General features: G+C 42.3%; 108 protein-coding genes, 2 pseudogenes and 1 other annotated feature (1 of these 111 running past the window's edge). Of the genes and pseudogenes, 28 read left to right on the top strand and 82 right to left on the bottom strand.

The genetic code is table 11. The features are described from left to right. Both AAC978_RS07665 and AAC978_RS07660 read right to left on the bottom strand, forming a co-directional pair. Positions 1 to 3,774: the 5' portion of a DEAD/DEAH box helicase gene (locus tag AAC978_RS07665; protein WP_341547454.1), read on the bottom strand. It extends 948 nt beyond the left edge of the window; the window shows 3,774 of its 4,722 coding nt (coding positions 1-3,774); its start codon is at positions 3,772 to 3,774; its stop codon lies off the left edge, out of view. Positions 3,775 to 3,791: 17 nt separating this feature from the next. Continuing rightward, positions 3,792 to 7,289 carry a DNA-directed RNA polymerase subunit alpha C-terminal domain-containing protein gene (locus AAC978_RS07660; RefSeq protein WP_341547453.1) on the bottom strand — a complete coding sequence of 1,166 codons (3,498 nt, stop codon included), beginning with the start codon at positions 7,287 to 7,289 and terminating at the stop codon, positions 3,792 to 3,794. Between the two features lie 150 nt (positions 7,290 to 7,439). Here AAC978_RS07660 and AAC978_RS07655 point away from each other — a divergent pair, with 150 nt between their 5' ends. After that, the gene (locus AAC978_RS07655; protein ID WP_341547452.1) at positions 7,440 to 7,682 is read left to right on the top strand and encodes a hypothetical protein; all 243 of its coding nucleotides are present in this window, start codon (positions 7,440 to 7,442) and stop codon (positions 7,680 to 7,682) included. Positions 7,683 to 7,876: 194 nt separating this feature from the next. On the opposite strand, the gene AAC978_RS07650 is transcribed toward AAC978_RS07655, so the two are convergent. From AAC978_RS07650 to AAC978_RS07630, 5 genes are all read right to left on the bottom strand, one after another. Further along, entirely contained in the window at positions 7,877 to 8,257 is a 381-nt protein-coding gene (locus AAC978_RS07650) for a hypothetical protein (RefSeq protein ID WP_341547451.1), read from the bottom strand. 83 nt (positions 8,258 to 8,340) lie between these two features. After that, on the bottom strand, positions 8,341 to 9,465 hold the full coding sequence (locus tag AAC978_RS07645; RefSeq protein WP_341547450.1) for a gamma-glutamylcyclotransferase: 1,125 nt from the start codon (positions 9,463 to 9,465) through the stop codon (positions 8,341 to 8,343). A 180-nt stretch (positions 9,466 to 9,645) separates the two neighbouring features. Then, positions 9,646 to 10,563 carry a PGN_0703 family putative restriction endonuclease gene (locus AAC978_RS07640; protein ID WP_341547449.1) on the bottom strand — a complete coding sequence of 306 codons (918 nt, stop codon included), beginning with the start codon at positions 10,561 to 10,563 and terminating at the stop codon, positions 9,646 to 9,648. A 338-nt stretch (positions 10,564 to 10,901) separates the two neighbouring features. Next, the gene (locus AAC978_RS07635) at positions 10,902 to 11,480 is read right to left on the bottom strand and encodes a hypothetical protein (RefSeq protein WP_341547448.1); all 579 of its coding nucleotides are present in this window, start codon (positions 11,478 to 11,480) and stop codon (positions 10,902 to 10,904) included. A gap of 30 nt (positions 11,481 to 11,510) precedes the next feature. After that, positions 11,511 to 12,173 (bottom strand): metallophosphoesterase family protein, encoded by a 663-nt coding sequence (locus AAC978_RS07630; RefSeq protein ID WP_341547447.1) that lies wholly within the window; start codon positions 12,171 to 12,173, stop codon positions 11,511 to 11,513. A 113-nt stretch (positions 12,174 to 12,286) separates the two neighbouring features. Here AAC978_RS07630 and AAC978_RS07625 point away from each other — a divergent pair, with 113 nt between their 5' ends. Beyond that, positions 12,287 to 13,303, top strand: a complete 1,017-nt coding sequence (locus AAC978_RS07625) for a hypothetical protein (protein ID WP_341547446.1) — start codon at positions 12,287 to 12,289, stop codon at positions 13,301 to 13,303. Between the two features lie 270 nt (positions 13,304 to 13,573). On the opposite strand, the gene AAC978_RS07620 is transcribed toward AAC978_RS07625, so the two are convergent. The 5 genes and pseudogenes from AAC978_RS07620 to AAC978_RS16180 form a co-directional block, all read right to left on the bottom strand. After that, positions 13,574 to 13,840 carry a hypothetical protein gene (locus AAC978_RS07620; protein ID WP_341547445.1) on the bottom strand — a complete coding sequence of 89 codons (267 nt, stop codon included), beginning with the start codon at positions 13,838 to 13,840 and terminating at the stop codon, positions 13,574 to 13,576. 252 nt (positions 13,841 to 14,092) lie between these two features. Continuing rightward, positions 14,093 to 14,947: a DUF3658 domain-containing protein gene (locus AAC978_RS07615; RefSeq protein ID WP_341547444.1), complete on the bottom strand. Its 855-nt coding sequence runs from the start codon at positions 14,945 to 14,947 to the stop codon at positions 14,093 to 14,095. Between the two features lie 19 nt (positions 14,948 to 14,966). Then, positions 14,967 to 15,218, bottom strand: coding sequence for a hypothetical protein (locus AAC978_RS07610; RefSeq protein ID WP_341547443.1), 252 nt, complete (start codon positions 15,216 to 15,218; stop codon positions 14,967 to 14,969). A gap of 34 nt (positions 15,219 to 15,252) precedes the next feature. Continuing rightward, positions 15,253 to 15,645 carry a hypothetical protein gene (locus AAC978_RS07605; protein ID WP_341547442.1) on the bottom strand — a complete coding sequence of 131 codons (393 nt, stop codon included), beginning with the start codon at positions 15,643 to 15,645 and terminating at the stop codon, positions 15,253 to 15,255. 15 nt (positions 15,646 to 15,660) lie between these two features. Next, positions 15,661 to 15,828, bottom strand: a pseudogene (locus AAC978_RS16180) (TetR/AcrR family transcriptional regulator); the annotation flags it as partial. A gap of 340 nt (positions 15,829 to 16,168) precedes the next feature. Between AAC978_RS16180 and AAC978_RS07600 the strand changes: the two are divergent. Then, complete coding sequence (locus tag AAC978_RS07600; protein WP_341547441.1) at positions 16,169 to 18,199, top strand: MFS transporter; 2,031 nt, start codon at positions 16,169 to 16,171, stop codon at positions 18,197 to 18,199. A gap of 15 nt (positions 18,200 to 18,214) precedes the next feature. On the opposite strand, the gene AAC978_RS07595 is transcribed toward AAC978_RS07600, so the two are convergent. The 9 genes from AAC978_RS07595 to AAC978_RS07560 form a co-directional block, all read right to left on the bottom strand. Continuing rightward, positions 18,215 to 19,093, bottom strand: a complete 879-nt coding sequence (locus AAC978_RS07595) for a patatin-like phospholipase family protein (protein ID WP_341547440.1) — start codon at positions 19,091 to 19,093, stop codon at positions 18,215 to 18,217. Between the two features lie 13 nt (positions 19,094 to 19,106). Beyond that, complete coding sequence (locus AAC978_RS16175) at positions 19,107 to 19,220, bottom strand: Fic family protein (protein WP_445900290.1); 114 nt, start codon at positions 19,218 to 19,220, stop codon at positions 19,107 to 19,109. Between the two features lie 141 nt (positions 19,221 to 19,361). After that, positions 19,362 to 20,543: a tryptophan synthase subunit beta gene (gene trpB, locus AAC978_RS07590; RefSeq protein ID WP_341547439.1), complete on the bottom strand. Its 1,182-nt coding sequence runs from the start codon at positions 20,541 to 20,543 to the stop codon at positions 19,362 to 19,364. A gap of 64 nt (positions 20,544 to 20,607) precedes the next feature. After that, positions 20,608 to 20,927, bottom strand: a binding site (T-box leader). Between the two features lie 57 nt (positions 20,928 to 20,984). Next, a complete protein-coding gene (locus AAC978_RS07585; protein WP_341547438.1) occupies positions 20,985 to 21,404 on the bottom strand; it encodes a hypothetical protein in 420 nt (139 codons plus the stop codon). Beyond that, positions 21,401 to 21,964 carry a hypothetical protein gene (locus tag AAC978_RS07580; RefSeq protein WP_341547437.1) on the bottom strand — a complete coding sequence of 188 codons (564 nt, stop codon included), beginning with the start codon at positions 21,962 to 21,964 and terminating at the stop codon, positions 21,401 to 21,403. Before AAC978_RS07580 ends, AAC978_RS07585 begins: the two co-directional genes overlap by 4 nt. A gap of 31 nt (positions 21,965 to 21,995) precedes the next feature. After that, a complete protein-coding gene (locus AAC978_RS07575) occupies positions 21,996 to 24,320 on the bottom strand; it encodes a hypothetical protein (RefSeq protein WP_341547436.1) in 2,325 nt (774 codons plus the stop codon). Positions 24,321 to 24,370: 50 nt separating this feature from the next. Continuing rightward, positions 24,371 to 25,003 carry a hypothetical protein gene (locus AAC978_RS07570; RefSeq protein WP_341547435.1) on the bottom strand — a complete coding sequence of 211 codons (633 nt, stop codon included), beginning with the start codon at positions 25,001 to 25,003 and terminating at the stop codon, positions 24,371 to 24,373. A gap of 140 nt (positions 25,004 to 25,143) precedes the next feature. Then, on the bottom strand, positions 25,144 to 26,589 hold the full coding sequence (locus AAC978_RS07565) for a LuxR family transcriptional regulator (protein WP_341547434.1): 1,446 nt from the start codon (positions 26,587 to 26,589) through the stop codon (positions 25,144 to 25,146). 166 nt (positions 26,590 to 26,755) lie between these two features. Then, the gene (locus AAC978_RS07560; RefSeq protein ID WP_341547433.1) at positions 26,756 to 28,273 is read right to left on the bottom strand and encodes a cell wall-binding repeat-containing protein; all 1,518 of its coding nucleotides are present in this window, start codon (positions 28,271 to 28,273) and stop codon (positions 26,756 to 26,758) included. A gap of 397 nt (positions 28,274 to 28,670) precedes the next feature. Between AAC978_RS07560 and AAC978_RS07555 the strand changes: the two genes are divergently transcribed. Beyond that, positions 28,671 to 29,375, top strand: a complete 705-nt coding sequence (locus AAC978_RS07555) for a DUF421 domain-containing protein (protein WP_341547432.1) — start codon at positions 28,671 to 28,673, stop codon at positions 29,373 to 29,375. A 17-nt stretch (positions 29,376 to 29,392) separates the two neighbouring features. On the opposite strand, the gene AAC978_RS07550 is transcribed toward AAC978_RS07555, so the two are convergent. The 4 genes from AAC978_RS07550 to AAC978_RS07535 all read right to left on the bottom strand — a co-directional run bounded on the left by AAC978_RS07550 (position 29,393) and on the right by AAC978_RS07535 (position 35,514). Further along, complete coding sequence (locus AAC978_RS07550; protein WP_341547431.1) at positions 29,393 to 32,152, bottom strand: diguanylate cyclase; 2,760 nt, start codon at positions 32,150 to 32,152, stop codon at positions 29,393 to 29,395. Positions 32,153 to 32,417: 265 nt separating this feature from the next. Then, on the bottom strand, positions 32,418 to 33,512 hold the full coding sequence (locus AAC978_RS07545; RefSeq protein ID WP_341547430.1) for an iron-containing alcohol dehydrogenase family protein: 1,095 nt from the start codon (positions 33,510 to 33,512) through the stop codon (positions 32,418 to 32,420). A gap of 25 nt (positions 33,513 to 33,537) precedes the next feature. Continuing rightward, the gene (locus AAC978_RS07540; protein ID WP_341547429.1) at positions 33,538 to 34,743 is read right to left on the bottom strand and encodes a hypothetical protein; all 1,206 of its coding nucleotides are present in this window, start codon (positions 34,741 to 34,743) and stop codon (positions 33,538 to 33,540) included. Positions 34,744 to 35,238: 495 nt separating this feature from the next. Continuing rightward, positions 35,239 to 35,514, bottom strand: coding sequence for a GNAT family N-acetyltransferase (locus AAC978_RS07535; protein ID WP_341547428.1), 276 nt, complete (start codon positions 35,512 to 35,514; stop codon positions 35,239 to 35,241). Positions 35,515 to 35,890: 376 nt separating this feature from the next. On the opposite strand from AAC978_RS07535, the gene AAC978_RS07530 reads away from it, so the two are divergent. Beyond that, on the top strand, positions 35,891 to 37,507 hold the full coding sequence (locus AAC978_RS07530) for a cell wall-binding repeat-containing protein (protein WP_341547427.1): 1,617 nt from the start codon (positions 35,891 to 35,893) through the stop codon (positions 37,505 to 37,507). Here AAC978_RS07530 and AAC978_RS07525 read toward each other — a convergent pair. Next, positions 37,488 to 38,006 carry a GNAT family N-acetyltransferase gene (locus AAC978_RS07525; RefSeq protein ID WP_341547426.1) on the bottom strand — a complete coding sequence of 173 codons (519 nt, stop codon included), beginning with the start codon at positions 38,004 to 38,006 and terminating at the stop codon, positions 37,488 to 37,490. The genes AAC978_RS07530 and AAC978_RS07525 overlap by 20 nt on opposite strands. A 381-nt stretch (positions 38,007 to 38,387) precedes the next feature. Here AAC978_RS07525 and AAC978_RS07520 point away from each other — a divergent pair, with 381 nt between their 5' ends. From AAC978_RS07520 to AAC978_RS07505, 4 genes are all read left to right on the top strand, one after another. Next, positions 38,388 to 39,389, top strand: coding sequence for a class I SAM-dependent methyltransferase (locus AAC978_RS07520; protein WP_341547425.1), 1,002 nt, complete (start codon positions 38,388 to 38,390; stop codon positions 39,387 to 39,389). A gap of 68 nt (positions 39,390 to 39,457) precedes the next feature. Then, positions 39,458 to 40,339 (top strand): ABC transporter ATP-binding protein, encoded by an 882-nt coding sequence (locus AAC978_RS07515; RefSeq protein ID WP_341547424.1) that lies wholly within the window; start codon positions 39,458 to 39,460, stop codon positions 40,337 to 40,339. 13 nt (positions 40,340 to 40,352) lie between these two features. Beyond that, positions 40,353 to 41,159, top strand: coding sequence for an ABC transporter permease subunit (locus AAC978_RS07510; protein WP_341547423.1), 807 nt, complete (start codon positions 40,353 to 40,355; stop codon positions 41,157 to 41,159). A 72-nt stretch (positions 41,160 to 41,231) separates the two neighbouring features. Next, a complete protein-coding gene (locus AAC978_RS07505) occupies positions 41,232 to 42,548 on the top strand; it encodes an ABC1 kinase family protein (RefSeq protein ID WP_341547422.1) in 1,317 nt (438 codons plus the stop codon). Between the two features lie 348 nt (positions 42,549 to 42,896). Here the strand turns inward: AAC978_RS07505 and AAC978_RS07500 are convergent, their stop codons facing one another. The 5 genes from AAC978_RS07500 to AAC978_RS07480 all read right to left on the bottom strand — a co-directional run bounded on the left by AAC978_RS07500 (position 42,897) and on the right by AAC978_RS07480 (position 50,921). Then, on the bottom strand, positions 42,897 to 43,502 hold the full coding sequence (locus AAC978_RS07500) for a restriction endonuclease (RefSeq protein ID WP_341547421.1): 606 nt from the start codon (positions 43,500 to 43,502) through the stop codon (positions 42,897 to 42,899). Positions 43,503 to 43,512: 10 nt separating this feature from the next. After that, a complete protein-coding gene (locus AAC978_RS07495) occupies positions 43,513 to 44,892 on the bottom strand; it encodes an adenylate/guanylate cyclase domain-containing protein (protein ID WP_341547420.1) in 1,380 nt (459 codons plus the stop codon). Positions 44,893 to 44,904: 12 nt separating this feature from the next. Continuing rightward, positions 44,905 to 45,618, bottom strand: coding sequence for an adenylate/guanylate cyclase domain-containing protein (locus AAC978_RS07490; RefSeq protein WP_341547419.1), 714 nt, complete (start codon positions 45,616 to 45,618; stop codon positions 44,905 to 44,907). Between the two features lie 9 nt (positions 45,619 to 45,627). After that, positions 45,628 to 46,191, bottom strand: a complete 564-nt coding sequence (locus tag AAC978_RS07485) for a hypothetical protein (RefSeq protein WP_341547418.1) — start codon at positions 46,189 to 46,191, stop codon at positions 45,628 to 45,630. A 752-nt stretch (positions 46,192 to 46,943) separates the two neighbouring features. After that, a complete protein-coding gene (locus tag AAC978_RS07480; RefSeq protein ID WP_341547417.1) occupies positions 46,944 to 50,921 on the bottom strand; it encodes an AAA domain-containing protein in 3,978 nt (1,325 codons plus the stop codon). 256 nt (positions 50,922 to 51,177) lie between these two features. Here AAC978_RS07480 and AAC978_RS07475 point away from each other — a divergent pair, with 256 nt between their 5' ends. Next, positions 51,178 to 51,468: a hypothetical protein gene (locus AAC978_RS07475; protein ID WP_341547416.1), complete on the top strand. Its 291-nt coding sequence runs from the start codon at positions 51,178 to 51,180 to the stop codon at positions 51,466 to 51,468. Positions 51,469 to 51,668: 200 nt separating this feature from the next. Here AAC978_RS07475 and AAC978_RS07470 read toward each other — a convergent pair whose 3' ends face one another. Beyond that, positions 51,669 to 53,642, bottom strand: a complete 1,974-nt coding sequence (locus AAC978_RS07470; RefSeq protein WP_341547415.1) for an AIPR family protein — start codon at positions 53,640 to 53,642, stop codon at positions 51,669 to 51,671. A gap of 425 nt (positions 53,643 to 54,067) precedes the next feature. Here AAC978_RS07470 and AAC978_RS07465 point away from each other — a divergent pair, with 425 nt between their 5' ends. The 4 genes and pseudogenes from AAC978_RS07465 to AAC978_RS07450 all read left to right on the top strand — a co-directional run bounded on the left by AAC978_RS07465 (position 54,068) and on the right by AAC978_RS07450 (position 58,430). Continuing rightward, positions 54,068 to 56,368 (top strand): xanthine dehydrogenase family protein molybdopterin-binding subunit, encoded by a 2,301-nt coding sequence (locus AAC978_RS07465; protein ID WP_341547414.1) that lies wholly within the window; start codon positions 54,068 to 54,070, stop codon positions 56,366 to 56,368. Continuing rightward, complete coding sequence (locus AAC978_RS07460; RefSeq protein ID WP_341547413.1) at positions 56,355 to 57,191, top strand: FAD binding domain-containing protein; 837 nt, start codon at positions 56,355 to 56,357, stop codon at positions 57,189 to 57,191. Before AAC978_RS07465 ends, AAC978_RS07460 begins: the two co-directional genes overlap by 14 nt. 3 nt (positions 57,192 to 57,194) lie before the next feature. Beyond that, positions 57,195 to 57,665 (top strand): annotated as a pseudogene (locus AAC978_RS07455) ((2Fe-2S)-binding protein); the annotation flags it as partial. A gap of 78 nt (positions 57,666 to 57,743) precedes the next feature. Then, the gene (locus tag AAC978_RS07450; protein WP_341547476.1) at positions 57,744 to 58,430 is read left to right on the top strand and encodes a LysM peptidoglycan-binding domain-containing protein; all 687 of its coding nucleotides are present in this window, start codon (positions 57,744 to 57,746) and stop codon (positions 58,428 to 58,430) included. On the opposite strand, the gene AAC978_RS07445 is transcribed toward AAC978_RS07450, so the two are convergent. Continuing rightward, positions 58,420 to 58,896 carry an FUSC family protein gene (locus AAC978_RS07445; RefSeq protein ID WP_341547412.1) on the bottom strand — a complete coding sequence of 159 codons (477 nt, stop codon included), beginning with the start codon at positions 58,894 to 58,896 and terminating at the stop codon, positions 58,420 to 58,422. The genes AAC978_RS07450 and AAC978_RS07445 overlap by 11 nt on opposite strands. A 510-nt stretch (positions 58,897 to 59,406) precedes the next feature. On the opposite strand from AAC978_RS07445, the gene AAC978_RS07440 reads away from it, so the two are divergent. From AAC978_RS07440 to AAC978_RS07430, 3 genes are all read left to right on the top strand, one after another. Then, positions 59,407 to 59,550 (top strand): hypothetical protein, encoded by a 144-nt coding sequence (locus tag AAC978_RS07440; protein ID WP_341547411.1) that lies wholly within the window; start codon positions 59,407 to 59,409, stop codon positions 59,548 to 59,550. A gap of 54 nt (positions 59,551 to 59,604) precedes the next feature. Continuing rightward, positions 59,605 to 59,784: a hypothetical protein gene (locus tag AAC978_RS07435; protein WP_341547410.1), complete on the top strand. Its 180-nt coding sequence runs from the start codon at positions 59,605 to 59,607 to the stop codon at positions 59,782 to 59,784. Positions 59,785 to 60,002: 218 nt separating this feature from the next. Next, on the top strand, positions 60,003 to 60,548 hold the full coding sequence (locus AAC978_RS07430; protein ID WP_341547409.1) for a hypothetical protein: 546 nt from the start codon (positions 60,003 to 60,005) through the stop codon (positions 60,546 to 60,548). Between the two features lie 93 nt (positions 60,549 to 60,641). On the opposite strand, the gene AAC978_RS07425 is transcribed toward AAC978_RS07430, so the two are convergent. The 13 genes from AAC978_RS07425 to AAC978_RS07365 form a co-directional block, all read right to left on the bottom strand. Beyond that, positions 60,642 to 60,815 carry a FeoB-associated Cys-rich membrane protein gene (locus AAC978_RS07425; protein ID WP_341547408.1) on the bottom strand — a complete coding sequence of 58 codons (174 nt, stop codon included), beginning with the start codon at positions 60,813 to 60,815 and terminating at the stop codon, positions 60,642 to 60,644. Next, entirely contained in the window at positions 60,816 to 63,170 is a 2,355-nt protein-coding gene (gene feoB / locus AAC978_RS07420; RefSeq protein WP_341547407.1) for a ferrous iron transport protein B, read from the bottom strand. A 296-nt stretch (positions 63,171 to 63,466) separates the two neighbouring features. Further along, a complete protein-coding gene (locus tag AAC978_RS07415) occupies positions 63,467 to 63,919 on the bottom strand; it encodes an N-acetylmuramoyl-L-alanine amidase (RefSeq protein ID WP_341547406.1) in 453 nt (150 codons plus the stop codon). Beyond that, positions 63,919 to 64,080 (bottom strand): YvrJ family protein, encoded by a 162-nt coding sequence (locus AAC978_RS07410; RefSeq protein WP_341547405.1) that lies wholly within the window; start codon positions 64,078 to 64,080, stop codon positions 63,919 to 63,921. The genes AAC978_RS07415 and AAC978_RS07410 overlap by 1 nt, the downstream gene beginning before the upstream one ends. A gap of 144 nt (positions 64,081 to 64,224) precedes the next feature. Next, on the bottom strand, positions 64,225 to 64,455 hold the full coding sequence (locus tag AAC978_RS07405; protein WP_341547404.1) for a DUF2922 domain-containing protein: 231 nt from the start codon (positions 64,453 to 64,455) through the stop codon (positions 64,225 to 64,227). 50 nt (positions 64,456 to 64,505) lie between these two features. After that, complete coding sequence (locus AAC978_RS07400) at positions 64,506 to 64,730, bottom strand: DUF1659 domain-containing protein (RefSeq protein WP_341547403.1); 225 nt, start codon at positions 64,728 to 64,730, stop codon at positions 64,506 to 64,508. 226 nt (positions 64,731 to 64,956) lie between these two features. Next, on the bottom strand, positions 64,957 to 65,175 hold the full coding sequence (locus AAC978_RS07395) for a helix-turn-helix transcriptional regulator (RefSeq protein ID WP_341547402.1): 219 nt from the start codon (positions 65,173 to 65,175) through the stop codon (positions 64,957 to 64,959). A gap of 140 nt (positions 65,176 to 65,315) precedes the next feature. Further along, entirely contained in the window at positions 65,316 to 65,531 is a 216-nt protein-coding gene (locus AAC978_RS07390) for a helix-turn-helix domain-containing protein (RefSeq protein ID WP_341547401.1), read from the bottom strand. Positions 65,532 to 65,541: 10 nt separating this feature from the next. Continuing rightward, entirely contained in the window at positions 65,542 to 66,015 is a 474-nt protein-coding gene (locus tag AAC978_RS07385; RefSeq protein WP_341547400.1) for a DUF2975 domain-containing protein, read from the bottom strand. Between the two features lie 294 nt (positions 66,016 to 66,309). Further along, positions 66,310 to 67,374, bottom strand: a complete 1,065-nt coding sequence (locus tag AAC978_RS07380; RefSeq protein WP_341547399.1) for an acetylxylan esterase — start codon at positions 67,372 to 67,374, stop codon at positions 66,310 to 66,312. Between the two features lie 38 nt (positions 67,375 to 67,412). Further along, positions 67,413 to 68,330 carry an EamA family transporter gene (locus AAC978_RS07375; RefSeq protein WP_341547398.1) on the bottom strand — a complete coding sequence of 306 codons (918 nt, stop codon included), beginning with the start codon at positions 68,328 to 68,330 and terminating at the stop codon, positions 67,413 to 67,415. Between the two features lie 6 nt (positions 68,331 to 68,336). Further along, a complete protein-coding gene (locus AAC978_RS07370) occupies positions 68,337 to 68,633 on the bottom strand; it encodes a hypothetical protein (RefSeq protein ID WP_341547397.1) in 297 nt (98 codons plus the stop codon). 23 nt (positions 68,634 to 68,656) lie between these two features. Further along, complete coding sequence (locus AAC978_RS07365; protein ID WP_341547396.1) at positions 68,657 to 69,370, bottom strand: hypothetical protein; 714 nt, start codon at positions 69,368 to 69,370, stop codon at positions 68,657 to 68,659. A 180-nt stretch (positions 69,371 to 69,550) separates the two neighbouring features. Here AAC978_RS07365 and AAC978_RS07360 point away from each other — a divergent pair, with 180 nt between their 5' ends. The 4 genes from AAC978_RS07360 to AAC978_RS07345 all read left to right on the top strand — a co-directional run bounded on the left by AAC978_RS07360 (position 69,551) and on the right by AAC978_RS07345 (position 72,722). Next, positions 69,551 to 70,435 carry a putative RNA methyltransferase gene (locus AAC978_RS07360; RefSeq protein ID WP_341547395.1) on the top strand — a complete coding sequence of 295 codons (885 nt, stop codon included), beginning with the start codon at positions 69,551 to 69,553 and terminating at the stop codon, positions 70,433 to 70,435. Next, positions 70,432 to 70,650, top strand: coding sequence for a hypothetical protein (locus AAC978_RS07355; protein ID WP_341547394.1), 219 nt, complete (start codon positions 70,432 to 70,434; stop codon positions 70,648 to 70,650). Before AAC978_RS07360 ends, AAC978_RS07355 begins: the two co-directional genes overlap by 4 nt. A gap of 92 nt (positions 70,651 to 70,742) precedes the next feature. Continuing rightward, positions 70,743 to 71,651 (top strand): hypothetical protein, encoded by a 909-nt coding sequence (locus AAC978_RS07350; protein ID WP_341547393.1) that lies wholly within the window; start codon positions 70,743 to 70,745, stop codon positions 71,649 to 71,651. A 168-nt stretch (positions 71,652 to 71,819) separates the two neighbouring features. Further along, positions 71,820 to 72,722, top strand: a complete 903-nt coding sequence (locus AAC978_RS07345; protein ID WP_341547392.1) for a DMT family transporter — start codon at positions 71,820 to 71,822, stop codon at positions 72,720 to 72,722. A 123-nt stretch (positions 72,723 to 72,845) separates the two neighbouring features. On the opposite strand, the gene AAC978_RS07340 is transcribed toward AAC978_RS07345, so the two are convergent. Then, on the bottom strand, positions 72,846 to 74,288 hold the full coding sequence (locus AAC978_RS07340) for an aldehyde dehydrogenase family protein (protein WP_341547391.1): 1,443 nt from the start codon (positions 74,286 to 74,288) through the stop codon (positions 72,846 to 72,848). 189 nt (positions 74,289 to 74,477) lie between these two features. Between AAC978_RS07340 and AAC978_RS07335 the strand changes: the two genes are divergently transcribed. Then, entirely contained in the window at positions 74,478 to 74,834 is a 357-nt protein-coding gene (locus AAC978_RS07335) for a YopX family protein (RefSeq protein ID WP_341547390.1), read from the top strand. A gap of 98 nt (positions 74,835 to 74,932) precedes the next feature. Here the strand turns inward: AAC978_RS07335 and AAC978_RS07330 are convergent, their stop codons facing one another. From AAC978_RS07330 to AAC978_RS07215, 24 genes are all read right to left on the bottom strand, one after another. Beyond that, positions 74,933 to 75,862 carry a DUF2935 domain-containing protein gene (locus AAC978_RS07330; protein WP_341547389.1) on the bottom strand — a complete coding sequence of 310 codons (930 nt, stop codon included), beginning with the start codon at positions 75,860 to 75,862 and terminating at the stop codon, positions 74,933 to 74,935. A 319-nt stretch (positions 75,863 to 76,181) separates the two neighbouring features. Beyond that, a complete protein-coding gene (locus tag AAC978_RS07325; RefSeq protein ID WP_341547388.1) occupies positions 76,182 to 77,723 on the bottom strand; it encodes an AAA family ATPase in 1,542 nt (513 codons plus the stop codon). A 3-nt stretch (positions 77,724 to 77,726) separates the two neighbouring features. Continuing rightward, positions 77,727 to 78,749: a hypothetical protein gene (locus tag AAC978_RS07320; protein WP_341547387.1), complete on the bottom strand. Its 1,023-nt coding sequence runs from the start codon at positions 78,747 to 78,749 to the stop codon at positions 77,727 to 77,729. Positions 78,750 to 78,834: 85 nt separating this feature from the next. Next, positions 78,835 to 79,428 (bottom strand): SLATT domain-containing protein, encoded by a 594-nt coding sequence (locus tag AAC978_RS07315; protein WP_341547386.1) that lies wholly within the window; start codon positions 79,426 to 79,428, stop codon positions 78,835 to 78,837. A 22-nt stretch (positions 79,429 to 79,450) separates the two neighbouring features. Then, on the bottom strand, positions 79,451 to 80,269 hold the full coding sequence (locus AAC978_RS07310; protein WP_341547385.1) for an SMODS domain-containing nucleotidyltransferase: 819 nt from the start codon (positions 80,267 to 80,269) through the stop codon (positions 79,451 to 79,453). Between the two features lie 194 nt (positions 80,270 to 80,463). Then, positions 80,464 to 82,857, bottom strand: a complete 2,394-nt coding sequence (locus tag AAC978_RS07305) for a vitamin B12-dependent ribonucleotide reductase (protein WP_341547384.1) — start codon at positions 82,855 to 82,857, stop codon at positions 80,464 to 80,466. A gap of 174 nt (positions 82,858 to 83,031) precedes the next feature. After that, the gene (gene nrdR, locus AAC978_RS07300; protein ID WP_341547383.1) at positions 83,032 to 83,496 is read right to left on the bottom strand and encodes a transcriptional regulator NrdR; all 465 of its coding nucleotides are present in this window, start codon (positions 83,494 to 83,496) and stop codon (positions 83,032 to 83,034) included. A gap of 295 nt (positions 83,497 to 83,791) precedes the next feature. Next, positions 83,792 to 84,655: a nitrilase-related carbon-nitrogen hydrolase gene (locus AAC978_RS07295; RefSeq protein WP_341547382.1), complete on the bottom strand. Its 864-nt coding sequence runs from the start codon at positions 84,653 to 84,655 to the stop codon at positions 83,792 to 83,794. Positions 84,656 to 84,662: 7 nt separating this feature from the next. Continuing rightward, on the bottom strand, positions 84,663 to 85,637 hold the full coding sequence (locus tag AAC978_RS07290; protein ID WP_341547381.1) for a LysR family transcriptional regulator: 975 nt from the start codon (positions 85,635 to 85,637) through the stop codon (positions 84,663 to 84,665). 207 nt (positions 85,638 to 85,844) lie between these two features. After that, positions 85,845 to 87,347 (bottom strand): cobyrinate a,c-diamide synthase, encoded by a 1,503-nt coding sequence (locus AAC978_RS07285; protein ID WP_341547380.1) that lies wholly within the window; start codon positions 87,345 to 87,347, stop codon positions 85,845 to 85,847. 48 nt (positions 87,348 to 87,395) lie between these two features. Next, the gene (locus AAC978_RS07280) at positions 87,396 to 87,713 is read right to left on the bottom strand and encodes a TusE/DsrC/DsvC family sulfur relay protein (RefSeq protein ID WP_341547379.1); all 318 of its coding nucleotides are present in this window, start codon (positions 87,711 to 87,713) and stop codon (positions 87,396 to 87,398) included. 48 nt (positions 87,714 to 87,761) lie between these two features. Then, positions 87,762 to 88,913, bottom strand: a complete 1,152-nt coding sequence (dsrP, locus tag AAC978_RS07275) for a sulfate reduction electron transfer complex DsrMKJOP subunit DsrP (protein ID WP_341547378.1) — start codon at positions 88,911 to 88,913, stop codon at positions 87,762 to 87,764. Next, complete coding sequence (dsrO, locus tag AAC978_RS07270) at positions 88,906 to 89,700, bottom strand: sulfate reduction electron transfer complex DsrMKJOP subunit DsrO (RefSeq protein WP_341547377.1); 795 nt, start codon at positions 89,698 to 89,700, stop codon at positions 88,906 to 88,908. Before dsrO ends, dsrP begins: the two co-directional genes overlap by 8 nt. Next, positions 89,697 to 90,140 (bottom strand): sulfate reduction electron transfer complex DsrMKJOP subunit DsrJ, encoded by a 444-nt coding sequence (dsrJ, locus tag AAC978_RS07265; RefSeq protein WP_341547376.1) that lies wholly within the window; start codon positions 90,138 to 90,140, stop codon positions 89,697 to 89,699. The genes dsrO and dsrJ overlap by 4 nt, the downstream gene beginning before the upstream one ends. Next, complete coding sequence (dsrK, locus tag AAC978_RS07260) at positions 90,133 to 91,755, bottom strand: sulfate reduction electron transfer complex DsrMKJOP subunit DsrK (RefSeq protein ID WP_341547375.1); 1,623 nt, start codon at positions 91,753 to 91,755, stop codon at positions 90,133 to 90,135. Before dsrK ends, dsrJ begins: the two co-directional genes overlap by 8 nt. 10 nt (positions 91,756 to 91,765) lie before the next feature. Further along, the gene (gene dsrM, locus AAC978_RS07255) at positions 91,766 to 92,767 is read right to left on the bottom strand and encodes a sulfate reduction electron transfer complex DsrMKJOP subunit DsrM (RefSeq protein WP_341547374.1); all 1,002 of its coding nucleotides are present in this window, start codon (positions 92,765 to 92,767) and stop codon (positions 91,766 to 91,768) included. Then, positions 92,764 to 93,366 carry an RsbRD N-terminal domain-containing protein gene (locus AAC978_RS07250; protein ID WP_341547373.1) on the bottom strand — a complete coding sequence of 201 codons (603 nt, stop codon included), beginning with the start codon at positions 93,364 to 93,366 and terminating at the stop codon, positions 92,764 to 92,766. Before AAC978_RS07250 ends, dsrM begins: the two co-directional genes overlap by 4 nt. Positions 93,367 to 93,465: 99 nt before the next feature. Further along, positions 93,466 to 93,687 carry a hypothetical protein gene (locus tag AAC978_RS07245; protein WP_341547372.1) on the bottom strand — a complete coding sequence of 74 codons (222 nt, stop codon included), beginning with the start codon at positions 93,685 to 93,687 and terminating at the stop codon, positions 93,466 to 93,468. A gap of 58 nt (positions 93,688 to 93,745) precedes the next feature. Continuing rightward, a complete protein-coding gene (gene dsrB, locus AAC978_RS07240) occupies positions 93,746 to 94,807 on the bottom strand; it encodes a dissimilatory-type sulfite reductase subunit beta (RefSeq protein ID WP_341547371.1) in 1,062 nt (353 codons plus the stop codon). Positions 94,808 to 94,832: 25 nt separating this feature from the next. After that, the gene (gene dsrA / locus AAC978_RS07235) at positions 94,833 to 96,023 is read right to left on the bottom strand and encodes a dissimilatory-type sulfite reductase subunit alpha (protein ID WP_341547370.1); all 1,191 of its coding nucleotides are present in this window, start codon (positions 96,021 to 96,023) and stop codon (positions 94,833 to 94,835) included. A 32-nt stretch (positions 96,024 to 96,055) separates the two neighbouring features. Further along, entirely contained in the window at positions 96,056 to 96,244 is a 189-nt protein-coding gene (locus AAC978_RS07230; RefSeq protein ID WP_341547369.1) for an ATP-binding protein, read from the bottom strand. A gap of 127 nt (positions 96,245 to 96,371) precedes the next feature. Then, entirely contained in the window at positions 96,372 to 98,078 is a 1,707-nt protein-coding gene (locus AAC978_RS07225) for an FAD-dependent oxidoreductase (protein ID WP_341547368.1), read from the bottom strand. 38 nt (positions 98,079 to 98,116) lie between these two features. Further along, complete coding sequence (locus AAC978_RS07220) at positions 98,117 to 99,739, bottom strand: (Fe-S)-binding protein (protein ID WP_341547367.1); 1,623 nt, start codon at positions 99,737 to 99,739, stop codon at positions 98,117 to 98,119. A gap of 27 nt (positions 99,740 to 99,766) precedes the next feature. Further along, complete coding sequence (locus AAC978_RS07215; protein ID WP_341547366.1) at positions 99,767 to 100,675, bottom strand: respiratory nitrate reductase subunit gamma; 909 nt, start codon at positions 100,673 to 100,675, stop codon at positions 99,767 to 99,769. A 484-nt stretch (positions 100,676 to 101,159) separates the two neighbouring features. Between AAC978_RS07215 and AAC978_RS07210 the strand changes: the two genes are divergently transcribed. Both AAC978_RS07210 and AAC978_RS07205 read left to right on the top strand, forming a co-directional pair. After that, positions 101,160 to 102,635 carry a putative sulfate exporter family transporter gene (locus AAC978_RS07210; protein WP_341547365.1) on the top strand — a complete coding sequence of 492 codons (1,476 nt, stop codon included), beginning with the start codon at positions 101,160 to 101,162 and terminating at the stop codon, positions 102,633 to 102,635. Between the two features lie 23 nt (positions 102,636 to 102,658). After that, entirely contained in the window at positions 102,659 to 102,817 is a 159-nt protein-coding gene (locus AAC978_RS07205) for a hypothetical protein (RefSeq protein ID WP_341547364.1), read from the top strand. 105 nt (positions 102,818 to 102,922) lie between these two features. On the opposite strand, the gene AAC978_RS07200 is transcribed toward AAC978_RS07205, so the two are convergent. Next, positions 102,923 to 103,372 carry a hypothetical protein gene (locus AAC978_RS07200; RefSeq protein WP_341547363.1) on the bottom strand — a complete coding sequence of 150 codons (450 nt, stop codon included), beginning with the start codon at positions 103,370 to 103,372 and terminating at the stop codon, positions 102,923 to 102,925. A gap of 246 nt (positions 103,373 to 103,618) precedes the next feature. On the opposite strand from AAC978_RS07200, the gene AAC978_RS07195 reads away from it, so the two are divergent. Next, positions 103,619 to 103,774 (top strand): hypothetical protein, encoded by a 156-nt coding sequence (locus AAC978_RS07195; protein ID WP_341547477.1) that lies wholly within the window; start codon positions 103,619 to 103,621, stop codon positions 103,772 to 103,774. A gap of 222 nt (positions 103,775 to 103,996) precedes the next feature. Here AAC978_RS07195 and AAC978_RS07190 read toward each other — a convergent pair whose 3' ends face one another. The 3 genes from AAC978_RS07190 to AAC978_RS07180 all read right to left on the bottom strand — a co-directional run bounded on the left by AAC978_RS07190 (position 103,997) and on the right by AAC978_RS07180 (position 106,683). Then, a complete protein-coding gene (locus AAC978_RS07190; protein ID WP_341547362.1) occupies positions 103,997 to 105,040 on the bottom strand; it encodes a 4Fe-4S binding protein in 1,044 nt (347 codons plus the stop codon). A 260-nt stretch (positions 105,041 to 105,300) separates the two neighbouring features. Next, positions 105,301 to 106,065, bottom strand: coding sequence for a 3'-5' exonuclease (locus AAC978_RS07185; RefSeq protein ID WP_341547361.1), 765 nt, complete (start codon positions 106,063 to 106,065; stop codon positions 105,301 to 105,303). A 105-nt stretch (positions 106,066 to 106,170) separates the two neighbouring features. Continuing rightward, positions 106,171 to 106,683, bottom strand: coding sequence for a hypothetical protein (locus AAC978_RS07180; protein ID WP_445900289.1), 513 nt, complete (start codon positions 106,681 to 106,683; stop codon positions 106,171 to 106,173). Between the two features lie 162 nt (positions 106,684 to 106,845). Here AAC978_RS07180 and AAC978_RS07175 point away from each other — a divergent pair, with 162 nt between their 5' ends. Continuing rightward, positions 106,846 to 107,601, top strand: a complete 756-nt coding sequence (locus AAC978_RS07175; protein ID WP_341547359.1) for a class I SAM-dependent methyltransferase — start codon at positions 106,846 to 106,848, stop codon at positions 107,599 to 107,601. Positions 107,602 to 107,820: 219 nt separating this feature from the next. After that, complete coding sequence (locus tag AAC978_RS07170) at positions 107,821 to 108,366, top strand: LysM peptidoglycan-binding domain-containing protein (protein ID WP_341547358.1); 546 nt, start codon at positions 107,821 to 107,823, stop codon at positions 108,364 to 108,366. A 31-nt stretch (positions 108,367 to 108,397) separates the two neighbouring features. On the opposite strand, the gene AAC978_RS07165 is transcribed toward AAC978_RS07170, so the two are convergent. From AAC978_RS07165 to AAC978_RS07145, 5 genes are all read right to left on the bottom strand, one after another. Beyond that, on the bottom strand, positions 108,398 to 108,655 hold the full coding sequence (locus AAC978_RS07165; protein ID WP_341547357.1) for an adenylate cyclase: 258 nt from the start codon (positions 108,653 to 108,655) through the stop codon (positions 108,398 to 108,400). A gap of 104 nt (positions 108,656 to 108,759) precedes the next feature. Next, entirely contained in the window at positions 108,760 to 109,461 is a 702-nt protein-coding gene (locus tag AAC978_RS07160; protein WP_341547356.1) for a pirin family protein, read from the bottom strand. Between the two features lie 66 nt (positions 109,462 to 109,527). Continuing rightward, complete coding sequence (locus AAC978_RS07155) at positions 109,528 to 109,947, bottom strand: MarR family winged helix-turn-helix transcriptional regulator (RefSeq protein WP_341547355.1); 420 nt, start codon at positions 109,945 to 109,947, stop codon at positions 109,528 to 109,530. Between the two features lie 226 nt (positions 109,948 to 110,173). Continuing rightward, on the bottom strand, positions 110,174 to 110,629 hold the full coding sequence (locus tag AAC978_RS07150; RefSeq protein ID WP_341547354.1) for a DoxX family protein: 456 nt from the start codon (positions 110,627 to 110,629) through the stop codon (positions 110,174 to 110,176). 294 nt (positions 110,630 to 110,923) lie between these two features. Beyond that, positions 110,924 to 112,786, bottom strand: a complete 1,863-nt coding sequence (locus AAC978_RS07145) for a DUF4153 domain-containing protein (RefSeq protein WP_341547353.1) — start codon at positions 112,784 to 112,786, stop codon at positions 110,924 to 110,926. Between the two features lie 224 nt (positions 112,787 to 113,010). Here AAC978_RS07145 and AAC978_RS07140 point away from each other — a divergent pair, with 224 nt between their 5' ends. Next, positions 113,011 to 114,069: a DMT family transporter gene (locus AAC978_RS07140; RefSeq protein ID WP_341547352.1), complete on the top strand. Its 1,059-nt coding sequence runs from the start codon at positions 113,011 to 113,013 to the stop codon at positions 114,067 to 114,069. A 14-nt stretch (positions 114,070 to 114,083) separates the two neighbouring features. Here AAC978_RS07140 and AAC978_RS07135 read toward each other — a convergent pair whose 3' ends face one another. Together AAC978_RS07135 and truA are read right to left on the bottom strand one after the other, a co-directional pair. Continuing rightward, complete coding sequence (locus AAC978_RS07135) at positions 114,084 to 114,254, bottom strand: hypothetical protein (protein ID WP_341547351.1); 171 nt, start codon at positions 114,252 to 114,254, stop codon at positions 114,084 to 114,086. A gap of 115 nt (positions 114,255 to 114,369) precedes the next feature. Beyond that, positions 114,370 to 115,107 (bottom strand): tRNA pseudouridine(38-40) synthase TruA, encoded by a 738-nt coding sequence (truA, locus tag AAC978_RS07130; protein ID WP_341547350.1) that lies wholly within the window; start codon positions 115,105 to 115,107, stop codon positions 114,370 to 114,372. Positions 115,108 to 115,343: the final 236 nt, after the last annotated feature.

The raw sequence follows: 115,343 nt of genomic DNA, 5'->3' as shown, positions 1-115,343 counted from the left end.
TTGCTTCCAGCTCATATTGGGAATCTTTCTTATATAGCGACTGGTGATTAGATTGCCATTGGCCACAATTTGCGAACCAGGGGCGTATTCAGATATAGCCATGGAAAGATCTCTTTGGAGTTGGAGACCTAGCTTTGTTCTATTTGAATGGTCGAGGATCGTCATTTCAACGGTGTCGACAGGAAAACCATATTTGGGGAGGACATTTTTCCGCGATAAGAACGATAGTATTTCTTCATTGCGATAGACTTTGACTCGTTCTCTCAAATGATCAATCCGTCTATTTTCAGCTATCGCTCGATCGATGGCTTCATTCAGTATATTAACCTCGTATTCATATTCCAAGACAGCCTTTGTCAATACGCCTTCATTTTCTTGCCCATCACTGAGCAACCCTGGTATCCATTCATAGTGAGGCACTCCAAATTTTCTAATTAAGCTATCTGGAAGAAATCTTTCAAGATAATTTCCTAAATCAAGAGGATGACCATTGAGGTATTCTGTAAAAACTTCAACTCCGGTTCGCCCACTCTCCATTTTTTCCGTCATTTTCGAAGCAATTGAAAAATACTCTGGATACTTCCGCCAAAAGAAGGACAAGGCTGACGCATAGAGATGCCGAATAGCGATCTTTTCATTTTCCACGTTAAACTTTGGAGGTTGAATTCTGCCTTTAATCATCTTCTCTGGGGTTTTAAAAAAGGAAAAATCGTGGGAGCTTTTATTGCAAAATGTTAGGGCATAGGCCGCGGAATGTTTACTTCGTCCTGCTCGTCCAGCTCTTTGAGCATAGTTCGAAGGAGAGGGAGGCATATTTCTCATAAAAACTGTTTCTAGTGAACCCACATCGACGCCCATCTCGAAGGTTGTTGAACAACTGAGGACATCGATTTCCTTTTGCTTAAACTTCTTTTGATATTCATAAGCGGTTTCTTTATTCAGCTGAGCCGTATGCTCAACCACTCTTAATTCACGAATATCAAGGTCCTGGTACATACGATAGTAGTGATTATTGGCATAAGCCTCCCGCAGGTCAACGGATTGGAGTTCCCCTTCACACTTGAAGGTTGGGCAGACTCCGAAGCTATTGTGAATCGTGACCTTCTTACATTTAGGACAGATGTACCACTGTTTATTTCTGGAAATAGTTATCTTCTCGACATCGAGTTTATATTTGCCATTGCGCACTTTGAGAAATCCTTGGCTGGTAAATATTCTCCAAATACCTTTTTCAAGGATTACTCGAACTTTTTCATCAGACAGATCGTTACCAGCCTTTTTCAAGACTCTTGATAAATAGTCTAAACGCTTATTGGTCATCGAAGCTTTCGTCGGAATAAACGATCGGGTATAGGATAGCTTATCAGAATCGGAAAGGGTATACGAATATTCCACCCCACTATGCGTAAAGTATTCTTTGTCCGCTTTATTGAGATTTGCCTGATATTCTAGAGCCGCATCGGCCATTATTCCCATGGCCATGACATTACATAGAGTTGCGACATCTTGTGCTGTTAAATGGAGCATTGCATTAGGAAGAATATTTTCATCGTTTAAGGAAAGCTCAAATAGCCCCATACTAAAAAGCGAGGTGTTGCCGTTATTATCAACAAGTTCATGAAGAGCTGCTTTCCAGGCTTCCTTATGGGTTTGGTCAGAACTCCGAATCGCGATACCCTTTGTCTCAAACTGATAAACAAGATCTTCGATGAAGTCAGGAAATGCCTTACCTTTAGTAAGATAAGCTTTATCATTTAGAGTTTCCACGATTAATCGTTTATAGAGAATGTTGCGGTAGGTTTGATCGAGGTAGCTGGAATAAAATGCCGCTGCCTGCCGGCTATCGGAAAAAGCCAAAAATTGTTTAGCGACATTCGTCTTCGTAATTTCCTCATGCACTTCACCTAAGCCGAATCCAAAATCGTCATCCTCCTTAGTGATTTCCACTTTCATTTCGTAGGATGGGAGTTCTTCAAATAAGGCTGTACCAATGACACTGGTTGCAGCTTCTTGACCAGTGAAAAACATCCGCAGTATACCGTGGTTATTGGTGTTTTCGCAGGACAGACATTTTGTAAGGGTTTTGCTAGTCGTATCAATATTTACTCTAAATACTGTGACATAATATTTTTTATCATGATCGCAAGTTGGACCATTAATGGTAGCTGACTTCATCAAATAGCCGCACCTTGAACATAATTGATATTCTTCCGCTTTTATGTTTTCATCTTCTAAGAGATGATCCTCATCACTATCAGAAATGCTACTCCCCAACAAGAAGATTGCTCGAATACCTTCTTCATCGACCACGCTGGCTTGTTCCAGGTAATGATTCATTTGCTGCCCCACAAGGTAAATCTCATGGCAGGAAGAACAAGTTGCGATCTCAAATACTTTGTACTCCTCATTACCTTCATAGTGAACGGGTTTACGGGTTAAAAAGAGCTTCTTGCTCGGCTGAAGGGTGATAAAAACACTTTCTGTAGCCCTCAAAAACATGTGATAGCGGGCATCGAAAAGTCGATCGTTATTTTTTTCACCTCGTGAGGCAACCATAACGAAGTTCTCTACATCAGTTTGCGACCAATTCATTTGCTGAGCAATCTCGAATACTGTGCGCGGTGTGCTAATCAGGCGGCGAATTTCCCAGTAATTTAAATCTTTTAGTATCAGTTCGTAAAGTGCTTCTTCCAAGGATTCCTTACTTAGATCGTCATAATTGCTTGTTATTTTACTGAGGATTTCGCTATCCTCATATTGTTCGTTAAGTTCGCCCGCAATTTGGTTATAGAAGTCAATGGGAAGTCGAAGGAGATCCTCCCCAGCCTCTAGTTTAACCCTCTTTGCGCGTATGATGTCATCTTTGCGAAAGGGGCTGTCGCACAATTGAGTAGCGAATTGAGCTACCTCTTCGTTATCATTTTCTTGACCGAGTGTAGCACTCGTCAAAACATATTGAAGATCATCTTTGCATAGTTTAGCTTTTAATCGTCTTAAGAGCATTGACACTTCAATTCCGGTAGAGCCATTGTAGACATGGGCCTCATCCAAGACAATGAATTTCCAGTTTTCAGAAAACCCACCATCAAAAAACACATTGTCTTCAGGTCGAATCATTAAATATTCTAGCATCGCATAGTTTGTGATCAAGATATGGGGTGGCTTCGCCTTCATCTGCTCTCTTGAAATTAACTCATTGACCGGAGGAGTCTGATCGTTATTTAACATTTTGTATTCAGCTAATGCTTCATTATATTTAGGCTTTGTTTGTCCCGTATAGCTGCCATAGGTTAGTTCGGGGTAATCCTGTAATAATTCTCTTAGGCGTTCAATCTGGTCATTGGCTAGCGCATTCATTGGGTAAATGAGCAGGGCTCTAACACCAGCGCCAAGTTTATTAGCCTCATGCTGGCGTAACAGATAATCGAAAATAGGAAATAAAAAACTTTCCGTTTTACCTGAACCAGTACCTGTTGAAACAACGATATTTTTTCCTTCTTTGACTTTTAAAAGAGCTTCTTCTTGATGCTTATAAAGCGGCCTATTCCGATTGGTCTTTAGTTTAGAAAATCCTTTTGATAATAGACCCTCTGAGATAAGGCTCGTAATATCTCTTCCCTTTTGAAAGGAGTCTGTTACATCGATAAAAGGGCCTTTGGCTAATGTTGCTTCTTGGCTCAATTCTTTTTTGAACTGATTTGCGTATGCTGGATCATTAATCTCAAATATCGTCTCCAGATATCTTTTATACTTATCGACAATGCTTGTTGACACTTTTACCGGTGAAAACCTCAATTCCATCTCCCCCAATTAATCGTTATGCCAAATTTATATAATTTCTCATCAAGTTCACTGCGCATATTCTTATTGAAACCTTGGATACGACCTAATCCTTTATCTCCTATGTCAAGTACATCCCGGATTAAAACTACATTTGCTTTCTTAAGGCAATTGACAGTGAGCATAGGAAGACCAATCTCGGATAATCGCCTATCGAAGATCTCATCCTTCTCATTAGGTTGATAAGTCGATTCAACTTCAGTTTGAGGTGTTGACGCTACTTCAGCATGGGAAATCGACGCAACTTCAGCTTGAGATGTCATAGTAACTTCAGCTTGTGATGTTGTTGCTACTTCGACTTGAGATGGCTCACTTAAGCTTAAACCTAGTGCCTCCATCTTTTGTATTATCTCCTCCATATTCCTCCTGCCCAAATTCCTGACCCTACGCAGAGACTCAGGACTATGTTTTTGGATATCTCCTGCCGTATGGATACGCGCTCGATTCAGTACATTGTATGTCCTTGCTGTAAATGACATTTCTTCAATAGCTACGGAGTTTGATTGCTCTTTGGAAGCTCGTGCAGGAGGATTAATCACCTTCTGCTCTGTTGCCTGAATCTTGGGTTGTAGCGGGATCTCAGGAACATCATTCGTAAAATCGATGACATAAACATATTCCTCAGGATACAAGCATTCGTATCTTCTATAGCGCACCGCGCGTCGAAGTCCCTTTTCCTCAACTTTACAGATGATCTTTCTGTCACGATCATAGAGAAACTCGACATCATCATAGCCATCGAAATAAGTTAATTCGATAAAATGAAGGCGATCTAAATTGATAATTTTTACATTAACCGTATAGGCAATAGCACTTCTTCCAAAGCGATTTATCAGAAGGGTGCCTTGATAAGCGTGTAAGTCATTATTATTTATTCTTTTAAGATTGGCAATGACATACGTACAACTTAAATTCATCTGAAAGATACTATCAAGACCCTTTTTGAGATGTTTTATCTCAAGATGCTTTCCTTCCAAGTTATATGGGTTTATGATATTGTGCTTAAATTCCCCAATTAGGTAATATTCACTTATCCCAAAGCCTGTGTCATCTGGTTCATCTTCATAGATTGCAAGTTTATAAAGGCCGCTGTTCAAGTCGCTTTTAATTCTCACTTTTCCATTTTGGATTGGGAGTTTTTCCGCAATGATCTTGTGAGGGTGATCTAAAGAAATATCGACATAATATTGCCCATGGCCCACAATATCAAATTCTCCAATTAACTCGCCGTTTTTATAGTCTCCCTTAATCAGCTGTGAAAGAACAACGCTTCTTGTGATAACTCTCATAACCTCTATACGGGTGTGATGAGTCTCAAGGAATACCGTTCGCATAATCTTGTCTCGACCCAGCCAGGATTTGAACCGAGTGGTGTCGCATTCGTAGATTCCTTTTGCTTTAGATTTTTGGTAAGAGACAGCCTGCTCAATTGCATTGGTCTGATCCTCAAGTAATTCATCCATACTTAATTTAATTCTATCTTCTGGATACTTAAGATAGATGACTTGAGGGAAATCACTATGCCAAAGATCTGAGGGCATTTCAATATTCCAACTTCCATCATCAAACTTCCATTTTAGCACTGGAATCTCGAAATGCAGATAGATGTTAGGGATATCTGAGGGTTGGAATCGAACCTCATCATGATCGGAGGTGATCTCAAAGTTATAAGAGTTCTCGTCAGGATTCTTTTCCATACCATGGTCCAATGCATTGATCTTTAAGTTCTCGTTAAAGAGTATGGTCGCTTTTGATTTGAAAATGTAAGGTGCCTCTTCAAATTCATACCCTATCCCGTTAATCAGAACATACTTCCAAACTCGGTGGGTATTGTCATTCGGGACATCCACGACAATTGTGTAAATCCCGTTCCCTTCGCATCCATAATCAGCTAGTCTTAAAATATACCCCGTTTCTCCGCTTCTATCTTCCAAATTAATAACGGTCGTCTCCCGATCAAATAAGCGATACCGATTACCATTTATTTCGATTACTGTGCCATTTACCCGTTTTTCATTTATTTTTAGTAATAGCGTAGGGGGTGATGAAAAAACAGGTAGTTTTTCTTCTTCGTATGAAGCATAAGCTTTTGTCAAGCTTTTTCTCTGTAATAATCCTTCTTCAAGCTTCTTCCCGATCGAGATTGCCTTGCCGTCCGGCAATCTAAGGACATCACCATATTGAAACTCAAAACAGGAGCGTATCATGTCGCCTATTCTTTCCATTTCTATCAAGGCATCCGATCGTGGAATCTCATCAATTGTGGTAAAGGAGTATACCTCTCCTTTGGAAAGATGATTGATGGAATTGATGTGATTACCTTCTCTGTCAAAGAAGCGAATACCGTCTTTCCTTAGTTTGAATAACCTAATACGCCCATTTCTTGACATAAGTTCAAATGAAAACTCGTTGAAAATATCTTCATTATCAATAAACAATTCCGACTCTTCCGTCTTCAACCCAGTGACCCCTTGAGACAGTAAGACTTTTCGTGTTCTAATTTGGTCACGCCACTTAATCTTCCACTCGACATCCTCGTCATACTCATATTTGATGAGCTGCGATGGTAAGATTAGCTTGAAGCGCGTCCTACGAAAATCACACTTCAAATAAGGGGTTGAAAAGCTCCTTTTGCCGCCATTCACTTGATTGTTGTTATATCTGTCCATTTGTAGCTTGAATTCAGGAGAATTCTCCTGCCACTCGTTGAAAAGGATAGATATGCGATTAACTGGGTTAACAGGCATAATTTGCTCCCAAAAGCACCGATCGATTAACCTTAAGTAGCGCCTGATACGTATTTTGCCACCACGAACATTTGTACTAATGGCATTAGCCGTTTGTTTAACAAGAAGATAGGTTCTCCCTGTGTTATCATTCCTCTGAATGATTTCCACTAGATTGTTCATCATCTCAGTGGTATTCCGAGATAGATCCCTCTCCAAATCAATGTTGTAATACTTAAAGAAAAAGTCAAACATCTCATTGGCATAGTAATCAGACACAAATCCATGCATTAAGATATTGTTGACTCTTTCTGATCGATTTTCGAGTAAGAGCTTATTATGTTTTTTAAGTGTATAAATAAACACTTCGCCGATTAGACCTTGAAGATTGGCATTTATCCTCTCTTTCCCTAGTACTGTAGCGATATGGCCCCAAAACCTCCCGTCATAATACTTTATGCCAATCTGAACTAAGGCCGATGCAAATATGGGATCATTCAGAGAACTCATATTATTTTCGGCAATGAAACGACATCTTTTCTTGAAGTAATCTATGAGGAGACTATATTCCGAATCATTGATAATGATATCTCCAATAAACTTTTTCTTAGGGAATTCTCGGAGAATCCTTTTTCTAAGCTTATCTAATGGAGTAATCGTCTTTTTAGATGTAATATTCTTACGCTTTTTCTTAGTTCCTGGTGATACTACTTCCATTCTCATGACTTCACTCCTTATGTGAGTTACATGAAGCATCATAATCTTACAACACAAAATATACTTTCTTTATTTCTCCAGCACTTTTCCTAAACCCTTCCATTTCGTCAAAATTCTATAAAAATTAGGAACATATTTCTTTGATTCTCACGGTCAATGAAAATTTCAATCCCTTTTTTAGGTTTTGATGCTCCTACCATTGATCAAAAAAGCATGCAAAAATCGGCCGTAATAATCCCTGTTCCTGTAGAGCGGCAAGAAATTCAAACAATGCAGCAAAAAATAGAAGCCTGTCCCATAATTGATGGATTGTGGGACAGGCCATGTAAATCAGATTGTTCATCAACATATGAAATCACTATCAAAACAACGAATTCTGCTCTACACCGTAAGTTCTAAACACTGCCTTTTCCAACTTTTATCTCTTGTAAGGCCTCTGAATCACTGACCACTTTCTCGACCTGCAGATATTTCTATTTGCCGATAGCTGTGGAGCTTATTTGAGCATATGGATAAGGTTAAGTCGAATTCTGTTTTAGTCGGATACGCAAGTGAGTTGTGTGTGGTAGGTTCAGCAATTTTCCATGTTACAGTTATCTAATAGGTAATTCATTAGCCCAAGACCTCAATTTTTCTAAACTCCTCAGCCAGTAGGTCACATATTCTGTTTCACTGACTGTCTGCTCCATTTTCTTCTTCGTGATACCTTTGGCCTTATGATAAGAAATCATCTCTAGAGAGTTATGCCGATCCAAGAAAAAACTTTCTGGCACATCTACTTCCTGCATATCAACCTTAAACTTTATATAGGAAACACTTTCTTTGCTGTGTCCTGCACAACAATTACTGGTTAGATATCCCTTAACATTAAGTTCAAAAATGACATCTGCTATTTTTAAATCGAGATCAACAGTGCTATGTAAGCATTCCCGGCAAAATGCTGTCCCTTCTTTATAATAGGTTAAACAACTCACGCATGCTAAGACCTTCTCGTCCTTCCCTGCATCGGCAAAGACCTTGCCGCCTAGAGAAAGTTTCTTATCTTCTGCATCTGTCTTTAATATCCTGTCGATCTCCTGGCGTTTTGCCGGTACTGTGTAGTAAGTTGCTGAGGTTCATATTCTCCAGAAGTATCCCTGCTATCTTGCTTAATATACCCTTTCTCCACTAAGGGCTCGATTATTCTTTTGGCTTTTTCCAGTTTATATCTAACCATATTCATTATTTCAAACACGCTACAACGCCGAGGACTCTTTCTTATAAAATGAAGCGCCTGTAACATCTTTTCCCCACAATATAGGCCATTTTCAACTAAGTACTTCTCTATCTCCCATTCAGAATTTTCAGGATATGTTTCATGTAGACCTTTCCTTATTATCTCAATATAATTTTGTGAAGGGTCATTTTTAGTGACTATTTTTGAATTGGTAAAGGTTTCAATCGGAATACCGTCTGCCTCGCCAAGATCGATAACTAGATCGTACCAAGCGCCTTCTTGCTCTTGAACCTCCGCAAATTGTTCTGCTGTAATCAAGAACATCCTGCCCCATGTATCAGAATGCTCATTGGGGGTGGGATTCAAGAAAGCCACCCCTCCACCTTCCCATGTGACGGATCGGTTGCCAAAGTATAATTCATGATTTATCATACAGGGTCTGTCCTCTAAAGGAGCACTTTTATCGGAACACCCTCTATATTCCACACCATTAAACCGGCAAACCCCGCCTTGGATATAGTGCATAAAACGTTCTTCGAGTAGATTCGAACCGTAGCTTGCATACCAAATATAACGTTTGTTAACAGGAAGTTTAATCGTTTTATTTGCCCCAGGCCAAGGTTGAACACCATAATCTAACTTTGGCATTCCTTTAACTTCCTGATTCCAGACATAGATCCAGGCTTGCAGAAGTTTCCCTTCTACTAGTACATCCACAGGCTTTCTAAGATACAGGCTTCCTTCTCCTTCGAGAGAGTCAAGCCGACGTAAAGTATCTTGATCCACTTGATAGACCTCACCTTTAACTTTTTCCCCATTTTCAGGTACGATCCCAGGAAAGGAACTAACTGCATACATAGCAAAACCTGTAATCTCACCACAACCAATAAACTCAGATTGAGAAAGATAATTTTTGTGATTTCTCTGTCCTCTCATCAACGTACCATATACAAACACATTCAACATTATAAAACTCCCATCCCTTGCGGAATATCCCGAAGTACATTATTTGAACATTTATAAACGCCGCCGTTATTATTTCTTCAAAACCACTTAAATTGCACTTACTGCAAGCCTAGGAATTTGCTTTAAAGCGCCTTTCATGATAACACCACCGACGCCTAATATCTACGCATCATCTTTTCATTACCAGTACCGTTGTTGGATATATTGAAATAATGGAGTGCTTGCATTCTGTTTGCTCCACAGCTGTTTGGGACTGATAATCTTGTACTTGTCGGGTATGGTTAGGCATTGCCTCCAAGTTTCCTCCATGCCTTTGCCGCTATAGGGATAAGTTTTATTAAGTAACTGTGTGTTATGATCTGGGATGACATGAAGGTGAAGATAGTCGTCCGCTTCCAAGCCTTTTACCTGGTTAATTATTATTTGTTCCGCCCATAAGGTTTGTCTCATGAGCTGATAGAACGGCTCATACCAACAGCACGATTGTGTCTTATTGTTAAGGTACTGGCTGCGGTTAATAAGTTGATCGTACCTTGATTTTCGCTTTTTTCCCTTATCTTCCAAAGATTTGTCCTCGTTGCCATATGCTTCAACATACTTCCATTCAATTGGTATCAAGAATCGTTTTCCATTCTTATGTAGGGCATAGATCAAGGCGTCCACAGAGGTACAGTTACTTCCACGAGTGTTAGTTCCTTCATTTAAATAATTTGTTACTCCGCCGACTGCCTCAAATTGAATATATCCCGGCATGTTTTCTGCTATAGGGAAAACATCAATAAAGTCATCTGTTATGCTCTTTAGAAGGTTTAGAACAGCTACCTTATCTTGACGAATTGGAAACAAATGATTAAGACAGGCAATTTGAGACGAAAGAACATGACCTGTTGGGCTTTTGCCTCCCCACCACACAATATTATTTTGCTTAAAGTAATCAAGGACATCATCCCTTACGTCAGGGTAAAGATTATTTTTGCCGTCTTTTAAAACAAAAGGACGTGGTATTCTCCTAAACTTACCATGTCCGGCGTTATCGCCGAAGAATCCTCCTTGGATAAGTTTTTCTCCCCGTTTTTTTTGTTCATTTTTATATAGCATTAGTTATCCTCCTGCTAATAGTTTATTTGTATAATTCGATTGTTTGCTATATTTTACCTCTTTCATCTTATTAATTATCTGAATTTTCCTTCTAATTTACTTAATTAAGCGTAACATAAGCTTCAGACAAATAATTGAACTGCATAAAATATATAAAGTATCCTGCTCTCAAAATCTTTTTAGAAAGCAGGACCTAAAAACCTTAGTATTATATTTTATATCTCTAACATGCTCCCATCCCAAATCATGCAGAACATAGTTCACAGACAGAGCAGTCCAGATCTTCACTAATTTCCGAATTCGGAAAGCGGGGCTTAACCCGCTAACCAACTAGGGTGTTATATGTTTCTAAAACTCTTCCATATTATCCGATCTTTTTCCACATTCATAATTTTCGACAATGTCTCTTTCTCAGTTTCCACATCGGAGGTCGTGAAATTAAACTTGTAGATAGGTAAGCCCAATTTCTCAGACCATCTTTCAAGTGCTTCCTCCAATGTATTTTCTGAGTAGTGTACCTTTTCAACTACTTCAAGTTCATCTTCGTTCATCAATTCGAACTTAAGGCCAAAGTCGCGAACCTGTGTTAGCGTTATTTCGCCAGTTTTAGGGTCGTGGTATTTCACAATCATGTAGATGGGGGTATCAGAATACTCGAGGATCTCTCCTTGCCTAGTATACAGAACAAATTTCGCATTTCCATTTTCTCTTCCAAGGTCTTGGGCATAGAATTTTCGGATGCCCTCTATGCAATACTCAAAGCTCTTTGCGAAAACTTGGAATTGGGACTTTTTATCTTCAATGACACACCAACTGCCAAAAACCGCCTTTTCGCATTCAATATCCCCTGCAACCGTTTTTATGAAGAAATATTCCCCCTGGACTTGGTGAGTAGATTTCCCTGATTCCTTAGTCATAAGAATTTCCTCCTTATTTCTTAATTCAACTTAGCTCGCTATTTTCTTTTCCACCTGATAAACTCGAGCAATTTTTCCGTTACAGATTTGAGCCGCACTAAGATATCCGCCGAAAACGCAACCGGTATCGAGTGCATAATTGTTAAATATTTCCGCAGGTTGATCTGTTTTATTGATATAATAAGTAGGAGTATGACCGAAGATTACGGTTTTGTCTGTCGTATTGGGATATTCGTAAAACTCATCTCGGAGCCAGAGCATATCTTCACTGCTTTGGTTGGACAAGCTTACCCCCTGCCTAATCCCTCCATGAACATAGATGAATTTCTCATCCTCCACATATAAAGGCATGCTTGTAAAAAACTCCAGATAGTCACCTAAGTAATCGCCGTGCCTAGCAAAACTTTTGATAGTTTCTTTTCCTCCGTTATAGAGGAAACTTTTTCCTTTGCATAGAATATAGTCGATGGCCATCTGTTCATGATTCCCGCGAAGGGGCACGACATGATCCCTTCCAAACATCTCCAGCAAGCTGATGATTTCCTTGACCACCTCCCAGGATTGCGTGCCCCTGTCGATGTAGTCACCCAAAAGAATCAATCGTTCCGTTGTGAGATCTGGTTTGATTCGCCCGAGCAATCGCTTAAATTCGTGATAACAACCGTGGATATCACCGATAACATAAGCATTCATTTCTTCACTCTCCTTTTATATAGTGTGTTGCTCATGTCCTTATCTTAGAATTATTGGAGAAGTTTTTTAATGAAGCCCAGCTTCATATTTACATAAACGAGAGGAGATGAATAATGATGAGTGATCTCAAGGCAGAGCCCACCCTGAGAGAATTGATCCACGAAGCTGTTTGCCAAGGTTCCAGCAAAACCAAATTTGGACGAACACCACAGCAACGTGAGGATGTAGCAAAAAATCTGCACAGTTGGTTTGAAAAATACTACGGAGGAACCACGAACGCTAGCGAACTTAAGCGACTAGGGATTCTTGATATACCGCTGTCAATGATTAAGAAATTCCCAGACAACTTCGTTGAAAATATCGAAAATGGTATCCGCTCCCATCCAGGAGACAAAGCCAAGCAGGCATCAAAGCTTGGACTCCTGATTGGAACCCTCAATCGAACGCATCACTTACATTTAGACGACTCGTTTGTCCATAAATTTGAACCGCAAGATCGAAGCCTACGCCTTCTGGAAATTCTTAAATACCTCCACTCCGGCAGTAAAACAAGAGAAAATATTGCTCAGCACTTTGAAATCAGTACACGCCACCTGGATAACGACTTGAAAATGCTTCAAGATGGCTTCGAATTTATGGGAACGGAAATGAAAATTGGCCCGCTGAAACGCAAGGCCAATACTTATGAATCACCGGTTCACCCCATTTTTCTGGCTCTGAATTCTGCAGAGATTTATGCCTTAACCGTAGGCTTAAAATTACTATCAGAAAACACCGTATTTCAGCAGACCTTGGGCCGTGTAGCCGATCATGTCTATATGCAGTTGTCCGATTTTGCCCGAGAACTTGTTGACAACCAGCCAGAGGCAGAAGAACTTGATTTTCAAATAAGCAAAAGGCAGTTTCTTTCTTCCCTGCAAATGATCGGTGATTACGATCGACCCTTTTGCCAATATATTAAGTCTCAACAGATTTGTAATGTTAGATACCTTTTAAAGGGTGAGCAAAAGGATATTGAGGGAACCATCCATCTTCCCCCTGAAGGAAAGGATCGATTTAAAAGTATCTATGTTAAGGGTATTGAAGAATCTGCCATAATTCCTATTGACGATATCGTGGGTATTTATTAGGACTCCATCCCCCTCAGCAAATCATCTAAGCTTTCTTCTACCTCCTGGTCTTCTGCAGGATAAATAAACTCGTCCACTTTTAGATCCACATACTTTAATGCAGTCTCCAAACTCTTCTTTCCAATTCAAGATAAAGAAAATCCGGCTTCGCCAGGCTCTTAATGCATACATCCTTAGCGAAGTCGTAGGTTGCCCTTATGCACCTACAAACTTATACTTTCTGATTAGCTAAAGAAAACTTGGCTGGCGCCAAGTCCTTAGAGGCGGTTTTTATGAAGGAGCATGCCCAATCAAACGAGGGCTTGCTTCTCGCTGTCCGCGCTTCTTATAGTCCTTTTTGATTTCATCATTCCAGCCTTCTGGCATTGCAGAGCATTCGCGGAATGTAGCAACTGCGATTTGCGCTTCGATTTTCTCTGCCGAATACTCGCGGCTGGAGTTTCTTTCGCCGTCGGTGATGATGACAAACATCACTTTTTCTGCACGGTAGTCATCGGCGGTATACTTTTGAGCATTGCCAATTTTGTGGATTGTCATTCCTATATCGTCCAGGAGTGCTGTCGATCCACCAACCTGATACTCTTTCTCAGTAATCGAGCTGACTGCCTTGATGTCAATGCGGTCATGGAGCAGTTAATAATTATTATCAAACAGCACAGTCGTGATGTGGCACTAACCTTCATACACCTCTGAAACGAGTCTATCAATTTCAATTTACACGTTGTAAATTTCAACTTTGTTATTTAATAAAAAGAGGCTATGTTCAATAAATAAACATAGCCTCAGTTTTTACGTTGTAATTTCACTATTCCGTTTTACAACCCCTGAGTAAGGATGATCGCCTGTTGCCGCTGAAACCTCAAGCAATTCTCCTGATTGTATCATGGCCTGAACTCTCAAGAACAGCCAGCGGTCGCCGACACCAGATATTTGGCCCATTGTTTTACCAATCAGCTGTGCAACCTTGAATTCTCCATCTGGCATATTAGCTCGCAGTAAAAAATCATAAAAATTTTCTGGAACGCCAATGAGATTTCCGTTGATTATGGCACGCAGTGGAGCATTTTCACGTGCTAAGTCGTTCCAGGTATTCGCATAGATTTTACGTTGCAATACACTTACTGGCTCCTCATATTTGGTGAAAGCACCTAAGGATTCTGGGTTGACTTCCCCGGTACTCCGATAACTGATAATACAGTTATCCTTCATGATTTGCTCAGGAACACACACAACCGAAAGAGGTGTCTGGGCATCTAACATTAGGTGGCACACAAAATACAAGCTGCACACTTCCACAGGATTACTGGGGCAGATCCACATTCGTATATGTTCTAATGTTGATCTCGCCTCCTGAATCCGCGTCAAGGCATGTTGACTGGTTTTCCATATTTCATCAGATACCCCTGGAAAATCTGCGAACAGACCATCAAGTGTCTTTTTGCGCGCATTCATGCCGGTATCCATATCTGAAATATCACCAATATCCAATGCAAGTGTCAGTGCCTCAACATCCTTTGAACTGCCTTCCATAGTCAAACCAGACCAGATGCGAGGTTTCTCAGCATCGAGCTGTTGTCCCTGTTTCATGGATTTCGCCAATTTTAGTGCGCCTGCAGGACTTTCGCCAAAGGCAAGCTCAAGCATGTAAATGCCCCCTTCGATCTCAAGCTTCAGTCTCTGCAATCAATTCAATGTTATGCTCTTTGCCCTGTTCTTCCTGTAATTTCTTTTTCTTGCTAAGTTTCATTCTTGTGACATTGAATCCTACGACTACTACGATTAATAGAATACGATAAATTGGTTTTACTGGCATAAAAAAAGCCACCAAGAGAATCCCGATTCCAATGAGAGAGTGGGTTAACCAATTACGCCAGTCCTTTAGATATAAGATGATTCCTTTCAATGCTTTTCCCAAATTATTATCCTCCTTCAATTACTAGAAAGTTCTACTATTCAAGTATTGCTTTTAAAACTTTATCGAAGCTTTTATACTCATAATTATTCTTAAATTGAGCGATCATAACAAGATTCATAACAATTAAATGGGCTATTTCATTTACGTCTAAATCCAATTCATTTAGGCGCTGAATTAGTGTCGGTTCCTTCGAAAGCATTTCTTCGACTTTACAAATCAATCTGGTTATAAAATTCTTCTCTTCTTGACGGTTCTGCTGAATGCTCTTGGATATTCCATGCTCATTAAAATCCAACCAAACAAGCTGGAATGTGCTAACAAAAGAGTTGAGCTCCTCAGACATTCTTTGCAGCTTCGCAAATAAGTCTTTTTCCTCTCGATCGATTGTTTCTAATCCATCATAGTACTTTTCCCAGTATTCCATCATGAGGTATAGGAGCAATTCCTCTTTAGTAGAAAAGTAATTATATATTGTACCTACGGATACCCCACTTGCTTTCGCAATTTTTCGGATGCTAAAATCTTTATACCCTTCGTTGTATAAGATATCTCGGGCCTGATTTAGTATTAGTACCTTTGGATCTTTAATAATCTTTGGGATCAGGATCACCTCTCTTTATGAACACTGTTCATTATACTAAATTTATTTCTATATTCCAACCTTATTGAAATCTTTTATCCTGTTTTTTCGCAAGAAGAATGAACTGCCATGAATTACAAAGTAATTCAAAATGTTCTAGGGGTAAGATGAATAATGATATAACCCTCCCACCCTCCCCATTGCCTTTTATGTAAGCCAAAGTAAAGCAAAAGAGGCGTGTGAAAATTGTGATTTCACACGCCCCTTTTGCATTTCTAATCCGAAGAAGAAGACCATCATCTTAACGACTAAAGCAGTTGTAAAATGGGAAAAGTAGGCCTATTACTCAAAAATAGTTTGAGGTTGATTTATGCAGAATAAGAACACGAAATATTACGTGCTCATCATGATGGTCTACTTATTAGGTATATTCATGGGCGCTTTAGATACGGGGATCGTCACTCCGGCTCGTACAGTCATCCAAAAAGATCTTATGGTGGATGACACTGTGGGGATCTGGATGATTACCATGTATACCCTGGCTTACTCGGCAAGCATCCCCATAGCAGGCAAACTAGCCGATATGTACGGACGGAAGTATGTTTACCTGACCTGTATCTTTTTATTTGGTGTGGGTTCTCTCTTTTGTGGGCTTTCCCAACAGTTTCATAGTTTTCCGATGCTCATCGTCAGTCGAGCCATACAGGCCTTAGGGGGCGGCGGTATCGTTCCTATTGCTACCGCTGAATTTGGCACGACCGTGCCAGTGGAAAAACGCGGCATGGCTTTGGGGCTTGTCGGTGCAGTGTTTGGTATCGCGAATTTATTCGGCGCCACTGCCGGTAGTGCCATTTTAGGACTGTTTGGCAATACGCAGTGGCAGTATATTTTCTATATCAATATTCCCATCACCCTGTTCATTTTAATTGTGGGCTCAATCTATTTGCCCAATACAAAATTAACACGAGTTAAGAAAATCGATTTTCTGGGAATTTCTCTTTTGACCATCATGATTCTCTCACTGCTCTACGGTTTAAAAAATCTGGACTTCTTCGATCTGGTAGCATCCGTCCAAGAGGTTTCAGTCTATCCATTTTTATTGATCGTTATCGTGTCTTTGCCGCTGTTTATTTGGATTGAGAAACGAGCAGAGGATCCGGTGCTCAACTTAAGCTACTTTAAAAACAAAAATATCCTCATAACACTCCTCTTAGCCTTTATCACGGGTGTTATTCTGATCGCTACAATTTTCATCCCCCAATTCTCCGAGAACGCGCTAAAGATGACTTCGGGATCGGGTGGGTACTTTGTCTTTGTCCTGGCTTTGTTCTCTGGAGTCGGGGCTCCCCTGTCAGGAAAATTAATCGATAAGTATGGGGTTAAACCCGTATTAGGGATTGGGTTTCTGGCGACAATCATTGGTGGCTTATATATAGTATTTATAACCACCCTCTACCCCACACTGCTGAATGTTTTGATGAGTCTAATCCTTTTGGGTTTTGGGATGGGCTTTACGATTGGGACGCCACTTAATTATATGATGCTGGATAACACACCCAAAGAAGAGTCCAACTCAGCTTTGGCTACCCTATCCTTAATCCGGTCCATTGGGACAGCCATTGCCCCAGCGATTATGGTGGGTTTTATCGCCCATGCCGGAGCCTCTGTTCAGACGAATATCAACCAACTCTTACCTAAGGAGGTATCGATTCCCCCTCTCCCCCACGCTGAGGAATTAACCACTGAATTCAACCGTTTAAAAGCCAATCCCAATACGAAGGAGCAATTTGCAAACGTTAATATCCCCGATCTCACAGCGTTCCAAAAGATAAAACTTGATATGAATTCCAATCAAGCCACCGATATCCCCGACGATCTGGTCCTTCTCCTGAGAAATTCGGACGTCACCACCATCGTTGATAATACCAAAACCTTTGCCGATTATATGTTCACTAAGTTCACCCCCAAGACCATCACGGAGATTAATCAAGGTCTGGATCGTGGAATCAGCGGTTTGGTCAGTGCCCTTCAAGCATTAGACAAAAATATAACCCAGTTGGAAGGCGCCACTGCTGGTGTATCTCCAGGTGTTGCCCCAAATCCAAGGGCCCCCGTGGTCGAGACTCTAAAAGCTGCCAAGCAAAGTCTCCAAGCAACCCTTGATAAAATGGAAACCTTAAAGGCCGCTATACCCCCTAGTTTCGATACGGCAAACAAAACCTATAAAGCTGAGATAGAGAATTTAAGAGCACCCATCGAAAAAGAGTTTCAGGACACGCTTAATCAAGGCTTCAAAGGTGTCTATGTCACCCTGACGGTTTCAACAGGTATAGCGTTGCTGCTCCTCCTTTTGTATCGAGAAAATCGGTTGAAAAACCAGCCAAAAGCAAAGGTGCATTAATACGTCGAGGTCACCTCATAACAAAAACTCTTTCCATTTTGATACATCTCTTTGGCCCTGCTCGTACCCCAAGCGATAACTTTCAGACAGCTTGCTAAAATTGATCTCGCGGTTCGATACCGGCATCTCCTCAGGATAGACAAGAAAGGCTTTACCTTCTCTTTCTAACTGCTCTAATTCCTCAAGGGTTTGATTGTAGATGATATGACGCTTAAGCATAGCTTCAACGACATTGGGGTACCTGCGGTAATAAGCCTTAATAAAGCCTTTAAATTGAGCAGGGCTTTTCCTGTAGCCTTTTTTACGCGTAAGGACAACAAAGAACTTCTTCAGCCCATCCTTCTTGGCGATATCGAGAGCAATTCCACCACCCAGGCCGCCGTCTACATAATAATGTCCGTCATAATAGGTTGGGGGCATGAAGATCGGCATAGAGGACGAGGAACGGACAATTTTCACCAAGTCTTTAACATCGTGAATATCCTCTTTTGTATAATATTTTAATTCACCGCGGTCCCTTTCAAAGACTCCAATACGCAATTGAGCCGGATTTCCCATAAATGCAGAAAAATCTAAGGGTAGAAGAGCCTCGGAGTAGTGAGTCTCTTCATAGATGTACTGTGATCGGAAAAATCCCTCCCCTTGAAAAAAGGACCTCCATCCCCCAAACTTGGGGTCCAAAACTATATCCACAAAAGAACGCTTTGCCCGCTCGGTATCTCTCGACAAGTAATTTACACAGTGGCTGGAGCCTGCAGAAATCCCCGCCACATAATCAAAGAATAATTCGCTTTCGATTAGCGTATTAAGAAAACCCGCTGTATAGCTAGCCCTCATACCACCGCCTTCAAAAATTAGGGCTGTGTCTTTTATATTATTTGTAATTTCCGTCATCTTGTTCACACCTTTATCTTTGTTGAAACGCCTTACCGCTGTCAGTCAGCCGATACTTTTGCATCTTGCTGTTGGGCTTATCCGGCATAGTCATTTCTATAAAGCCTTCTGCCAGAAGCGGCTCGATGTGGCGTGCCTTTCACTAATACTATCTATTATTACTACTTCGACATAATTTGATAAGTACCCTTTTCTAGCCAAAAGAAGGCCATCATAAGCAAGCTTTAATTTAGCTTTCTATGATGGCCTTATCAAGGGGGTGTTTCTTTTATCTACGAGTCATATCAAAGATTTGCTGAACATCCTTGTCTCCACGCCCTGATACATTGATAATCAAAATCTTTTCGGGACTCAGGGTTGGGGCGATTTTAGCTGCATAAGCAACAGCATGGGCGCTTTCTAAAGCCGGAATAATTCCTTCTGTTCGAGAAAGAAGATAAAAGGCGTCCAAGGCCTCTTGGTCGGTAACAGAAACATACTCCCCTCGCCCCGAATCTTTGAGGTAGCTATGCTCAGGGCCAACACCGGCATAATCTAATCCCGCGGAGATGGAATGAGTGGGCAGGGGGTTCCCTATTTCATCTTGCATCATATAGCAACGAAAACCGTGAATTACCCCAGGTTTACCTGCAGCAAGGGGGGCAGCATGTTTACCTGTTTCCAAGCCTAAACCTGCAGGCTCTACTCCGATGAGATGAACTGTGGAATCCCCCATAAAATTCGCGAAAGCACCAATGGCGTTGCTCCCGCCGCCAACACAGGCGAGTACCGCATCGGGGAGACGGCCTTCTGCTTCTAAAATCTGCTCTCGGGCTTCTTTACTGATAATGGATTGAAAATGCTTGACAATGGTGGGGTAAGGATGTGGACCCACTGCAGACCCCAGAAGATAAAAGGTATTTTCATAGTTTTGGGCTAAATCTCCCAGCGCTTCGTCAATGGCCTCTTTCATGCTTCCTTCACCATGGTTCACGGCGACAACCTTGGCACCGAGAATCTCCATACGAAAAACATTAAGCGCTTGCCGACGGGTATCATGCTCACCCATATAAATAACACAATCAAGCCCGAATAAAGCACAGGCTGTAGCTGTTGCTACTCCGTGCTGTCCAGCACCTGTTTCAGCAATAATCCGTGTTTTGCCCATGGATTTGGCAATTAAGGCCTGCCCAATAGCATTGTTGATTTTGTGAGCACCGGTATGATTGAGCTCTTCACGTTTAAGATAGATTTTTGCTCCACCTAGTTTACTCGTAAGTTTTTCGGCAAAATAAAGCGGATTAGGGCGGCCAACATATTGGCGCAGGTAGTAGTCTATTTCCTGGTTGAATTTAGGATCATTTTTACACGTTTCGAAGGCCTCTTCGATTTGATCCATAACCTCTTGTAATTCCGGGGGAACATAACTCCCGCCATAGTCTCCGAAATATCCCTTTTTTGAGTTTTCCATAGAAATCCCTCCATTTTCTTATTTAAATAACAAAAAAACTTCTGTCCTTGCAAGCGCTTAGCTTGCAAAGGACAGAAGTTTGCTTCCGTGGTGCCACCTTTTTTATATTGAATCTATGCCCCAAAAGGCAATAGCATCAATATCTCATTAACCAGATACGGAGTAAGTTCGTTCCCTTTCAGCGCATTCATGATGTGCTCAATAAACGACTTCTCGATATCCTGTTTCTGTAACGGGAAACCCCCGGCATCACCTACTAACTAATCGTGTTCAGATTGCAACTCGAAGAGCCATTCATCCTAAAGACTCTGTATCAGGCTCCCACCCATCCCGACTCGCTAAACCAGTTCATAAAGGATTACTATTTCTTCTCATCGTTTGTATCAGTATTTAACAAATATTGTATAATATTGGTTTTGAGAAGTCAAGGGTAGAAGGGCATCATTCCCTTTGGTTTTTTCGGACCATTAAAAACACCACAACTCCTCCAGTTAAGATCAGAGCAAACGGGCCAGCTCCTAGTCCCGTATCCTTATCCAGAGCATTTATATAGGGAAAACCGGGGAAATACCGTATCTGTACAGTTGATGTGCCATCAGCTTTTATAAAAACTGCATCACCGATCTTCTTTGTAAATCCGTTGATTTTTCTTCCGTCAGGCAAGGTAAAGGTATAGCTGATATTGTAAGTATAGCGTCCTGGCTTGACGTCTGTCCGCTCGCCGCCCTCGCGCCGAATATCCGTGACGACGGCAGTGGTCTGTTCACCGGAGATGCCCAGCGCAAGGCTCCCACTCCCCCAAAGAATAAAGGCTACTCCAAGCAACGAGAGGACTATCTGCGAAAAAAGACCTTTTTTCATTCGACCTCCACCTCATTATGTTGCTGTGTTTTCCAGAGTACAAACTGCTCAACCTGCAGATAATTATCCCGTGTGCAAAATAGCGCGATTTGCTCCATCCTCCCGCTCCAGAGAATAATGATCTGGCGACGTGGATCACGTTTTACTTTGGAGATACGCTGCCATTGCAGAAAGACCTCCTGCCTTGACTCAGCCAGCATGCCAGCTCCAGCCACGCTAGGTTTTCCAGAAAGCAGGCCCAGCATAACAGTCAAAGTATTAATTGTTCGGTTTATCCTATGTTGTTTGGGCTGAGTGCGGCACAGCACGCCCTTCTCATCAAGTACGAATTCTACTTGGTATTGGCCTCGGTATACAAGTAAAACGAAAATCCAGCTTAAAAACAGCAATGCTCCAACCAAGCCAAGAGCATATATTGTATCGTTGCTTTTTCCGGAGGTCAGTCCGATGAACAAAGCGATAAGACCAAAGGGGATTCCGACGGCAAAACCTAATTGCTTTACTATGACGCCAGTTTTGAAGATCGACACACTGCTTTGCCAGCTTATGCTCTGCTGCATAGCGAAATCCCCCCTAGCCTTCCTTGCTTCATTACTGCATTTTCCATTCATAAATGTAGCCTGTGCCAATATGACCGCTTGGTCCACTAGTCCATAGCTCAATCCTATCTCCCTCAGAGCCGCCGTTTGGTGCTTTTGCGGTGATTGTATCGCTGACAGAAAGGACATTCTTATTGCTGTATTTAAGGGAGCAATAGATTTCAAAGAAGCTCTTTCCATTCTTGTTGACAAATCGCGTATTGTCCAGATCGGCCCGACAGCTTCCGTTTCCATCAAAATAGGAGACGTTCTGCTGCGTAAAAGCGAGGTTAAAGCTTAGCGTTATCTTTTCGCCACCTTGTATCACTGTAGGCGGAACTGAGAAATCGAGCTTCATAGCATAGCCTTCTCCGCTTATCTGGTCAGGATCAGGATAGGTATCCGTCTCACCGATGTATTTTGATGAGAAAGTGTAGCTGCCCGGAGAGGCGGTTGCGCCGACTTGATATATACCACCCTTGTTCATGTTTTCGGTATTCGCTTTGTCATCTTGGTTTATGGTTTGCACCAGTACCCAGGCAAATTTCTTGGCTGTTGGCTGCGGTAGTGGCGTCGTTGCCGTTTCTACCGGCGGTGCCTTAGGCGGCTCGGGCTTTTCCTCGTCGGGGCTGCTGAGCTCAACTACGGTGGTGGGGTAGGCAGCCATAAAGGGGAGGGTCATATCCGGCGCGGCTGACTGAGATGATCCCGCTTCATACAGCTTCAGCTCCCTTGGCGCTCCCGCCATGAGAAATCCCAACACTGTAAAAGTGATCTTACCTCTACCCTCTGAATCGAGGGTGACACTCCAGCTATCGGCATCTGTCACAGTATCAGGTACATCTATATAGACCACAGAGCCCGCCAGGCCGGAAGTCGGCTTATCGCCGGATACGGTGGTATCGATCAATTCAACGGTACAGGTTTTATTTAGCTCTTTTTTGATGGCGTTCAGTTCTTTAAGCAAAGCTCGCTCAGCCGACATAGCCTCTTTTTCAGCAATCAGCTTAAAGGCATCCTGGATGACCGTACGAAATAACTCATCACGATATCGGTTGGAGATGTCCTGCTTCATGGTCTCATTGAGTCCACCGCCACCGGTAAACCCATGCTTTTGAGCCTCTTCCTGATAAGCGGCAACCTCTAGTTCATCCTGCCAGAACTGATCGGCGTACCGCTGTACCAGCCCTTCAACCCGCAGTCGATATTTCTCTGGTGTGGTAGCGCCCTCTTTAGCGCTGATAAAAAGTGCCGCCCATGCTCTAGCATCTCTCTTGGCACTAGGGGATTCATAATAGAGGGAATAGGCCTTTTCATAGATATCCTGCCTGCCCGTCCAAGCAGTCTCCGCAAACTCATTCAGGGATAACTCGATGACTAGGGTTCCTAGGGAGGCAAGGCTGTACAACCTCGCACCCAATTTTCCCGCCGTATACCCGATTCCGGTTTTTAACGCATTGGCATAGCAAGGAAATATCGCTTTTTGATCTCCGTTATAAACGTTGTACATCCCATAGGAGACTTGAGCAATAGAACATAGCAGACCTAGATCACCCAGACGTTCATTGATGTCGCCCAAAAGGGATGAAGACCCTGCTCCTCCTGAGCCCAGAGCACCGGTAATATGTCCAGCCGTCTCCAGACCCGCCCCACTGATCGCCAGCGACAAATCTAGAACCGATAGCCCCGCCTCTACCGCACTGCTGTCGGGATTCCCTCCGTTTTGAACACTATTGGTAATCACGGCATCGGCATTTAACCCCTTCATTTTACTTTTCGCAAAAGCCGGGATTGCATAGGCAGCGTAAGCCTTCCGCGTGTTCTCATTGTTCACCTCAAAACATCCATAGATGGAAAGATGGTCAGTATATATGGTCACCGTCTTGGTCTGCTCGTCGATGGAAAAAGGTACCGGCTCCCACTGATCCGTATCTTCATTGAAATAGGCGGCACAAACGCTCCCTTCAGGGCTTTGGCCTGCTAGCATGCTTTCATCATAGGGCAGGGTCAATCTCATCACGGAAAGCAGCTCCTCATCGGTAGAGATCTCAAAGGAATACGCTTTCATTTCCACGCCCTCCAAAGGAGAAGGGTTTTCCACCGGGACTATTTCACATTGGGCATCCTGAGCCAGGGGGAACTCTCCCATATCTAGGGCCAGTGTATCCGAACCGACACGCGTATTTTCCTTAGTCAGCATGTTTGTTAACTCACCGGGTTTCTGCTCAGTAAGCTCGTTTGTTGGTTTTGATGGTTTTGAACATCCCGTCAACGGTGAGAATATCAATCCTACGATCAGCAACCCACTTAGCCATCTTTTTATTCTTGTTTGTTCCAATACTTCTTACCTCCTAAAAACTTTTTCTATGAAACCTTCGAGGCAATTGATTATTTCAGTAGTGGGCATTGGCATCGGAAGCAATGGTCATCACGTATATCGCACAATGTGCCGCAAGCGTTGCAAAAAATAATGCTGTCCTTGGATTTGTCGTACTTCTCATAGGAATTTAACCTCGCGTGATGCCGTACTCGATCACCGATTTGATAATAGTTGAAAACAGTGTCGTCGTCCTCGGCCGTCATCCGGTAAATCTTCCCGTCCTTATCCTCACGGACCATGACCGCATATTCGGTGTAATAATGTACGTAATAGTCGTTGTCGCCACTGCCGGAGCTTTGTTGGCGACTTTTCTTTTCGATGGTTTTATTCACAACTGCACCATCCCAGGTTTTGCTTCTTTCTCTGCCAACGATTTGGAGCAGTGCGACGAGCAAAAACATACCACCGATACCAAGCCCAATATAAAGTGCCTGGGGATTTTCCATTTCAGACTTGGTTTCGCCATAGATAAAAAAGCCCATAGCGGCGGCGATTGCTAAAATCGTGGCAAAAACGGCTGACCAGCGGTTATTGTTTTTGGCATATTGGGCAAAGGCCGGATCATCGATTCGGCTGGAGTAGCCAATTTGCTCTACACCCGCTTCTGCACCTTTTGCCACTTCGTAATATTTACTATACATACACCTATCCCCCTCTCCTTAGGCAAGTGTTTTTCTAATTTTACTAAAAATAGGTCTGCCCTCGCGTCACCGGACTGGGTGATTTTGCGCAGAAAAGCCCCTCACCTTTTCGGGTGAGGGGCTTTGAAACCCGCTATTCATCAGAGCTTTATCGTTTCTGAGGGCTGCATGTCCAGAAGGAGGTTCATGAGTTCGCTTCGACTCTGGACTCCGGTTTTGGAGTAAATATTTTTTACATGGGTTTTGACTGTATTCTCACTCACATGCAGTTCCCCGGCAATCATTCGGTAAGTTTTACCCTTCAGCAGCAAGGTGGCTATTTCTCCTTCACGTACCGTGAGTTTCTGGGCTACGGAGAGGTTAACCATCAGCTGGGTTTGTTCCTGGGTTGGCATCTCAGGAAGTGTAGTCAAATAGATATGACTTTTCAGCTGGGTGGTCAGATGTTTATGCAAGGGAGGAAGCAGGACCAGAGTGATGCACACAACACCTAGGGCCAGCATCGTAGGATTCTGGTTATGTCCGCTTGAGGCTGTAATCCCGTTGCCGATTAGGCCACCCAGCATTACTCCCAAAACATTCGCGGAAAGTCCGATGCCCATGATCCTAGCAGGATTTTTGTATAGGTCCAGCATTTCGCCGAGAATGCTCCACCAAAACAGGTCATAGACACCGCAGGCTCCCAGCATCAGGGTATTGACAACAAGATAACTCACCCATGAGCGATCAAGTACCAGAAAAGCGATAAACGAAAAGCCAATCATAGCGATAGCAACATAAAGGATATAGACACGGCTTGTCGTTCGGGGCAGGTTCCTCATAATAAATAGGGCAATGATATAGGGAATAGCCCAGTACCAGCTTGTCAGCCATTCGAGATGGGCGAAAGCGGGTCCCTGAACCTGATACATCAGACCGGAATTGATGGTGATGACTACAATAAACAGGCATAGAAAGGCGAGTGGGCCGACTTTACCGACATGGTTCTCTCTTTGCTCGAAAGGTAGGGGACTTACCGACTCTTCCTCTTTGGGAAGCCTGAGAGCAAACAGGAAAGCCATAACTAATAGGAGCATAGAAAAACCAAGCCCCGCGTAAGGAGAGACATGAATAGCCACCATATTGAGCAGGATCATGAGAATGTTGGAGCAGATCAGTCCATCCGCCATGGTCTTGATACGCTCGTTTTTCGGTGTATAGCCTTTAAAATAATAACCCCAGGCCGCTACGCAGCATCCGACCATAAATGCAGCCGCAAGCAGAGCTGCTGTCCATAAAAATGAGGGCGGAAAGAAAAACACGCAGGATACCACGACACAAAAAACAATAGAAAAGAGCATGAGCTTTTTGGCTGTCCTCATGGTTCGGACAAAGGCCCCGGATAGAAGCAACCCAACAAAATGAGCTGCCATTGTACCGAAAACAAAAGAATGGGGGGAAATATTATGAACATCCGCTAGGGCATACAGTATCCTACCTTCAAAGGGAAAGGCTAACAGCCAGGAAAAGAACAGAGAAAAGACGATAATGGACAATCTGCGGTTATCGATTGCCATCGGCAGATATTTATCCATTCTGCTTTCCATCCTGGCCTCGCCCCCTTTTTAAATACTATTTAAATTCTTTCCTTCATTTAGTAATTTCCATTATAGTACAAATCGTTCAACTACTCCATGGTAATTCTGCGTACTATGTGCATGAAAAGATGGCATAGCCGCAAATCACGACTATGCCATCTTTTAGGGATAATGTCTATTTTCCTAAATAAGAAAAATGCATGTAATCCTTCGAGGATTTCCAGGCGTTGCCTCCCCAGGCAAAGCCGTACTTTTTAAAGGCGGTGACCACATCACCATTCTCGGTTATGGAATAGGGGCTTTTATTGGGATCCCAAAAAGAGCCTGCTACGACCTTGCCGCTGCTGTTGATCATATAGTTCTCATTGGGATTAAGATCGATGGCCAGACCAAAATTATGCTCGGAAGTACCTCCACGCCACGAGTAGCCTTGAACAACGTTGATCGGATATTTCTCTTCTCCTGCAAATATTTCCTGAAATACTGACTTAACCCTCTCGGCAATGGCCTTATTCAACTTTACGGTGGCTTTGGCCGCATATTTCTCTCCCTTGGAGTTGAGCTTCCAGACATCAATAGAGACATTGATCATGTTGGCTTCTGCTTCTGCAGCGCTTTTATAGACTGGGCCGGCTGAGGTGCCGAAGACTACGGCAACCTTTGTTTCATTGGTTCCCAGATCCGAAAGAGGATCCAGTGATCTTGTACCTCCACGAGACCCTCTACTGCTGACAGTCTCATTCAGTATCGTTCCTCGTACTACCCCTTCGCCGCCCAAGATCGTCAAATCTTTCTCGGAGAGCTTGCCTATGAGATAATCTCGGGTGGTTTTCGGTAAAATGTCAGTGACCAAGACAATCGGAGCATTTTGCTTCGCTGCATAGGCTGAGCCGGCTATAGCATCAGCATAATTATTTCCGGTGGCTAAAAATACCTGATCACCTTGAAGGTCAGCTTGGAAGCGATTGATGATATTAATATTGCGGTCGTATTTCGATACTCCCGTTATGCGCTCAGTGTTCGGAAATTGCAGTGCCACAGCGTCACTGATAATCTCCGAGCTTCCCACCACATAGGTTTTAGTTATATCGTTTGCCACAAGATAGCTTTGGGTAGCACTGGGCATGCGTTTACTTGGCACCAAGATAATCGGCATATTTTTGTAGGCAGCGATAGCGGAAATCGACAGAGCATCGGCGAAATCCTCCCCCGTAGCAATAACTACATCGGAGGCATCACCCAATTCCTTAGCTACAGCAACAGCGGTCCCATAACGATCCTGACCTGCTAAGCGTCTTGATTCTATCCCCATCGTCTGCAGCTCCGCTTGAAGCTGCTCTGCTAACACCCCTGTACCACCCACGAGGATGACCCTCTTGACTCCCAAATGGCTTAAGGTCTGCCTAGTATCTTCAGGCAAATTGCTTTTCCTTGAGAGAAGAATTGGCGCATCATGGAGTTTAGCTAGGGAGGTGGCAACTAAAGCATCGGGGTAATTCTCTCCACTGACCAAGATTGCCACATCCGACTGTGTCCAACCCTTCTGAGCGATGGTTGCAGCCGTCTCATAGCGGTCCTGACCTGCTAAACGATGCTCATTCCCGATGGTATAGCCAAAACTAGGGGCAGCCGTCGACAAAATAAGGGTTGCTGTTAAAAAGAAGCCCACTAAAGTCTTTTTCAATTTTTGCACCGAAAGTCCCCTTCCCTATGATGTCGTCTGGTACACTATGTAGATACGTTTATTCCTCAAAATTTAGGAGGGTTGTCCATTATTAATAGTATATATTTGTACATGCAATGTTTCTAGTGGCAACATTTACCAAGATAATAAGAGCAGAGGTCAATGCTTAGCTAAGTATCAACCTCTGCCCTCATTTAGTTTCATGATTAACTCATAATCAGAATCAATCTTCGTTTCATTTCTTTAATACAGTTAGCTGCCAACTGGCATCAATTTCTGCATAGCCGACTTCGTTTTTATAGTCGACAATTCCTTATATGAGGCAGTAGTTCAACATTAACTAGTTTATAAAAATAACATCAGTGTTAAACTACGTAATAACAATTTTATAAGGGATGTGTCATATATGTATTTTTTCCAAGGCCAAGAAATGCTTACCAACCTTGAGTGGATTCTTCGGGCTATTGTAGCTTTTTTCTTTTTATTAATTGTTACTAAAGTATTAGGTCAACGTGCCATCTCCCAATTAAGACCCCTTGATTTCGCAATTGCATTAGTCATTGGAAACATTATTGCCCATCCATTATCAGACGAAAAACTTGGGTTAAAGGGGTCTATCATTACAACCATTGTATTGGTGGTCTTGTATCAATGTGCGATTTTAATCATCCTGAAATTGCCATGGGTAAGAAAGCTGATTACCCCTCCACCAATTACAATCGTTCAAAATGGAGAGATTATCTATAAAGGATTAAAAAAAGCAAAGATATCTATCGATGTGCTATTAGAAGAATTACGTGAAGAAAAAATAGAAGATGTGAAGAAAGTTGCCCTAGCAATTTGGGAAACAGATGGGAAGTTTTCGGTTTTTTTAGATCCAAAATACGAACCTTTAACACCTTCATCTATCCAGATGAAAACACAGCCTTTCGATTTTCCAAAGACAATTATTAAAGAAGGTAAACTTTATACCAAGGTGTTAACAGAAATGCAAAAGGACGAAGGCTGGGTTGTTTCTAGTTTAGAAAGTTTATATAAGACTGAGGTAAAGAATGTTCTGCTTGCCACCCTCGATAAGCAAGACAACCTTAAGGTTTTTTTATATAAGTAAATCTAGCAATCCACTTGTTATTGCTCTTTCTCATCCATCATCTGAACAAGCAATCCGGCAATTTGCGGGTCGAATTGCTTGCCTGCACCATTGTTAATGACGGCAAGGGCCGCCTTTTTTCGTTCTCCAAGAGAAAGGTCGCCCCGGTTCAGCACACGATCATAGGTCTCGACAATCGAGATGATTCTTGGTATGAGGGGGATCTGTTCACCCTTAAGCCCCCGCGGATAGCCGGTCCCATCCCATCGTTCATGATGCCCGTAGACATATTCCGCTAGATCCAACGTATCATCAATAAGATTTAAGATGCGGTAGCCGACTACAGAATGCTGGCGCATTTTTTCGTGCTCTTCCTCAGTTAAATAGTCCTTTGCTAAGCTGTTTTCATCAAGTATGACTTTGCCGATATCATGCAAGTAGCCCGCCCGCTTTAGCTTGTTGATTTCCGATTCGGAAAGCCCTAAAGCACCACCGACTTCACCACATAGCTCCCTCACCGTAAGGGAATGTTGTTTCTCTTGCGGACTTTTTGTATGCAGGGTCTCAACCATGGTATCAATAATATCCTTATTAACTGTCTTCTGGTTCAGAGTTTTATCTTTGTACATAGCGTTTTCCGCGTTAGCCATGACCTCCTCAAAGGGCTGATCCTGACTTGTTTTGGTATCAAAGCCGAGGGAAATACTGCACTTTATAGCTGCTACCCGCGCATCTAGGAAGCCAAGGTTGATTCGGGCAAGGATTTTTTCCGCGTCCGCTTGATCTGTGTTTGGCAAAAGAATAATAAATTCATCACCACCAACACGTGCCACAACATCACTCTCACGACAAGATTGCTGGAGTATTTCGGCAGTTTTCTTGATCAGCTGATCCCCTGTTGCATGGCCAAAGACATCATTGGTCATCTTCAATCCATTAATATCAGAATAAAGAACTGTCAGGGGTAGATTATCCGGAATATCCATTATATGGATAAAATCCTCAAAGCATCTTCGGTTATAAAGACCGGTCAGTGTATCATGACTACTCAAATATTGGATTTCCTCTGCTTTTTGTTTACGATCAGTAATATCCATAAAGGTTATCACGGCACCGATAATTTCACCGTCTTTAATCTGTGGATAGGAATGGTACTCTACATTAAAGGAGGTGCCTTCCGCTCTCCAGAACACTTCATCATCGGCACTAATACCTTTTTTCTCTCTGATTGACCGGAAAATCCTGCACTCTTCAGCGGAGGCAGGCGTTCCATCGACTCGACTGTGATGAATCTGATCGTGCATATTTTTGCCGAGTAATTCCTCCTGATCAGAATATCCCAATAGTTTAAGACAGCTCAGGTTGCAGAATGTGCAGTTGCCATTCACATCGATACCGTAGATAGCTTCGGCAGCAGAGTCTAAAATAAGCCGTAGCTGGTCCTTATTTTCTTCCAAGGTCATATTTGCCTGGTGCAATTCCTCTGTTCTTTGCTTAACATTGGCTTCAAGGTTGTTGATGAGATGCTGCATTTTATCAGCAACCTTGTTCAGACTTGCTGAGATGTTCCCTATTTCATCATTTCTAACCACTTTAACGCGCTGGGATAAGTCTCCGGAGGACAAGGCTTCAGCAACCTGTAGCAAGCTGTTGATCGGCCTCATTAGTATTCCGGTAGCGATGTTATAGATGATCAGTGACAATATTAGGGCGAGCACGACAAGACTGATAGTCAGATGCATATTATTCTCTACATTCGTCATAAGCACCCCTTCAGGAATTGCCGTTATGATTAGCCAATCAACACCATTCATATGTAAATCCCGAGTGCTGACAAAAAGAGCCCCTTGCTCCCCTTGATATACAAAGAATGGATTCTGCTCTGCTATATACTGTTCATATGCTTTCTTCATATCTGCATTTGGTATATCAAGGATATTAGCACTTTTTAAGGAACCATCTTGGCGAAGGGTAAAGTTATCGGCTCCCATGGAATTGGCCACTAAATCGCCGGTACTTTTCTCCACAATAACCGCATAACCATTGTAGTCCTGTACAATATCCTCAAGATACGTTCCGATACCGGAAAGAAGCATGTGGGTTCCCATGACGCCCTGCAGCTTCCCGTCCTTATCATAGACTGGCAAGGCCGCTGAAATAGTTAGGTCATCTATGACAAAATGCTTATAGACAGGCGACATGGTAGGTCTTCCTGCTGCTTCGGCAGCTTTATACCATGGGCGAGTACGGGGATCAAATTTACCGGCTTGATAGATAAGTTCACCGGTCGATAAGTCATCCTTCAGCGAATAATACCAAGAATTCCCTCCTGTGCTGGGATTATTTTTCATAATTTCTATTTTCCCGTCTTCGTTTCTGCGGGCTCCGTAATATTCACCTTGGGCTGTCCCATAGCTAAAACTGTATATCTTTTCATCATAGGAGCTTAGAACACTAACAAAAAACTTGTCCCGCAGGGTCTCATCAGACAAATCCACAATGCGATTCTTAATGATTTCATGGCTGGTTCTATTGATTTGATCAGGCACCTGCACGAACGAAGAAATCTGATTATAAATATTCTTGCTTATATTTCTCGCCATACTTTCCATTGTTTGCTCTGCTGAAGAAGACCAACTGGTAAATACCAAATAACCAATGCCGCTGGTGGTAAGAAGCATGGCGAAGATGAAGACAATAATAATCTTTCTCTTAATGGAGCTCTTTCTTTTTCTTATGTCCTCTTTCACAATCCTCACCATCCTCTTAGCATCAGCAGTCATTTGCATGGCATTCATACTTGATGCTTGTTTATTTTTTAGTACAGAACAGCTATGCAAAAACCGCCGATTGGTAAAAAACCGGCGGGAGCCAAAACAAATAAATTCAGTAAATTCTTCAAATGGCGTTTATTTAAAAGCATTATCATTCAGAATTTACTAAAATTTAAGTTAAGTGTAGAACATGATAATTCCAATGTCAACAAAATTAGACCAAAAACGCCATATATCCTTAAAATAAACGCAGTCGTTCGGAAACCCGGACGACTGCGTTTTCTTTTTACTACCTGAGACTATCTCTATATATTTTGTAAATATCCTCGTAGGTTACCTCTTCCGGATGATTGGCAAGCTTGGCCTTATTTTCAAATACTCCTAAGGAATAGTCCCGAATTTCCTCATCTGTTACGGTAATCGAATCTACAATGGTCAGCCGACCAAGTACCTCTTCAAAGGATTCATAATCCTTGATACCTAATAGCTCAGGTAATTTACTTACCTTTGCTTTGTTTTTGAAGGATCTCAAATACTCAACATAAATAACGCCGTTGGCTAATCCATGGGGCACTCCTTTATTAAAGGTGAGAGCATAGCCCATACCATGAGGTAAGGATGTACCTGTTTGAGCAATTAAGATGCCTCCCAAGGTGGAGGCCACCATGAGCTTTTCGCGAACCTGTCCATCAAGCTTTGCCGTTAGTAAGGGGTCCACACATTGACCCCAGATTCTCATCCCCATCTCAGCAATAGTATCGCTTAAGAGGTTGGCATTGCGATTGAGATATCCTTCAACTAGATGGGACAAGGCATCCACTGCCGTATTGATCGTAACGCTCAAAGGCAAATCCAGAGTATATTTCGGATCATGAAAAGCTAGGGTAGGGAAAATCGTTTGCCCGTAATTCTTTTTGGTTTTTTCCTCGTGCAAGGTAATCACTGCGTATTGTGTCACTTCAGATCCCGTCCCGGACGTCGTGGGCACTGCCACGATTGGAATGGACTGAAGGTTTTTGCGTTCAAAAACCTCGGGTCCGCTGAGCTCTGGATTTTTCATTAAAACACCGACGAATTTAGCAGCATCAAGGGGAGAACCCCCACCGACCCCCACTAAAAAATCCACATCTTCCTTTTTCCCAAGCTCTGCCGCTCTCATCATCGTTTCCAGTGAAGGGTTCTGTTCAACTTCATCAAAAATAACATAGTCGATGTAAATTCTGCTTAAAGCTTCCTCCATATCTCTCAGTGACCCATTAAGTCTGGATGAGGCGCGACCGGTTATGATCATGGCCTTTTGCCCAAGAACAGCTAACTCTTGAGCCTTTTCTAAAACAACGTTTTCTCCTGAGAGTATTTTGGTGGGCATGTAAAACGTATTCATAATTAAAGGATCTCCTTAAACTCTTTTAATCGTAATCACCTTCATAGTCTCTGTCGTATCCATAATATTCATTAAGGTCTTCCCTAGACCATTGATTCGGATCGCGATCATATGTACTACTGTCGCTACTTTCCGGATAATAATCATCATTATCATCCTTCCACCTCGATTTATCAACGTGCACTCCACCATAAAGCACACTCTCCGACCCAAAAATCTCATCAAAATAACGATTAACAATGGAAAGAATCTGGTCCATGCGTAAATCTATTTTCTCGCTACCGGTGGTTTCGCCAAAATAACAATGTACTCCCTCTTCCTCTTTGTGAGTATAATAATGACCTTTTAGGGAAAGTATCTCGCAACTCCAGTAACCGCAAAAATCATCTTCACTTGTTTGGAGACTGTCATACAAATCACATTGTAATCCTAGGTGAAGTTCGATAATATTACCTGACTTCCAATAAGAGCCTTCGTAGCCTGAATAGCCTACCTGACGATTGATGATAATTTCAACCTCTGTTTCTTTTTGTTTCAGGCCAATATCTGGATCATTAGACCTTGACACAATACCGGTTCTTAACTTCCTATTTAAATCGCTAAGAGTCGTCTCATAGGGGTCTGCCAAATTGGTGGTATCTCCTTCGAATAGGATATTGCCGTAGCTAACTTCATCTAACTCTTTAGCAAATCTACTCTTAAAAGTATAAGAATAATGCATTTTGTTAGTGGCTGCATTGTGGTATTTCAACCACGAATGATTCCCTCTGAGATACTGATAAGTATTCTCCCAATCTTCTATGCCTACCTTACTCTTTGTCAAATGCTCATTGACGATTCTTTCATAAAAATCTGCCGGCCCCATGTATTTCTGAAAGAACATACTAAGCAGATAATCCATATGAACTTTGACTTCCGGATCATATTTAGACAGCATCAAGGCCTCTGCGAAAGTAAAAATCTCATCCTCCCCAAATCCGGGTTGGTTTCCACTTGACCTCGATAGCTCGTTATAGGTTTCGTCGACGATCTTATATATCAAATCCTTCGGGAAATTCTTAACAAAAGAAGTAAAGGGATAGTTTCTCTCTTCTTCTTCTTTTTTCTCTTTTAGTTCTTTTTCAATCGAACGCTCTTTGGCACTTTGCCGGTAATTATCAAAGGCATCCGACGCCTCACTAACCACTTCATCTACAATTTCTCCAAAAAGCTTTAACCAAGATTTTGCCATCTCATATCTCCTAACATCATTGGATAAGGCTAAAAGCCACTAATGCTTTGATCGCTATAGTGCATAAATTCTACAATTTCTTGCACTATCCTGCTTATTTCTGCATTTTAAACAAGGAAGACTTTACGCTGCATGAGCAGCACCGTTGTATGTACTGATTAATGGAATAAATTAGCGGGTTAAAACTTTGTCTATTGAAGAAACTAAATTTATATTAACGTCAAAGGAGAATAATTATGGCAACTGTAGGTAAGAAAAATAACTTGAAATTTGTACCCGAAGGAAACGCCCCAAAACCGGGAATAATAACACCCAAAACGAATGTAATAGCTCAAAAAACGGACACCTTAAGTAGTGGGAGTTCAGACTCTAGTCATAGTTAATCTTATAAAGGATAGCCGCATATGTCGGTCCGTCTCTCGATCAAAGGGCATTATCAACACGAAAACTTGAATTTTCGGTTGATAATGCCCTTTATTAATATGGCAAATGCAATTAATAGATCATATCATGATATTCTGGGTTCTTTTCCATCTGCGCTTTGGCATAGGGGCAAAGGGGCTTAATCTTGATGTTTTCTCTTCTTGCCCAAGCGACGAGCTCTTTTAACAAGAGCTTGCCGACGCCCTGACCACTTAATTCTTCCCCTACATGAGTTTCGTCGATGATTAACAGATGTTCGCCGGAGGGCACAAAGGTCATCTCCGCCAGCGGCTTTTCCTCTGAATCTCCGATATAAAAGCTCTTCTTGCCTTTTTTTACTTCGAGCATGATTCCGCCTCCTAAATCTCAATCTTTCTAAGTCTCAATCTATATCTTTCTACCCACATTTCTATACCCGTCTCAAACTCTACATCTGCCTCTAGCTTACATCCCTCTCCGCATCCTTCGCTATACCTGTCTCTATTTTACACCTATACCTTTAAAAAACCCAAGTCATCTCATAATAAAACTAAAAACCGCTCACCCCTGACAGCGCCACAAAACCACGCACTGGAAACAGCTCACCCCTCACCGCTAATTGTGAAGCAGATCGACTGGAAGAAATTTAGGGTGCACATCCTATTGCTTGTCTGTTAAAATATCATTATTGTGTAAAAACGGGCAAAAATCTAGAAAATCAGACAAACAAGCAAAGGAGATTGAGATGATTCGCACTAAATCTATTCGTTTAGCTATACCAACACTATGTCTAACCATCTTGATCGCGGTCACAGCACGTCCGGTTCAAGCGAGTACTGATATCAATCCTCGTCTTTATGGCCCGGATCGTTATCAAACCTCAGCGGCCATCGCCAATCAGTTTTCGGATCAGGTCGTGGATCATGTGGTCTTGGCTTCAGGAAAGGATTTCCCTGATGCTTTGTCTGCTAGTGTCTTAGCACATCAACTGAATGCTCCCATCCTTTTGGTAAATAAGCATCCCCATAATTCTTCAGATGCCTTAGCCTATATCGAGACCCATCTATCTCTGGATGGCAAAATCTTTATCATTGGTGGGGAAGGTGTCATCGGAGCGGAATTTGACGGTTTTTTTGCCGATAAGGGTTATACAGTGGAACGGCTTGGCGGGGTAGACCGCTATGACACCGATCGCTTAACAGCTGATGCCTTGAACAGCGAGCCGGGTGGAACGGTGTATATCGCCAGCGGTGAAAATTTCCCCGATGTGCTGAGCGTCTCAAGCTTTGCCAGTCAGGCCCAGGCCCCGATTCTTCTTGTCAAGCACGATAGCATCCCATTAGCTATCCAAGACTATTTACAAAACCAACAACCTAAACAGGTTTATATCTCCGGGGGCACCGGTGTGGTCTCCCTCGAGGTGGAGAGTCAAATCCAAAGCATTCTACCCGAGGCCACGGTGACGCGATTTTCGGGCAATGATCGTTATGAAACAGCTGCCCAAGCTTATGAGCAAATGGCCCCCAATCCTGAAACGATCTATATCGCTTCCGGGTTAAATTATCCCGATGCTTTATCAGGTGCACCTCTCGCTGCTCAAAAGGGTAACCCTATTCTCTTGATTGATCCCACGACTCCATTCATACCCGATTCTATTGCTGCTTATTTAACACAACTCTATGTAAACGGCATAACCCCAAGTGTTACAGGCTTAGGTGGTCCCGGTGTCGTCCCCGATGAGGTGGTCGATAATGTTGTGCATCTATTAAATGGCGAGGCTCAATCGCCCCTGTTTATGGTACGCACCGTGGATTCGAGGCTAAAATTTGAAGCAGCCGTTATTCCCATTAAAAACAAAAATTACTTTTTTAACAAAAACACCTATAAATACAGTTATCCAGCCAGTAGCTTTCACTCAGCCATACAAGCCAGACTCTATCACTATATGCTCAACCCAGAAAATCAGGTATCCGTTCATAATAGAGCCGTAGCTCTCCACTCAGGGATAATGATCAATAACTGTGTCTATTTCCAATCCGAGGCTTTAAGGAGAATGGGCTTTAATATTCCTAATTCCATGGCCAATGTCGGGAAATTCAGCAGTTATCTCACAAAGCTAGGCTTTAAGAAAGATACCAATATCAAGAATTTAAGGCCGGGGGATATTGTTTTTACTGTCGATAATGCCCACACTTATACTTTTATGGGGTGGGTCAATCCTGAAAGACATGACTATGCCTATATCGTGGATAATCAGGCCAGAGCCTTTGGCGGACAAGTTTATCATGTGCGCAAGGTGAGTGGACTTGATTCCGATCTTAATACCGGCTCCATGGTATTCTTTATGTATTATCAGGACTAAGTATTTTCTCGAAGGCTATCCTTTTGTTCCCATCCTTTAAGTAGATGATCCCACAGTACTGGAATTTGTTTTTTCGGAGCAGCTTTTGCATAGCTATGTTTCCCTCATGAGTATCCACTTTGATACTTTCCACTCCTCTATTCCGGCAAAGCTGCTCCACACTATTGATAACTAGGGATGACACTCCTTGTCCTTTATAGACGTCATCAACCGCCAAGCGATGAATGACAGCATAATCATGATCGCTAAGCCACTGCCCTTGGTAGATGATGTCATAGGTAGCTTCGCCGTCGAAGGAAACTGCCGCGGTAGCCACCACGTTTCCGTCATTTACTAACACATAACTGTGGTTATTATCGATATCTTCCGCTATTATCTCGGCGTTGGGGTAATTATTCTGCCACTGGTTGATTCCTGCTTCCTTAAAATAAGCCTGGGCCTGCTCGATGATTTTCATAATACTATTAATGTCGGCAAAGGCTGCCCTTCTAAATTCCATGATCTTCTCCATCTCTAAATTATTGTAGTTCTCATTATTGTAGACTATTCCTTGGTCTCATAGATATTTGACTTTGCACAGAAAGACATCTTAACTAATAGTTCTACCCCACCACGCTGCTTAACATTGCGTAATCTACGCGTATATTATATACCAATTATATGTAAACATCTGCCCTTGTTTTGTTGAAAGCACGTGAGGACTTTTTCGTCTTCACGTGCTTTCTGCATTCCCTTTTGTTTTTCTATCTAAACACACCAAACATTGTCCTAAGCATAAGATGTAATGTGCCAATTCCAAGGAGGCACCGCCAAACCTTATGACAACTGTTAAAAGCTCCTGTTTCCACAGGGGCTTTATTTATGAAAGGATGAGCTTTAGATGGAAACTGGAATGTTAACGCTTCTTGGCAAAACAGTCACCCTTATGGAAAGTCTAGGGTTTCTTTGGCTTATTCACACTGGATTTGAACTTGATCTTTGGCAGGCTTTAAGAGAAGAGCACTCTAAAGAAGAGTTATTGGCGCTTAATCCGAATTGGGACCCGATTTTACTGGACCATTGGCTTGAGCAAGCTAAGCTTCAAAACCTGCTTCACAAACATGAGGATAAATACCGCTTAAGCCGAGTTGGCAAGGCTATTGATGTCTATCGTGATTATGGGCTAGAGGCTATGTATAAGGAATTCGTCCTCTATTGGGGACCCGTTTTTGCTGAGCTACCTAGCCGTATCGAGGGTTTCACCGCCCCTGTGAACATGGAAAGTGAAATGGAAAATGAGCTTATTTCTCGAGCATCAAGAGCATCTGAGTTTTTCGTGTGGCCCGTGCTTAAAGGACGATGCGAAAAAGAACGTTGGCTAAGAATTCTCGATGTGGGCTGCGGGGAAGGCTTCTATCTGCATAAGCTCTGCAAGGAATTTCCGAATATTCAAGGGTTAGGAGTCGACATCAATCCCTCCGTTATCGAACGAGCACAGGGACTTGCACTATCGTCTGAAGGCAGGCTTCATTTTGAATGCGCTGACATCCTTAATCTTACTCCACCACCCGAAAAGTACGACTGTTGTCTACTGAATAATAATATTTACTATTTCGCGCCCGATCAGCGTATTGAGCTATTAAGACAGTTAAAAACATGGCTTGCTCCAGGAGGAAGGATCGGAATATTGACGGCCTTACGTGGCACTCATTCTTCCCTACCCTTTATCCAAACGCATATTCCGCAAAATTTAATGAGTTTTTTCCTCGCTTGTCATGAAGATTTTCAAGGGTTGCCCTACGAAGAGGATATCATCCAGCTTCTTAACAGTACCGGATATCATGAAATTGAGGTTATGCCGTTACCCTTTAAGGTTTCACACTATTTCTTTGCCAGAAACTAGGAAAACTTTTTCGTTCCAATATGCATATTGTATGGAAGTAAATGGTTTTCCGAAGAGGTGGTAAGGACTTGCTTGAGGTCAATGAGCTTACGAAAATCTATCGCGAAGGTCGGGGGGTAAAAAAACTTTCTTTTCAGGTTGACGTGGGGACTGCTTTTGGTTTCTTAGGACCCAATGGTGCCGGGAAAACGACCACCATTCGTGTTCTAATGGGTTTTATGCAGCCGAATCATGGAAGTGCAAGCATTTGTGGATTAGATTGCTGGGAAGATCGCACTGAGTTAAAACGCTTGATTGGTTATCTTCCGGGCGAACTCCACTTCATGGAACAGCTAACTGGCGAGGAATTTTTAGATCTTATCGAAGGCATGCATGGAGAGTCTAGGGTGATTCATAAAAATCGCAAAACGCTCTTAGCTTCTCTTGACCTATACCCTAGACAACTCATACGGAAAATGTCTAAGGGAATGAAGCAGAAGTTAGGGATTATTGCCGCGTTGATGCTGGACTCCCCTGTTCTGATTTTGGATGAACCAACCTCCGGTCTTGATCCCTTAATGCAAAAGACCTTTATCGAGCTGATTCTTGAGGAGAAGAAAAAAGGGAAAACCATTTTTATGTCCTCTCATCAATTCTCCGAGATTGAAAGAACCTGTGAACAGGTAGGCATAATTCGTGAGGGTGAACTTCTAGCCGTTCAGGATATCACCTTGCTTAAACAAAAGGAACACCAAACCTTTGAAGTCGAGGTTGAGGGTGAAGAAGATGCCCAGATTCTCAGGGAAAGCGGGTTATTCCTCAATCCCCTTGAAGATTTCAAGTTTACGATCCTTGTTTCAGGAGAACAGGACGAGTTGTGGAAAACTCTGGCCCAAGTCCATATCAAACGATTTAAACAAGGCTCACTTGAGTTGGAAGAAGCGTTTATGCAGTTTTACCGCTCAAGTTAAGGAGGGATAGCGTTTGAATCGGGCAATATTTCGAGCAATGATGAAGCAGAACGGTAAAAAAATCGCCAAGCTCTCAACAGGAATCATTCTTTATGAAGGACTCTTAACTTGGGTTTATCCCGTAATATCCGAGAATCCAGCCATAACGAAAATCGCTGAGGATATACCCTCGGCTGTGAAGACGGTCTTCGGAGTTTCCGAGGAGGCACGGGTAGATACCTTCGAGGCCTTTATTTCGGGTCAATTTTTCGCACGAATTTGGGCTATGCTAATGGTTTTATATAATGTGGAGTCGGCGAATGAGCTTTTGGCACAAATGGTCGATGACGGTTCGCTGGCCTTTCTTCTCTCTACCCCGGTTTCACGGGATGAATTTCTTTCCACACAAGCCCTGGTGCTTTTGAGTGGCAATGCAGTTTTAGTGCTTTCGACACTTCTCGGGTTATACGGTGGAACTTCCCGCTTTGAAATTTCCATTAATCGTTGGCGCTATTTCCTTTTCGGAATCCTTGGGTTTACGTTCTATTCGCTTATTGGTGCTTATAGCCTATTTTTCTCCGCGTGGTTTGCCCAGCGTGATATGGCCCTTACCTTCGCCGCCGGATTAACCTTGGCCTTTTATGCTTTAGATGTGGCGGGGGGACTCAGTGATAAATTGTCTTGGGTACGTCAATTATCCTTGTTTCAGTGTTACCAGCCTCAAGAGGTCTTAGAGGGTACTTCTAGTCCTGCGAAAAAAATCATCGGACTTACCGTAGGAACCATCATTCTTCTCCGTTTAGGAATTTACGCCTTTAACAAAAAGGATTTGGCCATTTAGTAGCACTGAATCTCGTTCAATGGAGTAACTAGTTCTCAAGAAGTGGGGACCTTAAGCATGTTTGGAATACCAATGAGTCATTTAGCACGATATTCACAAATTATCTCCGTATTCATCCGCTACGGCCTGGGGTACTGGGTTGTGGAGCAGATTCCACTCCCTCTACCTGGCTTTGGAGGGCCAAATCGTAATTACACAGAAGCGGAGTTGGCGCTAATTGGAGCGCGTCTTCGCGGGGCTCTTACTGAGCTTGGACCAACCTTTATTAAAATGGGTCAATTGGCCAGTACCCGATCCGATATCCTTCCTCAACCCCTTGTCAAAGAGTTAACAAAACTTCAAGATCAGGTCCGCCCCTTCTCCTTTCTAGAGGTTCAGCAAGTCATTGAAAACTCCCTCCAGCAACGAATGAATTTGGTCTTTCGAGAATTTGATCCAAAGCCTTTAGCTGCAGCATCCATTGGGCAGGTGCATCAGGCGATTCTAAATAGCGGTGAAAAAGTGGCTGTAAAAGTCCAACGCCCTCGTATTCGGGAAGTCGCACAAATCGATTTAGAGATTTTCGGAACCCTTGTGGCTCAATTTGAGCAAAAGACGGAATGGGAAAAACTCTATCCCATCCGAACCCTCTATAATGAGTTTTCTAAAACCCTTCTGGAAGAGCTTGATTTTACGAATGAAGGGCGAAATATGGAAACGTTAGCCCAGGTGAAAAAGCGTAGCGCTTTTATCATTCCGAAGGTTTATTGGGAATTCTCCCATTCTAACGTCCTCACCCAGGAATTTATCCCGGGAATTCCACTTTATCAAATTATCACTGATCTATCCCGTCCTAAGACGCCCACTGCCGAGAAATTAGAATATAACCATTCGCTGATCGCAAAGCACTTAAGTCAAGGTCTTCTCCAACAAATTCTACGGGATGGAAAATTCCATGGTGACCCCCACCCCGGAAATATCCTCATTTTACCGCAGGGAGAAATCGCCTTAATCGATTTTGGGATCTTTGGGACATTAACGGATCAAAATCGTTCTGAGCTTACCGCTATTGTCGCCGCATTAATTCGTGGAAAGGACCAAAAGCTTCTAGACATCTTATCTCGTATCGGGATTGTGCCGGAAAATATTGATCAAACTCAATTTTTACAAGATATCTCAGCCTTGCGAACAAAGCATTTAAAGAGAGACCTAAAAAAAATAGAAATGGGCGTGGCGATTCAAGACTTCTTTTATCTTATCAATCGTCACGGAATTTATATTCCTTCCCAGTTCATCCTTGTTGGAAAGTGCATATTAACTTTAGAGGGAATTTTAGTACAACTAGATCCTGGCTTAAGTCTGGTTGAACTCCTTAAACCCTATAGCCGGAAGTTTTTATGGAAGAAATGATTGGTTAGCATAAAATAATGGGTTCCATTCTGAGATTACAAAACTAAAAATCACAGTAATTATCACTAAATTAGGGGCTAAATGTGGAAAATTCACATTAGTCCCTAATGTACTATCAAGGCTTTTTAAGTTCTAACACCTTGCTACTCACCCCATAATTCACGCTTAAATCACAGTTATTTTGGCACCAACTATAAAAATATATTTACTGTGGTTTGTGTGTGATTTTCGGTATGAATGTTATTTGTTGGTATTCTATTAGTAGTGGATTCGCATATGTAGGATAATGGGAAGTTCACTACTTAGTAAAATAAGTTAGTAATAAACATTAGGCGAAATGGATTTTCTTCAGTTCTTCTCTGCTAACAGTTCTGGGTGCGCTAAAATAAAATCTCGTCGTATTTCTTCTAACATTTTGGGGGAGGGATAGATTGATCTATCTGGGAAATCCATTGAATCATATTCTTTTGCATAGTATTTTGGCATACATTTGTTCCATTCCAGCATAAGATTGATTTGTTCTTCCGTTTTTGGATTGGCAGCGTTCATAATATGTAGTACGTTTTTATCGATAATCTGTAATAGCGCTATTCCGTGCTTTTTAGCGTACTCGTATGCTCCGCTTTGAAAACCACATGTTGAAATTATAATTCCTTTATGTGCACCAAGACTTCTTATTTTATCATTTAACACCGCAACTTTTTCACGGGAAACGGAATTAGAATATCGTTTGCATTCAGTTATGACTTTAAATTCAACTCCCATTGCGATAAAACTTGCGTAAATATCTATTTGATATATACCATCGTCTGTGGGGATATGAACATTATGTTGAATGGAGAACTTTGATAAATGTTCAGCTTCTGCATAGCTATTTAATATTTCTAAACAAAGCACTTCAAATTCAGTTGGAGATATACTTGCGACAAATTCTCTATATGGGTTAATAGACACCGTTTCACTCCTATCTTTTTTTATACTCAAAAACTAGCCAATCTTTTATCTGCTCAAAGTCTTTTCTATCTTCTGGAGTTAAGTCGTTTTTTACAAGCCTTGTATATAGCGCAGACTTAAGCCTATCGCAATATCCAACGTGCTTGACAATGTTTTGTACTACAGAAAGATTTAGCCATGCATACCCGGTAGCTTGCTCTACTAAAAAGTCGTATGCCTTATCATACATTTCTAAATCCACGTAGATGCTCACTAGTGCATAGCTTATTTTCTGCTTTATCTCATGCTCATTTTCCCCAATTTTTTTGCCGGCTTCAATAGCTTTTTGCAAATAATCTTCCCAAAAAATGTCTCCCATTGCTTCTACATACGCCGACTTGCAATGACCACTACCCAACACATTACAATAAAACAGATATTCATGCTCCTGAAGTGCTCTTTCTGTCGTGCAATTTCCATTTTCCTTTCGAGTTACTTCTAGCGCCTTTGTATTCAATTTTTGCTCTTTTTCTTTAAGCTCCTGTTCCTTTTGTCCAAGCTCCTCAGACTTTCTTGCTATATCAGCAAGTTGCCTTTGATACTCCGCTTTCAATTCATCTACCAAACTTACGGTTGTGCTATCATTTTCAGCAACGCAAGGCTCTATATCTTCATCAAGCTGTAAGTAGTATTGCTTAGCTATATAGCCATTTAGCACGTTGCTGCCCTTTGAAATCTCAATCTTCTCCCACTTTTGTTTGCCTTCTATATCAGAAAGCACAGCATAAGTAGATGGGCTTATGAAGATTGCACCGCCACCTACGGCACCACTAAACTTGCACGCCAGATTTGTACTGTTACCAATCCAAGCTATACCAAACTCATTTTCGGCTTCATCATCTTGTTCTTTCCCCTTCATCCCTACCTTGGAAAGAGAAACATCTCCAGTATGTATACCAATACCACAGGAAATTCTGTGTTTGATTTTTTGATCCAACACAGGGTTGAGAAACTTATCAATAGTAGTTGTAATGTACCTAGCTGCGTGTACAGCCTTATCTTCGGATTTACCATCTTCATCATCGATGAATACAGCAAGCACACCATCGCCCATGAAATCTCTAACTACGCCACCTGAATAACGAATAGCTTGTACAACTGTCCGGATATATCCTCGATAGATTTTAACTAATTGTTCTGTGTTGAATTTCTCAGGTAATTTTGTTGAGCCACGCATATCTACAAAAAGTATGGATACCTTGCCGCAAAAACTCTTGTTTGTATCTGGCAGGTCACCCATCAAAGGCAACTGATCTGGTATGGTTTTCTCAAGTACCTCCGTGGAAACAATTCGGCTAATGGCAGTTGAAAGCAAATCCAATTCAGCTCTTGTTATCTTTTCATCTCCCATAATCAGCACCTCTTATTCAACAAAATAGCCTCCAGTTCGATCTTCAACAAAACGCAATTTTCCTGTTTTCGAGGATGGCCAAAGCTCCTTAACTTTCTTTGAAACTTTCATCCGATTGTGATGTTTTGAGTATTTTGATGCTACATTTATGCAATCTCCAAATGCTTTAACATCATATGAATCGGAGATTCCAATCTTAGTTACGACTACACTATCGAATGTAACACCAATACCAATGCTGACTTCGTTTCCAAGTTCTTCATCTGTAATAATTTTATTTATAACCCCGGTTCGCACATTAAGCATAGCGAGGCCACAGCGTCCTGCATTGCGCACAGCTTCTGTTTTAACCATATTATCTTCAGCACGGGCTTCCCTTCCACCCCAAAACACCATTACCCCGTCACCCATAATATCAATCACCTTGCCATGATAATGTTTGACAACTTCAAGAAGTGCGGTAAGAAATACATGCATAGTTAAAAATGTTTTTTCTGCACCGACATCCTGCGCCCGTTTGGTGGAATCTCTCATATCAACAAACAAAACCGCAAAGTTCTCTTTATCGTATGAGCCAAATTCAAGCTTGTCAGCTTCAAATCCCGGGATTACATCAGATATAGCAGCATCACAATGCTCAAACGCTCTTTTCTCGATAAGACTTTGCTTCGCCTGCTGATAATGCTCCCATGTGCTTTTATAAATTGCGTCTATATTGATTGCCATAGTTTCACCTCACAATGTGTTTATCAGAAGCAATACGCCAATAACAGCAACTGCCACAAGCGATGCTGAAAATGAACGTATTGCCCACTTCATCGTTTTTGCCTTCTGTCGATTGATATCATTTAACTTATACAGTTCTGCTCCCATATTCACGATTATATCCTCATCGGTCATATCCAGTAAATCCTGCTTATACGCATCAAATGAATACTCTTTAGTTGACCGTGGCAGGAACCATTTAGACTTGTACCCAATATCAGAAACATGCCCCCGGATAGTTAAAATGCCAAACACAAATACTGCAATTAGGCTTAGCATATATAACAAAATAAAAATAATAATACTAACTCCAAACCAACTACAAGTTTTGATATTTGAAAATGCTTGAAATATAGGTTCATAACAGGCTAAAATACCAGCAATGAATGCAACAAGAGCGCCCATAATTATAGAGACCTTCGTATCGGCAAGCTGAATGTAAGTAGCTATGTCAGAAATGGCGCTCGATAAAAAGGCTTGCTTCATTTCATTAGATTTTTCATTATTGAGGCATGCATTTACTTTAGTTTCCATATAATCACCTCTCACTTACAAATTATATCGTTGAGCTTCCTCTAATTGCTATAACCTAAAGTATTGCACTTCATATTAGGTTCACATTATAGACATTACTAACATTCTGCATTCGCCATTATTTTCCTTTAAAATAATTCGGCTTTCAACAAAATACACCCACCTAAGATGATGGGTGTATTTTGATTGATCTATAATAGATAGAATAAAACGTTATCATATTAGCAATAAACTTCGCATTATAGATAATTGATACCCTTGCACATTGTGTCCGTTACTTCGGATTATTCTTATAACGCGAAGTAAGGATTTGGCCAATGCTCGATTTAAAAAGGACGGCGACATAAGTCGCTGTCCTTTTTCGTAATACGCCCAGCATGGGCGTTATCTATGCGGTGGAAGTCCGGAACGGGGGCTAGCGGCGCCTACTGAAGCTAAGGACAAGGGTGTTTATCGCGAGGCAAAATCCAAGCGGCCAAGGGTTATGGCAGTAGACTTGGGCAAGCGCGGGCAGAAAGATAACGTTCTTATCCGGGGAGGTCTGTAGAACATGCGAAGTAACTTCGTGATCGCACTCGAAAGGGTACGCTGAATCTGCAGAAGTCAGCAGAGGTCATAGTACGGAAGTACGCGACGGCGGAAACCGGAAGGACCGAACTTAAAGGAGAGATGAACCTATGCGTTCGCATGATGGGCTCTTATAGCCTGAGAACAATTCTGGATTCATAGGCTAAACCCAATTGTAAGATTATCTATAAATCATCGAACAATGACATTTGGCCTGTTGTGTTCTGCTTTGTTTCTATTTTTGATTTCTCGGGATAAACCTCGTCCAAATAATTTCTAATCTTTATTAAATCCCTTTTTGGAACTTTGTTTGCCATATTTGGTAACTTAAGGTGCGATCGATACAAGGTCATATGATGCCGCTTGTTTACAGTACAACGCCAAGATGGTGCTTCGCCCCAATAACCAAAATTAAATTCCCCCCCGCAAGTAGCGCATGTTAACTCCCCGTTCATAGGGTATTGCTGGTCAATTCCGCGGGTAAAGCAGTTGTCGTTGATACATCTCCAATAAAAAGGTGCATCCTTACCCTCAGCAGCTATTACTTCAGATCCACAAATAGGACATTTTGCCTCTTGTTTATTAATATAATTCGTAAGCTCAGAAAGTCGGAGAACCTCTTTGTAATCTTTTTGGACGTCTTTACTTTGCCTTCGTTCCATAATTTCTTGGGTAGACGAGAAACTTAATGGATTTAACGAACCTGTCCAAACAATATCATCATCAATAAAAACGAGCTTTTCGTGCATTCTCATTTTATGAATAAGCACTATGCCAATTTCAGATATATGATCTTCCAATTCCCGGTATGTAGAAAGCTCACTCTTATTACGTTCTTGAAGACTTTTAGTAATAATAAATACTTTAACTCCGCGATTAACAGCAACTTGTAATTGTGGTTGGAGATATGATAAACGATCCTTTGTTATAAATGGAGAATATATTACAATCTCATTCTTAGCGTTTTCGAGATCGGGAGATAGATAGGAGTAAAAGGATTCTTGTGTAACAACAAATCTTTCTTCGGCTTTCTCAATTCGCCCACCCACTAGTATTCTTTGGGCTTTAAGAGATTGTTCGTGTAATGTGGGAGCGATTTGTGTAGCATCAATCCTTGGAAACTTTTGGTTATAAATAAGATAGTTTAATAGATCACCAAGTTCCGAGTTTTTACCCTTAGACAGGCAATATTTAAAATCTCCTATTATTAATAGCTTGAATCTAGCTCGGGTTATGGCTACATTAAAAAGCCGCCTCATCTGTTCAGTTATCTCATTGGTATGCATAAAAAGATTTACTCGGAAATGGGGTTCATCCACAACTAAATCGAAAATAACAATATCTGCTTCCGCCCCTTGAAAACTATGAATCGTTCCAGCCCGTATTAATTGGTCTTCTATTTTAATATCCCTTAATAGAAGATCAATTAATTTTGTGTGCGGCCGATAAGGAGAAACAATGAGTATCTTGCTTGTTTTTTCTCTCTTATTGTCATTTAAAGAGTAATTTGAGATGAGCCTTTCGGCAAGATTTACGCTTAATGTGGCAGAAAGGAAGTTTAATCGACTACTTTGATTACCCCTAGTGACACTAGTAACCCACGCATTTAAATTCTCGGTATCGACTAAAACTACTGGACTTTCCGATAAAAGGCTATCATTGCACCATGAATCAAATTCCAATCTCTCAAGATTTCTCTCCATAGAAGGCGGGGACAATAGTTTACCATCATAATAACGATTTGCTATTTCTGCAATTTCTCTTTCCATTCGATACTGTTCATTTAAGATGATAAAGTAATCCGGTGGGCATCCTTGTTCGTATTTTGCTTTAATACCAGATCGCTCAAAAATATCATTTCCGATCCACTTCTTGGCTATTTCCACATCGGATAAAACAATTGGTGGGAGTTGCTTAAAATCGCCTACAATAACCGCATTGTTTTCCGCTAGTAAGGTTGCTACCCATAGCGTTGGTATAGGTGCCATTGATGCCTCGTCCAAAACTATGGTATCGAATTTCCTGGATTGCATTTCATCGCTTAGGTACGCTTTTGTTAAGGTTGTTCCTACTATTTTGGCTTGAGAAATTATTTCCTTTTCAATCTCTGCTAATTTCTTTTTTATTTCCGCAAGTTCCACTCTTAGCTCTACTTCAATATCTTTTAATAGTTTAATATTGCTCTCAATCTGGTCAATGTTAACGTTTTTCAAGGTTATACCGTTAGATTTATACATCCTTTCTAAGAACTCAAATTGTTCATCGTAACTTGAGTCATTGTAGTTAGAATTGTTCAAGAAAGGTGTCGGACTGTTGTTTTTAAAATAAGTATTCAGCGCATCTTTATATAAATCAACCCTCTCTGTTAACTTACTTTGTTGTTTATGATAGTTATTAATAGATTCTTCGATAAAAATATATTTATTTAAAGCTTTTTGGCTTTCATTAGAAAATCCTATTTCGGTCCTATTAATCTGTTCCATTAAATCATACGATAATTCGTTTAAGTGTTCGGTTTTAGCGGCATTTCCTTCGATTTGTTGTTTGCTTCTTTCGATTTGACCAATAAGATCAAAATACTTTACTTCAACGTTAGAACGATTTGTTTCTATTAGGTTAATTGATTTTAACTCTTCCTGAAGATTATAGATTTCTTGGTAAACGGAATGTTGCTTACCATAACCCAGATTTTTTTCTTTAAGCATGATATTCAGATTAAGAATCGTGTTTCTCATATTACTGATTTCTTTTGTTAATTGTTCAGGTGAAGGTATACCTCTAAGTGCTCTACTTATTTTATTGGTTTGTTTAGCGATAACTAATAAGTTCTCTTGCCTAGATAGTTCTGTTGTTTTGGTTTCTATATCAGTTTGTACGGCATTAATATCATTTTCCAAACGCTTTAAAATCTGATACTGTGAACTTAAAGAGACTTTTTGTGATAATTCCTTTTTGATTTCCGAAGATCGATCAAATAAAGTTAGGATACTATTAACTTCATCCAGTCGATTTTTAAGTACATTAAGTTCATTGATCAATGAATCATGTTTGCGTTTTGCCTTATTAATTTTCTCTTCATTCTTTGATAAACGATCCTTTAAACTTAAATATTCCTTTATAGCGTTAATATTAGGAAGCTCATCCTTTTCAAGTGTAAGCTTATTTATACATTCAAGTATCTCGCTTTGTTCCATAGAATCTTCTTTATATCTTTCTAGAATTATGCACAAATCATCTCTTATAGCCGAATAACCACAATACCATTTGTATTCAGCAATTTGCCGATATAGTTTCCTGATATCGTCTTGTATTGTTTCTACATTATCAGTCTTATACTTAAGTTGTATCTCGAGTTCTTTTGCACGATGGGATATTTGATAACTCATCATTACTTCCGGGAAATTATCATTTAATTCTGGATTGCTAGGGGTACCAAGTCTAAGAATACAACCATTTTCTAAGTCATTCGTATCCACACTTTTAGCTACTTTCATCAAAGCTTGGTCAACAGCTATATTAGTATGTGATACAAGCAAAACAGTTCTATTTCTTTTGTAAAGTTCATTGATTATATTACCGATCGTTTTAGTTTTCCCGGTTCCGGGCGGTCCCCAGATAAAGGTCATATTTCTTTCGATTGCACTTACAACTGCCTTTTTTTGATTAAGATTAAGATCCTCTAATCCCGATAAATCATCAATTTTAGTAACATTATCTATAGGTAACGCACCTAACATACGCATTCCAACAACATTGTCGTTCTGAGAATTGTCTTCGATTCTACTAATCAGTTTTTTTAGCAGAATAGATAAGTTACTTTGTAATCGTGCAAAAGGTACGAAATCTCCTAAATCTACACTTGTGCTAAGTGTTATTCTAACCTCTTCAAGTTGAACAATAGTGGTTTCAATTGGTGCTCTTCCTTGAATTATTAGTTCTGCTGGTGACCCATCAGGGGTATTTAATATCGACTCAATAGTAAAAATATATTGAAATTGATTTGCGTTCTGAGCGATTCGTTTTCCATTTACTAAAGGTACGGCGTTACTAGAAGCTTTCTTTTTTGAAGCTGTTATTTCTGCCTCGATGGCCTCACGAAATTCGGTTAGTAGCTCCGGTAAGACTATTTTATTACTTATGCTTTCGTTCAATTCTTTACCCATTCTCTAACCCCATCTCTATATCCCTTTATTCTATATTCAATAAGTGTAAGACAATTCCTTTTTAGGAATCACTAAGTATATTTATCCTTAAATAACCATGTAGTGAAAAGATGATTTCTAAATTGCATAGAATTCTATATTTAAAATTAGATCAAAATGTAGATTCTGCAAACACAGAATAATTAAGGCAGCTGAGGAAAGGGCTGATTACTATTCTAGAGGCGAAGTAGAGTATAGTGATTCTCATGAAGCAAGGATGTTTAAGATAATCGAGTTTGCAATGGACAATCTCTTAGAGCCTGATAAAACAGATTATAAGGAGTTTTGCTCGCAGTTGAATATACAAATAGATGGTTTGTTTGATTTAGAGGAAAGAGATATTACAGTTTTTACGGGGCAATTGACCAGAGGAGATGTAAGAGAATGGGATAGTATTAAGATTAAAAGCCAATATGGCGAAAGGTATGCTACTGTATTTAGGATAAGTAAAGGAACTGAAAGCATTGCAATTTCTGTTAAAGGGGAAAAGCCGACTTTAACTTTGTAAAAGGCAATGCTTTTATAACAAATTAAATGTTTTAAAAATTATAAATAAACGGGTTGTACCCTTTTACTTGGTACCGCCCGTTTATATTTAGTGTTAGCAGTTCCGCATAGTAGGATAATGCGAAATTCACTGTTTCTTAGCATCCGGCACATTCTAAACATAATACGCAGTTCTGCTGTTGACATAATGAATTGGTTGTGTTAATCCAAAATCAACGATAGCCCCCATCCATAGGTCTGCGCATTGAACTCAGTAATAATTTTTGCTTGTAATATTTCTCCTAACTGGGCTTCATCACTGATATTTTGAATATATCTATTTGCAATATTTGAAATATGAATTGAGCCCCGCTTTCTACCGTCATCAGTCCGGAGCTCAACCTCAATATTATATAGTCTTAGTGCTGTAACTTGGCAAGATACTATTTGTCCCACACATAAATGTTCATCTGAATTTCTTGTGGATGTAAACTTCTCTACCTCTTTTAACAATCTAAATGTAAAGTCTCTACTCCGGAATCGAATGTCCGCAGGGATATCACCAGAAGCGTTTATTGTATTTTCAACGCAAGTACAGGCTGTATGTAATTCTCTCTGAAAACGCATGGGATCTTGTATAAGGGCAATTAAATCTTGAGCTTCCTTTTTAATTTCTTTACTGTTTCCACGATGTAATTTTGAGCTACATGTAAGTGCACGCATCGCACAGCAAATATGATATTTAAAAGACTTAAACTTCTTGTCAATTTGATTTTGCTTAATAGCCAGTTCGATAAAATACAAGTAGTAAGCCGAGATGTAATATGGTTCGACACAATCATCTTTGCCATATAGCCTTTTCTTATATGCTTCTAATAATTCTCCGTAATAACGATTAACACTATGCGGTTCATTTAAGAACATCGCGATATACGCAAATGTTTGTCCTGCCAATGAGACAATTCTGTATTTATTTATTGTTGCATCCATATCATATTGTTTTGACCGGCGCTCATAATAAAGGCGATATTCCGGTTGAATTGAAGCATAGTACTCTTGTAACGTCTTATGGAAGCGATTTGCGGACGAAAACGCTTCATATTTTACCTCAGTTTGCCTGTTAGAAGTATAAACAATTCTGTCAAGAACATCTTCATTTTCAACTTGAATAACCTTTGATAAAACCCACGAATTGTCAGTTAACATTTCCTTATTATCAAATATTACGCGGCTTGTTTGGCATCCATTTACAATTTGGTAATCAAAAATACTAATAATATCACCAGCTGTTTCTATGTTTTTAGCGATTATGGTAATACCATTATTAAGTACGGAAAAGCGCTCCTGATCCTTTTCGTCCAAAAGCGTTGTTCTAATTTCTGAATTGACTGGGTTATAACCTTGAAAATCCCGGACATTATCTTCGAAAATATTATTAAAGAGTTCACCATGGTCGTCCATCAATAATCTTGCCAAATCTTTGCATCTAATTAGGCCAAAATAAGCAACGCTAACACCAGGCATTGAGTAAAACGGCAGACGCTTTTCCATTGTAAATGTCCGACTTATCTTGCGTCTCATTTCATTATAGGTTGTTATGATTTTTTCGCTATCATAAGGGAAAAACTCAACAGTGGAAAAATCACCGCTTTCTTCGAAGAAACGCACATCTGTTTTATAATTGTTTGAAAGATTATTCCCCTCATTCCATTTGCCACAACATACATAGTACATCTCTAAGAAGGGCTTGCTTGATTGTTCAATAGCTTTTTCATAGATGTAATTCTTAATTTTGATTAAGTTTTCCATCTTTGCATTTGTTGCTGGCCTCACATCTTCTGGTTCAAAAAAATGCTTTACTCCTTTGAGAAAAATACTCATATCACCGCCATCAAAACTTTCGCTTGTCTTAGCCTGTATAAAAACAAATTTTATAGTAACTTTTCTTTTCTGATCGAAAATTGCGTGGCAAACGTCCATATCTGTAATGAGTTGATTATTTACAATTATGGCAACACCATCAAGACCGATTTCTCCTTTTTCAGTCATTACATCTTGAGGATCGAAACGTTCAGAAGTAACACGATTAATAATACACTTATTAATGAAGTGTTCGAATGCATCAGCAGGTCCGTATTTTTCAACTCCATATTCTTTAATGTGTGCATTCAAATAGCTGCGAATGATTTGATTCATAGTTTATTCCTCCAATTTAGACTGCGTAGTATTGCTATAATATTCACTATACCTCATTCAGCCTAGCTTCCCATTATAGACATTACTAATATTCTACATTCACCATTATTTTCCTTCGAATTAAATCATCATTCTACAAAATACACCCAATACAACTAAGGTATTGGTTAATCTTAAATGGGCTAAATATATCAAAAATTCATCATATTAGCTTAAATGAACTTCGCATTATAGATATTCGCTTTCTTAATTCAAACTTCTACTAATTCTTATAACGCGAACAAGGATTGGGCCTACGCTTCATGGAAAAGGACGGTGACCATTAATTCACTGTGTGAAAATCAATGTGATTTTGAAGTAATAGGACAAAAGTACATTCCAATATACATGTTATAGCGACGTCCAATATTAAGGAGCAGTATGACATGTTTTATATAATAGGAAAAAGTGTATTTAGAAAAGAAGCCCTGGATAAAGTTACAGGCGCAGCTAAATATACAGGTGATTATAATATTACCGGACTATTGCATGCCAGCATTGTCGCAAGTCCATATGCACATGCAGAAATTAAACAAATTTTAACCTCTGAAGCATGGAAAGTACCTGGCGTATATGCTATCGTGACCGGAAAACAGTGCCCTATTCTCACAGGTTCTCCTATTTTAGACAGACCACCTATTGCTTTAGATAAAGTACGATATCACGGAGAGCCGGTAGCATTAATCGTAGCTGATAGTGAACAAGCCACAAGAAAAGCAGCCGCTTTAATAAAGGTAGATTACATTCCTCTGGATGTTGTAAATTCCCCTAATGATGCTATTAAGAGTAATGCTCCACTCATTCATGAAAATCTAAAAGATTATAAGCTCTTAGAAGAGGTTTATCCAGAACCCGGCACAAACATTGCCAATCGTACCAAAATCCGAAAAGGGGATCTGAAAAAAGGCTGGGCTAAAAGTCAAATTACTATTGAATCAAATATTTCATTCCCGCAATCAGACCATGTGGCAATGGAAACCAGATGCTCAATCGCTCAAATCAAGCCTGATGGAGAAGTCATTATTTATACATCTACCCAAACCCCTTTTACAGTAAAAAGATTAATCAGTTTATATTTTAATATTGAGCCGCGAAAAGTTACTGTGAAAACGCCTCTCGTGGGCGGGGCTTTTGGTGGCAAAACAAGTGTGCAATTAGAGATTTTAGCCTACATTGCTTCAAAATCCGTAGGCGGTAGAGCTGTTAAAATGTTAAACTCTCGGGAAGAAGACATGATCACCTCCCCGGTTCATATAGGACTAGATGCAAAAGTCAAACTTGGATGTACAACAGAGGGGAAAATTACAGTAGCAGAAATCACCCATTTATTTGACAGTGGTGCTTATTCGGACAGAGGAGCAATTATAAGCAGGGCTGCAGCAGTAGATTGCAGCGGTCCCTATACTATTGACAACTTATGGTGTGATTCATTATGCCTATATACAAACCATCCCAATGCTGTGGCTTTCAGGGGTTTTGGTCACCTTGAGCTTACCTTTGCCATAGAAAGAGCAATGGATATTTTAGCTGATCAGTTAAATATGGATCCATTAGAATTAAGACTAAAGAATGCCATTATCCCCGGAAATACCACACCTACCCAAACTTTGCTAAACTCCAGTAATATTGGTAATTTGCCGGCATGCTTAAAAAGATTAAGAGAACTCATTCATTGGGATGAAGGAAGAAGGATCCCAATCGGAAACAACAAAGTTAGGGCAAAGGGTGTCAGTTGTATTTGGAAAAACTCAAACACACCCATCAATGCAAGTGGAGGGGCTATTCTTACCTTTAATCACGATGGAAGCATCAATCTCCATACCGGAGCAATTGAAATTGGCCAGGGAACAAAAACAGTCCTTGCTCAAATACTAGCCGAAAGAATGAAAATGGATATCTCTAAAATTCATGTTCACATGGAGGTTGACACGAGAATTGATCCGGAACATTGGAAAACAGCTGCAAGTAGGACTATTTATCTCGTTGGAAATGCAGTTTTGGAAGCTGCTGAAGATGCAATGCATCAGCTCAAAATGACGGCCTCTAGAGTGTTAAACATCTCCACTCAAGATCTGGATGTATCGGAAAGTAGGGTGTTTTGGAGGCAAGATCCAAGGGTGGGCCTTGGTTTTGAAAGTGTAGGAAGCCAAGTCATCGGACGGGGACGTTTTGTTATGAAAGGCCTCACCGGTCTGGATCCTGAAACCGGCAAAGGAAATCCGGGTCCTGAATGGACCGTGGGCGCCCAAGCTGTTGAAGTAGAACTGGACTTGAAAGAATATACCTATAAAATCTTAAAAGCCGTAACGGTCATCGATGCTGGGAAAGTGCTAAACCCAGAAGCAGCCAAAGGGCAGATTACAGGTGGTATGAACCTGGGCCTTAGCTTTTCAAGCCGAGAATACTTTATTTTTAATGATAATGGAATCATTCAAAACCCACAATTACGTACATACAAGATATTACACTTTGGCGAAAACCCTGAATACATTGTGGACTTTGTAGAAACACCTCAGATGGATGCTCCCTACGGTTCTCGGGGAATTGGTGAACATGGTGTTATTGGAATGCCGGCAGCACTAGCAAGCGCACTATCCGCTGCCGTACAGGTACCACTTAATTTTATGCCCCTCTTACCGGAATTCATTTGGAAAACAAAAGGGGGGGTAAGAAGTGATTCCATTTGACTTTGAATATTATAAACCAGCTTCAATGATGGAAGCAGTAGATACATTTAGATTATTGAATACCCAGGGAAAAGCGCCTTTATATTTTAACGGCGGAACAGAAATTATAACCATGGCAAGAAGATCCCATATATTCACCGAAGCTGTGATTGATATAAAAGGAATACCTGAATGTAATACCTTATATATTCAAAATGAAAAACTTGTAATAGGCGCCTCCGTAGCCCTTACCCAGCTTGAAGAATCCAATATTTTTCCCCTTCTAGGAAGAGCATCCAGAAAGGTTGCAGATCATACGGTCCGTAATAAATTAACTGTAGGCGGTAATATTTGCGGTAGAATAACCTTTAGAGAAGCTGTTCTGCCTTTTCTGCTTTCAGACAGCAAGGTGGTTTTGGCAGAACAAACAGGAATTAGAAATGTCCCTATTAATCAAGTGTTTAATAAAACGTTGAATCTGGAAGAAGGGGAGTTCTTAGTCCAGCTTGTAACAGATGTAGGCTACAGTCAATTTCCTTTTATGAGTATAAAGAAGACGAAGCAGGAAAAATCTGCTTATCCTCTTATTTCTATCGATTCCTTAAAAAAGGACGGACAAATCCGGTTTGCTTTTAGCGGCGTCTGTCCTTTTCCCTTTAGATCATCAAATATAGAGCAAGTTTTAAACGATAAGACTATTCCTTTAGAACTCAGAATAAATAAGGCACTGTCCATCCTTCCGGCTCCTATTAATAACAATATTGAAGCATCTGCTGAATATAGAGAATTTGTCCTTAAAAATACTTTATCAGATATTATTCTGATGCTTGGAGGGAGGAATTAGCCTATGTTTGTATCCCTCAACAAAAATAAAGTCCCTCTGGAAATTGACGTTAATGGTGAAATAAAAAGCATTGTGGCAAGACCTGCAGATACGCTGCTTTACGTACTGCGTGAGCAGCTTAGCCTCACAGGTGCTAAACCGGGCTGTGAGAATGGCGATTGTGGAGCCTGTACAGTTCTTGTCGACGGATGGCCTGTTAAATCATGTCTAATGCTCGCCGTTGAAGCAATAGGGCACAAGATAATGACAATAGAAGGGCTTAAAGATACTCCTATTCAAAAATCTTTTATAGAAAATTGGGCTTTTCAATGCGGCTATTGTACATCTGGATTTATTATGAATTGTTATGCATTATCAAAAATCCACCCGGATGCAAATGACGAAGTCATTCAAGAGTGGTTACAATCTAATCTTTGTAGATGTACCAGCTACGAAGAGATAAAAAAAGCTGTAAAATCGGTGTTATCTAAAAACAATTCTTCAAATCCAAAATCGGATCATCATCATTCTTCTCTTGGAATAAACGTTAGAGATAATAGGAGGGATGTAAAAATGAATTATACCATCCAATCCGGTGATTCGTTCTACTTAATTGCGCAAAAATATAATATACCGCTAAATGAACTGATCAGAGCCAATCCTCAGATTGATAACCCTGAGCACATTTTTCCCGGGCAAATAATTGACATACCCCTAAGCAGTTGTTCGCAAGTACCTAGTCGATATCGTCTGCCAGATCCTTACCCTGAAAGACGTGTTGTCGGTAAAAATCCCTACTATGCTCAACTCATATTTGACGATTATGCTGGAAAAGTGAGCGAGACAACAGCCATCATGCAATATATTCATCACCATATGGAGATGGAAGCAACCCCTTCTTGGCAGGAAGTAGCCGACCTTGAAGAAGGGATTGCTATTGTTGAGATGCTTCATCTGGACATGCTAGGGGAAATAATCATCCACTTAGGCGCATCACCCTACTATCACGACGGCAGACAACAGCCCTGGACCCCTCAATTTATCGCCTATCACAGCTTCGATCCGTGTGCACAGCTACGTGCGGATATCCAGTCCGAATACGATGCCATCCACCAGTATCAGGCCCATATTGAAGTGATTCAGGATCCCTTTATTCAGGCCCTTCTTGCCCGGATTATTAAGGATGAGGAGTTTCATATCAAACTCTTTTCCGAAAAACTAGCGAAATTCTGCGGGGAGATTATCTCTCCTAACCCTTAACCTTTCCCATAATAGTACCAACAACCCATTTTACTAATATGGCTATAAATACACCAATTATGGTATCTCTGACTCGATCTATAGTATATCCCCCATTATTGTGGAATGCCAAAATAAGGAGAGCACTTATCGCAGCATGATTTCCAACCTCATTGCTTAAAGCCAACAGCCTGGGCATTCCCATCCCTAATAAAACAACAAGTCCGATACTCCAAGCGTTGCTTCCTATATAAGGAGCAATAAAACCAGTCGCCAAGGCGCCTAAAAACGTACCAATTATCTTCAGATACCCGTGCAGAATGGATTCACCTAGCGTTGCATGTAAACATATTATCACTGCAAGAGGAGCTAGATAAGGATGACTTGACCCGGCAATCTTAGATAATTCACAAGCTAAAGATGCACCGATAGCATTTTGGATAATGGTAATATTATTTATCTTCGAATTATTGATACTTGTTGGCATATATTCTATTCTTCCTAACACTTTGATTTTGCCTTTAATTGTTCACATACCTTTTTAACGTGAATTAACTATGATTAGTTTATTTTTTACAACTTAATTAGCTTATATCCTCACAATATTGTAATGAATATATTCTGAATAAAGAAAACTTGGCTGGCGCCCGACGATGAAGACACTGTCACTACAGATTTGGCACTTCATTTCAGAGGATTTGCATATAGACAGAAAGCCTTCCCTTGCTGAGAGCACAGCTGAGGAAGGCATTTTGCTTAGCTTCAAATTCAAAAATGATTACCATATTGTGGCAGAATAGGCAAACAAATCATACGATGTACTATCTTCAAAAAAGGAGGAATTCAAATGGCATTTGGTGCTGAAGCTTGTGGCGGTGGCGGATATGGCCTTGGAGCAGGAATTGCAATCGTTGTGGTCATCATTCTTCTTCTAATCGCAATGGGAATCGTATTCTAAGTCGTCTAATCAGAAAAATCTAAGATTGGAGGTAGAGTCATGTACGGAATGGGTTATGGTATGGGCCGTGGTGGTGCTTGTTGTCCCACTGTCGCACCTGTTGCAGGAGTTGGTGTTGGTGTTGGCGTAGGGATTATCGCTATTGCTATTTTAATTCTTATCGCTTTAGGCGTAATTTTCTAAAGGAATATACTCCTTCTTTAAGTTAATAAAGACTTGGAAAGCGAGGTCTTTGGGTTGGGTCCTAGTAATGTAAACAATGTCTCGAACGCTCCGACAGCCGGGAATTTCCTAGCTCAACGTCCTGTACCAATGGGTTTGCAACGTTTTCTGGCTAAGAAAGGAATTAACTCGCCTGAAGAGCTAAATGAACGCATGCAGTATGCACCTCGTTTACCGTGGAGAAGGCCACGCTAATCGAAAAGCCGGGTTATTTCCCGGCCTACATACTATCTAAAGAGACGCCCGAGTACAAACCCATATTTAGATTTGAAACTAAGGTGTTTAGTCACAATTTACCCGTCTGTAAATAACATATTATAAATGTTAATTTCCTAGGCCACTATGAGTCGGTTCAGTGACTCAGATATACCCAAAATAGAACACTTGGTTAAGGCTGAGAAAGAAGGGTAAAAGTGAAAAAGCTTAATATTCTAAAAGAGCTCTTAGGGACAATTAAAGAATCTATGCCTGTTTCGGAAGCTAATGATAACAATGGTCCCGTCAATAGCGAATTAGTGAATTCGATGGATTATAACGCGGAAGAACAAGCCATAAGGACCTTATCAATAGACTTTGCAAAATCCTTAAACGACCGCGATTTTGAATTCTTGGACGGCAGAGCAGAGTACCATCTCTATACAGTGGACCATCTCATAGAACTTATTAAAAGTAACGATGAGCAAACTACCGCGGATTTCCTTATTGAAAACAAGCTTAAAGTCAAGTACGAAAGTTGCGAATTTCTTTCGATTACTTTTAGTGAGAATATGGAGCAGGCAACGGTAGTATATAACGTTAAGACCTGCGTAATAAGTGCAGAGAAGAAATATTTTAAGGAGCTAAACAAAAAAAATAACTTGAAGAACGAAATTAGTAAAGATACTCCTTTTAGCACTACTTATACGCTATTTGTAAAAAAGGAAAAAGGAACTTGGAAGATTGACAAGTTTACAATCTAATGGCCATAAAAAGTGCCCCGCCTTTCAACTATAGAGAAACGGGGCACTTTCTTATTGTCATATTGTATCGCAATATGACTTTTTATCGCTCCCTCATTTCTTCAGCCTTTTCTCCTGCTCTTGAGGGGTGCAGGAATAACTGCAGGAACTGCAGCCTCCGCTACAGCTGCCGCAGGGGTTATCCTTTTTCCTCCAGATGGAGCGGATAGCCGCCACAAATCCTATTGAAATGAGCACTAAAAGGAAAATACTTAATCCATCCATCATCTACACCCACCCCATCAACATTCCTAAAAGATTCACTAACAGAGCAGCCAACCAGGCGATGGCACACTGCATGACGACCACGCCCAAGGCCCATCTTCCTCCTAGTTCACGCTTGACGGAAGCAATCGTCGCTACACAGGGGGTATACAACAGGGTAAATACCAGAAAGACCATGGCTGAAAAGGGAGTGAAGAGGGTGGCTAAAGTAGCGGAGGAGCCTTCCAATAATACGGTCAGGGTGGACACCACGCTTTCCTTGGCCATGAATCCCGTGATCAAAGCCGTGGAAATCCGCCAATCAGCTAAGCCCAGAGGCTTAAGAAGTGGGGTAAACACACCTGCCAGCATAGCAAGCAGGCTGGATTGGGAGTCGGAAACCACGTTCAGACGTGTATCAAAATACTGCAGGAACCAAATGACAATCGTAGCCACAAAGATCACAGTAAAGGCTCTAGTAATAAAGTCCATGGCTTTGTCCCACAGAAGCCGCCATACGTTTTGGAAACCAGGCATACGGTAATTGGGCAATTCCATAACGAAGGGAACCGGCTCACCCTTGAACATGCTTCCTTTTAGGAGCAAAGCAAAGAGCACCCCGACCACAATCCCGCCAAAATACAAACCGATCATGACCAGTGCGCCATGCTTGGGGAAGAAGGCCGCCGTAAAGAGAGCGTAGATCGGTAGTTTAGCCGAACAACTCATGAAGGGAGTCAGCAAAATCGTCATCTTCCGGTCTCGTTCGGAAGGAAGGGTTCGGCTAGCCATAACCCCGGGAACGGAGCAGCCAAAGCCGATCAGCATGGGCACAATGCTTCGGCCGGAAAGGCCGATTTTGCGCAAGAGTTTATCCATAACAAAGGCCACCCGAGCCATGTAACCACTATCCTCTAGGAAGGATAGAAAGAAAAACAAGGTCACGATAATCGGCAGGAAACTTAAGACACTGCCTACCCCGGCAAAAATCCCGTCGATGATCAAGGAATGAACTACAGGGTTAATCCCGTAGGTAGTCAAGCCTAGATCCACCAGCTCCGATAACCAGGTAATTCCCATCTCCAGCAAATCCGATAGCCAAGTGCCAATCACCCCGAAGGTCAACCAGAAGACGAGCCCCATGATGCCGATAAAGGCAGGAATCGCTGTGACTTTCCCTGTCAGTACTTTATCTACAGCCACGCTGCGGGCGTGTTCCTTGCTCTCTTTCGGCTTCACCACGGTGGCGGCACTGATTTTCCTGATGAATTTAAACCGCATATCGGCGATGGCAGCAGCATGATCTAAGCCACTCTCATCCTCCATTTGCTGTATGATATGGTCAAGGAGCTCCAGCTCGTTGGGGTTTAAGTCTAAGGCTTGGATAATTGCTTTGTCCCCTTCGGCAACCTTACTGGCCGCAAAGCGCACAGGAATCTGAGCACGCTTGGCGTGATCTTCAATAAGATGGATGATAGCGTGGAGACAGCGATGGACCGCACCGTTATCATGTTCCGGATCACAAAAATCCATTCTGCCGGGGCGTTCTTGATGCTTTGCCACATGGATGGCGTGGTCGACAAGCTCCTGAATTCCTTCATTCTTATTGGCAGCGATGGGGACAACAGGAATACCCAGCATATTCTCCATTTCATTGATGTGAATGGAGCCACCGTTATTGCGCACTTCGTCCATCATATTCAAGGCCAATACCATCGGAATATCTAATTCCATCAACTGCATGGACAGATAAAGATTTCTTTCAATATTGGTCGCATCGACGATGTTAATGATTCCTTTTGGCTTGTCCTTCAGCAAAAACTGACGAGTCACCAGCTCTTCACTGCTGTAGGGGGACATGGAATAAATCCCCGGTAGATCCGTAACCAGCGTATTGGCATGGCCTTTGATTACCCCGTCTTTTCTGTCCACCGTGACGCCGGGAAAATTACCGACCCGCTGATTGGAACCTGTCAGTTGGTTAAAGAGAGTCGTCTTGCCACTGTTCTGATTACCGGCCAAGGCAAAGGTCAGCACCTCGCTGTCCGGTAGTGGGGCCCCATCGGCCTTCGTATGAAAGATACCGGTTTCCCCTAAGCCCGGATGGTGGACAGGTTTGCTCATTCTTGAATTATCCATTAATTGTTCAGGATCTTGAACGGTCTCAATCTCTATTTTTTCCGCATCTGCCAGACGTAAGGTTAACTCATAGCCGTGGATACGGAGTTCCATGGGATCTCCCATAGGCGCTAATTTTACCAAAGTTACCACCGCACCGGGTAGCACACCCATGTCAAGGAAATGCTGACGCAAGGCACCACTTCCGCCTACAGATATAATCAAAGCACTTTGACCTACACCTAATTCATTCAGCTTCATATGTTTCTCCTTCTGAGGTTCATGTGTTTTTTCACATTGGGTATTCTTATTTGTACCTGCCATAACAGCTGGCTTAAATTTCTTCCACCTATAAGTTAGTATAGTCTAACTAGCAGTAGAATCAAATAGAAATTTTAGTTAACTCTTAATCTATTCTTCCGTGATAGTCAGCTCAAGGTTAACAAAGAATATTCTGAACGAGTTGCCCGTTTAGGAGACAAAATTGGAAATAAACTAGAGATAAATAGACGATGCCCCAACTTCATTGAAGTTAGGGCATCGTTTTTCTTCTCCTCTCAACCCAATCGTTCCTTGAGCACCCTCCTGAACAAGTCCTCCGGAAAATACCTTCCCGGGCACTCCGTGGCGGCTCCGGGAATCTCCCGATGGAGCTCCACATCCTCAATGTCCAGGTGATAATTTTGCATGAGGGAGATGACCTTGGTCACTAAACCATTCAGCTGCGCCTCCGGGATCTCATCAGCCTGGCTAAAATTACCCACTAGGCAGATGCCGATACCGATGAAGTTACGATGTCCTGCCACACAGTGGGCACCAGGCCTATAGAGAGGGCGTCCTTCTTCACAGCGGCCATCGGGGAGTATTACGAAGTGATACCCAATGTCACTCCAACCTTTGGCCAGATGCCACTGCCGAATCATTGCTACATCCACCGGCACGCTATTCTTTCCTCTCATCACTGAGGTGGGACTTGCCGAATGGTGGACCACGATCTTTTGCCAGTCCATTACTTTCCATCCCCCTTCACTTCTAGGATGGCTATAGCCTTGGCAAGCTCCGTAATGCTTGAGGTGAGTTCATTGAGTTTCCCCTCGATTCGCACTAAAAGGTAGGCACTGACGGCGATTGGAAAGCCAAAATTCCCCACAATATTAAGGAAGTCTTCCATAGCTCTTAACCTCCTCTCTTTTCCCCTCTATAAACTCCGATTTGCTCTATTCACGTCAGCGCTAATTACCCCAACATCTTTAACCTTCGAAAGGTGAGTAGTGAGAGAGGCGATGGAGACGTCCCATTCGCCTCTCATTGTTATCTATTCCCCATAAATATCATCTGTGACAGTCTCGACGATTTTTACGTCTTTTTTTGAGACGAGGGAGCCTACTGATGTGGAGAAAATATCCTTACTGATGATCTGATCCATCACTCCCTCTATCTCCGCGGGTAAAATACCCTCTTTAGGGTCGGCTAGCGTAAGGGTCATAGTGCCGGCCATGCTGGTATTAAAGACCATCCGTAAGACCTTTCTACTTGTCGTTGCCATGCTTTTTCACCTCCTTTCCTACTGGAAAACCTTATTAAAAAATGTTACTCTTACTCGTTCACAAGATCGATGCGGTTGTCGCGGCGGATGCTGGTTACAGGAAATTCTTGCAAGCTAAAAAGTGCTCCCGCTACATCATAGACATCCTGATCCAGAGCGTTGCTGCGCACGTTGGCGATGCTTCTCTGGCGAATCTTCGGTGCTCCGGTGTCGGTTAATCCGACTTGGTAAGCGACTACCAGCACAGATTCGATTGGAGTTGCTAATAAAGCCATTCTTTTCACCTCCTTCACCCTTATCTAGAACTTTGTTCTGCATCAAAAAGCAGCCGGCCCTGCCGACTGCTTTACAAGAGTTTGTATTCGCACTGACTTCGGGCAGGAAGAACCAGTACGAACCATTCTCCTGCCCGAGAACATATGTTCTGTTTATAGTTTAGCTAATATGGGTAATCCTGTCAACGGGTTCCCCAGAATTTGGTAATAGAATTACACTTCTTTCTCACTCATCCTCCAACAGCGTTTCCCAAGGGGTCCCTACGGCCTCCCCGATGCGCATAGCCCAAGCTGGGCTGAGGTTACGCCTTCCTCTTTCTAAGTCGCTGATAATGCTTTGGGAAAGACCTGTCCTTTGCGCTAGCTCCTTTTGAGTAGCGATTTCTGCTCGCAGGCGATACACACGTATTTTATTTTTTCCCTGATATTCCACTGGTTGTTCCACTCCTCATCCCTCCACTCTTGATAATTGCCTTTTATTCACATTATACTCGCCTCGATTTAGGCGAACAAGTGTTCTATTTAAAATAAAAAAGTTGGTAATAATTTATTACCAACTAAGACCAGCCACTTACACTATAAGCCTTATGTAATTTCGTTAATCTTGTATTCTAAAATATCTCCCGGCTGACATTCTAAGGCCTTACAAATCTCATCTAATGTGGACAAGCGGACCGCTTTTGCCTTGCCATTTTTTAATATCGAAAGATTGGCCATGGTAATTCCTACCCTCTCCGAAAGTTCTGTGAGGCTCATCTTCCTTTTGGCCAACATTACATCAAGGTTGATTATTATTGCCATGTTCAACACCTCAAATTGTTAATTCGTTTTCAGACTTCATATCGATGGCTTTAGCAAGAAGTTTTTCAAGAACAGCGGCAAAGACCGCTATGACCATCGAAGCGAAAATAGGAACCATGCCGATAATCGCGAGACCCGGGGCATCGTCTAATTCCGCAACCCCAATGATGAAAGGCAACCAGGCCACATACAAAACGCCGATTATAATTGCGCAGAATTTTATTCTCTTTAAGGCCTTCACGGAACTGTCGGAGAACGCTTCATTCTTATCAATATAGCTTAGAAGCCGGAAGGACTGATACAAGGCAACGAAGAACGGAACCGTGGATACGTACAAAATGGCTATGATTGGATAGAGTACATGAGCATAAATTGGATTCACTGGATTAGTCGCTAACCAGGGTATGCCAAGTAGACCCAAGACGAGAACTGGAGCTCCAATCAGAAAGACAGCGATTTTCAAAAAGAGTGTTTCGCGATTCATAATAAGCACCTCACTTATTTAGTGTAAGCTGATTATAATATAAATTTTATCGTTTTGCAATAAATAATTTTCGATTGTCACTATATTATTATTGAAATACATCTTATCACATCGGCCACTGATTTGTGCAATTAAAGCTCTTCATCTCATTTCATCTTCATATTTCCCTTCATTTTTATTCCCTCATTTTCAAGCGAAAAAGCATCCCTTTCTAGAAAGAAATGCTTTTCGTAAAGCTCCATCTCCTCTGGAATTACATCCAATTGGCCAACATTTTTGCTACGCCGGTTCGCTTCAAACTCCCAGCACCCTAGCCAAAAACTCGATCTGCCGATCCACAAACTCATCCGGAGATTCATGACCGTATTCCGGGTAGACGAGGAGCTGCTTCTTCCCTTCGATTGACCTATACAAGGCATAAATAGTGGCTGACGGGCAGACCGTATCCTTTAATCCCATGGACACGAGACTTGAGACTTCCTCACCCAGCCAAGGGGCGAAGTGAACTGTGTCAAAATAATCCAGCGTTTTAAATATTTCCTTCTCACGCCGATGCCCCGGATCATATAGTTGAAAATACCAAGCTAATTCATCCAGAGGCCCGCCACTTTGTAGCTGATAGCCGCGGCGAAAATCACATAAAAAGGGAATAGCAGCTGAAACTGCCTTAACCCGGCTTTGCAACCCGACTTCTTTCCCCAAAGTATTCGTCATTGCCGCGGCGGTGACCGCAAAGCCTCCTCCTTGGCTTTTGCCTATACAACCGATTCGATTTTCATCTACCTCAGACTGATTGGCAAGTGCTGCCACGGCTCGGACTGCATCCAGATAGACTTGGCGAAAGTAATGCTGGTGCGGAGACTCTATTCCTAGGGTCATCCAGCCGGAAAAAGAACCAGCGGGATAGACCCGGTGATCAGGTGTCTCTCCAGATTGCCCCCGTACATCTAAGGCAAGAATGGCATAGCCTTGCAAGGCCCACAAAAGCAGCTCTGAAATCTGGCCCCGATTGCCGGAATAGCCATGAAAGCGCACCAAGCCGGGAAACAGTTGAGACTGTCCCTCTTCGTGAAGATTTAGGTCAGTTCTTTCTTCTTTCTGAATGCCATGATTGCTAATCGTAGTTAAGGCCGGTCTTAGGTAATACCCCTTTAACTCGACCTCGTCTCCGCCAAGAACAGTTGCCGAAAACACTTCAACCTTGGCTATGGGGTAAGGAATTCTTTCTAATTCCAGGCGAGCGGAAACCCTGCTATCCGTCCTTAAACTCTCTAGCCAGAATTCTCTAAAATCCTTAGGGCACCTCCCCAAAAAAGGGATGCTTTCTAATTCACGCAGTTTATCTTCAATAATCTCCATGTCCTTTCACCTCGACAACTATAGAAATCCGTCGGAACTTACTTCTTCCTCATAAGCAAACGCAGGGGCGTCATACCAAAATTCATAATCACTAAACCGAAAAGGATAACGAAGCATCCCAGCCATTGCCATAGGTTCAGATACTCAGCTAAGACGATTTGAGCCGTAATTAAGCCGGTGATGGGAACTAGAAGGGAGATGGGAGCAACTTGGGTGACCGGGTACTTAGCCATCAGCTCACTCCAAGTGGCATTGCCAAACAAAGTGGCGACATAAGCAATATAAAGCACGGCTAAAATTGCTTTGAGATCCATGTTTTGTACAGCGGCCAGTAGAGTCTGTGGAGTATCTAAGGCTAAGGCAATCCCCAACATAGGGATGATCGGAACCAAACTAGACCAGACAACCAAGCTTAGCATATCCAGCTTCTGCCCCTCGGCTGCACTGCTCTTGTAAGCTAGTTTAATGACAATATTGGAAAATCCCGCTGAGGCCGCGGCCACTATGGTTAAGAGCAAACCTCCCAGGGGGATTTCACTCATCCCAGTCGTGCCGGAAATACCACCGATGAAGTACAAACCGAGAATCCCCACCATAAGACCGAGAATTTGACGACTCTGGATCTTTTCCTTAAGAGTCATGGCGGCAAATAGGAAAGTAAAGAACGCCTGGGATTGCAGGACTACAGAAGCAACTCCGGCGGGCATCCCGATTTCGATAGCATAAAACAAGCAGGCGAACTGGCCCAAACCTACGGTTAACCCGAAGCCGATCGTGTATCGCCAAGCTACAGCGGGGGGCTTAATAAAAAGCAGCGCCGGAAAGGCAGTGGCTAAATATCTCAAGGCGGCTAAGAGCATGGATGGAACATCATGAAGCCCCAGTTTTATGACAGTAAAATTCACGCCCCAAGCTGTCACAATCATCAGAGCTAGGGCAAAATCTCGTTTATTCATTAGCGACTACTTGCCTTCCTTTTTCTTATTCCGGGAGAGAGACAACCCACCAAAGCCGCTAATCACAGCGATATAGAAGCCAAAATCGTACCACCAACCCGTGTTAAAAACTTCATAAACTCGGATACCATCCATAAAGATTCCGGCGATCAGAGAAAAAGGCGCAATCCAGCCATGCCAGACCCCTGATAAAAAACCTGCCGGCTCATCAAACGTATAACTGCCATCCCCCGGCACACAGCCGGTGAGGGTCAAGAGCATTACTCCTATGGTGAGTCCCCAAAATAACCATCTTTTTTTCATGAAGCATCTCCTTCTCTATCCTATCAAATCGGTAAATAAGTAATAATATAGCCTCCGGCGATCAAGCTCAAAAGATTAGCTGTGATCACATAGCTGAAGGTTCTCAAGCGCCCATGCTCTCGCAAAAAGGCCATTAAAATTATGAGTTCGACGATGAAGACCTGGACTTCTCCGATAATGAGGTTAAACACCAGATAACTGGCCAGAGGCGAAAACTCATTAAGCCAGATATTAAGAGCCCCTTGAGTTAAGAGGTTGATGGCCAAAAAGGCATACCAAGACCTTTTTTCTCGATAACCAAAAAGCCAAAAGACACCAGCTTCAATCAGTAAGGTCAAGAGGACTCGCAGAGATACTAAAGACAGCGAGCGTGTCAGAGACTTTCCTGGCTCCAAGGTTTGCTGATTCAAATCTAGGGTAAAGATATTGTTATAGGCCTTGACGGGTTTTTCCAAATGAATCTGGTAAGAACTCATTGCGGTCGTAACCTCTATGCTATAATCCTCAGTATACTTTAAGTCTCGGTAGTAAAAGGCGTAGTACCTTTCGAAGGCCTTGTCCGTTATTTTGGCTTTGCCGGATGAATCAGCGACTAGGCTAATCGTGAGATCCTCCGGCGCGCTGGGAACAAGGATGACGATTGATGGAGGCTCTGCTGCATTAGCAAAGCAGGGGAGAACAAGGAGAAGTGTCATCAAAAGGGTTAAGATGAATATAGCCATACCTTTGTTTCTCATGGTCCCTATCCCTCCCATAATCATTCAAATCGATCGCTTATGATGAAATTAAGAAACTTATGGTGAATATTGTATTTTTCTGACTTTTCAAGTTCAGTAATTGTTGTTATTATAAGTAATAGAGTTCACTATAACTTTAAAATCTGTTACGCGATTCCCCCACCGGAAAGGATGCCTGAGATGCCCAAAAGTATTATCCTCAACGAGACCCATACCGGCCATTTTGAGGATCTCTTGAGATGCCCCATCTGCCAACATACCTTGAGTCTTGTCGATAGAAAGAGTTTAATCTGTAAGAATAAGCATTGCTTTGACCTCGCTAAGCAGGGATATGTTAATCTATTATCTCATGGCATCAAGTCCAAGTACAATAAGACCTTGTTCGAATCAAGAAAAAATCTGGCCCAAAGCGGGTTTTTTGAGCCTCTCAACTCTAAGCTCTGTGATCTGATTAGTTCTGAGGCGAAGAGCTTTGACCGCTCCTTAAATATCGTGGATGCAGGTTGCGGTGAAGGTTCTAACTTAGCCAGCATCCAACAAAAACTCTACCAACATACAGGAAGGATGCCTAGCTGTGTGGGGATGGATCTGGCCAAAGAAGGCATCCAAATGGCCGCCCGAGACTTTGAAGATAGCTTTTGGTGTGTGGCTGATCTTGCTCAATGTCCCTTTGTTGATCATGCTTTTGAAGTGATTCTGAACATCTTATCTCCTGCTAACTATGCTGAGTTTGAGCGAATTCTCAACCCCGACGGATATGTCCTGAAGGTTATTCCGGAAAAAGATTATCTCAAGGAGTTGCGCGCTGTTTTTTATGCGGAAACCGATCGTGAGGATTATACTAACGCCAAAACCATGGAGCTCTTCGAAAATCATCTGGCACTGACTGAGATCGTGCCTGTTCACTATACTCGGACCTTGGCGAAACCTCTCATAGAAAACTTAGTACATATGACCCCTTTGACCTGGGGAGCTCAGGAGGAGCGAATTGACAGGATCCTCAAGCTGGACTCTCTGGAAATCACTGTTGACTTAGCAATTCTAGTGGGGAGAAAGAAAGGATGAATCAATTGGTAACACTTTTTGCGATTTACACAAGCGATGAAGCGGGCGAGCATTTCCTCGGCCAAGCCTATCTAAGTGAAAAAGATCTTCAGGCTATTGACCAAAGTTTTGAAGAGCAACTGCAAGAGGAATATTTCATCACCTTGAAGGACGGAGAGCAAGTCGCTGTCGGTCGGATTGATTCAATTGAAGAGCTCCCGACAGAAGATGATTAAATCAACAGACCCCGTGCTGGGGTCTGTTTCTATAATAAAGGATTTCATTCTAATTCGTCGAATTATTTAGCGATGAACTGGAAGGTGATAACATGAAAAAATCGCTCGTTGCTATGCTCATTGGCATAACGATGCTGGTAACCGGTTGCGGGGGAAGCAAGGATGTGGATTCTCCCGTGGGAGGCAATTCACCCACTCTTTCTGCTTCGGCTCTGAGTCAGGAAGAGGCCATGAGGGTCCTTTCGCAAGAGCTTCTGACGAAGACTGAGTATACTGTGGCTTTTTTGCGGGAAGCAAAAGTGGGGGAACATACGATTTATGCCTTTCAACATATGGTTAACGGGGGAGCTCCCGTGATTGACTTTGTCCATAGCAAGACCGGTAAGGTCTATTATGATAGTGTGGAGTTGCTTGTCGATCTCTTTAATAAAACCGAGGTCAAGGACCCTTATAAAGTCGAGAATTATATTAACAAAGATATTTATTATATTAAAATGAAGTCCGTCAATGATCCAGAGCAAATGACTTGGGGTACTTACATCGTCAATGAGAACGCCTACCCAGACATCGACCAGGCCAAAAAAGGTGTCGTTAAAGCCTATGCTGAAAACCATCCGACCTTAAGTCTTTTGGGCAAGCCTCTGGCCGAAGTCGAGAAAATCACCAAGCAGGAGTCCAAAAAAGTACCTGTCATCGATCCTGAGCTTCCCAAAGATACTTTCGCTACCGAGATTGTTTTCGAAAATATTATGATCCTGTTTAATAATGAGGATATAGCATCAGAAATCTTCCTAGAAGGTCAACAGGAGATCTTGGGTGTGAAAATAACCGATACCTTCGATGAGATCAGCGCCAAGTTAGGGATGCCCGATAGTTTTAGCCAAGACCCTGAATTCACAGATATCTATACTATGCGCTATCAGTTCAATGGATTTCAAATTGAATTCTATGGTGAAAGCAAGGAGGCCAACACGGTCAGTGCTTTAATCAAGAAGCTATAATGTTTAACCTCAATTATTATTTCTCGTTACATACTCCCTCGTATCTAAGCAAAACCGAGGCCATGCCTCGGTTCTTTTACTGTCATAAGGAGGATATATCAGATGTTTCTTCCTCCGGATGACACCTCATTTAGATGAACTAAGAATTTGATATGGATGGGATGTTAAATGCAAACAGAGAGAGCGATTCATACAGTTAAAATCAATAAAGCTTACTTAAAATACATAGCCTCACTACTTTTATTTGGTTCAAACGGCATAATTGCCAGTTATATTGCCTTAAGCAGTTATGAAATCGTTTTTACAAGAACGCTGATCGGTAGCCTTTTTTTAGGGCTGGTTTTTATATTGTCCAAACAAAAGGTGCAGCTCTTCCTTAACAAGTCACATATTCTGTATATTTCAATCTCCGGTGTGGCCATGGGTGCGAGTTGGATGTTTCTTTACGAAGCCTACGCACGAATTGGTGTTAGTATTGCCACCCTTGCCTATTATTGCGGCCCTGTGATTGTCATGATCCTTTCGCCTCTTCTATTTAAAGAAAAGATGACCAGCGCCAAGCTCCTTGGATTCCTTGCTGTGCTCATTGGCATGTTTTTCGTTACTGGGCAATTGTCCCAGGAAAGCAATTCCTTCGGCTTGATCTGCGGAATCTTATCAGCAGTCATGTATGCAGTTATGGTGGTCTTCAATAAAAAGGCTGTAAGCATAACTGGCCTTGCAAATTCTATGTGGCAGCTGATTATGAGCTTTATAACGGTGGGGATATTCCTTTTACTGAAGCAGGGCTTCACTGTCAATATTACAGCGGAAAGCCTAATCCCCATTCTAATCCTAGGCATTGTCAACACCGGAATCGGCTGTTATCTCTATTTCTCTTCTATCGGCGATCTCCCCGTGCAAAGTGTAGCGATTTGTGGTTATCTGGAGCCTCTCTCAGCACTGTTTTTTTCGGCAGTCCTTTTGGGGGAGAAGCTAACCCTAGTGCAACTCGTTGGCGCCCTGTTGATTTTAGGCGGTGCTGCCTTCGGAGAACTATTCCGCCAGAAAAAACTAAAACCAATTCCCTAGTGACTCATTACGCGAAACAATGCTTCTTCGCGTCTTCATTAAGAGGTTATCAAACAAGGCATACCATCGGGAAGATTACTTCCTAATGGTATGCCTTGTTTACTAATGAAATACAAGTAGAGTTTAAACGTTTTGTAGGTTAAAGACGATCATCTTAACATCAGTCATCTCTTCAACAGCAAAATGCGGACCTTCTCTTCCTGAGCCGCTCTTATCTACTCCACCGTAAGGCATGTGGTCAGCACGGTAGGAAGATGCATCGTTAATGATGACGCCACCGGTTCTTATCTTCTTTGCAGCTTTCCAAGCTAAATCGAGATTTTGGGTAAAGACTCCGGCTTGTAAGCCATATTCGGAGTCATTGACCATATCAATGGCTTCCTCAAAGGTCTTATAAGGAATAATTGAGGCTATAGGGCCAAAAACCTCATCACATACGACTTTCATGTCGCGGTTAACATTGCGCAGCAAGGTCGGCTGCACAATCACATTCTCCCGAGTTCCACCGGTCAAAACTTCTGCTCCGCCTTGGACTGCCTCTTGTATCCACGCTTCAATCCGCTCTGCTTCTTGCAAGCTGATCATGGGGCCAATATCCGTATCAGGATCTAAAGGATTACCTACTTTGAGGCTGTTGGTAGCCGCGACCATTTTCTCCGTAAAGGATGCTAAGATGCTCTCTTGAACATAAATCCGTTGAACCGATACGCAAAATTGTCCGGCAGAACTATAGGCCTTGCGAGCCAAGATCGTGGCTGCCAAATCAAGATCGGCATCACTGTGCACGATATTGCCGGAGTTATTGCCCAGTTCTAAAACACAACGATCCAGCCCGCTGTTTTCCTTAATGCGCCGCCCCACGGCTGGGCTTCCGGTGAAGCTGACTAGCTTTTTGCCGGGGTGGGATACCATATAGTCCCCTACCTCACGTCCGGAACCAATCACAAGATTCAGATATCCCTTTGGAAGACCAGCTTCCTCCATAAGCTTACAGAGAACAATTGCCGTCAATGGGGTAGTGGATGCGGGCTTGAGAACCACTCCACAACCTGCCGCAATCGCGGGGGCAATTTTATGGACAACGAGATTACTGGGGAAGTTAAAGGGAGCAATAGCTGCCACAACCCCCACGGGGACACGAATGTAAAGCCCTATCCGGTTCTCGGAGCCCTTGACTGGGTCAAGGGGGACCGTCTCTCCATGAATTCTTTTTGCCTCTTCGGCGGCCATTTGAATCACAAACACAGAACGATCGATTTCTGCCTTGGCATCCTTATAAGGTTTGCCCCCCTCCCTGCAAATGAGTTGAGTCATCTCCTCTGCATTTTGGGCAACGAGAGCAGCGGTCTTCATAAGAATATCATAACGCTGATGAGCAGGCAGTGGGTTTTCGGTCATAGCACCGTTGGCAGCTTTCATGGCCGAATCCACATCGGCTTGTCCAGCTACGGCCACTTCGGCTATCAGCTCGTGAGAGTATTTATCGAAAACCCCCATCTTCTTCTCTGCCTTAAGCCATTCTCCGTTAATGTATAAACCCGTTTCTATTTCGGTATTAAATAACACTTGAACCACCTCCACTTTTGATTATAATTCTTTCTTTTGGCTAGATTTTCCTTTAGCCAAGAGGTTTAAAATTCAAGAAATCTCCCACATCTGTTTAAGAAATAATTACCAGACCCTGAAACTCTAAAAATCTGCCCCCTTGTCCGTATTAATAGATGGTGACATTTATAGGACAAGGGGGCAGTTCATTTGAGACCATTTAAATTTCGCGTATGGAATAAAGTTTCCAAGAAAATGCATAATCCTCAAGCAATTAGCTTTGACATTCAAAGTTGTGATCCCTTCGCAGTGAGCGTTCCAGGGAAGTCCTGGGATCCCGTAGGGAAATATGAATTACTGCAATGGACAGGCTTGACCGATGCTGATGGCTTGGATGTGTATGAAGCAGATCTTGTGCTCGTTTCCTCTGAAGCTTATAAAGTCCATTGGAATGAGGCCCAAGCAGCCTTCGAACTTATTGCCATAGGGAGTTCCTCACAGAAAAACGTTAGCGATATTCCTTCTAGTAAAGTAATCGGGAATATGTATCAGAACGAAAATATCTAGGTCTTCATCTTCTTCATGAGGTCCATATTAGAAAGGCATACCCATTCAGATGTTGGGTATGCCTTTTGCTGACCTTAGATTTAGCCGATGACCTTTTACTACCTTAATCGAGAAAGAAATGCTCCTAAAAGTCTCAGATAATGATTCGCCTCCCGGATGACGTGATCGCCTAGTAGCGGCATGGCTGCAGCTTTAATTTTGCAGTCTATTAATCCCTCCGTACCGGCTGTTTTAAAGTCTCTGATCCTCAGAGTAGCGTTGAAAGTCTCGCGGCTCAATTGAGGCAAGATGGTGGTCTGCTCTGTCATGGTCATGGCTTTGGCTGTGAGCTGATCAAACTCATGGCCGAAGTTATGGGCAGTGTTAAAGAGTTGTACCTCTGTGGGGTCTAATAACCCGCGGATGAATTTAGAGTGTTCAGCCATAATCCGGTTCCAGAATATTTCCTGGGCAATGATATCGCGTTTGATATCCGCTACCTGCCGATTTTGTAAACTATGAAGCATTTTTAAATAGAACTGCGCTTCACGCAGGATATGATCGATTAGCAAATGATAGTTAAAGCTGAATACTTTGCAGCTTACCATATCCTGAAGAAGCCTCCCTTTGAAGCTCGCCAAAATGGTCGCAGCTTGAATTGCTCTCTCATTGAGGGCACACACCTGATCCACCAAGGCAGGAGTAACAGGTACCATCCTAGACTGTAGGGAAAGCTCAAATTGGGTTAGCTCTGAGTTAAGCTCGATACCTGAGTAGAATTGGGATACTCGCTCTGCATCAAGGGTATGTTTTGTGACTAGCTCACCCGAAGCAAGAACCTCTGGGCTGATAATTCCATTGGCAAGGCCAAGAGCTTCCTGCAATAAATTGGTGAATTCGATTTTCAGAGCTACTGCTTGTTCTATAAGCATTTGATCGCGAGGACTTAATAAGGCTCCCTCCATAAAAAAGGCGTGTTCCTTAGCAATTCTCATGAAAAATAAATTGAGCTCTAGAGATTGTTGAACATAGGATTCATTGGAAAGCATGAGATGGGGCCACCTCCTCTACATATTTCATGGCATATCATTCTATGTAGAAGAATAGTTAATTAGAAGAACAATTGATCAGTATTCTGCCTTTGTTAAAGCAAAAAACGATCCTAGTTTTATCGCAAAAGAAGGTTAAGCTCCAAACAAAGCTATATTTTTGTACAAATGAATAAAATATTATTTAAATTTTCAGAACTTTATACAAATACAACTGTGCTATAGTCAAAGAGACACGATGAATTTCTTCCGACTCCCGCCATCATCCTTAGGAGAACCGTCTACTACTTTCAAAAGCAGTAACGGCTCTCCACTTTTTTTATCCTATTCCTTTTGAGAAGAAGAAATCCATTAGCCGATTGTTAAATAACCTTTTAATATCTCTTAGTGCATTTAGACTTGAGTAGTCAAAATCAAATAGCTTTCGTTTTTCTCCTGGCGTCATTTGTATTTGGGAAAATTGTTCAGAAAACTTACTTTCTGCCTGTTCCAGCAATAAGTCAAGAAATTTCGTTTTCTCATAGTAAGACGGCTCTTGAAATTCGCATACTAAATCAAAACGTGTCTGTAACTCCGGCGGAATAATTCTCTTGTATCCTGCTTCATTTTGAAGATTGGATGTGAATACTAAAATATAGCCATTAAGGTCATATTCACGAGCCATAGAATCAGTAAACTTCCCTTCTTCGAGTAATTCTAGAAAGAAAGAAAAAACTGGTATAGTGGTCTTTTCAAATTCATCAAATAAAACAATTCCTACTTTGCTCTTTTTAACCTTGTCACTCAACTCACCATGCTGGCATCCTATATATCCAGCAGGGCTGCCAATAAGGCTATTCAGTGCATCTTGACTGCTATAATTTTGAAAGTTTATTTTTGCTAAATAACTATCTTTCTGTAGCCCATTTGCTATTAAACGAGCAACTTCAGTTTTTCCTATTCCAGATTCTCCAAATAAAAAGACCGAAAGAACCTTCTGCTCCTTAACTTTATTCAGCGCAATAAAATTTTTAAGGCAATATTTAAATCGTTCTTTAAAGTATTCGTGCCCAACAAGATTGTGATTGAAGCTCTCAAAAAATGAATCGAATTCAGATGTTGATAAGGATGTAACTTTTTTCGCTTCATCGACATTAGTGTCTATCGCAGTAAGCCCTTCCAAATCAGGTAAAAGAGTTTCGATTAGTTGCTGTTCTTCAACAAATAACGGAAAATACTTCATAAGTATATCAACTTGAGACGTTAAAGCAATTATCTTTATGTTTGGATATGCGTTCATGAACTGCTCTACAGCATAAATTATATTTTTATTATCTTCAATTACATAAGCAGTGGATGTTAAGTCTACTAGTGCCAATTCTGCTGATTTATTAAATTTTTCTAATTCACTTCTTAAATCACTTGATGCACGCGAAAAAGTGGCAATGGGAATATTGTGTGCATTAGCATACGTGATAATAGCGGTTAGATCATTCAAATTGTTGTACGTATATATTGGCTGGCGAATGTTTTTAAATGTATATGAGGTTGCCTCACTATCTTGCACATTTTCTTCACGACAAAATGGAGTGTAAGTAGCAAATAGGTCTGGAAAGAATCTTATAGCATCGTCCGCGAGTGATTCCTCTACGATTACAATAGTTTCCTCAGTCATTTCCCGAAGATTTATGTATGCAGAGTACCTATTCTGCTTATCAGTCTGCAACAAGTAAATTAGTGCAGAAATATTTATACAAAGATCTGGGGCATCCTCTAATAGATCTATTGCTTCAGAAAAAATAAAAGGGACAACTTCCTTTTCCTGTTGAATTTGTCGTAATTGTTCAATGCTGTTGTATGTATATATGGTGTAGAGGGCCATTGTCTATCCCCTCCTTAGTTCACTAAGCCAAATACCAAGTCTATTCCACCAATGCAGCTTTAGAATTTGAGGTTCCTCGAGGTTAAAAGTGACATCTTGAATAATAGCAAGAGTATCTATAAAATAATATTCTATTTCTTTTTGAGATAGTTGTTTTGGAATCGTGTCTGCGCGATTAGCGCTTTTTATTATTTTCGAGGTGCTTTCAACATTCTGCTTTTGTCGCATACCGATATCTTGAAAATATGTAAAAGTATTTGAAGATATAAATTCCTCTTTGACTATTCCTTTATATATGCCAACGATAGAGACGTGTCCAATAAGCAAGTCATTAATGCTATATTTATTTTCAAATTCTGTTTGAATTTCTAAAGGAATCTTAATGATAATTTCTGCTATAGCACATTCTTCGGCATCATTATCGTATAACGAGCCCTTAAGAATATAGGTATAATCCTGAAGCATGGAACTAACCAAATTATTTAACTCCATGCCTTCTATGCGAACGCCCTTTAAAGCATCTCTCCTTAAAATGAGAAATTGTCTAAGACTTTCTTCATCAAGGAGCTCCAACTTGACATTATCGACTTTGACAAGATCACCTTCATAAGACTTCTCAAAATTAGAAATGTTGGAGCATTGTTCAATTACTCTACGAAGGAGTATTGATTTCGTAGTTTTTACATCCAAAGTTTCAACTACCCTTGAAGATGAAAATGATGTTTCTTTTGCATCAGCAGAAATAGAAGCCTTAATACCATCGAGGAACTTTTTTGTACCTTGAGCAGAAACCGATGACGTAAAGCCATATTGTTCCTCAAATCTTTTACTACGATCATTTTCTATTTTCGTCAGTATAACATTGTTTATCATCATAGCAATTTCATACACTTTGGTAAAATTGAGATAATAAACATTAAAGTCTTTAGATTTATTCTGACTCAAAACCTCTGCTCCTTTTGTAGCGATTTTAATTATATCCACATAGCTGCCCAAAGCAATTAGCGTTCCAGTCCATAAGAACATATGAGAAGTTTATAGCCATCACATATTTTTACTACTTGGGCATGTCTTATAGACGGTTCACGCTTTATTTAAGCAGTTTAAAAATTCAATACATACTTTCGCCCTTTTGATTCTGAATATTTGCTTCGCGCAAATGTTCAGGAAGCATTTTATCAATTTCTGATGCCCTAAATAACTGCTCTTCATCTTCCTTTAGAGCCTTTTGTGCAGCAGAATAGCTTCTGGAGTTCGTCGAAGAAGCTACCCTATAAATTTCTGCTGTGCGATCTTGCAGTTCATCTCTTCTCTTCATAATCACTTCTTCATTCAGCGCATCAAAATCAGTAAGAAGAGAGATATACCTTTCTCGAACAATCCATAGATCATCAGCTGTTGAGCGATGTTTCTTAATGTCATCAATAAGGTTAAAATCCTTGAAAAACAGGTTCAATGCAAGCAGAGCAGTTGACACAATACCACCAATCCATGTCATGATAATCTGATTGGTAACCACAGCGCCAAGAAATCCACCGGTCGAAATAGCAGAAAGTGCAATTTGCCAATACTTGATTCTTTTATTCTTATTAGTAAGTTGCTCTACCTGCTTTAAATGTGTTGTATAGCTATACACAAGTCGCCCATACGCCTCGCGAACTTGAACCTTTAAGTCTTTTTTATGAGAGATGGAGCTTTGTACCATAAACTTCCTCCGCTTACTATCATTAAGCAATATAATTTAATACTTTTTTCAAACATTCAAAACTGCTTCTTGTATCTATCTCCTGCCCGCTTCCAGGGGCGGTCAAAAGAATTGTCGACCGAAACACTGCTCTTTGATTAAGGTAATCAAGTAAAACACGCTCATAATCGCCCTTTGCTGAGGTCGAAGGTTCATCCCCAGACAACCATCTCCAATTTCCCATTGCCATATAAACAAAGCTGTCTATCACAATTCCTGACAGGTGATAACTGCTGAAATGGTTATCCCTGACACTCCGGAGATGCTTGCAAGTATCATAGAGCAAACCGCTACTGCTATTATTTTTTTGCTTCATTGCATCTTGTTCAGCTTTTGGATTCGTGGATCGCCAGTTCCCGCCCATATTTGTGTCGGGATAATTGTATGTACCATCCCATTGCCCAAGCCAATTAATATTTTTAAATGCGGGGAGTATTTCAAACTGCATACCATCACTGAAGGAGATTTTTACTACCTGCCCGTCTGCTCTAACATCGCTACGTGGATAGGCGATTAGTATTGAATTTCGAACTGCCTGCAACAAACGAGATTGCCCGTTACCCCTCGCAAAGTCATAACGGCTATATTCGCTTTGTGGCAATTCAACCAAAATATCGAGATCACTAGTGTCAATTGCCGTTCCGCGCCCATAGGAGCCTACATACAGGCTATTTTGTGTTTCGCTTTGGCTGTTCCAAAACTCACGGTTTATTGCCCGTGTCACTTTGTGATAACGTGTTGATATAGTGCTTCGAGTATCTCGCGAAATAATTTCACCATGTTTAAGAACCGGTAAACTCATAGTATCTATCTCCTTTTCTAAATCAACCGGAAGAAAACATCTAATTTCCATTGATAATAAAAAAGAAGCCAATAACCGTAATATTTGAGTTATTGGCTAAGATGTATTTGGTTAAGTTAAAATAATTATTAACTTCTTAAGACGTAATTTCTATTGCCCAATAGCGTCCGACTTTATTATCAGTGAACATGATATCAACCGCATTTTGAATATCCGCAATGGGTGCAGACAACGCAACCGCTTTCGTGATTGATTCCCATGCCGCACTCTGGGCAGGAATTGGCCTCGGCCACTGTAGAGCGGATCTTTTGACCACCGGTAAAAGAGGCACTCTTGCTTTGGACGGGCTTCTCTTCTACTTCTGGTTCGGCTTTAATGGTCACTGAATTTATTTTCCCTTTGCCTAGTTCGACATATTCCTTAATGACCCGGGCAATCGCATCGGGGCAGGAGGTGACTTTGACCCCTTCGCGACGGATACAAGCGGGACAACGGATGCCTTTGACTTGCTCGATGATGGCATCGACGGAGATACCGGAACGAAGAGCGATGGAGATCAAGCGAGCTGTCGCCTCAGACTGAGAGGAACAGCCACCTGCCCGGCCGGTGTTGGTGAAAATCTCGCAGATTCCCTTTTCATCAGCCATGACGCTCACATAGAGATTTCCGCAGCCGATACGAATCTTCTCCGTGACCCCAGTCGTAGTGGTCGGACGGGGACGAGGTAAAACGGTGTTCACTTCCGGAATGAAAGGCACCTTAGGAATGACGAACTCATCAGAATTCTCCATATTAGAAGCTTGTCCCTTGGCTTCTGTTGCCTTCTCGTCTGTCTTTTTGGCAATTCCAGTCGAGAGAACTTGTTCTTCACGACTTCCATCACGGTAGACAGTTAAGCCTTTACAATTAAGCTCATAAGCCAATTCATAAGCCTTTGCTATATCTTCATGAGTAGCCTCATTGGCAAAGTTAATCGTCTTGGACACAGCATTGTCTGTGTACTTTTGGAAGGCTGCCTGGATACGGATATGCCATTCGGGATCGATCTCCTGAGCAGTGACGAAGACCTCCTGAACCCAATTCGGAACTTCCGAGACCCCTAGCACTGTTCCCTTTTCGGCAATCTTTCGCATAAGCTCCGGAGAATCGAATCCATACTCTTCGGCGAAGCTTTGGAAGATAGGATTCACTTCGATCAAAGGAGTCCCGTCCATGACGGTCTTGGTATAGGCTACGGCAAACAGAGGCTCTACCCCACTGGACGCTCCACAGATCATGGAGATGGTCCCCGTAGGTGCGATAGTGGTCAGAGTTGCATTGCGCAGAGGACGGACACCATCATAGATGGAGCCTTTATAGTTAGGGAAGGTTCCTCTCTCTTCAGCTAAGCTTTGGGATTCTAATCTAGCTTCAGTCTGAATGAAGTTCATAATCTTCTCAGCATATTCTACGGCCTCCTCAGAAGCATAGGAAGTCTGAAGGAGAATCAGCATATCGGCAAAGCCCATAACGCCCAAGCCAATCTTCCGGTTGCCCTTCACCATCGCTTCAATAGCCGGCAGAGGATAAGTGTTGGCTTCGATAACATTATCTAAGAAGCGGGTCGCCGTGCGCGTGATTGCGCTTAAGCGCTCCCAATCCACCACGACTTTACCATCTTTTTCAGTCACCATGAGCTTAAGGTTAATGGAGCCCAAGTTACAGGCTTCATTGGGGAGCAGGGGCTGCTCACCACAGGGATTGGTGGCTTCGATCTCACCCAGCTGAGGGGTAGGATTATCCCGATTGAGGCGATCAATAAAGATGATGCCCGGCTCGCCATTTCTCCATGCACGATCTACGATCATTGTGAACACGTCAGGTGCGTAGAGCTGTCCTACAGCTTCTTTGGAATGGGGGTCGATTAGGTTATAGTGAGCCTTTTCTTGGACGGCTTTCATAAATGCTTCCGTAATTCCTACGGAAATATTGAAGTTGGTGATTTCTTTGTTGTCCTCTTTACAAGTAATGAATTCCAGAATATCCGGATGGTCTACCCGCAGGATTCCCATATTTGCCCCACGGCGGGTTCCCCCCTGCTTCACCGCTTCCGTAGCGGCATTAAAGACCTTCATAAAGGATACCGGGCCGGATGCTACACCACCGGTGGAACGGACGGTGCTATTTTTTGGGCGTAAACGGGAAAAGCTGAAGCCTGTCCCTCCACCCGATTTATGAATAATCGCTGCGTTTTTAATGGCATCGAAAATCTCTTCCATACTGTCGTCGATCGGCAACACAAAGCAGGCACTGAGCTGACCTAGGTCACGTCCTGCATTCATCAAGGTTGGGGAGTTGGGCATAAATTCTAGCTTGGCCATCATCTCATAGAAGGCTTTAGTCAGCTCTTTGACTTCTTTTTTCCCTTTGCCGAACTTCTCTTCGACTTGGGCGATGACAGAAGCCACCCGGTAAAGCATTTCTTCCGGGCTCTCGGCTACTTTCCCATTCTCTTGCTTGAGGTAACGCTTTTCTAAAATAACCCGGGCATTCGGTGTCAGGTTGGCTCTGAGCCAAGTTTTTGGTAATGATTCTACGAAACTCAACATTAATCCCCAACTTTCTCTCAAAAACTCTTCTCTTCTATTTTGGCTGAAATCCCGTACTTTTAGGATAGGTCTCAGGGCCTAATTTTTCCAGTCTTAGGGACTAAAAATGGGCACTTTTCCCAATTGCCCTGCATCACTAATAAACTTAAATCTTCCCAAAGATTAAGCCTGGAATTAGTTATTTCCCTTTTTTTCTACAAGCTCGTGGAGCTCCTGCAAAAAACGTTGGACATCCTTAAATTCGCGGTAAACTGAAGCAAAGCGTATGTAGGCTACTTCATCTAGATGGACCAAGTTATTCATGACCGCTTCGCCTATGCTCTTGCTGGGAACTTCGCGATCGTGGCCGTTACGAAGATTCTTTTCTATCTCGTAAGCCATATTCTCAATTTGTTCGACAGAGACCGGCCGTTTCTCACAGGCTCTTAAGATTCCTGCCTTCAGCTTTCCCCGGGAAAATTCTTCGCGTCTTCCGTCCTTCTTAACCACAACCAAGGGCATGTCTTCGTATTTTTCAAAGGTCGTAAACCGTCGTGAACAATGATCGCATTCCCGGCGCCGACGGACAGCTGTTCCTTCTTCCACTTGACGGGATTCTAGGACCTTTGTCTCATCGTTCCCACAAAATGGGCAATGCAAGTCATCACCCCCTACATCTAGTGTCTAGTTCATATTATCAACACTAGATATGGATGTCAAAACGAATTTTCCCCCTTTTTCCCCATTACTCTCTTTTTACGTCCCTCGTTCCTCTTCGCACGCTTTCGTATGGCCTTGTCCATAAATCGTTCGACAAAATTTGAGCAAGGAATAAAAAAAGAAAGGCGATTTGCCTTTCTTTTTATACGCATCAGTCTTCCGTGCAGCTAGGGCGGCACCACTGATGAATAAAAATCCTGTCTGGGTCGAGTAGCTTAGTCACTATTTTTTACATCTACTTTGGTATTTCTAACTCTAAGAGCTCTCCATAGAGCTCCTTACGACGGTCTGCCAAAAAAAACGTCTGCTTCATGGAGACCCGCTCGGCGCTGCGTAAAGCGTTGATCTTCGTCGCCGAAAGATCAGCAATAAGAATTTCCTCGGTATAGTCATCCTCTGGAGTGTGAAAGCTTTCGGCCAATATCTCTCCCTTTGGGCCAAAAGCCAAGGCTCCACCACTGAATACCTTGCCGCGGTTATTCGGACCTATAAGATTGCAAGCTCCCAGATAAGTAGAGTTATCATAGGCTCGAGTACCCAGATAGCGCTTCCAGATTTCTTTTCGATCACCTGCTACCACAGGTGATGCGTGAGGTGCAAAAAGCAGCTCGGCACCCTTCAAGGAATAAATGGCCGCCATCTCAGGGAAATGCCAATCCCAGCAGATGCCTACTGCAAAACAGACTCCCTTACCCATAAATACAGGGAACTGGGAGCCGGGAGTAAAATAATTCTGTTCACTGCGGCCAAGATGCACCTTGCGATACACGGCATTTTCCTGATCAGGAAAAAGGATGAGATGAGATAAGTAAGGGTTTTGACCCTTACCTATCTGCTCGACCATGCCCACCAGCAAAATAAGATTAAAATCTCTTGCACATTCTTTGAGCTCCTTAAGCCTTGGACTATCCAGTGAATCGCCAATTTCACTTGAATCGGCGGGTGAATAACCATGAAGGGCACTTTCCGGAAAACACAAGAGTTCAATTCCTTGCTTAGACGCTTTTTCCGCACATCTGATAATCGCGTTAAGGTTCGAGCGGGTTTCCCCTACTCGGGCTTCCATCTGAACTAAGCCGATTCGCTTATCTTCCAGCATCATTACCTCACTTATCGCAGGCTGTCCTAGCGACATCTATATAACGCATTCCTTCAGCACAGTAGTTTTGCGTCAGAATTTCCGTAAGGAGCTTCTGGTTGTGCAAGAAATTGATAAAGGTCCGTTCATATTTCGTCTGAGAAGATTTCGCCAAGGTGAGGATATTCAGGGGGCGATAAACGGGATCATCTTGGATACGAAGGGCCTTAAGGATTCCTTGGGCGCATTCTTTACGCACGGTCAGGGCAGAGATAATCGTAATCCCCAGTCCGGCACATACCACCTGCTTAATGGCTTGGGTGCTGCCCAGCTCCATGGCGATATTCAGTTTTGCCGGATCGAGACCTCGTTCCACTAAAGCCATCTCCATGGTTTTTCTGGTGCCCGACCCAACTTCCCGCGTTACAAAGCGCTCATAGGGCAATTCGGACAATTGAATGCTATCATACTCTGCCCAGGGATGAAAATGGGGTACGACTACCACCAGCTCATCTTCCCAGAATTTATCTACAATAACCCCTCTGCCCTTTGGCTCGGGGCCTTCAATTAGACCGATGTGGATTTTTCCCTCAATGACATCTTGGTCGATGACTTCCGTATTGGCTATCTTGACTTTAAAATCGACATCAGGCAACTTTGACGATAGGTAAGCGAGAAGATTGGGGAGAACATACTCGCCGATGGTTAAGGTCGCACCTAGGTGAATTTCTCCGCGCCGCTCCTCATCCAGCTCACTTACTTGATGTTGTGCCTTATCAAGTATGTCCAGTATCTCACAAACATGGCTATAAAAAACCTCTCCTGCCTTAGTGAGACTGACTCCCTTATTCGTCCGGTTAAAAAACCGTGTGTTGTACTGACCCTCAAGATTTTGAATCTGTAAACTGATACTGGGCTGACTCATATGAAGTCTCTTTGCTGCAAGGGTAATGTTCTTTGTGTCAGCTACTTCTTTGAAAACTATAAACTGCTGCTCGAACATAAAGATTTTCTCCTTTCACCTAAAGAACTCCCTCGAACGAGTAGTATCGATAAGTATATATTATTTCAAGCTTATTCAAGCCTTAATTCATTATAACAAAATTTTATGGCTATTGGTAATACAAATAGTTACCATTCAAGTTAAAGCAGCAGCTTAAATAACTTAGATAAAAAACTTAAAAATCAATGCATAAGTGCTAACAAGTAGTTATGCCAATTGATACTTGCTCACTCGGGTGAGCCTAGGCTTAGGCAAGCTATTCGCTTTCTCTGGTTTATGATAGTCGTGGGCCATAATTAACATTTGCTCAGCCCACTGAGGACATCCTATAGCATGAATATGATTATAGGCCGCAAAAACATTCTTATAGCAAATGCCTTCATTCTCTCCATCAATGCCATGTCCACGCTCAACTTTAAATCCAAAGTTTATCTTACTTTTGTCCAGATTGATGACCTTGGAGTTATGGAACTCATGTCCACGAACTACACTTTGCTTAAACCAAAGGTTGTCCTCCGATCCCCTGAGCACGGTATAGCCATGCCCTTGTGGCTTCTTTTGCATTTGCGTATCTAGAGGAAGCAACCCCACCATGTCATATTGGCTTTCACCTGTATAAATGCTGCGACCGAGATACATCAAGCCTCCGCATTCGGCGTAGATGGGCATGCCATCTTCTCCGGCTCTCCGAATATCTTCACGTAAAGTCACATTTTGCGTTAATTGCTCAGCAAAGACTTCTGGGAATCCTCCACCAATATAGAGTGCATCAAGATTCTGTGGCAAAGCCTCTTGGGTGAGCGCGCTAAAATAAAACAGCTCTGCTCCCATGGACTCCAGCATCTCTAAATTTTCCGGGTAGTAAAAGCTAAAGGCTGCGTCACGAATTACGCCAATACGCGGATTAGAGAGACTTTTCGCTTTCAGGCTATAACCAGATAAGCTAAAATACTCAGCCTGAGGAAAAACTTCAAAAGATGGCGCAGCTTGAGCAATACTGAGTATCCTCGACAAGTCAACATTTTCACTAATAACGTCGCCAATATGATTGAGTAATCGTTCCGTCTCTGCCATCTCCCCATTCATAACAAGACCTAAATGCCGATCCGGTATGGAAATCTGCGCATCTTTAGGGATCGCCCCGAGGACAGGAATCTGACAATAGGTTTCGATGGCTTCCCGAGCAACCTTCTCATGACGTGAACGCGCAACTTTATTGAGGATGACGCCGGCAATATTGATTTCCGGGTCAAAATGTTGACACCCCATCACAATAGCAGCGGCGCTACGAGTAATTCTCGTCGCATCCAAAACTAAGAGGAGGGGGGATCGGGTAATTTTGGCAATTTCTGCTGTGGAGGTGCTACCTTGGATATCTGAGCCATCATAAAGACCCATAGAGCCCTCAATGACACTGACCTCGCAATCTGAAGAATGTAGTGCTACTGAACGGCAAATATCTTCCTTACTCATAAGGAAAGGGTCGAGGTTCCGCGACACCCTCTCCGCTGCTGCAGTATGCCAGCTAGGGTCGATAAAATCCAGCCCTTTCTTGTAGGGCTGGACTTTGTGTCCACTTCGTCTTAGGGCTCTTAAGAGCCCTAAGGTAAAGGTTGTCTTGCCACTGCGCCCCTGAGGGGCCCCAATAACGATACGCGGGACATGGAGATTGTTTAGTTGTTGTATATCCTGATCCTTGATGTTAGACATAATCCCACCACACCTTTCTCTATTGGGGCCTCTATGGACGACTATGAATCAAACGCAACCGGTTGGTTTTGGAAGTCCGGCAATTTTACAGGCACCCTTTCCAGGGCCTGTAGGGAACAGTTCATAAATGGTTTTTTGAGTGTACCCGGTGTCTTTAAGAAGTTTACGAACCATGGGGGCAACTCCGTATTGATCATAGTAATCACGAAGGTAGTTGATCATTTTCCAGTGCTCTTCTGTGAGCTCCGGAACATCCTCGTTAGGAGCTAAAGCTCTCGCTACATCCTCGTTCCATACAGAAGCATCTTCTAGGAAGCCATCCTCATCCAACTCGTAGGACACTCCATTAACAACTAATTCAGCCATTTTAAAATTCCTCCTTGTTCTTTATTATGAGTTTTTTTGTGATAACATTTATATCTCTTCTCTGACACCGATAACAGCTTTATAGAAGATCGTGATAAGCAGGGCACCGATAGCATATACCATCATGGTAACGCCAAACTCTGTGAGCGTCGGGTAATATTCCACAACATGTTCTAATGGTGTGGGAACAAAACCGCCGATGACCAACCCTAACCCCTTATCGATCCAAGCTGCTATGAAGACAGAGATAAGAGCAAACGGTAAGATTTTTTCATTCCGCCGATATTTCGGGACCAGTAAGAGGAAGATCCCGACGAAGGCCAGAATGGTGGCTACCCACATAAAGGGTACCAGATTATTGTAACCCTCTAAACCAACGAAGAGGTACTGTAAGGGATGCATGTGACCAGGAATATTGCTATAGAAAGCGGTGAAGAACTCTAGAATGTAGAAGAATACATTGGCAATCATAGCATAAGTCACGATTTTAGCTAAGGATTGGATAGCTTCCTTGCCGGGGTCAAAGGTACTTACCTTCCGGACAATCAGGCAAAGCAGAATGAGTAAGGCAGGTCCGGCGGCAAAAGCAGAGGCTAAGAAGCGTGCGGCCATGATGGCGGTGAGCCAGAGATGTCTGCCCGGCATGCCGGCGTAAAGAAATGCTGTGACAGTGTGAATACTAACGGCCCAAGGTATAGAGAGATAGATTAAGGGCTTCACCCAAGCCGGCGGTGGAAATCCTTTGCGTTCTGCGCCTAAAGCGGTCCAACCGATGACTAGGTTAAGAAGTAAATACCCCATTAGTACACACATATCCCAGAACATAACGGAATTAGGGGTGGGATGTAAGATTACATTCATAATTCTGTCAGGGCGTCCCAAGTCGACAAAAATAAACAGGATGCACATAATGACAGAAGGAACAGCTAGGAATTCACCGAGAATAACGATTTTGCCAAACTTTTTATAGTTGTGAAGGTAATAGGGAATGGCCACCATAACTGCCGAGGCTGCAACACCTACTAAGAAGGTAAACTGGGAAATATAAATCCCCCAGGATACGTCTCTGCTCATGCCGGTGACACCTAAGCCCTCCTGATATTGTCTCAGATAGGCTAGGAAGCCTATGAAAATCACGGCTAGTAAGAAGCCGATCCACAGCCAATATCGTTTACTGCCGGATAAAGCTTTCTCAAGCACGCTCCTCACCCCCGATCAAGTAATAGACGCTGGGCTGAGTGCCTAGTTCAGGCTTACGGCGAATGGAAAAATTGCTACTTAATAACTTTCTTACTGCGGAATCAGGATCTGACAAGTTACCAAAGACAATTGCTCCTTTAGATTTTTCCACACAGGCAGGTTCTAGGCCCTGGTCGATGCGGTCCATGCAAAGGTTGCATTTCTCCACGACTCCTTTAGAACGGCGGGGATAGTCCGGATTGATCTCCTTAATATGGGGTGTCGGATCCCAGTAGTTAAAGCTCCGCGCTCCATAGGGGCAGGCCGCCATACAGAAGCGGCAACCGATGCAACGGTGCATATCCATGCCGACGACGCCATCTTCCCGTCTGAAGGTAGCTTTAGTAGGACATACCCGTACACAGGGTGGTTTATCACAATGATTACAAAGGGTTAAAAACGGCATCTTCTCCGTGGTTTCATCCAAGTAATGGTTTTCGATACCAGGGAAGACATGTTCATACGTATCGGTCCAGATCCACTTGATCTCATCCTTCGGATTTCCCATATCAGGAACATTGTGAAGATCATGGCAACTAGCGATAACCTCGTCGATATCGGTCTGGGTTAACTTACTCATATCAATGACTAGTGCCCAACGTTTACCGGTTAGATCCTCAGGGCTAGTAAAATCTGCTGCTTTGAGGGGTTCTAAGACCTCAAAGGCATCCAGAGTAATCGCTCCTCCCAATCCTAGGGCGGTAATCACTCCTGCTTTCTTCAGAAAATCCCGTCGATTGATGCTCATTTCACTGCCTCCCTTGGCCCAGCATGGCAACTCCAACAGTCAGGTTCCACGGATGCATAATCATGGCAAGAGTAGCAGAACTGGTTATCGCCTTGATTAGCAGTTTCAGCGGTATAGTAGACTGTTTGGGGCGTGTCGTTATGACAGCTCAAGCAAGATTCTTGGAGACTCATCTCAAACTCTTTTCCTTGGCTATTGATGTAGGTTGTTTTGCCATCACGAACCACAGAATCTCGCCATTCCAGCAAGAGCTGCATATGATTTTCTCTCATGTATTCTGTAGATTCGATACATTCGGTTGCGCCTAATTCTTGGATTTTAGGAGTATCCGTATCAATCACAGGCTTGGCATCTGCCTTTCCCATGTTATAAAGGAAGGGCATGATGGCGATAACCAAAAAGATCAGAAGGCCACCGATTGTTTTGCCGCCTTTACTCATCGGACGTTACCCCCTTTTCGGGTAAATCTTCGCCGCGCAGATCCGTTGTTCTTTCCTTTTCACCTGTCATGACTAGGGCATTGGCTACCAGTTCATGAACTCCAGTAACTCCTACGCCAGGTGTCCAGTAATCCATAAGTGCTGGGAAAGAAGCTCTGTCCACTGCGCAGATGTTAGCTAACATGTTGACCCCATATTTGTCCTGAACATGCTTTACGGCATTTGCTCGAGCGAAACCACCTGTCATACGCTCTGCCATGTTCTCCGAGGCATTCAGTCCGGAACCGCCGCCACAGCAGAAGGTTTTTTCGCGGATCGTATTTTCCGGCATCTCGTAGAAGTTATTGCACACGTTTTTGATGATATAACGAGGCTCTTCCAGCAGTCCCATGCCGCGGGAGGTATTGCAAGAATCGTGATACGTTACCTTGAGGTGATCGTTGCGGGAAGGATCAAGTTTTAGCTTGCCATGTTTTATCAAATCCGCAGTAAATTCTGCGATATGAATCATCTTGGTGGAAGCAGCATTTTCAAAGCGAGTTCCGGTGATCGGTGATACAGGAACTTCAAGGAAATCAGCTGGTTCCTGCCATGTACCCATGTACTGATTGATGACCCGCCACATATGGCCGCATTCGCCACCGATGATATATTTAACGCCTAAGCGTTTTGCTTCTGCATAAATCTTAGAATTCAAGCGTTTAGCCATCTCATTGGAGGTAAAGAAGCCAAAGTTTCCACCTTCCGAGGCATAGGTGCTCCAAGTATAATCAAGACCTAATTCGTGGAAGAGCATGAGATAGCCCATACAGGTATAGATACCTGGGTCCCCCATCAAGTCCCCGGAGGGAGTGACGAAGAGGATCTCCGCGCCTTTACGGTTAAAGCTCGGCTCGATACGAATGCCGGTGATGTCTTCAATGTCATCACACATCATTTCAATATTGCCGGTGATGGCATGGGGTTCTAAGCCTAAGTGGTTACCCTTCATGTAACAGTTCGCCACAGGATTAGAAATCCAATGGATATTCAGCCCTAGAAGGTTGAGTAATTCGCGACCGATGATGGTAATCTCTGCTTGGTCAATTCCATAAGGACAAAAGACCGAGCAACGACGACATTCTGTACATTGATAGAAGTAATACCACCATTCCTTGATGACTTCCGGGGTTAGATCTCGCGCGCCTGCCAAGCGTCCCAAGAACTTACCTGATTTGGTAAAGTACCTGCGATAGACTGAACGAATTAATTCCGCTCTGAGCACAGGCATATTTTTGGGATCTCCTGTACCAATATAGAAATGGCATTTATCCGCACAGGCTCCGCAACGAACACAGATGTCCATCATGATCTTGAATGAACGATATTTGTTCAGTCTCTCACCGATTCCTTCGATGATCGTCGTCTGCCAATTCTCCGGAAGCTGCCAATCTTCATCGACCGGAGACCAATCCCGAGCATTAGGAAAGCCTACGATTTCTAAGTCCTTTCCTTTTGCACCCCAGCAGAAGGTACCCGGTTCAAAGGTTGTAGGGGTATCGAACCATTCTGTGGAGCTTGGTGTATAATCAATATTTGCTAGTTCTTCGGCACTAGGTAGTTTAAATTTTGCCATCTGTCTCACCTCACTCCTTTTCTACCGGTATACCCGCCTTTATCATTTTTTCTCTAAAATCATCTTCATACTCTTCGTAGGTATGGACTGCAACAGGATAGTTCCAGGGATTGATATGTCTGACCATACGATTGTTAGCCTTCATATTTCGGGTAGGATTCATGAAGATTCCTCCCATATGCATCAGCTTACTTAATGGGAAGTAAGCGAATAAGCAACTGACTAAGAATAAATGCACATAGAAGATGGTGCCGATTCCCTCAGGAATATGAGGGGTAAAGGTAAGTAAACCGACGGTAAATTCCTTGATTGTGGCGATATCTACTCTGTAAATATAGCGCATAAGCATTCCGGTACCGGCAATTCCCATCAGCATAAAGAGAGGGAAGTAGTCCGCAGCTAAACTGATGTACTTTATTTGTGGCACAACAACTCTCCGCAAGAAGAGATAGGTTAGGGCCAAGACAATAAACATATCGGTGATATAAAGAGCCGGCAAGCCAATCTGGAAGAAGCTATCCAGCTGATCGAGAGAACTTACGAAGGCTGGAACTGGCTCCAAAAATAATCTCAAATGACGAATCAAAATGATCAGCAAAGACCAGTGAAACAAAAGACCGAAGAGCCAGAGCCATTTGCTCGATCCATAAGCAACCTTTGGACCATTCTCACCATTTCTAAGCTCAGTCTTGGAATTTCTGAACAGGGAGCGGAAGAACAAAACTTCCAAGGCCATTCTGACGATGACCCCCCAGTTCGTGGTAGGGTTTTCAATCTTATTCTGTTTAATCCAATCAAAGGATTTCTCTTGACCAATGGTGGTTGGAATTCTAAAAGGTACTGGAGAACGTGCCCAACCCATAATTCGATAAATGAATCCCGCTAAGAAAGCGGCGAGGGCTAGATATGGAAGAATAATGCCGAATAGGAACTGTAAATTAGCAAATTCCACACCAACCAATGGGATCAATATCAGTATTGAGAAAGCGATTAAAGAAAATAAGGCTTTCACTTTACACCCTCTTTTCTCTTGGTTTTGACCACAAACTGCTCGTATGCGCTGCCTTCTGGTGCTTTTAGCTCGGAGGTGTCAATATCGGGACGCTCCGTCACCAAATTGGCTTGCTGCAATAGCCGATAGGTCATATTTCTTAGTTCCATAGTTTTTAAGTCCGCTAGCTTATCGCGACATGCGGAATATATATCAAAAGAAGCGAGTGCCAACTGGTCAATTTCAACATCAAGCTCTAGCAGGGCTTTAGAGATGTGTTCATCCTCAGCCGCCTTGCCCAGTTCTTCTCGAATTATCTTTTTTAATAAGAAAACAAAATTTACAGCCTGTGAAGGGGTAAAGGTCTGTACAGCTCGTACCTTAAGGATATCCTTCAGAAATGAATGCACTTCAATGGATTCATCATCTTGAAGCAGCGCTGTAAAGGTTTGTTCAATGCCAAGGGTCATGGTATTCCCTACCGGGTTGGCAAATACATCATTTTGTTCCTTTAAGAATCTTGCCGTGTCTTTGGGATAGCTATTTACAATCTCATGTTGCCATTTTCGGATGATATTTGACTTTTTTTCTGTGAGGAGACTTCTTAAGGCTTTGTCCATTTAAGCCAACTCCTTGATATTTATTATGAGAAGGAGTTTCCCCGATGCAGGAGGAGTACTCCTGCATCGGGATCCGTTGTGTGTTTTGTCCGGCAAGGTTTAGCTTGGCTCTTTGACTTTGCCTTTGAGGGCAACGAAGGTAGTGGTGATGTAAAGATATTCAACCAAATCCTCCATGGCAAGCTCTTTGACCGCATTATCGACGTCGGATTTCTTTTCACCGATTGCCGCTGCAATCTCTTTGCTTTTTGCCTTCTCGACGGTATCTAAGTAGGCTAAGACCTTTTCTTTGATAACGGGGTCGGCAGCTCCTTTTTGCATATCCTATTCCCCCTATAATTTATTTAAAATTTATTACATCACAATGAGTTTATCGAGCCTACTCGTATTTGAAAGCAGCTCCGGTGCGGAAGGTTTCTCTGGAGAAGATAAAATCATCGATAAGTTTATCGGAGAACTCAATACCAGTTAAAGTAAAGAATCTCTCCCAACCGATTCTTTCAATCCATTCGCCCATCTTTTCACCTTTGCGTGCATTGGCAGCCCAAGTCTCAACGATGTTGCGGACTGCGCTAGTAACTTCCGGCCAACGAGGTGGGTTGTTTTCGATGAAAGGAATGACCATCCGGGAGAACATAGGATTCGTACGTGCATTAGCTACTTTACCACCAACAAGAATGGCAATACCGTCATTTTGAGGATCGATGATTTCCATTCCTGGGTTCATGGTATAGCAGTTTCCGCAATACATACATTTTGCCTCGTTAACAAGAACGCTCTTCTCTTTAGGGTTCGGACGAATAGCGCCAGTGGGGCAACAAGCTACGAGACTAGGAATCTCTGTGCCTTTACGAATTTTTTCATGATCGATACGGGGAGGTGTTCTGTGAACGCCAACGATCGCCAAGTCACTGCAGTGAGCAGCTCCGCACATGTTAAGGCAGCAAGCGAGGCTCATTTTTAATTGGGCTGGCAGTTTCATATCGACAAAGTATTCATAGAGATCGTCCATGACGGCTTTCACGACGCCGGAAGCATCGGTAGCCGGGGTATGGCAGTGAACCCAACCTTGAGTATGAACGATGTTGCTGATGGAAGCACCGGTACCACCGACAGGCAGACCTATAGCACCGAGGGCGGCGATAAGAGGCTCAACCTTAGCAGCATCAGATACTAGAAATTCGACATTATGACGAGTTGTGAAACGAAGATAGCCATCGCAATATTCATCAGCTAGTTTGCAGATATCACGAACAAAATCGATACTGACAAGACGAGGAGAACCTACGCGAATACTATAGAGCTCTGCACCGGTTTCGGAAACGTGTTTTAAAACACCCGCTTTAGGGTTTTCATGGTAACGCCATTTTCCATAATTATCGACGATAATCGGTGGAATGTTCTCTTTATAATTGAGAGGTCCCTGATCTAATATAGCCATTATTATTCACCTCTATCTGATTATTTTATTTTTTGATTTCGTCTTCAGGCCAGAAGACATAAGGGTTAGCACGTGGACGATAGACCATTTGAGGTACTGCAGGCAAGCCAACTTCGGTGAGGAATTTGCTCATGCCAAGACGATAAATGGTTTCCCCAATTCTCTCACGTGTCTTACCATTTTCATCCCACCACTCCCAGATGCGGGTGATTACATCTTTGAACTCTTCGAAATCGTCTGCTTCTTCCATTTTCATGAAAGGAACGATGACCCAACCCATGAAGGCTGATTGAACGATGGTGGATTTACCACCGATCAGAATGGTAGCTCCTCTGTCTTTGCCAGGAGTAATAGCTTTTGGCATTCTGTTGATGCAATGCATACAACGGGAACAATCTTTAGCGATTACACTTAGTTCCTGGGTTTCGGCATTGTACTTCAATGCATCAGTAGGACAACCGTCACAAACATGTTGGATATTCATGCCACTGGCTGCATACTTTTTGACTTCTTCCGGATCAATGATGAGGGAATCTCTCCAAGTTCCGATAACCGCGCAGTCTGCACGTGCGATGGAAGCGGTACAATCATTAGCGCAACCAGAAAATTTAATCTTAGATTTATAGGGCCACATGGGGCGATGCAACTCATCTTGGAAGGCGTTGGTGATGTTGTAGCAAGCTTCTAAGGTATCATAGCAGGCATGCTCGCAACGTGCAGGTCCTACACAGCAGCTGGGGGATCTTAAGTCTGATCCTGAGCCACCAAGGTCAAATCCTTCTTCACTTAACTCATCAAAGATGGGTTGGAGCTGATCGGTAGTGGTTCCTAGTAAGATTGCGTCACCGGTTGCTCCGTGGAGGTTCATGAGTCCGCTACCACGTTTTTCCCAGATATCGCAGATTTTACGCAAGGAGTCTGTGCTGTAGAACCAACCACTGGGTGCGTTAATCCGCACGGTATGGAATGCTTGCAAATGAGGATAATCTTCGGGCAGGTCGGTGTAACGACCAATAACGCCGCCACCATATCCTTTTACACCGACGATACCACCATGTTTCCAGTGTCCGCGCTTTTCCTCGTAGGATCTTTCCAAGAGGTGAAGAAGATCCTTCGAGGCTTCATTCTTCACGGCGGCTCTTTTAATTTCTGTTACAAAGCTGGGCCATTGTCCATTTTGTAACTCGTCCAATTGAGGGGTTTTCTTATCAGCCATGACCTTACCTCCAATACAAAGATTTTAGATTTTTACATTTCGGTTATCGAAACTGCACCTGTTGGGCATATGGTAATACAACTTTCACAACCCATACATTCTGTCTCATCACCGACAACTTCGGTCTTGCCATCAACGAATTTGAGAAGGTGTGCTGGACAGCTATCTGCACACGCATCGCAACCTGAACATGTATCTGGATCAACAGCAACTATATACATCTTCCCTCACCACCTTTAATAGATTACCCTTGTGTGAACTTACACTATCTGACTCTATTTAACTATAATTTACTTGTAGTGTACAATACATAATTGCAATCGCACGATTCAAAATCCTCATTGTATATTATTGAACAATGTACTCAAGCAATTGGTAGCGTAGAGCTTCCCAAATAGACATCCCCCCCTCCAGAAAACTCACATCCTTAAAGCCTTTTTCCTTAAGAAAGCATGCCGCCTCGTAACTTCTAATGCCGAGCTGACATACAGAAATCACATCGCCTCCCTTGGGGATTTCTTGGTAGCGATTTCTAAGTTCTCCTAAGGGGATCTCCCTCAGATTAGAGCCTGTAAAAGGAGTCGCCTTGACTTCCTCATCCTCGCGAACATCAACTAGGTGGAATTGTTCTCCTTGTTTAACTCGCTCTAAGAGTTCAAGGGGGGTGATGGTTTTGACCAATCCCAGCTGCTTGTTTTCAAAAGTATTTGCCGCATGAATAAGCACATCAATCGCTGTGGCGAAGGGGGGTGCATAGCCTAAATCCAAGTTGCTAATATCACTCACCGTGCCATTAAAGTGAAGGATCGTGGCTAAGACGTCTAGGCGCTTGATGCTTTCCCCCTGACCACAGACTTGAGCTCCCAGTAAGCGTCCCGTAGACTCCTCAGCAATAAGCTTGATGGTGACGGAATCATGAACCGGATAGTAGTGTGTAGCATCCAATCCGGTGCTTAAGCTTGTCATCACGTCGTAGCCCAGTTGCCTTGCTTCCAATTCCCCTAGTCCTGTCCGACCGATATTCAAATCAAAGGCTTGCAGGACAGAGGTCCCACAAATCGCCGGAAACTCTGTCTTGCGTCCTGCGATATTGTCGGCAATGACTCGGCCTTGTTTATTCGCTGTGGAAGCTAAGGGTACGTAGGCTTTGCCACCTGTCACATGATGAATCTGCTCAGCACAGTCCCCACCGGCAAAGATATAAGGGTCGTCCGTTTGCAGGTACTGATTGACCTGTATGCCTCCAGTCACGCCGATAGTGAGACCGGCCTGTCTGGCTAGGCTGACTTCTGGTCTGACCCCCACGGCTATGACGACAAGCTCTGTTTCAACTTCGCCATTTTCTAACACGACTCGATTGACGTTATTCTCATCATCTTTTTTGAGGGCCTTCACCGGGGAACCTAAGTGCAGATCAATGCCGCGGTCGCGCATCCTACTCTCAAGGAGAATAGCCATGTCCGGATCAAGTAATTTCGGAAGTACAGTTGATTGGCTCTCACATAAGGCAACCTTGGTTTGGCGACTGAGGATGGCGTCCGTTGTTTCAATGCCAATCAAGCCGGCTCCAATCACTGTGGCATGCTTAATCTTTTTCTCCCGGATCAGTGATCTTATTTGAACTGCAGCATCAGGATGGTGCAAGGTGTACACATTCTTTGCCTCAATACCGGGTAGGGGGGGTACAACCTCTGTTGCACCCGTAGCCAGAACTAAATAATCATAGTCCAGTTCCCTTTCTTCCCCGGTAGTAAGATCACGAAGCTTTACATTTTTATGCCGGCGATCGATCGCTATAGCCTCAGTCTCGGTGAGAATATTAACTCCCTTTTGGTCCTTAAAAAACTGAGGATCACGGATTAATCCGGCTGTAGTCTTCAGGAGATCGTCGATTTCCGGTACTGAATTTCCCACATAAAAAGGTAACCCACAGGACCCATAGGAAACAAGTTTGCCTTTTTCAATAATCGTTATCTCGGCCTCTATGGAAAGTCGTCGCAGGCGTGCAGCTACCTTCGGGCCGGCTGCAACGCCACCGATGATGACCACTTTCACGCTACCACCTCTTTACCATCTTCACAATTTTCAACGACTTATTCTTCTTCTCTTAAAAACTCAAAAAATGGTTTCTTGAGATCTACCATGGCATTGACGACCAGCTCAATCAGACCGCTGTATTGGACATTATATTTTTCTGTAGCTTCGTAGTATTCTAAAATGTCGCGAATAGTCCCTTTACAGTTCGAGCAAGGGGCACATACGTATTTGACAATGCTAGGATCTTCCATGGTATCTGGGAAGGCGTTGAGAATTTGCGCAAACTTTTTGCGAGCGCTGATTTTATTGCGGAAATCGCCAAAGTTAAAGCTATGCATGATCGCAAAACCGCTACCGCCACCGCAACAGTAATTATCCACACCATGAGGGGTCATTTCGCGGAATTGGGGAGCAAGCTTGTGCAGTACTTCCCGTTGGGGCATGACGATTCCCATTTGCCTTACGACATTACAGGGATCATGAAGGGTTACTGGGAAGTTATTGCGGCTCGGGTCAAACTTAATCGCCCCTGACATGACAATATCTCGCAATAAGGGGAAGAAGCTCTCAACGGGAACCTTGTTTGAGCCTGGGACCATACGGTCTGCAACAAGGGCACCCGCTTTATGGGCGTGTCCACATTCACCTTGAACGATACGGCGGACTCCAAGTTCGTTTGCTGCTTTGATCTGGCCTAGAGCAATTTTTTTGGCCTGCGCATCATCGTACCAGATGCCATAGTTCACGCTATCGTAGCCCATCATTTCGCTACTGAGGGTCCAGTTGATTCCCGCTGCTTCAAATAGAATGGCAAAGGCCATTGGGTTTTCCGGCCAAGCATTATATTCACCGGCGTTATGAATCAGAAGGACATCCGCGCCTTTTTTATCAATAGGAAATTTAATTTTAATACCATAGTTTTCTTCAATTTCTTCTTCTAGAAATTGAATATTGTCCAAGAAGACCGGTTTCGTCATGCCTGTAGAGGAACCGGTTTTGAGCTGGTTTTCTGTACCTTTTTTATGAATTGGACTTGGGGCAATCCCCATCTCCATGCTGAATATTTTCCGAATCTCCTTGGCCATGATGCCATTATCCAAACCTAGGGGACAGGTTTGGGCGCAACGACGGCAGAGGTTACAGCGATAGGCTGATTCGCCAAGACGAGCGATACTCTCCCAAGTAGCCTCAAGATCTGCACCTACGAAACCACCCAGTAGCTTGCCGCTGGTTGTAAAGTACTTTTTATAGAGTTTCCGAAGAGCTTCGATACGAAAAATAGGTCGATAAAGCTCATTGTTGCCCGAACCTTCATAGATGTGGCAGGCAGCGGAGCAGGTATCACACTTGGCACAGTACTCCATGGTCAGATTTAAGGGTTGGAGCATACCGCTGTTCGCATCGGAAAACAGCTTTTCTAAGCCGGTCAAGAATTTACGAACAAACTCTTCTTCTTCCTCTTTGGATTGGGGGCGAGTCAGAGTATCAATACCCACAAATCCATCTAAAGAAGTACAGTATTTTTCGCGCCAAGCATCTTTAACCGGTACGAAGTCGGGTTCCAATCCAGGTTTATCATAAGGAGCTGGCAAGGGCATTAGTTCTTCAGTGGTAAACACAACCAATTGCTCATCCGCTCTCCCCAAATCACTGGGCTTTAAATTTTTCGAATCGATCATGATGTCATACTCCTTTCTTCAATTTCATTATCCTTGCGCAGAGGTTTTCTCTGCTGGTGCTGTAACTTGACCGGAAATATGGGGTGCACCCCATTTGGTTTTTGGAGAGTTCTGAGCATTAGCCTTAATTTTTTCTTCAATTTTACTTCCTGGAAGATTGGGATCGTTTTCCCAATTAACCATATGAAAACTGAAGAATTTGCCCACATAATGGCTCATTTTGCTCATGGGGATATAGACAAGCATGAAGCCGGCTAAAACTATATGCACAATCATTAAGGAACTAGCATTCAAGGGTTGTAAGGATAGCACATTTGCCATAGCTTGGCGCGCGGTGCTCATACTCAGATCCCCGCCCCAAACGACAATACCCGTAGCGGTTACGGTGAATAAGAGTAATAAATTAAAGTATTCCTGAGGAGTTGTGTATTTCTTTAGGGTGGAATCCATGAGACGACGGAAAACCAAGGTTAGGGCACCGAAGGCTGCCAAGGCGAATCCTGCCCATCCCACTAAAGGAGTTAAATAATAAAGCAACATTCCCCAAACCGAGCCACTGGCCGCAACTGTTCCCCCGGCAAATTCAGTAGCAGCACCGGCAACTAAAAGCACTGTCCAAGCGATGATCAGATAAATGCCAAGGTGTAAGGAGTAGGATAACCACCAAAGGGACCTTTGGTTTTGGAAGAGTTTTTTAATAAAGAGGATTTCTTTGAGCATGTCAATTATTTCAGAGGCTAGTGAAGTTTCATGGGGCTTACTCCACCACTCTTGTTGCTCGTAATAAGATCCCCCGTAGGCATGCCCTTTTTCTTTTGGAACTGGATATAAATCCAACCTCCCATGCATAGGCATTTTAGTATACACATAGGCTTTGTAAGCTGAGATACCTAAAAATAGAACCATGGCTAATATTGCGTAAAAAACCAGAAACATAATTTCGCCCCCCATTGTATTGAGATTGTCCTCATTATCACTTATAATTCTAGGATATTTTCTCCCCCTTGTAAAATTCTCTTTTGTAATTGTGATAATTAGTAATTGTGATCATTAGCGTAGATACATCAAAATTCTCCCATAAGTTTTTTAAATGGCCTTCATATTAAAACTATATTTCACATATTGTCAGAAAAGTTCTATAATGAACTTAGTTAGTGAATGTGCGTTTTTTCTCATCTTTTGTCGAAAAGGAGGTGAGTCTCAATCTGCTTTCCGCTTCTGTTCACATTCACAAACCATCACTAATTGGGAGGTGTGGCTGCGCATTAATGGTTAAGTTCTATTTCAATACCTATTGATTAGAAAACCATCGTATTTACCCTACGAACGTGAGTAACGTAAGAAGTTCTTTTAAGACCTAATCATTAAGTCTATATTTGAATTTCCAAATTAATTATCACAATCTCAGGGAGGTGCAAAAATGTCCACAGTAAACACATATGCAAAAAAGAGAGCTCTTCAAAATGAAGACTGGTGGGCGGCCTGGCTAGGGTTATTGATTTTCGCTTTAGGCTTAGGACCATTTTTCGGCATGGACATACTCGGTTGGGTAACAAAATCAAGTGTCTGGATCGATCCGGCAAAAGCCTTTGCTCCAGTGACCAAAGGCGTCGGAATTAGTGGTTTTGCTTCATTACTAGCAACTTACGTCTTCATCTTAGTCCTTATCGGTGTCGCGTCAAAATTCATCGGCGCCAATATGAAAAAGTTCTTTGTTGGTTTTACCTTCATATTTTGGATGACCACATTGTGTCTGATGATCGGCAATATTGCTTACATCGGTGCTACACCGGATAAGACAGCAAATTATGGTATTGCTTGGTCACTGGGCTTAGGCGAGATGGGTTACATCATCGCCATGGTTATCGGCCTTATCATCGGAAACTTCTTCCTGAAATTCGCTGATTATCTAAAAGAAGCAGCGAAACCAGAGTTGTTTATTAAGATTGGTATCGTTGTACTTGGTGGATCTATTGCGCTTAAATCCTTGGATGCTTTCGGTCTCGCTACCACAGTTATTATCCGGGGTATCTGCGCAGTTGTTGAAGCCTACTTAATCTACTGGCCAGTCGTTTATTTAATTGCTCGTAAATTCTTCAAGTTTACTCCAGAATGGGCAGCTCCCCTAGCCTCCGGTATTTCCATCTGCGGTGTTTCTGCTGCCATCGCCACCGGTAGTGCTATTCGTGCCCGTCCTGTTATTCCGATTATCCTTTCTGCTGTTATTATCGTTTTCGTTGCAGTTGAGCTCCTATTATTACCTTGGTTAGCGCAAGCCCTGCTATTCAAAGATCCCATGGTGGCTGGTGCTTGGATGGGTCTGGCAGTTAAAAGTGATGGCGGTGCCATCGCAGCTGGTGCCATTACCGATTCCTTAATCCGCGGTCGTGCTCTGAGTGAGCTCGGCGTAAACTGGGAAGAAGGCTGGATCTTGATGGTCGCTACCACGACCAAAGTCTTTATCGACATCTTTATTGGTGTGTGGGCCTTCATTCTTGCGGTAATTTGGTCGGTATTCCCGATTGATAAAAATTCCGCAGTCGCCCAAACTGGCGAAAGGGGCAAAGTTAATCCCGCCGAGATCTGGAATCGCTTCCCGAAATTCATCATCGGCTTTGTCTTAACCTTTGTTATTCTCTTCCTTGTTGGTGTAGTTAGTCCTGACGACGTTTCTAAACTGAAGCCTGGGGTTAGTGAGGCCAATGCCTTACGGACATTCTTCTTTGGAATGTGCTTCTTCTCGATCGGCTTAGTCACCAATGTGCGTAAGCTCTGGGATGAAGGTATGGGACGTATCGTCGCTGTCTATGGTATTGCACTCTTTGGTTTTATCCTTTGGGTCGGCCTGTTCATCTCCTGGCTGTTCTACCATGGAATTACACCTCCAACAGTATAATAATTGAGTAAGGGGGAATACAAATGTCAATTAAAACCGAACAACCTGTTGCTCAGCACAAGAAGAAAGCCTATGAAGATGAGTGGTATGACTTACTGCCAATTGAGAAAAAGTTAATTGGCTATTCCTTAGGACTGGGACTTTCACTATTGCTCCTATTCGTGATCATCTTCAAATTCTAATGCTGCCGTAGTGTCCTTGCATAAAGAAGTGCCGCCGAACAACCGTGATACGGTAGTTCGGCGGCACTTCCTTTTTTAATGCTTTAATCATGGGGATATTTGCAACTAGGCAATGTTACTTTTAAGTTCGCGAAGGGTAAAGCTGGTTCCATCAGCTAAGCTAAACGTTTCATCCTCAAAACACAGAATCAATTGGTCAAGAAGCTCCTCTTTTCTCTTCAATAACAAGTCATCCATATATTGCTCATCATCGATGTGTCTTATGGCAAGAATAGCTAGCCCTATTCTTTTTTTATCGCGCTCTACCGTTTTCTCTAAATCATGTTTATCTACTTTGCCAAACATGAGAACATCGTTATCTGTTGACGACTTTCTGACCATAATAACGTATTTATCGGAATCGCCTAAGACATGGAAGCTCTCGTCTTCAATCTTCACTGATAAAGACCTCAGAGCGTATAAGGTATCCACATCAGCCATAAACTCCCAGGCAACTTTCTGAACCGCCTTTCTGTGGTGAAGAATAACCTGTTTGATAGCATGATTAATATCCATAGTTAGCTCCCTTCAATCAGTATGATATTAAGATATTGTTTTTGTAACCACTTTCACAGAGGTGAGTAATTACTAGCAACGTATAGCGATAACTAGCTGTACGTTGCTACTTTTATTATTTGTCTACCTCTATTATTACCTTTAGTCAAGGAAAGTTCAAGTGACTTGAAAATCAGCTTTTCTAATTGATACTATTTAAGAAACTCATGATTATTCTATCAACGGGTAAAATAAGGAGAAGAAAGGATGGTAGCGCATATGGTAGAAAAGAAATTTCCAAACCGACCAGCAAATCCTGATACAAAGCCTTCTCAAAACCATAAACCTGATAAAGCCCCCAGTTTGGATTCTCGAGACGGACATGGTTTGTCTTTAGACGAAGCGCTCAAAGGCAAGGGATAGATTGTCAGAACCATTCCATCTTCGATGATCTAAAAGACTCCCCCCCTAAAGTATAGGAGAGGATTTAGCGAATTATTATTCGCCTTAAATCCTCTCCTTATTCTTGTATATTTTGATGTACGCATTTCCGGATTCGCTACTTTCATCGTGCCATAAACCCATATTTCCATCTGATTTGCGTTTAATGATTAGCATCAATTGCTTAGCATTTATTGTCGGCGTTTAATGGTTAAACTGACTCGCTTGTGGAATTAGAATCTTGTACATCTCCGGTGGGATACTAGTTTCCCAATGCCCCGTAAGCTTTGCCAACCCGACAACCATAAACCATATTAAAATAATTGCAATAGCCGCTCTTTTAGGATCGAAGATAAATCTTTTTCCATGAGTGGCGGGCGAACTAAATTCTAAGGTTCCTTTGACTGGACAGCTCTTGACACAGTTCAGACATCCCGAACATTCCGGTGACCAAACATTTTTAGCTTCAGCCACTTTGAGTTGATTAGGGCAGACTGCCGTACATTTTTGGCAGGAGATGCAGGTGTCCGCATTTCGACGAATCTTCCAAGGGCTAAGGATGCTGAGAAGGCTCATCAGTGCTCCGTAAGGGCAAAGGTACCTACACCAGAAGTTCTGGAATAGCACCGATAACAAAATGAGTACTACAATAACAGTGATTCCGACTCCTGTCATATTCTTAAAGAAGTCCAGCATTTTTACATCTGCAATCATATTATAAGGAGTTTGCAGAAAACCGTAGGCGTTCGCTCCATCCATAAAGATGAGGATAAAGACGATAAAAAAGCTAAGCAAAATATACTTAATGGAACGCATAGGGTAGTCAAGCCACCGTGGCATAACAAAGTTCTTGCCGAAGAGCTTTCTACCGACGACAGCTAATCCCTCGGATAATGTACCGATGGGACAGACCCATGAGCAGAAGCTCCGCTTGAATACTAACGAAAGAGCCATAGCTAATAATAAGATAACAAGTCCCGCAGGATGGACTGTATCAAATATCCCGGTAACCAGCCAAGATTTCAGGGCAACTAAGGCACTGATCGGAAGAAAGGCCTCTACCCCTGCCGGCCGTGAGATTAATACTGTAGCATTTGGATCGGTATAGGAGTTAACAAAGCCCATGAATTGAATACCAATATACAGGATAACCAATACAAAAAGTAGCTGTACTGCTCTTCGCTCTATAGGCGCTCTGTCCTTTTTCAGGAACTTAAAATCAATTCCTTTATGCTTTTTTACACTCACACTAACCACCCTTATCCGCTAAACGCAATACCCTACGTTGGCATATCTATTTGGGATATCTATTATGTTTTTACACACATTTATGTTTATAGTGCTCAATATTTATTGCACAACTTATTGTACTTTAAAATCTGTCGCTAGAGTGTGATTGTAATCACTAAATCGATTGCAAAAAATAAAATTCATTTTAATATAGAATGAGCAAACACAAGTAGGCTTTCTCCGTTGGGGATAAGCCTATCTTCGTTATATAGCGCTATTTAAGGTGTTGACACAGTTACTTCTTTCGTAAACTGATTCGTCCTTCCCATTTTGTAAGCAAGCTTGATCATTTCTTGTTCCTCTTCGGTCATTTTTCGAGTATACATTTTTTCAAATTGCCGGAGCAGTTGATCGAAGTCGATGACCCGTTTTGCTACTCTTGGCCGAATCGTCTTCTGGGATGGATCGTAGAGCTTTGGTTGCATCGATGCCTTATATACTTTTTTAAATACCTCAGCCGTGTAGTATGCATCATTAAGTGCATTGTGAAACGGATGGGTTATAGGAATATTCAAGAGTTCTACGGCATGTTGAAGTCGCAAACGGTTTTTCCTAGGGCGGTTAAATTGCTCGGAAACATAGAACTGGAGGTCGATCACTCTTCTCGGTAAACGCGTTTGATCTAACCCATGGTACTCAACATTTCTGAAGAGCTCTGTTATATCCGACATACCCCATGTACATAATATCGAATCAGTTTCATCAATAAAGGTTGTGTAGGCCTGATATATCTCAGGAAATGGTTCTCCTGCTAAGAGCTGTTCTATGGTTATGCCAGTCAATTCGCTAACCAATGGATTCATTCTAGCATAGAAGGTTGGCTTTATATAATGATTAAACTTACCTTGGGTGTTCAATTCCGTATCTAACTTAATGGCCCCGATCTGAATGATTTCAAAGGGATAGCGGACCCGTTCCCTGTCAAAATTCTGCAGGGTAGAAATGTCCTGATTAAATTCTAAGTCAAATATAATGAAGGCCATGGATAGACTCCTTAAGCATAATCATTACTTTCATAAAATACTCTTCTTCAATTCATAGTAATCCCTAGATTAAAGTCACTTCGAAACCACAGGAATGGTAGATATCTAAACCCGAAAGAGCCTCCACTTCTCATAAACATCCAGCAAGTAAACAAAGGTTCCGTCCAACCATCTTATGTAATTCTCCCTTTCGTCAGGCTCTACTTGAAACACATTGATACCCTTACTGGCCGCATTTCTTGTCATTTCCACACAATCGATGATAAATATTAGCTCTAAAAGACTTATACTAAAGATATATTCTTCATCAGTGTGAAGCTTAAGCGCTTCATACTGAATCCTATCTAGCAGTTGGTTCACTTTTTCAAGATCACTCTGTGGCTGATCGTCCTCGTCGGCAATGGTCTCAATTTCAAGCTTGAAGTACTCACGTCCTAAACGCAGACAATAGATAATCATTTCAGCATCTTTTTGGGATAACTGCAAATTCGCCCGAAAATCACTTTCTTCTCTGTTTTCTTCTGCAGCAGAAATAGCTTCATCAATCCCACGAATTTCCCGTTTTTCTTTGTATTGCTGAAAATCAACAACCTTTCCTTTATCTCCTGGCAAATTCATCTCTCCCTAGAACAACGCTTTAAAAAGCGCATTGCTACTAAATTAATAATAGATTTATTGTACCATTTCCTTAATAAAAAATCCTTGTATCTCTGCAGGAAATATGAATATGGAGTTTAATAATACAATGACGAGGTAATGAAATCAAGAAAGAGGTTTGTCATGAATAGCAAATATACTGAAATAAATTCCAAGTTCTTTGATAAATGGGTTGAGGAAGGTTGGGAATGGGGAAAACCCATAAGCCATGAAATCTATAACAAAGCCAAAAATAATGATTGGGATGTCGTGTTAACACCGACAAAGCCTGTTCCTAAAGAATGGTTCTGTGCAATGAAACATGCTAAAATCTTGGGGTTAGCTTCCGGTGGCGGTCAACAAATGCCCATCTTCTCCGCATTGGGAGCTGAATGTACTGTCATAGATTATTCCGTAAAGCAATTGCAAAGCGAAAAAGAGGTCGCTGCAAGGGAAAACTATGCTATAGAGATTGTGCAAGGTGATATTACGAATCCTTTACCCTTTGCCGATGAATCCTTTGACTTGATTTTTCATCCAGTCTCAAACTGCTACATCGAAGATATTCTGCCCGTTTGGCAGGAATGTTATCGCGTTTTGAAAAAGGGAGGAATCTTGTTAGCAGGATTTGATAACGGCTTTAATTACCTTTTTGATGATGATGAATCAACCATTACAACAAAATTGCCATTTAATCCTTTAAAGGATCCTCAATTATATGAGAAGTCTATCGAAAATGACTGGGGTATTCAATTTTCACATACGATCGAAGAACAAATCGGTGGACAGCTTAAGGCTGGCTTGGTGCTTACGGATATCTATGAAGATACCAACGGTCAAGGGAAACTCCGAGAATTTAATGTGCCAACGTTTTACGCTACGAGGGCTGTTAAGAAGTAGAACTCTTTCTGAAGTTCCCTCCGGAGCAGCCACATTAAGAGAGCAAGTAGCCCCCTCTGGAAAGGGTAGTCTACTTGCTCTTTTGTGCTTCTCTGCTAAGGTCATTCGCGCACACTTAGCTCAGTTATTAACAAATATAATTCTCCAGCCCTAGGAGTGCAATCGCCAATGAAGTACTCATGAATATAATGATCCAAACAAGACTTAGGAGGGCTGTTCATGACATACATCGTTCAAGCTGGTGACACTCTGTATCTCATTGCTCAGCGATTTAATACCACTGTGAATGCTATCCTTGCTCTAAATACACAAATCACTAACCCGAATTTGATTTTTCCTGGGCAAGTCATCAACATTCCTAGCCAAACATCTTTTTGCCCCTTATTACGACAGGGAGATCGCGGCTCTAGTGTGACCAGACTGCAGTACCTTCTAAGCTTTGCCCGTTATAATCCAGGTCCTATCGATGGGATTTTTGGACCTAGAACTCAAAGTGCTCTTAATGCCTTTCAGTTTAGTCAAAAGGAGCTGGAACGCACAGGTGTAGCCGATCCAGCAACCTGGGCCGCTTTAGCTGCGGAATGTCAGCCACGCTCTGAAACCATCACATATGTCATCCGGCCCGGCGATACTTTATTCATTGTCTCTGTTCGCTATAACGTAACTGTCGAGAGTATATTAAGGGTTAATCCCCTCATCACCGATCCCAATATTCTACGGGTAGGCCAGATTATTAATATTCCTCCAAGTGCAAAATCACATTAGCCCTCATCCTTATTATCAATAATTTAAGGCCTTACTTTTCACCGGAAAGAACACTCAACGCATCATCTAACGCATGCTGATATTCTGGAGGCAAGTCCGTAATTGTCTCACGGATTTGCTTAAAGGCTTTGCCGTGGGCTTCCAAAGCTTGGGCATTCTGTGGGTAACAGGAATCTACTAAGCTGGCCAGAGCCTCGGCCTCTTCGTATTTCCCATGCTGACTCAGATAATCATGAAGTGGTAGGGCAAATTTGAAAACATCATTTTTTGATTTGATTGTGAAGGACATATATGTTTCCCTCCTAAAAAATTTCAAAATAGGTTAAAATCAATCTGCGAACTGAAAGGTTTGGATAAGTGGCAACAATTATTGGTGGTCTCAAATTTTCAGTTTTACTCTGACTTCCTCATCTCGATAAGGATGTAGTGGGATTTCTCGGAAGCTTTCAATTTGATGACTTCTTCAGTGATTTCTAGAGCATCTCGTTTCTCTAATGGGATATTACTAACGAGGGCAGCTCCTTCGATTTGAACCATATAAGCCTGCCTGCCCTTGCCCACCGGAAAATCTATCTCTTTCCCGGCCTCTAGCTCCAAAACATAAATGTTTACATCTTGATTTATTTTGATTATAGCATCACCTTTTTTGTCGGAAGCAATGTGAAGCCACTTGTTTTTTCGATCATCCCAATCAAATTTGAAATCTCCATAATTAGGGGTGTGCCCCTTTTTATCAGGAATCACCCAGATCTGCAGGAATCTTAGCAGCGAATCTCCTAAGTTATGCTCGCTATGGTAAACCCCTGTTCCTGCACTCATATACTGAACATGTCCCCTCGTGAGGGTGTTTTTATTGCCCATACTGTCCCCATGAGTTAACGAACCCTCTACTACATATGAGATAATCTCCATATCCCTATGAGGATGTGTGTCAAAGCCTGTTTTAGCCTTAACCAAATCATCATTGACCACCCGCAAAACCCCAAAGTTCATATTGTCGGGATTATAGTATTCAGCAAAGGAAAAATGAAATTTGCTCTTCAACCACCCCAGATCGCTCTTGCCCATATTCTGATTTTCAATTTTTCTTAACATAACTCGATTTCTCCTGTCCTCATAAGTGTTTAGATTTCCTTAAAGCAAAGCATTTAAGTAACGCATCTAAATTGATGCTCTTAGTTCAAGTAAACTTTTCAATAAGTTCTTTTTCATATCTTTATCTATACCTGCTAATAGGTTGTCAATAAATTGCTGGTGCTTCGGAAATAATTCCTCAATTACTTCTTCACCTTTCGGGGTTAGACCAACATAATAAACTCTCCTATCCTTCTCACATTTCTTCCGTTCCACCAGACCGGTTTTCTGCAGCTTATCAATAATATAAGTGATGGTACCACTTGTGACTAAGATCTTCTCGGCGATCTTTTGTACCGGTTGCTCCCCATTGTGCCATAAGAATTCGAGGACGCCGAATTCACTGATATTGAAGCCGTATTCTTGCACGTTTTTTTCAATAAGCGAAAACAGCTTATTATAGCTTCTTGCCATTGCGATTACCAAGTTCAGATTCAAACTATTCATAGCTTATCGCATCCTTGTTTTTATATCTTGATTTCAAGATTAATATATACTATTTAACATCTTAAAGTCAAGGCTATTTTATAATTATACTAAATTTATAAGTAATTTAAGACAGATGTTAATGATCACTACTTAACAAAAAGACGAGTGACAACAACTTTTTGTGAGTTATCGCCATTCGCCTTGCCATCCGTCTTTTGTCTGTGATTCCTAGGATATTTGCTATCTAAATGATATTATTCCAGAGTTCTCTCCATTTTCTTGGCCTTTTATAGAGAACATACTCTCCAGGTCCAGTCAAGAAGATTCCCAACGCAGCAGCAATAATAGCTAAGCTGTATTCGTAACCACCTTTTGTAATATCATAGCCATTTTTAAAGGTAACTCTCACAATCGCCACAATCATGGTTCCAATGATCAGGAGCGATGCTAAAGGCATAAACACACCCGCTGCAAAGAGGAGCCCACCCAAAAGCTCACCTAAACCTGCCATAACAACAAAGGGCAATGCAGGTTTAAAACCAATCGATTCAAAGAATTGGCTAGTACCCTTAATCCCATGGCCTCCGAACCAACCGAAAAGCTTTTGACAACCATGAATAGCAATAGATATTCCAAATGCTAGACGAATGAGTAATAAACCCAAATCTAGCGTCCTTTTAATAGTCCTTACATTTAACATTCTCATACCTCCCTTGTCTGTTTCTATTATTCCTATATCGTTTAGACTCATACAAGTTTTAAAGGCGAGAATTGATACTTTTATCACCAGTTTTATGATCAAGAGGCTCTGATGTAGTCTGAAGTAAATAGATGCTTCTATAAGTATCACATTGGAAAGAGCAAGAGGCTCCCTCTGAAAAGGGTAGTCTACTTGCTCTTTTCCATTTTATACTCTTAGTCCTCTATTCTTTCCGCTACCTATGATTTTCCCTATCTCTTAGTGGCATTTCCGTGGAGGCAAATCCATTCTGGTCTATTTCTCGTTCATATAAAGCGAGCTCAAATCAAATCCATAAAAAATCCGATCGGCTTTGGGGTCTAGATTCATCTCGATACGATTGAATACGAGTAGCACGGTCACTTCCGGAGTATCAAGCTGCAAGCTCATATCTTCGAGTCCGACCTGAGTGGGGCGTCCATCATTAGGTGGGTATGACGCTGAAATCCGCTTTACGTAATCATCCATATTTTGCTCGAGAATCACCTGATCATTGAGCTCAATTCGTAAGGTCGGCATATTCGTTTTCGGATCCATTGTCCAATTAATACGATAGGTTCCTTGAGTACCGTTTAGGGTAGCTGATGATTGTTCTTTCATGTAGGCGTAGCCCTGTAGGTTTAGAGCCCAGCGATAGTCACTGATGTCGATGGCCTCGGGACTTAGCTCGAGAATAGTTACCAAGGACTGTGTATTATTCCCGAAAGGATCCTCATATTTGGGCCAAACTTGCTCGAAGCCCAGCTTGTTCTTGAAGGTGCCGCTTTCAGCCAAGCGTTTATCAAACCAAGTCGGAAGCTTCGCATTCTCTGCGTAGGCAAGGTAAGTCACGGCATCAGTAATCGACTCTCGTACCGCCAGATCAGGTGGAGTAGCTGCTGGGATCAACTGATCATTCTCCAGCATACCCTGGTTGATCAGTAGCTTCTCAACACGGTTGACTTGAGCAGAAACCGGCAAGGCTTGGTAACCCACCACGGGGAGGACGGCCAAAACAGCCATGACACAGGTTAGCAGTGCAATCGCCGGATGAGCGTCGTTCTTTCTTAAGAGCAGGAGAATTGCCGAGATCAAAGCAATAATCCAAATGACAATAAAGAAATATTCGGTAGTTTTAAGACCTGATTTCTGCAGTTGAATCACGAAGGCCCATGCCTCAAAGGCAAGAATCACAAGAGCGGCCAGCGGATAAACCCGGCGATAAAATCTTGCTAACCCTGATTCTGAGTGGGTGACAATCATATGAAGCAAGATTCCGCCGATGGTATAAGCTGTGGCAATCCCATAAAGTCTCAGGAAGGAAGCCTGCATACCACTTAAGATCGTTCTACCCGCCCAAAGCAGCAGGACAATAGTCAAGGCCAGCACAATCGGAATGAGGATGTATTCGAAAAGAACTTGGATAAAGCGTGGCTGCTTCTGAGCCACCTCGCGGTGAGGATCCCTTTCACCCCGTCGAAAGTCCGGAAAATAACCGACAAAAATCGTAAAAGCTATAAACCCGGATAAAGTCCCGAGGTACATATAAACTTTCTCGCTCATCCCCTCATATAGCAAAGCCTCAATGGCACCGGCAACACCTGATGTTCCAGCCATAATGACCAGCCCATAGATCATGGCAATAAAATAAGCCTTAAGAGTCATGAAAAAGGAACGCGCGAAGTCCGACTGATCCTTTGGGTATCCGGCTAGGTAGATAAAAGCAATAAGACTAATCAGGATAGCTACACCAACACGGGCTTCAGCCAGAGTGGAGATGGTAGCAAAGTTTGATTTTACCAAGTCAGGGTAGGTTCCGCCAAAGAAGTAAAGCACCAAAAATGTCACTACAACTGCAGCTACTCCAAGCAGATTAGCTGTAAGGAAGGCTTTTTTATGATTATAGCGGTTATATGCTCCGGTAATCACTGCTAGACTAAAGACTCCACCCAGAGCAAAAGACCAATGTAGACAGTTAAACAAGAAATTATAGGGTTCTTGCGCAGGCCAATCGAGCTGAATTCTAATCATGGTTACGATGGCAAAACCTAGGGCACTAGCTATCGAAGCCGGGAACCTTTGGAAGGCTTTGATTGCACCTCTAAAACTTTGCAATGTTGACTGAATGAAGACACTCATCACTCGCACCTCCTTAACTCATGATTAAATAGTTTATGTATATTTATTTTTATTACTCTTTATTATAATAGCTTAAGGCAATAAAGAGAAATTATTTGTCAGAATCAGCTAGGCAATGTATTACAATGAAAGTATCAATAATTGTATTCCGTACTTTGCCATGATATATTCCAGTTATCCCTCATTTGGACCACCCGCAAATTACTCTAAGGAGATGCACACCGTTGAACAACAAGAAACACTCCGCTATTATGGCAGCGATCTTTGCCGCGATACTCTTTGGCATCAGCGCTCCCATCTCAAAAATATTGCTTGTAAAGATTCCGCCAACCTTGATGGCAGCCCTACTCTACTTGGGTGCAGGTTTAGGAATGGCTGTGATTAGTTTAATCAAACGCCTTCGCGGTCAAAAACACCGGGAAGCTAAGATGGACAGGAATGACCTACCCTTTGTCTTAGCCGTGATTGCTCTGGATATTGCTGCTCCAGTATTTTTAATGATCGGCTTAACCATGAGTTCCTCAGCCAATGCTGCCCTCTTGGGCAATTTTGAAATCGTGGCGACATCTTTAATCGCATTACTGCTTTTTAAAGAATCTATCGGTCGACGCTTATGGAGTGCAATCGTCCTGATTACCCTTGCCAGTATTATTCTATCCGTGGAGACTTTAAGCAGCTTCACCTTCTCTTTGGGCTCAATATTTGTATTACTTTCCTGCCTTTGCTGGGGCTTTGAAAATAATTGCACCCGCATGCTCTCCATCAAGGACCCCATGGATGTTGTTATCGTTAAGGGATTTGGGTCAGGCTTTGGGGCTTTATTGCTGACTTTTCTTCTGAAAGAATCGCTAAATAACCTGAGTGTAGCCTATATCCTGTTTGCCCTTTTCCTAGGCTTCTTCGCCTATGGGCTCAGCATTTTCTTCTATGTTTCAGCTCAGAGGGAGCTTGGTGCGGCCAGAACCAGTACTTATTATGCAATCGCCCCCTTTATTGGGGTAGGTCTATCTTTTGTGATTTTCAGGGTACCCCCGACTGTTTCTTTCCTAATCGCTCTACTGATTATGATCGCCGGCGCTTATTTTGCCACCTATGAAAAACATCAGCATACGCATACACACCCTGCCTTGGTCCACGAACATCGACATTGCCATACTGACCATCACCATAATCACACCCATAACGAACCTACCCATCAAGAGCACAGCCATGTGCACTCTCATGAGCTCCTTAGTCACGTACATAACCACACTCCGGATATTCACCATAGCCATGTGCACTGAATCTACACTTGCATCTATCCTTCTAGAGTTGTCCCTGTAGATGCAAATCCTTTCCGCTCCACTTTATCCCATCCTTTGGGTTTTCTGAGTAAGGCAAAGACATTTCGATGAAGGGTCCGCTCAAAGGTTAAGAAATACGGCATAGCCACAATCCCTGTACGTCCATACCGAAGATTAAAATGCATCTTTTTCTACACAAATGGGGCGTGTGAAGTCCTTATTTCACGCGCCCCATTTGCCTATGATAATTTCCCAAGAGTCTCGCTGTCTGTGTATATTTAGAGTCCCTGGTATCTTGTTCTAGTACTGAACCTCTCTTAAAAATAGACCTTTTGCTTGGGCTATAGGACCAGCTTCCCAACGTTTCTTCTCCTGCAGCATCTTCTCAACCTCTGTTGAGTCGAGTTTACCTCTACCTATTTCTAAAAGAGTTCCTACGATAATCCTTGCCATGTTCCATAGAAAACCGTCACCAATTACTTCTATTTCTAAATAATTGGTATTTTCAAAGATATTAACAGAATGGATTGTACGAACAGTCGACTTATTACCTGATCTCATGTTGGTAAAACTAAGAAAGTCATGGGTCCCTATTAAACTCTGTGAGGCATTTCGCATTTCAACCAGATCGAGTGGCTCTGTAATGTGATATGAATATTTTCGTTCAAACACATTTCTGTATTTACCTGTATTAATTCTATATACATAGGTCTCTGATTTAACGTTATATCTTGCATGAAATCTATCATCTACGAGCTCGATAGATTTTACGACGATATCTTCGGGCAAAAACTCATATAAATAGTAAAGTATCGCATCATTATTAAAGGAGGACTTTGTATGGAAATTTGCAATGTAGTTTTCAGCATGCACTCCTGGGTCCATTCTATCACAGCCCACAACTAAAACATCTTCACCCGACATTTTAGATAAGACAGCTTCAAGCTTGCCTTGAACTGTTAAATCCGTATCTTTTTGTTTTTGCCACCCTTTGTATCTAGACCCATCATAGGATATCGTCATTTTAAAGTTCCTCATAGTACCCCACCTTCATCTATTAAATCCTTCAGGATTATTCTATTTAATTATTCTACCCTACACTGCTAATTTTAAATGCCCTTTAGACCGTTGTCCGTAAGCGCTTAATAAAAGGGTGCATGGAAACTACTTGAGGCCTATGGCAAAATATAATAAAACCCAGCTACACTAGTTATAGCCGGGTACTGACACAGGATCAAGTTTAATTACAAACGACAATAGTCGGGGAGTTCAGG

This window comes from Desulfitobacterium sp. THU1 (assembly GCF_038181555.1).
In the GTDB taxonomy this organism is placed as follows: Bacteria; Bacillota; Desulfitobacteriia; order Desulfitobacteriales; family Desulfitobacteriaceae; genus Desulfitobacterium.
Note: the sequence above shows the minus strand (reverse complement) of the source record. Positions and strands in the feature narration are given on the sequence as shown.

Coding starts and splice junctions, on each gene's coding strand:
- AAC978_RS07485 (WP_341547418.1), bottom strand. CDS start 46,191: ATGGAAACTAAAGTAAATGCATGCCTCAATAATGAAAAATCTAATGAA.
- AAC978_RS07400 (WP_341547403.1), bottom strand. CDS start 64,730: ATGGCTTTATTAGCAACTCCAATCGAATCTGTGCTGGTAGTCGCTTAC.
- AAC978_RS07145 (WP_341547353.1), bottom strand. CDS start 112,786: ATGAGTGTCTTCATTCAGTCAACATTGCAAAGTTTTAGAGGTGCAATC.
- AAC978_RS07555 (WP_341547432.1), top strand. CDS start 28,671: ATGTATTTTTTCCAAGGCCAAGAAATGCTTACCAACCTTGAGTGGATT.
- AAC978_RS07175 (WP_341547359.1), top strand. CDS start 106,846: ATGAATAGCAAATATACTGAAATAAATTCCAAGTTCTTTGATAAATGG.
- AAC978_RS07290 (WP_341547381.1), bottom strand. CDS start 85,637: ATGTTCGAGCAGCAGTTTATAGTTTTCAAAGAAGTAGCTGACACAAAG.
- AAC978_RS07635 (WP_341547448.1), bottom strand. CDS start 11,480: ATGACTAAGGAATCAGGGAAATCTACTCACCAAGTCCAGGGGGAATAT.
- dsrA (WP_341547370.1), bottom strand. CDS start 96,023: ATGGCTGATAAGAAAACCCCTCAATTGGACGAGTTACAAAATGGACAA.
- AAC978_RS07505 (WP_341547422.1), top strand. CDS start 41,232: ATGAGTCATTTAGCACGATATTCACAAATTATCTCCGTATTCATCCGC.
- AAC978_RS07585 (WP_341547438.1), bottom strand. CDS start 21,404: ATGAAAAAAGGTCTTTTTTCGCAGATAGTCCTCTCGTTGCTTGGAGTA.
- AAC978_RS07350 (WP_341547393.1), top strand. CDS start 70,743: ATGAAAAAATCGCTCGTTGCTATGCTCATTGGCATAACGATGCTGGTA.
- AAC978_RS07385 (WP_341547400.1), bottom strand. CDS start 66,015: ATGAATCGCGAAACACTCTTTTTGAAAATCGCTGTCTTTCTGATTGGA.
- AAC978_RS07360 (WP_341547395.1), top strand. CDS start 69,551: ATGCCCAAAAGTATTATCCTCAACGAGACCCATACCGGCCATTTTGAG.
- truA (WP_341547350.1), bottom strand. CDS start 115,107: ATGAGGAACTTTAAAATGACGATATCCTATGATGGGTCTAGATACAAA.
- AAC978_RS07180 (WP_445900289.1), bottom strand. CDS start 106,683: ATGAATTTGCCAGGAGATAAAGGAAAGGTTGTTGATTTTCAGCAATAC.
- AAC978_RS07445 (WP_341547412.1), bottom strand. CDS start 58,896: ATGCCAACAAGTATCAATAATTCGAAGATAAATAATATTACCATTATC.
- AAC978_RS07535 (WP_341547428.1), bottom strand. CDS start 35,514: ATGCTCGAAGTAAAAAAAGGCAAGAAGAGCTTTTATATCGGAGATTCA.
- AAC978_RS07490 (WP_341547419.1), bottom strand. CDS start 45,618: ATGGCAATCAATATAGACGCAATTTATAAAAGCACATGGGAGCATTAT.
- AAC978_RS07200 (WP_341547363.1), bottom strand. CDS start 103,372: ATGGATATTAATCATGCTATCAAACAGGTTATTCTTCACCACAGAAAG.
- AAC978_RS07230 (WP_341547369.1), bottom strand. CDS start 96,244: ATGTATATAGTTGCTGTTGATCCAGATACATGTTCAGGTTGCGATGCG.
- AAC978_RS07375 (WP_341547398.1), bottom strand. CDS start 68,330: ATGAATAAACGAGATTTTGCCCTAGCTCTGATGATTGTGACAGCTTGG.
- AAC978_RS07565 (WP_341547434.1), bottom strand. CDS start 26,589: ATGGAAAGCAGAATGGATAAATATCTGCCGATGGCAATCGATAACCGC.
- dsrB (WP_341547371.1), bottom strand. CDS start 94,807: ATGGCTATATTAGATCAGGGACCTCTCAATTATAAAGAGAACATTCCA.
- AAC978_RS07250 (WP_341547373.1), bottom strand. CDS start 93,366: ATGGACAAAGCCTTAAGAAGTCTCCTCACAGAAAAAAAGTCAAATATC.
- AAC978_RS07285 (WP_341547380.1), bottom strand. CDS start 87,347: ATGTCTAACATCAAGGATCAGGATATACAACAACTAAACAATCTCCAT.
- AAC978_RS07370 (WP_341547397.1), bottom strand. CDS start 68,633: ATGAAAAAAAGATGGTTATTTTGGGGACTCACCATAGGAGTAATGCTC.
- AAC978_RS07210 (WP_341547365.1), top strand. CDS start 101,160: ATGTCCACAGTAAACACATATGCAAAAAAGAGAGCTCTTCAAAATGAA.
- AAC978_RS07545 (WP_341547430.1), bottom strand. CDS start 33,512: ATGAATACGTTTTACATGCCCACCAAAATACTCTCAGGAGAAAACGTT.
- AAC978_RS07540 (WP_341547429.1), bottom strand. CDS start 34,743: ATGGCAAAATCTTGGTTAAAGCTTTTTGGAGAAATTGTAGATGAAGTG.
- AAC978_RS07165 (WP_341547357.1), bottom strand. CDS start 108,655: ATGTCCTTCACAATCAAATCAAAAAATGATGTTTTCAAATTTGCCCTA.
- AAC978_RS07195 (WP_341547477.1), top strand. CDS start 103,619: ATGGTAGCGCATATGGTAGAAAAGAAATTTCCAAACCGACCAGCAAAT.
- AAC978_RS07440 (WP_341547411.1), top strand. CDS start 59,407: ATGTACGGAATGGGTTATGGTATGGGCCGTGGTGGTGCTTGTTGTCCC.
- AAC978_RS07320 (WP_341547387.1), bottom strand. CDS start 78,749: ATGTTCTTATGGACTGGAACGCTAATTGCTTTGGGCAGCTATGTGGAT.
- AAC978_RS07550 (WP_341547431.1), bottom strand. CDS start 32,152: ATGAATGCCATGCAAATGACTGCTGATGCTAAGAGGATGGTGAGGATT.
- AAC978_RS07630 (WP_341547447.1), bottom strand. CDS start 12,173: ATGAATGCTTATGTTATCGGTGATATCCACGGTTGTTATCACGAATTT.
- AAC978_RS07415 (WP_341547406.1), bottom strand. CDS start 63,919: ATGGACTGGCAAAAGATCGTGGTCCACCATTCGGCAAGTCCCACCTCA.
- AAC978_RS07220 (WP_341547367.1), bottom strand. CDS start 99,739: ATGATCGATTCGAAAAATTTAAAGCCCAGTGATTTGGGGAGAGCGGAT.
- AAC978_RS07380 (WP_341547399.1), bottom strand. CDS start 67,374: ATGGAGATTATTGAAGATAAACTGCGTGAATTAGAAAGCATCCCTTTT.
- AAC978_RS07160 (WP_341547356.1), bottom strand. CDS start 109,461: ATGTTAAGAAAAATTGAAAATCAGAATATGGGCAAGAGCGATCTGGGG.
- feoB (WP_341547407.1), bottom strand. CDS start 63,170: ATGAAGCTGAATGAATTAGGTGTAGGTCAAAGTGCTTTGATTATATCT.
- AAC978_RS07595 (WP_341547440.1), bottom strand. CDS start 19,093: ATGACGGAAATTACAAATAATATAAAAGACACAGCCCTAATTTTTGAA.
- AAC978_RS07150 (WP_341547354.1), bottom strand. CDS start 110,629: ATGTTAAATGTAAGGACTATTAAAAGGACGCTAGATTTGGGTTTATTA.
- AAC978_RS07155 (WP_341547355.1), bottom strand. CDS start 109,947: ATGAATAGTTTGAATCTGAACTTGGTAATCGCAATGGCAAGAAGCTAT.
- AAC978_RS07205 (WP_341547364.1), top strand. CDS start 102,659: ATGTCAATTAAAACCGAACAACCTGTTGCTCAGCACAAGAAGAAAGCC.
- AAC978_RS07475 (WP_341547416.1), top strand. CDS start 51,178: ATGTTTAAGATAATCGAGTTTGCAATGGACAATCTCTTAGAGCCTGAT.
- AAC978_RS07470 (WP_341547415.1), bottom strand. CDS start 53,642: ATGAATCAAATCATTCGCAGCTATTTGAATGCACACATTAAAGAATAT.
- AAC978_RS07215 (WP_341547366.1), bottom strand. CDS start 100,675: ATGTTTCTGGTTTTTTACGCAATATTAGCCATGGTTCTATTTTTAGGT.
- AAC978_RS07480 (WP_341547417.1), bottom strand. CDS start 50,921: ATGGGTAAAGAATTGAACGAAAGCATAAGTAATAAAATAGTCTTACCG.
- AAC978_RS07450 (WP_341547476.1), top strand. CDS start 57,744: ATGAATTATACCATCCAATCCGGTGATTCGTTCTACTTAATTGCGCAA.
- AAC978_RS07660 (WP_341547453.1), bottom strand. CDS start 7,289: ATGAGAATGGAAGTAGTATCACCAGGAACTAAGAAAAAGCGTAAGAAT.
- dsrK (WP_341547375.1), bottom strand. CDS start 91,755: ATGGCAAAATTTAAACTACCTAGTGCCGAAGAACTAGCAAATATTGAT.
- AAC978_RS07600 (WP_341547441.1), top strand. CDS start 16,169: ATGCAGAATAAGAACACGAAATATTACGTGCTCATCATGATGGTCTAC.
- AAC978_RS07645 (WP_341547450.1), bottom strand. CDS start 9,465: ATGTTGAATGTGTTTGTATATGGTACGTTGATGAGAGGACAGAGAAAT.
- AAC978_RS07170 (WP_341547358.1), top strand. CDS start 107,821: ATGACATACATCGTTCAAGCTGGTGACACTCTGTATCTCATTGCTCAG.
- AAC978_RS07295 (WP_341547382.1), bottom strand. CDS start 84,655: ATGCTGGAAGATAAGCGAATCGGCTTAGTTCAGATGGAAGCCCGAGTA.
- AAC978_RS07425 (WP_341547408.1), bottom strand. CDS start 60,815: ATGATGGATGGATTAAGTATTTTCCTTTTAGTGCTCATTTCAATAGGA.
- AAC978_RS07305 (WP_341547384.1), bottom strand. CDS start 82,857: ATGTTGAGTTTCGTAGAATCATTACCAAAAACTTGGCTCAGAGCCAAC.
- AAC978_RS07135 (WP_341547351.1), bottom strand. CDS start 114,254: ATGCATTTTAATCTTCGGTATGGACGTACAGGGATTGTGGCTATGCCG.
- AAC978_RS07655 (WP_341547452.1), top strand. CDS start 7,440: ATGAAAATTTCAATCCCTTTTTTAGGTTTTGATGCTCCTACCATTGAT.
- AAC978_RS07315 (WP_341547386.1), bottom strand. CDS start 79,428: ATGGTACAAAGCTCCATCTCTCATAAAAAAGACTTAAAGGTTCAAGTT.
- AAC978_RS07640 (WP_341547449.1), bottom strand. CDS start 10,563: ATGCTATATAAAAATGAACAAAAAAAACGGGGAGAAAAACTTATCCAA.
- trpB (WP_341547439.1), bottom strand. CDS start 20,543: ATGGAAAACTCAAAAAAGGGATATTTCGGAGACTATGGCGGGAGTTAT.
- AAC978_RS07410 (WP_341547405.1), bottom strand. CDS start 64,080: ATGGAAGACTTCCTTAATATTGTGGGGAATTTTGGCTTTCCAATCGCC.
- AAC978_RS07355 (WP_341547394.1), top strand. CDS start 70,432: ATGAATCAATTGGTAACACTTTTTGCGATTTACACAAGCGATGAAGCG.
- AAC978_RS07465 (WP_341547414.1), top strand. CDS start 54,068: ATGTTTTATATAATAGGAAAAAGTGTATTTAGAAAAGAAGCCCTGGAT.
- AAC978_RS07520 (WP_341547425.1), top strand. CDS start 38,388: ATGGAAACTGGAATGTTAACGCTTCTTGGCAAAACAGTCACCCTTATG.
- AAC978_RS07495 (WP_341547420.1), bottom strand. CDS start 44,892: ATGGGAGATGAAAAGATAACAAGAGCTGAATTGGATTTGCTTTCAACT.
- AAC978_RS07280 (WP_341547379.1), bottom strand. CDS start 87,713: ATGGCTGAATTAGTTGTTAATGGAGTGTCCTACGAGTTGGATGAGGAT.
- AAC978_RS07345 (WP_341547392.1), top strand. CDS start 71,820: ATGCAAACAGAGAGAGCGATTCATACAGTTAAAATCAATAAAGCTTAC.
- AAC978_RS07245 (WP_341547372.1), bottom strand. CDS start 93,687: ATGCAAAAAGGAGCTGCCGACCCCGTTATCAAAGAAAAGGTCTTAGCC.
- AAC978_RS07390 (WP_341547401.1), bottom strand. CDS start 65,531: ATGGCAATAATAATCAACCTTGATGTAATGTTGGCCAAAAGGAAGATG.
- AAC978_RS07530 (WP_341547427.1), top strand. CDS start 35,891: ATGATTCGCACTAAATCTATTCGTTTAGCTATACCAACACTATGTCTA.
- AAC978_RS07330 (WP_341547389.1), bottom strand. CDS start 75,862: ATGCTTTCCAATGAATCCTATGTTCAACAATCTCTAGAGCTCAATTTA.
- dsrJ (WP_341547376.1), bottom strand. CDS start 90,140: ATGAGTAAAGGCGGCAAAACAATCGGTGGCCTTCTGATCTTTTTGGTT.
- AAC978_RS07625 (WP_341547446.1), top strand. CDS start 12,287: ATGATGAGTGATCTCAAGGCAGAGCCCACCCTGAGAGAATTGATCCAC.
- AAC978_RS07580 (WP_341547437.1), bottom strand. CDS start 21,964: ATGCAGCAGAGCATAAGCTGGCAAAGCAGTGTGTCGATCTTCAAAACT.
- AAC978_RS07325 (WP_341547388.1), bottom strand. CDS start 77,723: ATGGCCCTCTACACCATATATACATACAACAGCATTGAACAATTACGA.
- AAC978_RS07570 (WP_341547435.1), bottom strand. CDS start 25,003: ATGTATAGTAAATATTACGAAGTGGCAAAAGGTGCAGAAGCGGGTGTA.
- AAC978_RS07620 (WP_341547445.1), bottom strand. CDS start 13,840: ATGACAATCCACAAAATTGGCAATGCTCAAAAGTATACCGCCGATGAC.
- AAC978_RS07405 (WP_341547404.1), bottom strand. CDS start 64,455: ATGGCAACGACAAGTAGAAAGGTCTTACGGATGGTCTTTAATACCAGC.
- AAC978_RS07365 (WP_341547396.1), bottom strand. CDS start 69,370: ATGAGAAACAAAGGTATGGCTATATTCATCTTAACCCTTTTGATGACA.
- AAC978_RS07615 (WP_341547444.1), bottom strand. CDS start 14,947: ATGCTTGAGCTTGCCTTTGGCGAAAGTCCTGCAGGCGCACTAAAATTG.
- AAC978_RS07185 (WP_341547361.1), bottom strand. CDS start 106,065: ATGGCCTTCATTATATTTGACTTAGAATTTAATCAGGACATTTCTACC.
- AAC978_RS07525 (WP_341547426.1), bottom strand. CDS start 38,006: ATGGAATTTAGAAGGGCAGCCTTTGCCGACATTAATAGTATTATGAAA.
- AAC978_RS07605 (WP_341547442.1), bottom strand. CDS start 15,645: ATGATGGAATACTGGGAAAAGTACTATGATGGATTAGAAACAATCGAT.
- AAC978_RS07310 (WP_341547385.1), bottom strand. CDS start 80,269: ATGAGTTTACCGGTTCTTAAACATGGTGAAATTATTTCGCGAGATACT.
- dsrO (WP_341547377.1), bottom strand. CDS start 89,700: ATGAGCATCAATCGACGGGATTTTCTGAAGAAAGCAGGAGTGATTACC.